124 protein-coding genes and 1 pseudogene (1 of these 125 cut by a window edge) are annotated in these 112,675 nt (G+C 37.9%); 99 read left to right on the top strand and 26 right to left on the bottom strand.

Going from position 1 to position 112,675, the window contains the following annotated elements; genetic code table 11:
• Window positions 1-123 precede the first annotated feature (123 nt).
• A complete protein-coding gene (locus J2Y67_RS02605) occupies window positions 124-2,262 on the bottom strand; it encodes an ATP-dependent Clp protease ATP-binding subunit (RefSeq protein ID WP_310170214.1) in 2,139 nt (712 codons plus the stop codon).
• A gap of 185 nt (window positions 2,263-2,447) precedes the next feature.
• Here J2Y67_RS02605 and J2Y67_RS02600 point away from each other — a divergent pair, with 185 nt between their 5' ends.
• The gene (locus J2Y67_RS02600) at window positions 2,448-3,494 is read left to right on the top strand and encodes a YkvI family membrane protein (RefSeq protein ID WP_310170212.1); all 1,047 of its coding nucleotides are present in this window, start codon (window positions 2,448-2,450) and stop codon (window positions 3,492-3,494) included.
• A gap of 102 nt (window positions 3,495-3,596) precedes the next feature.
• Window positions 3,597-3,716 (top strand): DUF6254 family protein, encoded by a 120-nt coding sequence (locus tag J2Y67_RS02595; RefSeq protein ID WP_310170209.1) that lies wholly within the window; start codon window positions 3,597-3,599, stop codon window positions 3,714-3,716.
• An 81-nt stretch (window positions 3,717-3,797) separates the two neighbouring features.
• On the opposite strand, the gene J2Y67_RS02590 is transcribed toward J2Y67_RS02595, so the two are convergent.
• Window positions 3,798-3,986: a YkvS family protein gene (locus J2Y67_RS02590; protein ID WP_026574693.1), complete on the bottom strand. Its 189-nt coding sequence runs from the start codon at window positions 3,984-3,986 to the stop codon at window positions 3,798-3,800.
• Window positions 3,987-4,241: 255 nt separating this feature from the next.
• On the opposite strand from J2Y67_RS02590, the gene J2Y67_RS02585 reads away from it, so the two are divergent.
• The 12 genes from J2Y67_RS02585 to J2Y67_RS02530 all read left to right on the top strand — a co-directional run bounded on the left by J2Y67_RS02585 (window position 4,242) and on the right by J2Y67_RS02530 (window position 14,840).
• Window positions 4,242-4,436, top strand: coding sequence for a hypothetical protein (locus J2Y67_RS02585; RefSeq protein ID WP_310170206.1), 195 nt, complete (start codon window positions 4,242-4,244; stop codon window positions 4,434-4,436).
• A gap of 60 nt (window positions 4,437-4,496) precedes the next feature.
• Entirely contained in the window at window positions 4,497-5,054 is a 558-nt protein-coding gene (locus J2Y67_RS02580; protein ID WP_310170204.1) for a glycerol-3-phosphate responsive antiterminator, read from the top strand.
• A 203-nt stretch (window positions 5,055-5,257) separates the two neighbouring features.
• Window positions 5,258-6,082, top strand: a complete 825-nt coding sequence (locus J2Y67_RS02575; protein WP_310170202.1) for an MIP/aquaporin family protein — start codon at window positions 5,258-5,260, stop codon at window positions 6,080-6,082.
• 31 nt (window positions 6,083-6,113) lie between these two features.
• Entirely contained in the window at window positions 6,114-7,604 is a 1,491-nt protein-coding gene (glpK, locus tag J2Y67_RS02570; RefSeq protein WP_310170200.1) for a glycerol kinase GlpK, read from the top strand.
• A 178-nt stretch (window positions 7,605-7,782) separates the two neighbouring features.
• Window positions 7,783-9,477, top strand: a complete 1,695-nt coding sequence (locus tag J2Y67_RS02565) for a glycerol-3-phosphate dehydrogenase/oxidase (RefSeq protein WP_310170198.1) — start codon at window positions 7,783-7,785, stop codon at window positions 9,475-9,477.
• Window positions 9,478-9,774: 297 nt separating this feature from the next.
• Window positions 9,775-10,041 (top strand): phosphocarrier protein HPr, encoded by a 267-nt coding sequence (locus J2Y67_RS02560; RefSeq protein ID WP_310170197.1) that lies wholly within the window; start codon window positions 9,775-9,777, stop codon window positions 10,039-10,041.
• Complete coding sequence (ptsP, locus tag J2Y67_RS02555; protein ID WP_310170195.1) at window positions 10,041-11,753, top strand: phosphoenolpyruvate--protein phosphotransferase; 1,713 nt, start codon at window positions 10,041-10,043, stop codon at window positions 11,751-11,753. Before J2Y67_RS02560 ends, ptsP begins: the two co-directional genes overlap by 1 nt.
• Before the next feature lie 167 nt (window positions 11,754-11,920).
• On the top strand, window positions 11,921-12,067 hold the full coding sequence (locus J2Y67_RS02550) for a hypothetical protein (RefSeq protein ID WP_310170193.1): 147 nt from the start codon (window positions 11,921-11,923) through the stop codon (window positions 12,065-12,067).
• 209 nt (window positions 12,068-12,276) lie between these two features.
• Window positions 12,277-12,912 carry an FMN-dependent NADH-azoreductase gene (locus J2Y67_RS02545; protein ID WP_310170190.1) on the top strand — a complete coding sequence of 212 codons (636 nt, stop codon included), beginning with the start codon at window positions 12,277-12,279 and terminating at the stop codon, window positions 12,910-12,912.
• Between the two features lie 172 nt (window positions 12,913-13,084).
• Window positions 13,085-13,555 (top strand): hypothetical protein, encoded by a 471-nt coding sequence (locus J2Y67_RS02540; protein ID WP_310170188.1) that lies wholly within the window; start codon window positions 13,085-13,087, stop codon window positions 13,553-13,555.
• A gap of 155 nt (window positions 13,556-13,710) precedes the next feature.
• Window positions 13,711-14,595: an NAD(P)-dependent oxidoreductase gene (locus tag J2Y67_RS02535; RefSeq protein ID WP_310170186.1), complete on the top strand. Its 885-nt coding sequence runs from the start codon at window positions 13,711-13,713 to the stop codon at window positions 14,593-14,595.
• Between the two features lie 68 nt (window positions 14,596-14,663).
• A complete protein-coding gene (locus tag J2Y67_RS02530) occupies window positions 14,664-14,840 on the top strand; it encodes a hypothetical protein (RefSeq protein WP_310170183.1) in 177 nt (58 codons plus the stop codon).
• A gap of 956 nt (window positions 14,841-15,796) precedes the next feature.
• On the opposite strand, the gene J2Y67_RS02525 is transcribed toward J2Y67_RS02530, so the two are convergent.
• Both J2Y67_RS02525 and J2Y67_RS02520 read right to left on the bottom strand, forming a co-directional pair.
• A complete protein-coding gene (locus J2Y67_RS02525; protein ID WP_310170256.1) occupies window positions 15,797-16,951 on the bottom strand; it encodes an aminotransferase A in 1,155 nt (384 codons plus the stop codon).
• A 123-nt stretch (window positions 16,952-17,074) separates the two neighbouring features.
• Window positions 17,075-17,557 (bottom strand): YkyB family protein, encoded by a 483-nt coding sequence (locus J2Y67_RS02520; protein WP_310170253.1) that lies wholly within the window; start codon window positions 17,555-17,557, stop codon window positions 17,075-17,077.
• 304 nt (window positions 17,558-17,861) lie between these two features.
• Here J2Y67_RS02520 and J2Y67_RS02515 point away from each other — a divergent pair, with 304 nt between their 5' ends.
• Window positions 17,862-19,973, top strand: coding sequence for a sensor domain-containing protein (locus tag J2Y67_RS02515; protein WP_310170181.1), 2,112 nt, complete (start codon window positions 17,862-17,864; stop codon window positions 19,971-19,973).
• A 53-nt stretch (window positions 19,974-20,026) separates the two neighbouring features.
• Here J2Y67_RS02515 and J2Y67_RS02510 read toward each other — a convergent pair whose 3' ends face one another.
• Window positions 20,027-20,896 carry a metallophosphoesterase gene (locus J2Y67_RS02510; protein WP_310170178.1) on the bottom strand — a complete coding sequence of 290 codons (870 nt, stop codon included), beginning with the start codon at window positions 20,894-20,896 and terminating at the stop codon, window positions 20,027-20,029.
• Window positions 20,897-21,680: 784 nt separating this feature from the next.
• On the opposite strand from J2Y67_RS02510, the pseudogene J2Y67_RS02505 reads away from it, so the two are divergent.
• Both J2Y67_RS02505 and J2Y67_RS27880 read left to right on the top strand, forming a co-directional pair.
• Window positions 21,681-22,108, top strand: a pseudogene (locus tag J2Y67_RS02505) (transposase); the annotation flags it as partial.
• Window positions 22,105-22,311 carry a transposase gene (locus J2Y67_RS27880; protein WP_396954031.1) on the top strand — a complete coding sequence of 69 codons (207 nt, stop codon included), beginning with the start codon at window positions 22,105-22,107 and terminating at the stop codon, window positions 22,309-22,311. The pseudogene J2Y67_RS02505 and the gene J2Y67_RS27880, both read left to right, overlap by 4 nt.
• A gap of 280 nt (window positions 22,312-22,591) precedes the next feature.
• Here the strand turns inward: J2Y67_RS27880 and J2Y67_RS02500 are convergent, their stop codons facing one another.
• Window positions 22,592-23,410, bottom strand: coding sequence for a C39 family peptidase (locus tag J2Y67_RS02500; RefSeq protein WP_310170175.1), 819 nt, complete (start codon window positions 23,408-23,410; stop codon window positions 22,592-22,594).
• Between the two features lie 157 nt (window positions 23,411-23,567).
• Between J2Y67_RS02500 and J2Y67_RS02495 the strand changes: the two genes are divergently transcribed.
• From J2Y67_RS02495 to J2Y67_RS02450, 10 genes are all read left to right on the top strand, one after another.
• Window positions 23,568-24,779, top strand: coding sequence for an EAL domain-containing protein (locus J2Y67_RS02495; protein WP_310170173.1), 1,212 nt, complete (start codon window positions 23,568-23,570; stop codon window positions 24,777-24,779).
• Between the two features lie 206 nt (window positions 24,780-24,985).
• Complete coding sequence (locus J2Y67_RS02490; protein ID WP_310170171.1) at window positions 24,986-25,222, top strand: YkuJ family protein; 237 nt, start codon at window positions 24,986-24,988, stop codon at window positions 25,220-25,222.
• A gap of 113 nt (window positions 25,223-25,335) precedes the next feature.
• Window positions 25,336-25,779 (top strand): cyclic-di-AMP-binding protein CbpB, encoded by a 444-nt coding sequence (cbpB, locus tag J2Y67_RS02485; RefSeq protein WP_310170169.1) that lies wholly within the window; start codon window positions 25,336-25,338, stop codon window positions 25,777-25,779.
• A 77-nt stretch (window positions 25,780-25,856) separates the two neighbouring features.
• Window positions 25,857-26,741, top strand: coding sequence for a LysR family transcriptional regulator (locus J2Y67_RS02480; protein WP_310170167.1), 885 nt, complete (start codon window positions 25,857-25,859; stop codon window positions 26,739-26,741).
• A 78-nt stretch (window positions 26,742-26,819) separates the two neighbouring features.
• Window positions 26,820-27,530, top strand: coding sequence for a 2,3,4,5-tetrahydropyridine-2,6-dicarboxylate N-acetyltransferase (gene dapD, locus J2Y67_RS02475; protein WP_310170165.1), 711 nt, complete (start codon window positions 26,820-26,822; stop codon window positions 27,528-27,530).
• A 54-nt stretch (window positions 27,531-27,584) separates the two neighbouring features.
• Window positions 27,585-28,715: an N-acetyldiaminopimelate deacetylase gene (locus J2Y67_RS02470; RefSeq protein WP_310170252.1), complete on the top strand. Its 1,131-nt coding sequence runs from the start codon at window positions 27,585-27,587 to the stop codon at window positions 28,713-28,715.
• 281 nt (window positions 28,716-28,996) lie between these two features.
• Window positions 28,997-29,545 carry a peroxiredoxin gene (locus J2Y67_RS02465; protein ID WP_310170163.1) on the top strand — a complete coding sequence of 183 codons (549 nt, stop codon included), beginning with the start codon at window positions 28,997-28,999 and terminating at the stop codon, window positions 29,543-29,545.
• Between the two features lie 70 nt (window positions 29,546-29,615).
• Window positions 29,616-30,071 (top strand): TlpA family protein disulfide reductase, encoded by a 456-nt coding sequence (locus J2Y67_RS02460; RefSeq protein WP_026574719.1) that lies wholly within the window; start codon window positions 29,616-29,618, stop codon window positions 30,069-30,071.
• A gap of 152 nt (window positions 30,072-30,223) precedes the next feature.
• Window positions 30,224-31,129, top strand: coding sequence for a DUF4349 domain-containing protein (locus J2Y67_RS02455; protein ID WP_310170160.1), 906 nt, complete (start codon window positions 30,224-30,226; stop codon window positions 31,127-31,129).
• 83 nt (window positions 31,130-31,212) lie between these two features.
• Window positions 31,213-31,878, top strand: coding sequence for a potassium channel family protein (locus J2Y67_RS02450; RefSeq protein WP_310170158.1), 666 nt, complete (start codon window positions 31,213-31,215; stop codon window positions 31,876-31,878).
• Window positions 31,879-31,918: 40 nt separating this feature from the next.
• Here the strand turns inward: J2Y67_RS02450 and rnjA are convergent, their stop codons facing one another.
• Together rnjA and J2Y67_RS02440 are read right to left on the bottom strand one after the other, a co-directional pair.
• Complete coding sequence (gene rnjA / locus J2Y67_RS02445; RefSeq protein ID WP_310170156.1) at window positions 31,919-33,586, bottom strand: ribonuclease J1; 1,668 nt, start codon at window positions 33,584-33,586, stop codon at window positions 31,919-31,921.
• Window positions 33,587-33,592: 6 nt separating this feature from the next.
• Window positions 33,593-33,802: a DNA-dependent RNA polymerase subunit epsilon gene (locus J2Y67_RS02440; protein ID WP_310170154.1), complete on the bottom strand. Its 210-nt coding sequence runs from the start codon at window positions 33,800-33,802 to the stop codon at window positions 33,593-33,595.
• Between the two features lie 509 nt (window positions 33,803-34,311).
• Between J2Y67_RS02440 and J2Y67_RS02435 the strand changes: the two genes are divergently transcribed.
• A complete protein-coding gene (locus J2Y67_RS02435) occupies window positions 34,312-35,082 on the top strand; it encodes a Cof-type HAD-IIB family hydrolase (RefSeq protein ID WP_310170152.1) in 771 nt (256 codons plus the stop codon).
• Window positions 35,083-35,118: 36 nt separating this feature from the next.
• Here the strand turns inward: J2Y67_RS02435 and def are convergent, their stop codons facing one another.
• Window positions 35,119-35,670: a peptide deformylase gene (gene def / locus J2Y67_RS02430; protein ID WP_310170149.1), complete on the bottom strand. Its 552-nt coding sequence runs from the start codon at window positions 35,668-35,670 to the stop codon at window positions 35,119-35,121.
• Window positions 35,671-35,786: 116 nt separating this feature from the next.
• Here def and J2Y67_RS02425 point away from each other — a divergent pair, with 116 nt between their 5' ends.
• The 6 genes from J2Y67_RS02425 (at window position 35,787) to J2Y67_RS02400 (ending at window position 42,144) form a co-directional block, all read left to right on the top strand.
• Entirely contained in the window at window positions 35,787-36,449 is a 663-nt protein-coding gene (locus J2Y67_RS02425) for a YkyA family protein (RefSeq protein ID WP_310170148.1), read from the top strand.
• A 380-nt stretch (window positions 36,450-36,829) separates the two neighbouring features.
• The gene (gene pdhA, locus J2Y67_RS02420) at window positions 36,830-37,945 is read left to right on the top strand and encodes a pyruvate dehydrogenase (acetyl-transferring) E1 component subunit alpha (RefSeq protein WP_310170146.1); all 1,116 of its coding nucleotides are present in this window, start codon (window positions 36,830-36,832) and stop codon (window positions 37,943-37,945) included.
• Window positions 37,946-37,948: 3 nt separating this feature from the next.
• On the top strand, window positions 37,949-38,926 hold the full coding sequence (locus tag J2Y67_RS02415) for an alpha-ketoacid dehydrogenase subunit beta (protein ID WP_310170144.1): 978 nt from the start codon (window positions 37,949-37,951) through the stop codon (window positions 38,924-38,926).
• An 84-nt stretch (window positions 38,927-39,010) separates the two neighbouring features.
• Complete coding sequence (locus tag J2Y67_RS02410; RefSeq protein ID WP_310170142.1) at window positions 39,011-40,339, top strand: dihydrolipoamide acetyltransferase family protein; 1,329 nt, start codon at window positions 39,011-39,013, stop codon at window positions 40,337-40,339.
• A gap of 3 nt (window positions 40,340-40,342) precedes the next feature.
• A complete protein-coding gene (lpdA, locus tag J2Y67_RS02405) occupies window positions 40,343-41,758 on the top strand; it encodes a dihydrolipoyl dehydrogenase (RefSeq protein ID WP_310170140.1) in 1,416 nt (471 codons plus the stop codon).
• A 134-nt stretch (window positions 41,759-41,892) separates the two neighbouring features.
• Window positions 41,893-42,144: a hypothetical protein gene (locus tag J2Y67_RS02400; RefSeq protein ID WP_310170250.1), complete on the top strand. Its 252-nt coding sequence runs from the start codon at window positions 41,893-41,895 to the stop codon at window positions 42,142-42,144.
• A gap of 27 nt (window positions 42,145-42,171) precedes the next feature.
• Here J2Y67_RS02400 and J2Y67_RS02395 read toward each other — a convergent pair whose 3' ends face one another.
• Window positions 42,172-42,606, bottom strand: coding sequence for a DUF1885 family protein (locus J2Y67_RS02395; RefSeq protein ID WP_310170137.1), 435 nt, complete (start codon window positions 42,604-42,606; stop codon window positions 42,172-42,174).
• A 149-nt stretch (window positions 42,607-42,755) separates the two neighbouring features.
• On the opposite strand from J2Y67_RS02395, the gene J2Y67_RS02390 reads away from it, so the two are divergent.
• Both J2Y67_RS02390 and J2Y67_RS02385 read left to right on the top strand, forming a co-directional pair.
• On the top strand, window positions 42,756-43,055 hold the full coding sequence (locus J2Y67_RS02390; RefSeq protein WP_310170136.1) for a DUF3055 domain-containing protein: 300 nt from the start codon (window positions 42,756-42,758) through the stop codon (window positions 43,053-43,055).
• Between the two features lie 153 nt (window positions 43,056-43,208).
• Window positions 43,209-43,334: a GapA-binding peptide SR1P gene (locus J2Y67_RS02385; protein WP_310170134.1), complete on the top strand. Its 126-nt coding sequence runs from the start codon at window positions 43,209-43,211 to the stop codon at window positions 43,332-43,334.
• A gap of 47 nt (window positions 43,335-43,381) precedes the next feature.
• Here J2Y67_RS02385 and J2Y67_RS02380 read toward each other — a convergent pair whose 3' ends face one another.
• Complete coding sequence (locus J2Y67_RS02380) at window positions 43,382-44,854, bottom strand: aminotransferase class I/II-fold pyridoxal phosphate-dependent enzyme (RefSeq protein ID WP_310170131.1); 1,473 nt, start codon at window positions 44,852-44,854, stop codon at window positions 43,382-43,384.
• A 192-nt stretch (window positions 44,855-45,046) separates the two neighbouring features.
• Here J2Y67_RS02380 and J2Y67_RS02375 point away from each other — a divergent pair, with 192 nt between their 5' ends.
• Window positions 45,047-46,006 carry an NAD(P)H-dependent flavin oxidoreductase gene (locus J2Y67_RS02375; RefSeq protein WP_310170127.1) on the top strand — a complete coding sequence of 320 codons (960 nt, stop codon included), beginning with the start codon at window positions 45,047-45,049 and terminating at the stop codon, window positions 46,004-46,006.
• A 34-nt stretch (window positions 46,007-46,040) separates the two neighbouring features.
• The gene (locus J2Y67_RS02370) at window positions 46,041-46,313 is read left to right on the top strand and encodes a UPF0223 family protein (RefSeq protein WP_310170125.1); all 273 of its coding nucleotides are present in this window, start codon (window positions 46,041-46,043) and stop codon (window positions 46,311-46,313) included.
• Between the two features lie 42 nt (window positions 46,314-46,355).
• Here J2Y67_RS02370 and J2Y67_RS02365 read toward each other — a convergent pair whose 3' ends face one another.
• Window positions 46,356-46,988, bottom strand: coding sequence for a YktB family protein (locus tag J2Y67_RS02365; protein WP_310170122.1), 633 nt, complete (start codon window positions 46,986-46,988; stop codon window positions 46,356-46,358).
• Window positions 46,989-47,170: 182 nt separating this feature from the next.
• Between J2Y67_RS02365 and J2Y67_RS02360 the strand changes: the two genes are divergently transcribed.
• Window positions 47,171-47,365: a hypothetical protein gene (locus tag J2Y67_RS02360; RefSeq protein WP_198311095.1), complete on the top strand. Its 195-nt coding sequence runs from the start codon at window positions 47,171-47,173 to the stop codon at window positions 47,363-47,365.
• A gap of 278 nt (window positions 47,366-47,643) precedes the next feature.
• Complete coding sequence (locus J2Y67_RS02355) at window positions 47,644-48,441, top strand: inositol monophosphatase family protein (RefSeq protein ID WP_310170120.1); 798 nt, start codon at window positions 47,644-47,646, stop codon at window positions 48,439-48,441.
• A 28-nt stretch (window positions 48,442-48,469) separates the two neighbouring features.
• Here the strand turns inward: J2Y67_RS02355 and J2Y67_RS02350 are convergent, their stop codons facing one another.
• On the bottom strand, window positions 48,470-48,655 hold the full coding sequence (locus tag J2Y67_RS02350) for a YlaF family protein (RefSeq protein WP_310170118.1): 186 nt from the start codon (window positions 48,653-48,655) through the stop codon (window positions 48,470-48,472).
• Between the two features lie 161 nt (window positions 48,656-48,816).
• On the opposite strand from J2Y67_RS02350, the gene typA reads away from it, so the two are divergent.
• The 4 genes from typA (at window position 48,817) to J2Y67_RS02330 (ending at window position 52,451) form a co-directional block, all read left to right on the top strand.
• Window positions 48,817-50,655: a translational GTPase TypA gene (gene typA, locus J2Y67_RS02345; protein ID WP_310170115.1), complete on the top strand. Its 1,839-nt coding sequence runs from the start codon at window positions 48,817-48,819 to the stop codon at window positions 50,653-50,655.
• 103 nt (window positions 50,656-50,758) lie between these two features.
• Window positions 50,759-51,073, top strand: a complete 315-nt coding sequence (locus J2Y67_RS02340) for a YlaH-like family protein (RefSeq protein ID WP_310170113.1) — start codon at window positions 50,759-50,761, stop codon at window positions 51,071-51,073.
• A gap of 15 nt (window positions 51,074-51,088) precedes the next feature.
• Window positions 51,089-51,394 carry a hypothetical protein gene (locus J2Y67_RS02335; protein ID WP_310170111.1) on the top strand — a complete coding sequence of 102 codons (306 nt, stop codon included), beginning with the start codon at window positions 51,089-51,091 and terminating at the stop codon, window positions 51,392-51,394.
• Between the two features lie 139 nt (window positions 51,395-51,533).
• Window positions 51,534-52,451 (top strand): nuclease-related domain-containing protein, encoded by a 918-nt coding sequence (locus J2Y67_RS02330; RefSeq protein ID WP_310170108.1) that lies wholly within the window; start codon window positions 51,534-51,536, stop codon window positions 52,449-52,451.
• A 1,259-nt stretch (window positions 52,452-53,710) separates the two neighbouring features.
• Here J2Y67_RS02330 and J2Y67_RS02325 read toward each other — a convergent pair.
• A complete protein-coding gene (locus tag J2Y67_RS02325; protein WP_310170106.1) occupies window positions 53,711-53,911 on the bottom strand; it encodes a YlaI family protein in 201 nt (66 codons plus the stop codon).
• A gap of 143 nt (window positions 53,912-54,054) precedes the next feature.
• Here J2Y67_RS02325 and J2Y67_RS02320 point away from each other — a divergent pair, with 143 nt between their 5' ends.
• On the top strand, window positions 54,055-54,510 hold the full coding sequence (locus J2Y67_RS02320; RefSeq protein ID WP_310170104.1) for a pyridoxamine 5'-phosphate oxidase family protein: 456 nt from the start codon (window positions 54,055-54,057) through the stop codon (window positions 54,508-54,510).
• Between the two features lie 17 nt (window positions 54,511-54,527).
• Here the strand turns inward: J2Y67_RS02320 and J2Y67_RS02315 are convergent, their stop codons facing one another.
• Window positions 54,528-55,112, bottom strand: coding sequence for a YhcN/YlaJ family sporulation lipoprotein (locus tag J2Y67_RS02315; RefSeq protein WP_310170102.1), 585 nt, complete (start codon window positions 55,110-55,112; stop codon window positions 54,528-54,530).
• A 182-nt stretch (window positions 55,113-55,294) separates the two neighbouring features.
• Here J2Y67_RS02315 and J2Y67_RS02310 point away from each other — a divergent pair, with 182 nt between their 5' ends.
• Window positions 55,295-56,623, top strand: coding sequence for a PhoH family protein (locus J2Y67_RS02310; protein WP_310170099.1), 1,329 nt, complete (start codon window positions 55,295-55,297; stop codon window positions 56,621-56,623).
• A gap of 207 nt (window positions 56,624-56,830) precedes the next feature.
• Here J2Y67_RS02310 and J2Y67_RS02305 read toward each other — a convergent pair whose 3' ends face one another.
• Window positions 56,831-57,328, bottom strand: coding sequence for a peptidyl-prolyl cis-trans isomerase (locus J2Y67_RS02305; protein ID WP_310170098.1), 498 nt, complete (start codon window positions 57,326-57,328; stop codon window positions 56,831-56,833).
• A gap of 179 nt (window positions 57,329-57,507) precedes the next feature.
• On the opposite strand from J2Y67_RS02305, the gene J2Y67_RS02300 reads away from it, so the two are divergent.
• Window positions 57,508-57,789, top strand: a complete 282-nt coding sequence (locus tag J2Y67_RS02300) for an Fpa/YlaN family protein (protein WP_026574749.1) — start codon at window positions 57,508-57,510, stop codon at window positions 57,787-57,789.
• A 176-nt stretch (window positions 57,790-57,965) separates the two neighbouring features.
• Window positions 57,966-59,171, top strand: a complete 1,206-nt coding sequence (locus J2Y67_RS02295) for an FtsW/RodA/SpoVE family cell cycle protein (protein WP_310170096.1) — start codon at window positions 57,966-57,968, stop codon at window positions 59,169-59,171.
• Between the two features lie 25 nt (window positions 59,172-59,196).
• Here J2Y67_RS02295 and J2Y67_RS02290 read toward each other — a convergent pair whose 3' ends face one another.
• Window positions 59,197-60,105, bottom strand: coding sequence for a COX15/CtaA family protein (locus J2Y67_RS02290; protein ID WP_310170091.1), 909 nt, complete (start codon window positions 60,103-60,105; stop codon window positions 59,197-59,199).
• A 551-nt stretch (window positions 60,106-60,656) separates the two neighbouring features.
• Between J2Y67_RS02290 and cyoE the strand changes: the two genes are divergently transcribed.
• From cyoE to J2Y67_RS02255, 7 genes are all read left to right on the top strand, one after another.
• Entirely contained in the window at window positions 60,657-61,595 is a 939-nt protein-coding gene (gene cyoE / locus J2Y67_RS02285; RefSeq protein ID WP_310170089.1) for a heme o synthase, read from the top strand.
• A gap of 193 nt (window positions 61,596-61,788) precedes the next feature.
• Window positions 61,789-62,847 carry a cytochrome c oxidase subunit II gene (gene coxB / locus J2Y67_RS02280; protein ID WP_310170087.1) on the top strand — a complete coding sequence of 353 codons (1,059 nt, stop codon included), beginning with the start codon at window positions 61,789-61,791 and terminating at the stop codon, window positions 62,845-62,847.
• Window positions 62,848-62,878: 31 nt separating this feature from the next.
• Complete coding sequence (gene ctaD / locus J2Y67_RS02275) at window positions 62,879-64,747, top strand: cytochrome c oxidase subunit I (protein WP_310170085.1); 1,869 nt, start codon at window positions 62,879-62,881, stop codon at window positions 64,745-64,747.
• The gene (locus J2Y67_RS02270; protein ID WP_310170083.1) at window positions 64,747-65,373 is read left to right on the top strand and encodes a cytochrome (ubi)quinol oxidase subunit III; all 627 of its coding nucleotides are present in this window, start codon (window positions 64,747-64,749) and stop codon (window positions 65,371-65,373) included. The genes ctaD and J2Y67_RS02270 overlap by 1 nt, the downstream gene beginning before the upstream one ends.
• A gap of 4 nt (window positions 65,374-65,377) precedes the next feature.
• The gene (gene ctaF / locus J2Y67_RS02265; protein WP_310170080.1) at window positions 65,378-65,713 is read left to right on the top strand and encodes a cytochrome c oxidase subunit IVB; all 336 of its coding nucleotides are present in this window, start codon (window positions 65,378-65,380) and stop codon (window positions 65,711-65,713) included.
• Window positions 65,714-65,848: 135 nt separating this feature from the next.
• A complete protein-coding gene (ctaG, locus tag J2Y67_RS02260; protein WP_310170078.1) occupies window positions 65,849-66,754 on the top strand; it encodes a cytochrome c oxidase assembly factor CtaG in 906 nt (301 codons plus the stop codon).
• A gap of 131 nt (window positions 66,755-66,885) precedes the next feature.
• A complete protein-coding gene (locus tag J2Y67_RS02255) occupies window positions 66,886-67,347 on the top strand; it encodes a DUF420 domain-containing protein (RefSeq protein ID WP_310170075.1) in 462 nt (153 codons plus the stop codon).
• A 37-nt stretch (window positions 67,348-67,384) separates the two neighbouring features.
• Here J2Y67_RS02255 and J2Y67_RS02250 read toward each other — a convergent pair whose 3' ends face one another.
• A complete protein-coding gene (locus J2Y67_RS02250) occupies window positions 67,385-67,744 on the bottom strand; it encodes a YugN family protein (protein ID WP_310170073.1) in 360 nt (119 codons plus the stop codon).
• 191 nt (window positions 67,745-67,935) lie between these two features.
• Between J2Y67_RS02250 and J2Y67_RS02245 the strand changes: the two genes are divergently transcribed.
• Both J2Y67_RS02245 and J2Y67_RS02240 read left to right on the top strand, forming a co-directional pair.
• On the top strand, window positions 67,936-68,370 hold the full coding sequence (locus J2Y67_RS02245; RefSeq protein WP_310170071.1) for a CBS domain-containing protein: 435 nt from the start codon (window positions 67,936-67,938) through the stop codon (window positions 68,368-68,370).
• Between the two features lie 166 nt (window positions 68,371-68,536).
• Window positions 68,537-69,595, top strand: coding sequence for a CAP domain-containing protein (locus J2Y67_RS02240; protein ID WP_310170069.1), 1,059 nt, complete (start codon window positions 68,537-68,539; stop codon window positions 69,593-69,595).
• 31 nt (window positions 69,596-69,626) lie between these two features.
• Here the strand turns inward: J2Y67_RS02240 and J2Y67_RS02235 are convergent, their stop codons facing one another.
• Together J2Y67_RS02235 and J2Y67_RS02230 are read right to left on the bottom strand one after the other, a co-directional pair.
• A complete protein-coding gene (locus tag J2Y67_RS02235; RefSeq protein WP_310170066.1) occupies window positions 69,627-69,917 on the bottom strand; it encodes a hypothetical protein in 291 nt (96 codons plus the stop codon).
• 85 nt (window positions 69,918-70,002) lie between these two features.
• A complete protein-coding gene (locus J2Y67_RS02230; protein ID WP_310170064.1) occupies window positions 70,003-70,485 on the bottom strand; it encodes a PaaI family thioesterase in 483 nt (160 codons plus the stop codon).
• Between the two features lie 146 nt (window positions 70,486-70,631).
• Here J2Y67_RS02230 and J2Y67_RS02225 point away from each other — a divergent pair, with 146 nt between their 5' ends.
• From J2Y67_RS02225 to J2Y67_RS02205, 5 genes are all read left to right on the top strand, one after another.
• The gene (locus J2Y67_RS02225; protein WP_310170062.1) at window positions 70,632-71,054 is read left to right on the top strand and encodes a YlbD family protein; all 423 of its coding nucleotides are present in this window, start codon (window positions 70,632-70,634) and stop codon (window positions 71,052-71,054) included.
• A gap of 18 nt (window positions 71,055-71,072) precedes the next feature.
• Window positions 71,073-71,312, top strand: a complete 240-nt coding sequence (locus tag J2Y67_RS02220; RefSeq protein ID WP_310170060.1) for a YlbE-like family protein — start codon at window positions 71,073-71,075, stop codon at window positions 71,310-71,312.
• A gap of 108 nt (window positions 71,313-71,420) precedes the next feature.
• Complete coding sequence (locus tag J2Y67_RS02215; protein ID WP_310170059.1) at window positions 71,421-71,870, top strand: hypothetical protein; 450 nt, start codon at window positions 71,421-71,423, stop codon at window positions 71,868-71,870.
• A gap of 59 nt (window positions 71,871-71,929) precedes the next feature.
• Window positions 71,930-72,364 (top strand): YlbF/YmcA family competence regulator, encoded by a 435-nt coding sequence (locus J2Y67_RS02210; RefSeq protein ID WP_310170057.1) that lies wholly within the window; start codon window positions 71,930-71,932, stop codon window positions 72,362-72,364.
• Window positions 72,365-72,662: 298 nt separating this feature from the next.
• The gene (locus J2Y67_RS02205; protein ID WP_310170055.1) at window positions 72,663-72,938 is read left to right on the top strand and encodes a YlbG family protein; all 276 of its coding nucleotides are present in this window, start codon (window positions 72,663-72,665) and stop codon (window positions 72,936-72,938) included.
• A gap of 207 nt (window positions 72,939-73,145) precedes the next feature.
• On the opposite strand, the gene J2Y67_RS02200 is transcribed toward J2Y67_RS02205, so the two are convergent.
• Complete coding sequence (locus J2Y67_RS02200) at window positions 73,146-73,535, bottom strand: DUF7147 family protein (protein WP_310170053.1); 390 nt, start codon at window positions 73,533-73,535, stop codon at window positions 73,146-73,148.
• Window positions 73,536-73,891: 356 nt separating this feature from the next.
• Here J2Y67_RS02200 and rsmD point away from each other — a divergent pair, with 356 nt between their 5' ends.
• Together rsmD and coaD are read left to right on the top strand one after the other, a co-directional pair.
• Window positions 73,892-74,449 carry a 16S rRNA (guanine(966)-N(2))-methyltransferase RsmD gene (rsmD, locus tag J2Y67_RS02195; RefSeq protein WP_310170051.1) on the top strand — a complete coding sequence of 186 codons (558 nt, stop codon included), beginning with the start codon at window positions 73,892-73,894 and terminating at the stop codon, window positions 74,447-74,449.
• Between the two features lie 15 nt (window positions 74,450-74,464).
• Window positions 74,465-74,953 (top strand): pantetheine-phosphate adenylyltransferase, encoded by a 489-nt coding sequence (gene coaD, locus J2Y67_RS02190; protein ID WP_310170048.1) that lies wholly within the window; start codon window positions 74,465-74,467, stop codon window positions 74,951-74,953.
• A 20-nt stretch (window positions 74,954-74,973) separates the two neighbouring features.
• Here the strand turns inward: coaD and ylbJ are convergent, their stop codons facing one another.
• A complete protein-coding gene (gene ylbJ / locus J2Y67_RS02185) occupies window positions 74,974-76,194 on the bottom strand; it encodes a sporulation integral membrane protein YlbJ (RefSeq protein ID WP_310170045.1) in 1,221 nt (406 codons plus the stop codon).
• A gap of 193 nt (window positions 76,195-76,387) precedes the next feature.
• Between ylbJ and J2Y67_RS02180 the strand changes: the two genes are divergently transcribed.
• Together J2Y67_RS02180 and J2Y67_RS02175 are read left to right on the top strand one after the other, a co-directional pair.
• Window positions 76,388-77,167: a patatin-like phospholipase family protein gene (locus J2Y67_RS02180; RefSeq protein WP_310170043.1), complete on the top strand. Its 780-nt coding sequence runs from the start codon at window positions 76,388-76,390 to the stop codon at window positions 77,165-77,167.
• 8 nt (window positions 77,168-77,175) lie between these two features.
• Window positions 77,176-78,195, top strand: a complete 1,020-nt coding sequence (locus tag J2Y67_RS02175) for a SepM family pheromone-processing serine protease (RefSeq protein ID WP_310170040.1) — start codon at window positions 77,176-77,178, stop codon at window positions 78,193-78,195.
• 24 nt (window positions 78,196-78,219) lie between these two features.
• On the opposite strand, the gene J2Y67_RS02170 is transcribed toward J2Y67_RS02175, so the two are convergent.
• Both J2Y67_RS02170 and J2Y67_RS02165 read right to left on the bottom strand, forming a co-directional pair.
• Window positions 78,220-79,431, bottom strand: coding sequence for a nucleotidyltransferase (locus J2Y67_RS02170; protein ID WP_310170038.1), 1,212 nt, complete (start codon window positions 79,429-79,431; stop codon window positions 78,220-78,222).
• Between the two features lie 41 nt (window positions 79,432-79,472).
• Entirely contained in the window at window positions 79,473-79,679 is a 207-nt protein-coding gene (locus J2Y67_RS02165) for a hypothetical protein (protein ID WP_310170035.1), read from the bottom strand.
• A gap of 339 nt (window positions 79,680-80,018) precedes the next feature.
• Between J2Y67_RS02165 and J2Y67_RS02160 the strand changes: the two genes are divergently transcribed.
• The 4 genes from J2Y67_RS02160 (at window position 80,019) to J2Y67_RS02145 (ending at window position 82,387) form a co-directional block, all read left to right on the top strand.
• Entirely contained in the window at window positions 80,019-80,543 is a 525-nt protein-coding gene (locus J2Y67_RS02160; protein ID WP_310170033.1) for a YceD family protein, read from the top strand.
• A gap of 83 nt (window positions 80,544-80,626) precedes the next feature.
• Window positions 80,627-80,800, top strand: coding sequence for a 50S ribosomal protein L32 (gene rpmF / locus J2Y67_RS02155; protein WP_026574777.1), 174 nt, complete (start codon window positions 80,627-80,629; stop codon window positions 80,798-80,800).
• Window positions 80,801-80,921: 121 nt separating this feature from the next.
• Window positions 80,922-81,686 carry an enoyl-CoA hydratase/isomerase family protein gene (locus J2Y67_RS02150; RefSeq protein ID WP_310170030.1) on the top strand — a complete coding sequence of 255 codons (765 nt, stop codon included), beginning with the start codon at window positions 80,922-80,924 and terminating at the stop codon, window positions 81,684-81,686.
• A gap of 80 nt (window positions 81,687-81,766) precedes the next feature.
• On the top strand, window positions 81,767-82,387 hold the full coding sequence (locus J2Y67_RS02145) for an RsfA family transcriptional regulator (RefSeq protein ID WP_310170028.1): 621 nt from the start codon (window positions 81,767-81,769) through the stop codon (window positions 82,385-82,387).
• Between the two features lie 26 nt (window positions 82,388-82,413).
• Here the strand turns inward: J2Y67_RS02145 and J2Y67_RS02140 are convergent, their stop codons facing one another.
• Window positions 82,414-82,887 carry an N-acetyltransferase gene (locus J2Y67_RS02140; protein WP_310170025.1) on the bottom strand — a complete coding sequence of 158 codons (474 nt, stop codon included), beginning with the start codon at window positions 82,885-82,887 and terminating at the stop codon, window positions 82,414-82,416.
• A gap of 320 nt (window positions 82,888-83,207) precedes the next feature.
• On the opposite strand from J2Y67_RS02140, the gene J2Y67_RS02135 reads away from it, so the two are divergent.
• From J2Y67_RS02135 to J2Y67_RS02095, 9 genes are all read left to right on the top strand, one after another.
• Window positions 83,208-83,420: an acetyl-CoA carboxylase biotin carboxyl carrier protein subunit gene (locus J2Y67_RS02135; protein WP_310170023.1), complete on the top strand. Its 213-nt coding sequence runs from the start codon at window positions 83,208-83,210 to the stop codon at window positions 83,418-83,420.
• A gap of 20 nt (window positions 83,421-83,440) precedes the next feature.
• On the top strand, window positions 83,441-84,982 hold the full coding sequence (locus J2Y67_RS02130) for an acyl-CoA carboxylase subunit beta (RefSeq protein WP_310170020.1): 1,542 nt from the start codon (window positions 83,441-83,443) through the stop codon (window positions 84,980-84,982).
• Between the two features lie 96 nt (window positions 84,983-85,078).
• Window positions 85,079-85,978 (top strand): 2-dehydropantoate 2-reductase, encoded by a 900-nt coding sequence (locus J2Y67_RS02125; RefSeq protein ID WP_310170015.1) that lies wholly within the window; start codon window positions 85,079-85,081, stop codon window positions 85,976-85,978.
• Window positions 85,978-86,373 (top strand): DUF3397 domain-containing protein, encoded by a 396-nt coding sequence (locus J2Y67_RS02120; protein WP_310170013.1) that lies wholly within the window; start codon window positions 85,978-85,980, stop codon window positions 86,371-86,373. Before J2Y67_RS02125 ends, J2Y67_RS02120 begins: the two co-directional genes overlap by 1 nt.
• A gap of 108 nt (window positions 86,374-86,481) precedes the next feature.
• Window positions 86,482-88,116, top strand: a complete 1,635-nt coding sequence (gene bshC / locus J2Y67_RS02115) for a bacillithiol biosynthesis cysteine-adding enzyme BshC (RefSeq protein ID WP_310170011.1) — start codon at window positions 86,482-86,484, stop codon at window positions 88,114-88,116.
• A 146-nt stretch (window positions 88,117-88,262) separates the two neighbouring features.
• Window positions 88,263-88,694 (top strand): division/cell wall cluster transcriptional repressor MraZ, encoded by a 432-nt coding sequence (gene mraZ / locus J2Y67_RS02110; protein WP_310170009.1) that lies wholly within the window; start codon window positions 88,263-88,265, stop codon window positions 88,692-88,694.
• A 62-nt stretch (window positions 88,695-88,756) separates the two neighbouring features.
• Entirely contained in the window at window positions 88,757-89,689 is a 933-nt protein-coding gene (gene rsmH, locus J2Y67_RS02105; protein ID WP_310170007.1) for a 16S rRNA (cytosine(1402)-N(4))-methyltransferase RsmH, read from the top strand.
• Between the two features lie 22 nt (window positions 89,690-89,711).
• Complete coding sequence (gene ftsL / locus J2Y67_RS02100) at window positions 89,712-90,068, top strand: cell division protein FtsL (protein WP_310170002.1); 357 nt, start codon at window positions 89,712-89,714, stop codon at window positions 90,066-90,068.
• A complete protein-coding gene (locus J2Y67_RS02095) occupies window positions 90,065-92,272 on the top strand; it encodes a penicillin-binding protein (protein WP_310169999.1) in 2,208 nt (735 codons plus the stop codon). Before ftsL ends, J2Y67_RS02095 begins: the two co-directional genes overlap by 4 nt.
• Window positions 92,273-92,374: 102 nt before the next feature.
• Here J2Y67_RS02095 and J2Y67_RS02090 read toward each other — a convergent pair whose 3' ends face one another.
• The gene (locus tag J2Y67_RS02090) at window positions 92,375-92,530 is read right to left on the bottom strand and encodes a hypothetical protein (RefSeq protein ID WP_310169997.1); all 156 of its coding nucleotides are present in this window, start codon (window positions 92,528-92,530) and stop codon (window positions 92,375-92,377) included.
• Window positions 92,531-93,248: 718 nt separating this feature from the next.
• Here J2Y67_RS02090 and J2Y67_RS02085 point away from each other — a divergent pair.
• The 20 genes from J2Y67_RS02085 to J2Y67_RS01990 all read left to right on the top strand — a co-directional run.
• Complete coding sequence (locus J2Y67_RS02085) at window positions 93,249-95,168, top strand: stage V sporulation protein D (protein WP_310169996.1); 1,920 nt, start codon at window positions 93,249-93,251, stop codon at window positions 95,166-95,168.
• 154 nt (window positions 95,169-95,322) lie between these two features.
• The gene (locus tag J2Y67_RS02080; RefSeq protein ID WP_310170248.1) at window positions 95,323-96,783 is read left to right on the top strand and encodes a UDP-N-acetylmuramoyl-L-alanyl-D-glutamate--2,6-diaminopimelate ligase; all 1,461 of its coding nucleotides are present in this window, start codon (window positions 95,323-95,325) and stop codon (window positions 96,781-96,783) included.
• Window positions 96,784-96,786: 3 nt separating this feature from the next.
• Window positions 96,787-97,242 (top strand): hypothetical protein, encoded by a 456-nt coding sequence (locus J2Y67_RS02075; RefSeq protein WP_310169993.1) that lies wholly within the window; start codon window positions 96,787-96,789, stop codon window positions 97,240-97,242.
• A 1-nt stretch (window position 97,243) separates the two neighbouring features.
• Window positions 97,244-98,218, top strand: coding sequence for a phospho-N-acetylmuramoyl-pentapeptide-transferase (mraY, locus tag J2Y67_RS02070; RefSeq protein WP_310169991.1), 975 nt, complete (start codon window positions 97,244-97,246; stop codon window positions 98,216-98,218).
• On the top strand, window positions 98,219-99,571 hold the full coding sequence (gene murD / locus J2Y67_RS02065; protein ID WP_310169988.1) for a UDP-N-acetylmuramoyl-L-alanine--D-glutamate ligase: 1,353 nt from the start codon (window positions 98,219-98,221) through the stop codon (window positions 99,569-99,571). It abuts the gene before it with no gap.
• A gap of 108 nt (window positions 99,572-99,679) precedes the next feature.
• Window positions 99,680-100,744, top strand: coding sequence for a stage V sporulation protein E (gene spoVE / locus J2Y67_RS02060; RefSeq protein ID WP_396954030.1), 1,065 nt, complete (start codon window positions 99,680-99,682; stop codon window positions 100,742-100,744).
• 136 nt (window positions 100,745-100,880) lie between these two features.
• Complete coding sequence (murG, locus tag J2Y67_RS02055; protein WP_310169984.1) at window positions 100,881-101,984, top strand: undecaprenyldiphospho-muramoylpentapeptide beta-N-acetylglucosaminyltransferase; 1,104 nt, start codon at window positions 100,881-100,883, stop codon at window positions 101,982-101,984.
• Window positions 101,985-102,052: 68 nt separating this feature from the next.
• The gene (gene murB, locus J2Y67_RS02050) at window positions 102,053-102,952 is read left to right on the top strand and encodes a UDP-N-acetylmuramate dehydrogenase (protein WP_396954029.1); all 900 of its coding nucleotides are present in this window, start codon (window positions 102,053-102,055) and stop codon (window positions 102,950-102,952) included.
• A 231-nt stretch (window positions 102,953-103,183) separates the two neighbouring features.
• Window positions 103,184-103,954 carry a cell division protein FtsQ/DivIB gene (locus J2Y67_RS02045; protein WP_310169980.1) on the top strand — a complete coding sequence of 257 codons (771 nt, stop codon included), beginning with the start codon at window positions 103,184-103,186 and terminating at the stop codon, window positions 103,952-103,954.
• Window positions 103,951-104,661 carry a DUF881 domain-containing protein gene (locus J2Y67_RS02040; RefSeq protein ID WP_310169978.1) on the top strand — a complete coding sequence of 237 codons (711 nt, stop codon included), beginning with the start codon at window positions 103,951-103,953 and terminating at the stop codon, window positions 104,659-104,661. Before J2Y67_RS02045 ends, J2Y67_RS02040 begins: the two co-directional genes overlap by 4 nt.
• Before the next feature lie 53 nt (window positions 104,662-104,714).
• Entirely contained in the window at window positions 104,715-105,452 is a 738-nt protein-coding gene (locus J2Y67_RS02035) for a DUF881 domain-containing protein (protein WP_310169976.1), read from the top strand.
• On the top strand, window positions 105,452-105,814 hold the full coding sequence (locus J2Y67_RS02030) for a small basic family protein (RefSeq protein WP_310169974.1): 363 nt from the start codon (window positions 105,452-105,454) through the stop codon (window positions 105,812-105,814). The genes J2Y67_RS02035 and J2Y67_RS02030 overlap by 1 nt, the downstream gene beginning before the upstream one ends.
• Before the next feature lie 123 nt (window positions 105,815-105,937).
• Entirely contained in the window at window positions 105,938-107,224 is a 1,287-nt protein-coding gene (ftsA, locus tag J2Y67_RS02025; RefSeq protein ID WP_310169972.1) for a cell division protein FtsA, read from the top strand.
• Between the two features lie 40 nt (window positions 107,225-107,264).
• Complete coding sequence (gene ftsZ, locus J2Y67_RS02020) at window positions 107,265-108,404, top strand: cell division protein FtsZ (protein WP_310169971.1); 1,140 nt, start codon at window positions 107,265-107,267, stop codon at window positions 108,402-108,404.
• A gap of 254 nt (window positions 108,405-108,658) precedes the next feature.
• Window positions 108,659-109,582: a sigma-E processing peptidase SpoIIGA gene (gene spoIIGA / locus J2Y67_RS02015; RefSeq protein WP_310169969.1), complete on the top strand. Its 924-nt coding sequence runs from the start codon at window positions 108,659-108,661 to the stop codon at window positions 109,580-109,582.
• Window positions 109,583-109,627: 45 nt separating this feature from the next.
• Entirely contained in the window at window positions 109,628-110,347 is a 720-nt protein-coding gene (sigE, locus tag J2Y67_RS02010) for an RNA polymerase sporulation sigma factor SigE (protein WP_310169966.1), read from the top strand.
• A gap of 169 nt (window positions 110,348-110,516) precedes the next feature.
• On the top strand, window positions 110,517-111,296 hold the full coding sequence (gene sigG / locus J2Y67_RS02005; protein WP_310169962.1) for an RNA polymerase sporulation sigma factor SigG: 780 nt from the start codon (window positions 110,517-110,519) through the stop codon (window positions 111,294-111,296).
• Window positions 111,297-111,394: 98 nt separating this feature from the next.
• Window positions 111,395-111,658, top strand: a complete 264-nt coding sequence (locus tag J2Y67_RS02000; RefSeq protein ID WP_133332509.1) for a YlmC/YmxH family sporulation protein — start codon at window positions 111,395-111,397, stop codon at window positions 111,656-111,658.
• A gap of 74 nt (window positions 111,659-111,732) precedes the next feature.
• A complete protein-coding gene (pgeF, locus tag J2Y67_RS01995) occupies window positions 111,733-112,551 on the top strand; it encodes a peptidoglycan editing factor PgeF (protein WP_310169960.1) in 819 nt (272 codons plus the stop codon).
• A 7-nt stretch (window positions 112,552-112,558) separates the two neighbouring features.
• Window positions 112,559-112,675 carry the start of a YggS family pyridoxal phosphate-dependent enzyme gene (locus J2Y67_RS01990; protein WP_310169958.1) on the top strand. The gene runs 561 nt beyond the window's last position, so 117 of the gene's 678 nt are visible here — the first part of the coding sequence; it begins with the start codon at window positions 112,559-112,561; its stop codon lies beyond the right edge, outside the window.

Genomic DNA, 112,675 nt, shown 5'->3' with positions numbered 1-112,675 from the left:
AGCAGAATATTTACTTCTCTTTGACATAAAAAATCCCCCTAAAGTAACGACAGATTTTTGTTTTTTCATCTGTCCACTTTAGAGGGAGCATATCAAGATTCTGGGCTTCGCTTTTGTTTGATATTAGCATTGGGTTACTGCATCGGCCAAAACTTTGATTTCTCCGTCTTGGATCACTGCTTCAACCTTCTTCGCCTCTGGTTGATCAAGAATAAAGTCAGCCATTTTATCTTCAAGTTGTTCTTGAATCACTCTGCGTAATGGACGAGCACCGAAAGCAGGGTGGTAACCAAGGTCAGCAAGCTTTTCTTTTACCTCAGGTGTTACAGATAATTCAATATTTTGTTCCTTTAATGTTTCTTGTAATTCAGTAAGCATTAGATCAACAATTTTGATAATATCTTCTTTTTCAAGGGTGTTAAACTCAATGATACTGTCAAAACGGTTTAAAAATTCCGGTTTAAAAAAGCTTCCTAGAGAATCCAGGATGGATGCTTCTTCAATCGCTTCACTTGTTCCAAAACCGACATGAATTGGTTTATAACCGACGCCGGCGTTACTTGTCATGATAATGACAGTATCTTTGAAACTTACCGTTCTTCCCTGACTGTCAGTTAGACGTCCATCCTCAAGAATTTGCAGAAACATATGCTGTACATCTGGATGGGCTTTTTCAATTTCGTCCAATAAAATGATGCTGTAAGGGTTTCGACGTACTTTTTCGGTTAACTGACCTGCCTCATCATGACCGACATAGCCTGGAGGTGAACCGATTAATTTTGAAACACTGTGTTTTTCCATATATTCACTCATATCGAGACGAATCATGGAATCCTTTGAACCAAATAACTCTTCAGCAAGTGTTTTTGATAATTCAGTTTTACCGACACCAGTTGGTCCTACGAATAGAAAGGAACCAATTGGACGATGTCTTGATTTTAAGCCGGCACGGCTTCTTCTAATTGCTTTCGAAACCTTTTCCACTGCTTTTTTCTGTCCAATTACTTTAGAATTTAGATTTTCTTCAAGATGCTTCATTTTGAGCTGTTCATCCTCTTGAAGTTTACCAACAGGGATCCCTGTTTTTTTCTCAATGATTTCTTGGATATGTGCGGCTTCAATAGTTGGTCTTCCGCTATTTCCCGCTTGATTTAATGCTTTTTCAAGTTTTGTTTCCTCATCGCGAAGCGCTGCAGCAGCCTCATAATTTTCTGTTTTTAATGATGTTTCTTTTTCAATCTGAATTTCTTTTAAGCGTTTTTCAATTTGTTCTGTGCTCTTATAATTTGAGTTTAGATTTAATTTGGAACCGGCTTCATCCAGCAGGTCTATCGCTTTGTCCGGTAAAAAACGATCTTGAATATATCGGTGTGATAATTGCACACAAGCCTGAATTGCTTCATCTGAATAGGAAACTTCATGGTAGTCTTCATATTTCTTTTGAATACCCTTCAAAATTTCAATTGCTGCTTCTGGTGATGGTTCTTGTACATGAACAGGCTGGAAGCGGCGTTCAAGAGCAGAATCTTTTTCAATTTGACGGTATTCCTTTAATGTGGTTGCACCAACAACCTGTAATTCACCACGTGCAAGTGCAGGTTTTAAAATATTACCTGCATCCATAGAGCCTTCTGCTGAACCAGCTCCAACAAGCAGATGGATTTCGTCAATAAACAGGATAATATTTTGGCGTTCTTGTAAATCTGAAATTAATTGCTTGATTCTTTCTTCAAATTGGCCGCGAATTCCTGTATTCGCAACTAATGCTGCAACGTCAAGCAAATAAACTTCTTTATTTTTTAATTTACCTGGTACTTGTCCCTCGACAATTTTTAAGGCAAGACCCTCAGCGATGGCTGTTTTACCGACACCTGGTTCACCAATTAACACTGGATTATTTTTATTTCGTCTATTTAAAATTTCAATTACGCGATTAATTTCTTCGTCACGACCAATAACCGGGTCAATAAGACCAGCTTTCGCCATTTGTGTTATATTACGTCCAAATTGATCGATAAAACCGCCGCCCTGGGATGGACGCTGACCATTCATTTGTTTTTGATCAAATGAATTTTTGGAGAAAAATAGCTCTTCAAATGGTAATCCAGGAAAAGCATTCATCGTTGGCCCGAAACCCGCTCCGATTGTATTTCTTTCTTTCGTATAACACTCATGACAAAGTTTCATTTCTCTTCGTTGTCCATTAATTGCAATATTAAATTGTACAGTTGCTTGGTTTTCTTTACACAATTGACATAGCATAAATAAAACCTCCTATAATTCACATTATGTTTGACTTTGACTAACTTTGACCTTATGACCATAGTATACTCTGACCTTTTTTGACTTTCAAGTGGTTTGTTTATGGAAATTATTTCTTAAATATTTAAGTCAGCTCGTCATTGTTTGTCCCTCCCGTCATATAGTTGTATAGAGGGGGAGATGATGTGAAGAGAAATTGGACAGCAGCTTTTCAGATTGCAGCAGTCTACGTCGGGACTGTCGTAGGAGCTGGTTTTGCCACAGGAAGAGAAATCGTTGAATTTTTTTCACGCTTTGGCTTCTTTGGCTTAATAAGTATTTTAATGAGCGGCTACCTCCTTGTTTTTTTAGGTTCTAAATTAATGAGAATGGCGGCTCACATAAATGCAAAATCGTATCAGGAGTTTAATGAATATTTATTTGGGAAGTGGGCGGGCAAAGCCATTAATATCATTATGCTTGTGATGCTTCTTGGTGTAAGTGCCGTAATGCTCGCTGGTGCAGGGGCCGTATTTGAAGAACAATTAGGTTTTTCGAAAAACTTCGGAGTCCTATTAACCATATTTCTTTCTTTTATTGTCATGATGACTGGTACGAAAGGGCTTTTTGCTGTAAATTCCTTTGTTGTCCCGTTAATGATTTGTTTTAGCTTATTATTAATGGGGTTTTCCGTGAAAATGCCTCATTTTATGGATCAATTTTTATTTATTCCACATGTGGATGATGGCTGGAAAAGTGTGGTGGCTCCATTTTCCTATACGGCTTTAAATTTAGCCCTGGCACAGGCGGTTTTAGTACCAATCGCAACGGAAATTAAGGATGATTGGACAATCAAGTGGGGAGGAATATTGGGAGGGGCTGCTTTGACCCTAATTCTTCTCTCAAGTCATTTTACTTTAATCATGCTCCCTAATTTTGAGAATTACGAAATTCCCATGGCCATAATTATGAAGCAAATTGCTCCATTTTTTTATTGGATTTTTGTAATGGTCATTTATGGGGAAATTTTTACTTCTGTAATCGGTAACGTGTTTGGTTTGGACCGACAGCTTAAGCAATATGTTTCGATTTCGACCATCACCTCTATTTCAGGGATTTTTGCCATTTCTTATATAATCAGCCTTATTAATTATGGAAAACTACTGTCATACCTCTATCCGTTGTTCGGATACATTAGTTTGATATTTTTCATACTGTTATGGATGAAACAGCTGCCTGATAAAGTAAAATAAGTTTTTGAATTCAATGGGAATTATTTCCTTGCTTTTCATTCTTTTTCCTATAATAAGGATAAGGTTTTTTGAAAAAAATAGTAGGTGAAAGGAGTGAATGGTATGAGCAAATCTCAGAGGCAACATGAAAGGGAATGGACCGTTCGAAAACAAGACCAGAATCCGCATGGTAAAGTGAAATCCAAAAAACAGATTTCAAACGAAATAGGAAAACAGCCATAAATTTAAAGTTGACGGGATTATTTATGCAATAATAAAGAGAAAAGGCAGCGGGCGGCTGCCTTTTTAATGGCTCAACATCATTTAATAAGCGCTTTCTTTTACAATCTTATAGTTTTTATGATTTACTACCGTTCGCTGGTCCAATTCTAAATCACGGTAATTGTCCATGTATGTTAGATCGACTATCACAGAATTTTCATTTACCTTTTCGACTATTCCCTGCAATCCACCACGGAATTCAATGATATTTCCTATTTCTGCTATTTTCATTTAGTCTCTCCCCTTTACCATACAGTCTCATATATCCCATTTAAATAACAGTTTGCACTACTTTTCCAAATTCGTAAAGGATTTTATTTGACAATTACGTTAATTTTGGTAAAAAAATTAATTAACGATAATAATAGATTAAATGTTTATAAAAATCCCTTATAAAAGAAAGAAATTTCCTCGGAAATTTCGACAAAAAACTATTTCTTTAAATGGATTTGCGATAAACTACTTTTGTAAAGGTGGTGTGTCTTTTTGAAAGAAGATTCTATAAACGAAGTATTGGAACGGTTAAAGTCTGGAACGCTTTCTGAATATTATATAAAGCAGGAAGATTTTATGGATTTCCGGCAAGTTCTTGTTAAAAGAAAGGATTTTAAACATTTCCGCGGGATTGCACAAAGAGGTGGAGACGTCCTTTATCAATATTTGGAAGTACCAAGAAGCTAATTAGAGTACATATAACCTAAATGAGTCAGTGAAAAGGTTAAAAACGGAGGGAGGGCAAAGATGATTAACCAAAGCATTTTACCAGCTTCCACAAATATGAAAGAGTTTGAACGATTTTTAAAAAGTTCCTATGAAATTGGAGTTTTCTTAGATATGCATATCGCTCAGTTTAAAAATATAAGTTTACTCGCAAAACAATATGGTAAAAAAATGATTTACCATGTTGATCTGATACATGGGATAAAAAATGATGAATATGCGACAGAATACATTTGCCAGGAATATAAACCTTTTGGATTAATTTCAACAAAATCAAGTGTAATTTTGAAGGCTAAACAGAAGGGAGTCATTGCTGTACAGAGAATTTTCCTCATTGACACCCATGCACTTGAGAAAAGCTATTCATTAATTGAAAAGACACGTCCTGATTTCATCGAGGTTTTACCAGGGTCCATGCCTTGGATGATAACAGAAGTAAAGGAACGTATCAGGATTCCCATTTTTGCAGGTGGACTTATTCGAACAACTGAAGAGGTGCAAAATGCACTGAATGCAGGTGCTACAGCCATAACGACTTCAAAACGGGAGCTATGGGATACATTTGCAGCCCAAAAGTAAAGTTTACAGATTAACCATTCTGGAATAAAAAATGATTGACAACGCTTACAGCTAGTTTATATACTATAATCAAGTTAATAAAATTGTGACGGAGACAAGGAGATTCACGCGAAAGACCATGATTTTGGTTTTTTCTGTGTGAATCTCCTTTTTGTTTTTTGTCAAAATGAACCACCAAATAATGAAAGAGGAGAGGTACAAAAATGACACCATTTATTGGGGAATTAGTAGGAACAATGATTTTAATCGTCCTCGGTGCCGGAATTGGAGCAGGATCTTCGTTAAAAAAATCCTATTCCAATAATGCCGGATGGATTGTAATTACCATAGCGTGGGGACTTGCAGTAACGATGGGAGTTTTTGCAGTAGGGTCGGTGAGCGGGGCACATCTTAATCCTGCTGTTACCATTGCCCTTGCTATAAACGGAGATTTCCCGTGGTCAGATGTGCCGGGGTATATTCTTGCCCAAATGATTGGGGCCATGTTGGGTGCAGCCCTGGTCTATTTACATTACCTGCCGCATTGGAAGGAAACTGATGATCCAGGAACAAAGCTAGGCGTTTTTGCTACAAGCCCGGCAATCCCACATACATTTTCAAATCTATTTAGTGAAATATTTGGTACATTTATTCTAGTCCTTGGTTTATTATTTATTGGAGCTAATAAGTTTACAGAAGGATTAAATCCGCTGGCGGTTGGACTATTGATTGTTGTAATTGGTATGTCTCTAGGTGGTACCACCGGATACGCGATTAATCCTGCACGGGACCTTGGTCCGCGAATTGCCCATTTTCTATTGCCGATTCCTGGAAAGGGAAACTCAAATTGGGGCTATTCATGGATTCCTGTTGTGGGTCCGATCTTAGGAGGCAGTCTTGGGGCAGTATTTTATAAGGCTTTATTTTTAGGAAAAGTTACTGGAGTCCTTTGGGGAGTTTTAGGACTTAATCTTATCGTACTATTACTTGCCTTTACAGCAGGAAAAAAACAGAGTGCTAACAAGAATTTAAGAAGAAAAACAGCTTAATAGATTGAAAATCAAATTTGGAGGTCGTGTCATGGAAAAGTTTATTTTATCATTGGACCAAGGAACAACCAGTTCACGAGCAATTTTGTTTAATAAAAATGGTGAAATTGTCCATATTGCCCAGAAGGAATTTACCCAATATTTTCCGAAACCAGGTTGGGTTGAACATAATGCTAACGAAATATGGGGTTCAATACTGTCTGTCATTGCTGAGGTTCTAACTGAAACCGGAACGAAACCGGAACAAATTGCCGGGATTGGAATTACCAATCAACGCGAAACAGCCGTTGTCTGGGATAGAGAAACCGGGGTACCTGTTTATCATGCAATTGTTTGGCAATCAAGACAAACAAGTGAAATTTGCGATGAATTAAAGGAAAAAGGTTATAATGGGCTTTTTCATGAAAAAACAGGCTTGTTAATTGATGCCTACTTCTCAGGAACAAAGGTTAAGTGGATTCTTGATCATGTTGACGGGGCACGCGAAAAGGCTGAGCAAGGCAAGCTTTTATTTGGTACGATTGATACATGGTTAATTTGGAAGCTTTCTGGAGGAAAGGCACATGTAACCGATTACTCCAATGCATCCCGTACCTTAATGTTTAATATCTATGACCTAAAATGGGATGAGGAATTACTTGAAATTTTAGGTGTGCCAAAATCAATGCTTCCTGAGGTTCGACCATCCTCTCAAATCTATGCGAATACAGTGGATTATCATTTCTTTGGCAAGGAAGTACCAATAGCCGGGGTTGCGGGCGACCAACAGGCGGCATTATTTGGCCAGGCGTGTTTTGAAAAAGGCATGGCAAAAAACACCTATGGTACAGGCTGCTTTATGCTCATGAATACAGGAGAAAAAGCTGTAAAATCTGAACACGGCTTATTGACAACGATTGCATGGGGTTTAAATGGAAAAGTTGAGTACGCCTTAGAAGGAAGTATTTTTGTAGCCGGTTCAGCGATTCAATGGCTTCGCGATGGTTTAAGAATGATTAAGGATGCGAAAGATAGCGAAACTTATGCAGCAAAAGTGGAAACGACAGATGGGGTTTATGTTGTACCGGCATTTGTTGGGCTGGGTACTCCTTATTGGGATAGTGATGTCCGAGGTGCAGTCTTTGGCTTAACGCGTGGAACAACAAAGGAACATTTTATTCGTGCCACACTTGAGTCTCTTGCTTATCAGACAAAGGATGTCTTAGGTGCAATGGAAGCCGATTCAGGCATTCAATTGAAAACACTTCGTGTTGATGGCGGTGCGGTTAAAAATAATCTCCTGATGGATTTCCAATGTGATCTTTTAAATGTTCCTGTTGAAAGACCAGTGGTGAATGAAACAACAGCATTGGGAGCAGCCTACTTGGCAGGACTTGCAGTTGGTTTCTGGGAGAGCCAGGCGGAAATTTCGAAGCAATGGGCGATCAATCGGAAATTTAATCCGAAGATGAACGAAGAGGAACGTAATCATTTGTACGATGGCTGGAAAAAAGCAGTAAATGCCGCAATGGCATTTAAATAAACTATTCTGTTCCACAACTTTATGATATACTAAACACAAGTTAATAAATTGGCAGGAGAATTTGGAGAGACCACAAAAACATTACTATTAGGTAATGTCTTTTGTGGTCTCTTTTTATTTTCCCTTTAAAATTTCGATGCATATTATAATAAGGCTTCTTATTCGGGAGGAAAAAATGATGAGATTTTCAAATTTAAATCGTCAAGAAATTGTATCAAAACTTAAAGAAGTGAAGTTTGATGTTTTAGTTATTGGCGGTGGAATTACCGGAGCAGGTATCGCCCTTGATGCGTCTTCAAGAGGAATCAATACCGCACTTGTCGAAATGCAAGATTTTGCGGCAGGGACATCGAGCCGATCCACAAAATTAGTGCATGGTGGATTAAGATATTTAAAACAATTTGAAGTGAAAATGGTCGCAGAAGTAGGGAAAGAACGGGCGATTGTTTATGAAAATGGTCCTCATGTTACTACACCGGAATGGATGCTGCTGCCGATGCATAAGGGTGGCACTTTTGGACCGTTTTCTACATCAATCGGTTTGCGTGTTTATGATTTCTTAGCAGGAGTAAAAAAATCAGAACGAAGAACGATGTTATCTGCGGAGCAAACCCTTGCAAAAGAGCCGCTCATAAAAAAAACAGGATTAAAAGGCGGGGGATATTACGTTGAATATCGTACAGATGATGCAAGGTTAACGATTGAAGTAATGAAAGCAGCGATTGAAAAAGGGGCAACAGCCTGTAATTATACAAAAGTAACAAATCTTATCTATGAAAATGGAATCGTTGTCGGTGTAATGGTCCAAGACCTGATAACAGGAGAAAAATTTCAAGTGCTTGCCAAAAAGATTGTCAATGCCGCGGGACCATGGGTGGATCAAATCCGTGAAATGGATCATTCGAAAAAAGGAAAAGTTCTTCAGTTGACAAAAGGTGTCCATCTCGTAATTGACCAGTCTCGATTCCCTTTAAAGCAAGCCGTTTATTTCGATACGCCAGATGGTCGAATGGTATTTGCAATCCCTCGAGATGGAAAGGCATATGTGGGGACAACGGATACATTTTATGATCAGGATAAAGCTCATCCTTATATGACTTCAGCTGACCGCAGCTATATCCTAAAGGCGATTAATTATATGTTTCCTGATGTGAAAATAACCGAAGAAGATATTGAGTCCAGCTGGGCAGGAGTTAGACCACTTATATCTGAAGAAGGAAAAAAGGCATCGGAAATTTCTCGTAAGGACGAAATTTGGGAATCAAATACGGGTCTTATTACAATTGCTGGAGGAAAATTAACAGGGTATCGGAAAATGGCAGAAACGATTGTGGACTTCCTTGCATCGAAATTTAATGCAGAAGAGGGAAAAAATCACCTGGCTTGTATGACAAAGCATATGCCAATTTCCGGGGGCGATGTTGGGGGCTCGACCCATTTTCCAGACTTTGTCGCAAATAAGGTAAAAGCAGGTCTAGAAGTGGGTTTAACAGAGGAAGAGGCAGAACAATTAGCGAAAATGTATGGTTCAAATATTGAAACCGTTTTTGAACTTCTTATTTCGAATAAAAATGATGCAGTTGATTACGGACTGCCGCTTACTTTATTTGCTAAGTTGATTTATGCCATCCACTATGAGATGGCAGCAACCCCAATTGATTTCTTTAATCGTCGTACGGGGGCGATATTGTTCAATATTCAGCTTGTACAGAAGTGGAAGAACCAAGTTTTAGCTTATATGGCTGATCAATTTGGATGGAACGAGCAACAAAAGCAAAAATATTTGAATGAATTGGAAAAAGCCCTCGTAAATGCCGTAATCCCGATTGATGAGCAGGAGAATGAATTTCCCAAGGCAGTTGGCGGAATTTAATTGAACAAATGAGGACCGCAAAAATTTGCGGTCTTTCCTTATTTATGTGAGCTTTATTACTGTTCAAGTGAAGAAGAACATGATATTCTATACTTTGTTTGGTTTTTCACAAACTATGCCTTTTTACTTGAACATAAATATGTCATTTTAGGAGAAAATAATTATGACCGAATTGTTTTATTCATTAATCAATTAACGGTTTAGTTGACTAAAATGAACAAATTGTATAAGTTTATTAGGCAAGCAATTTTTTAAAATTTATAATATTTATTGACATTCAAAGGAGTTTGATTTTACATGGCAGAAAAACAATTTAAAGTAACGGCTGAAACAGGAATTCACGCAAGACCAGCAACCTTGTTAGTACAAGCAGCTAGTAAATTCAATTCTGAAATCAATTTAGAATATAAAGGAAAAAAAGTTAATTTAAAATCCATTATGGGTGTAATGTCTTTAGGAATTGGTCAAGGAGCAGACATCGTGATTTCTGCTGAAGGAAATGATTCTGCGGATGCATTATCAAACATTGAAGCAACCTTGAAAAAAGAAGGTTTGGCTGAATAATGAGTTTTTTACATGGTATTGCTGCATCAAACGGTATCGCCATTGCAAAAGCATACCGTCTGGTTGAACCTGATTTATCCTTTGAAAAGAACACCATTGACGACACGAATACAGAGGTCGAAAGATTTCGTGCAGCAATGGAGAAATCTAAGTCCGAGCTTGAAATCATTCGTGACCGGGCAAAAGTAGAACTTGGGGAAGATAAAGCAGCCATTTTTGAAGCCCATCTTCTTGTTCTAAGTGATCCTGAATTAACTGGACCGATTGAAGATAAAATTCAATCTGAAAAAGTTAATGCTGAATTTGCATTAAAAGAAACAGCGGATATGTTTGTGACAATGTTCGAACAAATGGACAATGAGTATATGAAAGAGCGGGCTGCAGATATTCGTGATGTTACGAAGCGTGTTCTTTGCCATTTACTTGGTGTCCAATTGGTTAACCCAAGTATGATTGCTGAAGAAGTTATTGTAGTGGCTGAGGATTTAACTCCTTCTGATACCGCTCAATTAAATCGAAAGTTTGTAAAAGGCTTTACCACAAATATTGGCGGCCGTACATCCCACTCAGCGATTATGGCAAGGTCATTGGAAATCCCGGCTGTAGTTGGAACAAAAATAGCTACGGATGAAATTAACAACGGAGATTTAGTCATTGTGGATGGCCTTAAGGGTGAAGTACATATTAATCCGACACCTGAACTTGTGGCACAATACCGCCAAATTCATGCTGATTATGAGGCGCAAAAGGCTGAATGGGCTAAGCTGGTAAATGAAAAAACGGTTTCTGCTGATGGGCACCATGTTGAATTAGCTGCCAATATTGGAACACCAAACGATTTAAAAGGTGTTATTGATAATGGCGGTGAAGCAATTGGTTTATATCGAACTGAATTCCTTTACATGGGAAGAGATCAGCTTCCAACCGAGGAAGAACAGTTTGAATCATATAAAGCTGTTTTAGAAGGAATGAATGGCAAGCCAGTAGTCGTTAGAACTTTAGACATTGGCGGAGATAAAGAATTACCATATTTGGAATTACCTAAAGAATTGAATCCTTTCTTAGGTTTCCGTGCGATTCGGTTATGCCTTGAAGAGCAAGGGATTTTCCGCACTCAATTGCGTGCACTCTTGCGGGCAAGCAGCTATGGGAATTTAAAAATTATGTTCCCAATGATTGCAACGCTTGATGAGTTCCGTCAAGCAAAAGCAATTCTTGAAGAAGAAAAAGCGAGACTTCACGACGAAGGTCAAACGGTTAGTGAAAATATTGAGCTTGGAATAATGGTTGAAATCCCTTCAACTGCTGTTTTAGCTGATCAATTTGCGAAAGAAGTTGATTTCTTCAGCATCGGTACCAATGATCTTATTCAATATACAATGGCAGCTGACCGTATGAATCAACGGGTATCCTATCTATATCAACCATATAGCCCATCTATTTTAAGATTGGTTAAAATGGTGATCGATGCTGCCCATGCAGAAGGAAAATGGACAGGCATGTGTGGGGAAATGGCTGGAGATGAAACGGCAATTCCGGTTCTTTTAGGACTTGGTCTCGACGAATTCTCGATGAGTGCGACATCCATTTTAAAGGCTCGTTCATTAATTCGGAACCTCAAAAAATCCGACATGGAAAATCTCGCGCAAAAAGTATTAAATATGCAAACAACTAATCAAGTAATCGAAGCAGTAAAAGAAGCAACAAAATAATCTATCTAAAAAACCGGCTGAGAAATCAGCCGGTTTTTTTGTGTGAAAAAAGAAGGGATATTTAGACAAGTTTATAATTATAATATAGTATGAAAGACTTATTAATTTTCCAGTATAATGGGTGAACGTTACAAATCGTAAGATTAAAGCAGGGGGTAAAAGGAATTATGGAACAGAAACCGTTACATTTTGATGGTAGTTTACAACTAGACTCTACATTAACGGAGTCGGTGGTCAATGAACCATTCCATATGACCGATGAAATGAGAGTAAATATCGGTCGTAACCCATACTCACTTGATATAAATGAATAAGAAGCTGTTTTAAGGATTTGCCTAACGAGCAAATCCTTTTTATATCAATACCGTTTTAAGCAGATATTTTGACTGAACTTTAATTTTTATATAAAATTATTTCAGATTAAAAATATATTAATTCGAGATTTGTGAAAAAATTTGGTTAATTTCTATATTTTTGATTCAAACTAAACTATCAACTACACAACAAGAAAGGTGATTAAAGAATGGCAAAAGTTTTATATATTACCGCTCATCCGCATAATGAAACACAATCCTATAGTATGGCGGTTGGGAAGGCGTTTATCGATACGTATAAAGGAGTAAATCCCGGTGATGAAGTGGTTCATTTAGATTTATATAAAGAAAATATCCCATATATAGATGCAGATGTTTTTAGCGGTTGGGGAAAGCTTCGTTCAGGGCAAGCATTTGATCAGCTTTCCGCTGAAGAAAAGACAAAGGTCGGTCGCCTGAACGAATTGAGCGAACAATTTATCGCAGCAGATAAATATATTTTTGTTACTCCGTTATGGAACTTTTCATTTCCTCCAGTCATGAAAGCGTACCTTGATTCGGTTGCCGTTGCAGGAAAAACATTTAAATATACGGAAAAAGGTCCAATTGGGCTTTTAACTGATAAAAAGGCTTTGCATATCCAAGCACGCGGCGGGTTCTATTCAGAAGGTCCGGCAGCCCAAATGGAAATGGGTCACCGCTATATTAGTATCATGATGAGTTTCTTCGGTGTTCCAACCTTAGAAGGACTTTTTGTTGAAGGACATAATGCAATGCCTGATAAAGCACAAGAAATCAAAGAAAATGCCATTGCTCGTGCGAAAGATCTTGCTCATACTTTTTAAAACAGAAATAAATTTTAAGGGAGGCAGAATTACTCTGTTTCCTTTTTTTGTAAATTGAATCTTAATGGTAAAACAGCGATTATTTCGGCTTCGAGTCTAGGACTTACCTTTGCGATATTAACGTTTATTTCCAATAAATGATGGTTATGGTATTAATAAAGGGAGTGTTAGGATGCTGATAAAATTACGAATGCTGTTATTTGTATCAATCGGAATCATCAGTATATCTTTTTTAATAGGATGCGGACTGCAGTTTTCAGATAAACTAATCGTAAACCGTTTTGCAGATGCTTTATTAACAAAAAATAATGAGCTTCAGTTCCGTTTTCGTATAAACGACCAGATCCTAAATGACCATCAATTATATAAAGTTAAAGTTGCCATCCATAATGACAAATTAGCCGCCGCAATTGGGCAAAGAGAAATTGTATATGGTGAAGAACAAGTCATTAATGGCGAATTTTTAGATGCGGGGCAGAGGGAGAATTATATTTTTATGGACCCCATCCCCTTAAAAAAAGACTTACATATTCATGAATTGGAGAATATGATTGAAAATAAGAATGCTGTATCCATTGAGGTATTCAACAATCGCGAGGTATTTGGACGTGCTTATTTAACAAATTTTTCATCTGAGTTATAAATAGGAATTAACTTTTCTTTAGGCGGACACAATAAATATGTGCATAAATTTGGAGATTGAGCGCGTGGACCGGGTCGGTTAAAATGATCCGGTCTTTTTCAATACTTTTAAAAGAAATTTAGTGCTAAAATAGAGGTAAAATGCGGAGAGGAAGGATGTATTTGTTAACTCCAGAGAATACGGTAATCGGATTTATTGGAATGGGTGTAATGGGAAAAAGCATGGCAAGCCATTTATTAAATGCGGGGTTCCCATTGGTTGTTTATTCGAGAACAAAGGAAAAAGCTGCAGACCTTTTGGAAAAAGGTGCAATATGGGCGAAAAATCCCCAGGAGGTTGCCGAAAAAGCTCAGGTTATTTTTACTATTGTCGGTTATCCGAAGGACGTGGAGGAAGTCTATTTTGGTAAAGAAGGACTAATCTCTCATGCCAAAGCAGGAAGCTTTCTGATCGACATGACGACTTCAGCGCCTTCGCTTTCAATAAAAATATATGAGGCCGCAAAGAAGAACGGAATCCAGGCCATTGATGCCCCTGTATCAGGCGGGGATGTTGGGGCGAGAGAAGCGAAGCTCTCTATTATGGCAGGCGGCGAGCGGGATGCTTTTAATGAGGTCCTTTCAATACTTGAACACCTTGGAACGAATATTGTTTATCAAGGAGAGGCAGGAGCGGGTCAACATACGAAAGCATGTAACCAAATTGCGATAGCTTCCAATATGATTGGTGTATGTGAAGCAATCATCTACGCTGAAAAAGCTGGCTTGGACCCTGAAAATGTATTAAAAAGTATTTCTACCGGTGCTGCGGGAAGCTGGTCTTTAAGCAATCTTGCCCCAAGAATGCTAAATGGCAATTTTGAACCCGGGTTTTACATAAAGCATTTTATAAAGGATATGAAAATTGCTCTTGATGAAGCAGAACAGATGGGAATGAATGCACCAGGCTTGTCATTGGCTAAATCTCTTTATGAGCAACTTGCGGAAAAAGGTGAAGAAAACAGCGGAACACAAGCACTGTATAAATACTGGAAGAACTAAGGATTATCGCATAAATTCCTCCTGAAAAAAGAAACTAAAAGAGAACTATTAATAGGAGGAATTGAAAAATGGCCAAACGGACGAAAAAAAATGATCCGCAGCAAAAAAATAAAAAGGGATTTGACTCATCAAAACTGAATGAAGAATTTGCCCATGAAATAGGTTCAGCAGCCACAAATAAGATTCATAAAGATAAAGCAAAAAAAGAAAAAGCACCCAAGAATAATGGGGAATATAAAGGTTAATAAAATAAAAATGCCCTCACTTTACCATAAAAGTGAGGGCATTTTTTTTAAGAAAAGAAAATTTCGACATCGAGAATTGTCCAGATTTAGCGCCTGGCCCCTCTAGGGAAAAAATGAACTGCTTTTTTCCTAGGTCGCTTCGGCCCAGCCGATGAAGTCAAAGAACCACTTCACCGAAGGGCCTAAAGCCTTGTCGGGGCTGACCAAGGCGCTTGCGCTTTTCTTACAAGAACGGGCACTATAGGCCTGCGATAGTGCCCGTGTCTATTGATTTTTTACGAGAACGGGCACTATAGGCCTGCGATAGTGCCCGTGTCTATTGATTTTTTACGAGAACGGGCACTATGAGCCTGCGATAATGCCCGTCTCCATTGATTTTTTACGAGAACGGGCATTATGAGCCCAAGATAATGCCCATGTCTATTGAATTTATACGAGAGCGGGCACTATAGGCCTGCGATAGTGCCCGTTTCTATTGTTTTTATACAAGAACGGGCACTATGAGCCCGAGGTAATGCCCGTGTCTATTGAAATTATACGAGAACGGGCACTATAGGCCTGCGAGAGTGCCCGTGTCCATTGATTTTTTACGAGAACGGGAACTATAGGCCTGCGATAGTGCCCGTGTCTATTGATTTTTTACGAGAACGGGAACTATAGGCCTGCGATAGTGCCCGTGTCTATTGATTTTTTACGAGAACGGGCACTATAGGCCTGCGAGAGTGCCCGTGTCCATTGATTTTTTACGAGAGCGGGCACTATAGGCCTGCGATAGTGCCCGTGTCCATTGATTTTATAAGAGAGCGGGCACTATAGGCCCGAGACAATGCCCGTGCCCATTGTTTTTATACGAGAACGTGCACTATAGGCCCGAGATAATGCCCGTTTCTATTGTTTTTATACGAGAGCGGACACTATGAGCCCGAGATAATGACCATGTCCATTGATTTCTTATTTTATTTTATCTTTCTTAAATAGTTCTCTATTCCGTTCAGTCCTTTTTCCAATGTTTCCATAGAACAAGCAAAAGACAAACGGAAATAGCCTTCCCCATATTTTGAAAAAGCACTGCCCGGAACGACTGCTACCTTCTCTTCCTTCACAAGATTAAGAGCAAAATCAAAACTGCTCACCCCGGCCAATTCAGGTATTTTTACAAAAAAGTAAAAAGCTCCATCTGGTTTCACGACGGTAAATCCCATTGCATTTAACCGATTAAATACATACTCTCTTCTTTTTTCATATTCCAATTTCATAGGGAGGGCATCATTCATACCTGCGGTAAGGGCCTCTATTGCTGCTTTTTGGGCAATAGAATTCGCACAGGATACATTATATTGATGAACCTTTAGAATATGTTTGGTAATGGCCTCCGGCGCGAATAAAAGACCAATTCTCCATCCGGTCATCGAATGTGATTTGGATAAACCATTTATAACAATCGTTTTTTCTTTTAGGAAAGTGGCAATTGAACAATGTGGTTGTTCATACGTTAGTTCGCTGTATATTTCATCCGCAAGGATAAAGAGATCCCGCTCCTTACAGAAGTCAGCAATTTCCTTTAACTCTCCTTCGGTTAAGCTCACCCCTGTAGGGTTAGATGGATAAGGAAGGACAATACATCTTGTTTTTTCAGTTATAAAAGGTCTTATCATTTCTAACGTAAAGCGAAAATCGTTTCCTGTCACATCCACATGAATAGGTGTCGCTCCCATCATTCGAATGATGGGTTCATAGCCTGGATAAATGGGACCTGGTAAAATAACTTCAGTCCCTTCCGTTAATATGGTTCGGAATGTAATGTCAATGGCTTCACTGGCTCCCGTGGTTACAATCACTTCCGTATTGGGCTGATAATGAAGGCCATATTTCTTTTCCATAAAGGAGCAGGCCGCTTTCCTTAATTCAAGCAAACCTGCATTATGGGTGTAGGAAGTAAAATTCTCCTCAATTGCCCGTATACCTGCTTGCTTTACATGTTCTGGAGTTGGAAAATCAGGTTGTCCGATCGTTAGGGAAATTAAATCTTCGATGTGAGAAACCATATTAAAAAATTTTCTAATTCCGGAAATTTCAATATCTTTAACTTTTTGATTGATTAAATGCTCCAAAATTCGTTCATCCTTCCCATTTGTATCTATATGCCATAGCGATTTTGAATATAGATGGATTTGTATCAATATTCTACCATCTCAGAGTGTTCAAGCATAATAAAAAGCCGGACTCCTCCGGCTTTAATTCGTATATCTTTCTCCTAGTTTTTTAAAGACAGGTTTTTGATACGAGCGGCGGTTATTCGTATTTGAGGAAGACTGCTGGATTTCCTTGATCCCTGTATAGGATTGTAATAATGCTTTTGCAATAGTAAGTGAAAGATTTGCTTTTGGATTTCTTACCCTTTCATCCAGTTTACCTAAATGGGGTAGCTCCGCAAAATCTGATTTTGTCGGAGGAATATGAAATGTGTACCTCCCACACTCAACTAAAACATCAGATTGTTGCTGGCTGTTTCTAGGATGTTCAGAAAAATGAAGTCCTACTTTTTTGGCTTTACCTTCAAGAATTAATTTTTTTAATGCTTCATGTTTTAATTTGTATAAAAATTTGGGATTGATAGCTGTTTTTGCATGCCGATTTACAATAAATACAGCCTGAGAGAGGTTTTCGATGGTAAAATTAAGTTTGGTAAGAGGGTGTTTCTGGTCCGGGTTCAAAATAGGTTCTCCTTTCTGTATTTCAAAAGCATATTTATTATACACATTTTTTTATTAAAAAATAAGGGGGAGGCATGTTGGATTATAATAAAATAGCAATAATCCCCACCATCATTTCCAATAATATTTATATGGGTTATAAGTTCTTTGTATAAAAAGGTAAACTTATAGAAAATTTTACCGAAATAATATATAAATTCGATATATTCACTTATTTGAATTTATTTTAATTGTAAAATAGAAATTCACAAATGTAAAAACATTATTGTAACATTATGCGAATTTTTTATGTCTAAAGGATGATAAAATGGAGCGGCTAATCAACATACTATCGTCAAAACTAGGGACGGATAAAGTAAGTGTGAAAATTCAGAAAATAATCTTCGATATTATTTTTCAGCATGTTCAGGATATGGTTTATGTAATGAAGGTTGAAAAAGGACCCTATTTTCGCTATTTATTTGTCAATGAACCAGGAATGAAAAAGGCGCGGATTTCTGCTGCGGCAATCGGGAAAACACTCCAAGAGGTTCTTCCTTCGGAGTTAGCTTGCTCGCTTCAGATTCATTACGAAAAATTGCTGAAACAATGCGACAGCGTTGTATTTGAGGATGAATTTTATTTTAACGATGGAAAAAAAGTTTATGGCGAAACGGTTATAACCCCGGTTTACGATGAAAAAAATAATGTCAGTTATATTGTTGCCGTTACAAGGGATATAACGGAATGGAAAATTGAAAGAATTAAATTAATGGAAAGTGAGCAAAGATACCGGTCTATCATTGATCATAATTTAGATGCCATTATCATGATTAGTCCTGAAGGGGAGATTCTTGACGCAAACCCCGCTGCATCGGTACTAACCGGTTACGAACAAAAGCAAATGAAGAACTTGTCCATATACAACCTAATGGATGATCATGACTTAGCTAAATCGAAGGATCTTATAGAAAAAACTTGTTTAGGTTTTGCGCTTGAATCACTTGAAATTAAGCTAAAACATCAAAAGGGGCATTTGATTATTGCGCATCTTAAAACTGCCCCAATTATTGTCAATGGCGAAATGAATGGTCTTTATGTTATTTGTAAAGATATTTCAGAGCATGCCAAAAATATGGACACGATAAAATTTTTGGCTTTTCATGATCAGCTCACTGGTCTATTAAATCGAAGAGCATTACTTGAACAATTAAATGAACAGATTTTTACTCCTAGGAAAAGTAAAAAAGAGTTTGCACTTATTTCCATCGACCTTGATCGCTTTAAATATTTTAATGATACTCTGGGGCATTTAGCAGGGGATGAAATTTTGAAAACGGTTGCAGGCCGGTTATTACAATTTCAAGATGACAACTGCTATGTCTATCGTCAGGGTGGAGATGAATTTAATATCTTACTTCTTCACTCAAACCATCAAACAACCAATTCATTCGTACGGAACGTTTTTTCTGCGTTTGTCCATCCTTTTTATTTTAATTCGAATGAATACTACATAACACCGAGTATCGGCATCAGTATGTACCCCAATGACGGGAAGGATGCTGAAATGTTAATTAAAAATGCAGATGAGGCTTTATTTCGTGTAAAGGAAAAAGGAAAAGCCCATTTTCAATTTTATCGAAGTGACATGAATACGAGTATCCCGATGGGTCTTACCTTGGAAACTCATTTACGTAAGGCGATTGGTAAGGATGAGTTTACATTGTATTATCAGCCGCAGAGGGACTTGGTAACAGGAGAGATTAACAGCTTTGAAGCCTTAATCCGCTGGAATAACAGCGAGCTAGGGTTTATTCCACCGAGTGTTTTTATTCCTCTCGCAGAGGATACCGGCTTGATTGTCCCAATCGGGTACTGGGTAATGGATCAAGCCTGCAAGCAAATAAAATTATGGAATGAGGCGGGGCATCATTCCATACGGATAGCGATCAATATTTCTCCCAAACAATTTCAACAGCACAATCTAGTGGATGTTATTCAGTCAATGGTAGAAAAATATCGCATCAAGTCTTCTTCGCTGGAAATTGAAATTACAGAAGGAATGATGCAGGATACAAAAGAAACTCTGCCGATTTTAAAAAATATAAAGGAAATTGGAATAACGATTGCGGTTGACGATTTTGGAACGGGCTATTCATCATTAAACTATTTAAAGCAATTTCCAATAGATGTTTTAAAAATTGATCAATCCTTTATAAAGGAAATCCCTGCAAATGAAAAGGATATGGCGATAACCACCACGATCATTCACCTTGGAAAAAGTCTAGGATTAGAAGTTATTGCTGAAGGTGTCGAGAATAAAAATCAGGTTGAGTTTTTAGTAAAAGCAAAATGTCATAAAATACAAGGGTATTATTATTCAAAACCACTGCCTGCCATCGAAATTGAGGAAAGGTTTTTAGTTAAGAAATCTGAATGAAAAATTTTTCAATGAATAAAAATCCTTATCTCATTTTAATTGGATAAGGATTTTTATTTGGATGATCCAGATCTAAGTGTGAAAATGGTTAATTCTGGCTTGGCCAAAAAACGAAATGGGAGACGTGTTGTTCCAATTCCTCTGTTAACATATAATGTTAAATTCCCGATTGAATACAGTCCCTCTGTATAAATTTGGGCAAATGGCGGGGTAACGAGGGCACCAAAAAACGGAATTTTCACTTGACCTCCATGACTATGTCCGCTGATCTGCCATTGGATTGGATACTTTGATGCGATATCTGCAAGGTCGGGAGCGTGGGATAATAATATTTTAAACCTATTGCCGGGTATATGTCTTGACGCTAAGGCTATATTGGGTTTCCCTAACATCGCATCATCTACTCCAATTAAATAAATGGGCGTACCGTCATCTAGTTTAATCGATTTTGATTCATTTAATAGGACTGTAAAATTTGCTGCCTCCATAATATTCCGATAAATGTCTGTACCATATCCCCCATGATCATGGTTGCCAAATATGCAAAACTTTCCAAGTGGAGCACTTAATTGCTTTAAGAGTGGAACAATTTGATTAATTTTATTATACCGATTCGGTTCATCCATTAAATCCCCTGTAAAGAGAATGAGATCAGGATTAAGGTTATTTATTTTTGTTATTAGTTTATTTAGCTGTTGGAGATTATATTGAAATCCCAAGTGGGTATCACTGAATTGAATGATCCTTTTTCCATCAAAACTTTTTGGAATTAAGGGGTGTTTGATTTCCAGCCTATTGGTATCCAGCAGGGCAGGTTCAATACGATTTGCATAAAAATATCCTCCTGAACTTAAGCCGAAAATCGTGAGAAATGCGCCAAATGAACGTTTCAAAAGGAATCTTCTTGTCATTTTTGTTTGCATTATTTCTTCAAATCCACCTCCCTTTTTAAAATAAAACGTCATTTCGTATTTTCTTTAAAATCGGCGGAGAAAGCAAGTGTTTTAAATAAAAAAATCTTTAACTAAGGCTCTTTTCGTAAACTTTGTTGCTTTTGGAGCTTAATAAGGTTCATTAACTAAGTTTGTAGGCAATTTTCGCAAATATTCATACGAAAAGATGCCACGAAGCATATAGTTATACGGGTTGATGAACTTATACGAAAAACAACAATCTATGCGAAAATAGCCTTAACTAATGCCGCTTAATACGTTAATATTCAGAAGTTGTACATTTATTCATAAAAAAAGGAGAAACCAATAAATTGGAATCTCACATGCTGTCAATAAACTTTCGATAGCCTTTTATTTTATTCTCATTCTTTAACGATTCACCGCGTTTATTTGTTATAACATTATTAAATTATATGCTTTTCAACAGGTCCGTTGATTTCCGCTCCAGGCGCTTCGCTTTCCGCGGGCGTGCCGGAGAGCCTCCTCGTCGCTTCGCTCCTGCGGGGTCTCCCCTGCCCCGTACTCCCGCAGGAGTCTTCGCGCCTTCCGCTCCAATCAACTCTTCGGTATTCAATAAAGACTTTCCTCTAAACTAATAAAATAAAAATAAGTGGTGAAATTAATGTTTAAGCCAAAAGAGTTTAGAAAAAGGACGAACTTTTTCTAAAACAAATGAGAAATCTCTATATTTGTCAATCAAACGCAGAAGGTGATCGTCCGAAACTAGTTCAAATTCATATTCACTTTTGGTAGCGAAGATAACGGCCGACCATCCGATCCCCTCATTCTTTTTAAAATGATGTTCATTGGATATCTTTTTGGTATTCGTTATGAAAGATAACTTGAAAGTAAAATTTATAATGAACATTGCATACCGTTGGTTTTTTAGGTTTAAAGTTCCATGATCCAGTTCCGTATCATTCTACGATTAGTTGGAATCGTTGACAGCGTTTTAAAGAAACCGATATTTTTTAGGATATTTTTGATGAAATTGTTCTTCTAGCATTGAATCACAAAATGGTTGGGGGACGTGTTCTATTTTCGGACTCTATTCATTTAAAGGCAAATGCCAATAAACATAAGTTTACAAAAGAAGGAGTGGAAATAGAGACTCGCGAATAATTTGATGAATTAAATAAAGCTATTGAAAAGGATAAAATCAAGTCTGGGAAAAAGTCATTAAATTCTTTATAAATTTAGAAAGGGAAAAAATTGAGCGAAGCTTCGCAGACTCAAAAGAGCTGCATGGGCTTCGCTACTGCCAGTTATGGGGATTGAAGAATGTAAGTGAACAGGCTCTCCTAACTGCAGCCTACCAAAATAGAAAAAAGATTGTCACACACTTGGCCAGGCTAGAAAAAATGTGTGGAAATTCATTAGGTTGATTCGCCCCTGTTGATTGGAGTGGAGGGCACTCGACTCCTGTGGGATATAGAGGTCACTGGAGACCCCACAGGCGCAAAGCGCCGAGGAGGCTTCAGGACATCCCCGCGGAAAGCGAGTGCCCGGAGCGGAAATCAACAGGTCCGTTAGCAGGTACAAATATTTAATAAAAAAGCGGTAGTTTAGATTCAGACATAATAAAAAATTGCCGAGAAAAATACCCTTTCTCGACAATTTGGGAGATACCAATAAATTGGAATCCCACTCTTTTTTTGCATTTATTTATTTATAACTAACTGCCCGGCAATTTAAGGCTTTCCAGGAGGAAATAAATTGGTTTTTTCCTACTCTAACTTGTTTTCTTCCTGATAACGGGTCATTTAGATAGACGTAATTCGTATCATATCCAACGAGAACAACGGCATGTAAGTCTAAAGGTGTTTTAATATAGTGCCTGCCGTGATACCATGACTCCCAGCGATCTGGTAGCCTATAATCTCCAGTCGTCCAAACAACGACCGGATATCCATCCGAAACATGTTGCAAGACACGTTCAAAGGGCTGATTTGTTAAATTGACTGCCCGACCCGGAAGCTTTTGATGAATTAATTGAACCATTGGACGATCAAAAACTGCATACCCTGCGCCTTTTCCCGTCATATCACCAACAAATCCATCTGCAGGATTTCCCCATTTTTTAATATCGCCATTTGTTTTAACGAGCGGGTCATAATCTTTTTTAATCAAACGGTAAAGCTCCATTTTATCTGTTTTGACCCCAGCATATTGAAGAACCATGGTCAGACTAGTGACCTCGCATCCATATCTTAATTCAGGGTTTTGCTTAACGAGAGGCACATTAAGCATTTGTGAAGCTTTTTTAGGATTTACATTTGCAGGCTTCGCTTGTTTCGCATGTATTGGTCTATTTATTTCATTTAATAAGAGGGTTGAATTTATTTTTTGCGTTTTTCCCTGATTGTTCCTTTCAATAACTGCTGTAGGAACCGACTTTTTTGTTTGATTTGAAATGGAATCTTCGTCTAAATTACTGCATCCAAGCAATGGAAGAACGGAGACCAAAACAAAAAGATTCTTCAATACTTCTCCTCCTTTAAATGGACTTAATCATAGGGTTTGATTGTATCTCTTGTTCTATGATGGTATCCTGTTGGAAAAGAACGTGAAAACAGTATGATGCGTATTGTATATTATTGGTATGGTATAATGAGAAAAATCTTTTTTGGAGGGCAAATAAATGGATGCATTGGATATCCTAGCGGATCTTGAAAATGTCATTCCTTTTTTTCAACCAATCTTCAGTGCGGATGAACAAAGCGTGATTGCATATGAAGTATTGGGGAGATATAGGTCAGAAGGGAACATCATTAGCTTAGGACCCTTTTTTCAGGATGATCAGATTCCGGATGAATATAAATATGAAGTGGATCAAATAGTGGTAAATAAGGCATTAGAAAAAGCACTTAGTTTAGATGAACATGTCAAAATCTTTTTAAATCGAAATGCTGATTTATTAATGTATGGCCATGGTGAACCATTTTTACAAGAGCTTTTAGAATTTGAAAAAAAGGGAATTCGTATGAATCGAATTGTTCTTGAAATATCTGAACAAAATTACACTGGGGATTTTGATCAATTAGATCACTTACTGCAATACTATCGTACGTATGGAATCCAAATTGCGATTGCCAGGATTGATAGCTCGAAAAATTATTTTCAGCGAATCGGTGAAATGGAACCGGATATTTTAAAAGTCAATCTGGAAGTTTTAAAATCGACGGCAACTGGAACGAATTTTAATGATGTTTTATTTACTCTGTCATTATTAGCCCGAAAAATAGGAGCAACCTTATTGTTTGAAAATATTGAGATGAGTTACCAGCTTCAATTTGCCTGGAAGAATGGTGGAAGATATTATCAAGGATACTATCTACATCCTCCAGGAGCCGATTTTATTTCAGGGGACCTGCTAAAGGAACGGCTAAAGGAAAAATTCCACGATTTTATTTCATATGAAAAAAGAAAATTAGAGGCTATATATACGACAGCAGAGTTTTTTCAAATTAAAGTTCAGGAAATTGTCATTAAAAACAGGAAGACAAGTTATGAAGATTTATTTCAATCCTTAATTAAAGAAATGGATCATATTGCCTTTAGAATGTATGTATGCGATGAAGATGGTTTTCAAAAATCGGTTAATTTCTTTAAGGAAAACAAGGACTGGAAAACCCAAGCCGAGTATCTTAATAAAAACTGGAGCTGGCGTCCATATTTTTTAGAGAATATTATTAAAATGCGCAATGAACGAAAAGGGATTTTGTCAGATTTATACAGTGATATTGAAACAGGTGAATCGATTCGAACTTTTTCTTTCCCCATGAATGGGGAAGAATATTTGTTTATTGATATTTCTTATCAATATTTATTTGAGCATGAGCAGCTTTTATAATGACCTTAATCACCCTTAAGCAAAAAAAAATTTTTCCTTTCCTCTAATTTTGCTTGGACAAATGCCGTTCCTTATTTTATTCTTAATATTGGCATATAAAAAGCTGGTTGTTAAAACTGTAAACAAAAATCCATGTGGATAGAAACATGCCAAAAGAGAAATATAAATATAGGAAGTTTGGTTTGTGTTTGAAAGGAGATAGGCAAATGTCACAGCTTCAAGGTATATTAACGCGTTTAAAAAATCTTCAGGAACAATCGGGGAGTGGAGAACCGGCACAACGTTATTTCGAGGTAAATGGCGAGCGAAAGTGTCAGGTAACATTTCACCCTAAGACAGAAACATTTGAATTAGAAGTATACAATGAGAAGGAAAAACCAAAACGGTATCAATTTGATAATATTGATATGATTACAATTGAAATTTTTGATTTGATTCAATAAGGGACCTGCGGGTTCCTTTCTTTTTCGGTTTTGAATAAGTAAAAACCGTACAATATCAACGAATTATGGTAAAATAAAGAGGAATCAAACAAAATGATTGAGGAGTTCGGCTCATGATAAGTCTTCACAGTGGGGAATTTTTAGAATTAAGTATAAAAGATTTTATGATCCCTTCAGAGCGGGTCGCACATGTGCAAATTGGAAACAATCTTGAGCATGCCTTATTGGTGTTAACAAAAAGTGGATATACTGCTATTCCTGTTTTAGACCCACATTATAAGCTCCACGGGTTAATAAGTACGCCGATTATCATGGATTCCATTATAGGTTTGGAACGAATTGAATTTGAAAAATTAGAGAAAAAACGAGTAGAAGAAGTGATGAAATCGGATATATCACGGGTAAAGATTACCGATTCGATTATCAAATGCCTCGAATTACTCGTAAATCATCCATTTCTTTGTGTTGAATCTGAAGATGGTTTTTTTGAAGGGATTTTGCCAAGGAGTATTGTATTAAATCAATTAAACAATCTAGTTAAAAAATTTATTAAATGATTGATAAGAGCTCCCGTAAAAGGGAGCTATATTATTTTTTTCACGAAAAATTGTTATAAATAAAGGTGGTTTGAACGTTGTCTTCACTGTCAGAATTTCAATTATTATCTGTATTGGCTCAAGAAATGAATATGCGTAAAGCATCTGAGCGACTATTTGTTTCCCAGCCGGCTTTATCACAGCGCCTGCAAACCATCGAAAAAGACTGGGGGACGAAATTATTTATTCGTTCCCAAAAAGGATTGGCACTTACTCCATCGGGGGAGCAGGTTATCCAATTTGTGAATGAAGTATTAAAAAAGGAAGAAAAGGTAAGGGAGACAATTCATTCACTGCAGGCAGGTGTTTCCGGAACATTAAAAATTGCGGTTGCTTCAATTGTCGGGCAAAATTGGCTTCCGCAAGTCCTAAAGCGATATATTGATACCTACCCACAGGCAAAAATATCACTTGTAACAGGCTGGAGCAGCGAAATTTTAAAATGTTTATATGATGACCAGGTTCATGTCGGGATTATTCGTGGGACTCCCGATTGGAAAGGGGTTAAAATCCATCTTTTTAGCGATCCATTATATTTAGTGGACCGGGTGATAACTAAGCCGGAACAGGTTTTGGACACAGATCGTCCGTTTATCCAATTTAAAAGCGATTCCAACTATTATCAAGAAATCCAAGACTGGTGGATGAGAAATTTTAAAACCTCGCCAAAAAGGACCATTGTTGTCGATCAAATTGAGACATGCAAACAAATGACGTTTAATGGAATCGGCTACTCAATCCTGCCATCGATTACCTTAAAAAGCGCAGATAAAAATATATTTAAAATCCCGCTGCTTAATGAAAATAATCTGCCGCTTAAAAGAGATACATGGCTTTTAGGGTATGAATCCTCTTTCCAATTAAAACAGGTGAATGCCTTTGTCGACTTAATTAAGGAGTATGTTTCTGAAAAAAAACAATAATCGTTTTTTTTTGTTGTGTTCAACGCTTTCGTTTGTTAAAGTAATTTTTAGTACAAGCATTAGGGAGGAACAATTGCAATGAAAATGATGGATGCACATGAAATTATTTCCTTTATTCAAAATAGTAAGAAATCAACACCTGTAAAGGTTTATTTAAAAGGAGACCTGGAAGGCATTGATTTTGGAAGCAATGCCAAGGTATTTGTAAATGGAAACACTGGGGTTGTTTTTGGCGAATGGGCTGAAATCAATATCGTATTAGAAGAGAACCAGGTAAAAATTGAGGATTATGTAATTGAGAATGACCGCCGTAATTCTGCTATCCCTTTACTTAATATGAAAAATATCAATGCCCGAATTGAACCAGGTGTCACGATTCGCGACCAGGTTGAAATTGGTGACAATGCCGTTATTATGATGGGGGCAGTCATTAATATTGGTGCTGTAATTGGTGATAATACAATGATTGATATGAACGCGGTTCTTGGCGGAAGAGCGACTGTAGGGAAAAGATGTCATATTGGCGCAGGAGCAGTTTTAGCGGGTGTGATTGAACCGCCTTCTGCAAAACCAGTCGTCATCGAAGATGATGTTCTTATTGGGGCCAATGCTGTTGTACTTGAAGGAGTATCGGTTGGAAAAGGGTCTGTTGTAGCTGCTGGAGCAATTGTAACGGATGATGTGCCACCATATACAGTTGTGGCCGGAATCCCTGCTAAAAAAATAAAGGATATTGATGAAAAGACTAAATCGAAGACAGAAATAATGGATGCGCTTCGTCAATTATAATCAAAAGGAGAAAAGCGTGGATATTCCACGCTTTTTTTCTAAACAAGAGGAGAAATCTGCATGAATACTTTTGTAAAAATTCGTCGTGATTTACATCAAATTCCGGAATTAGGGTTTCAGGAATATAAGACTCAAGCCTATTTATTGTCTTACTTGCAAGACTTACCACAGGATAGGATAATCATTAAAAAATGGAAAACAGGGATTTTTGTAAAAGTCCATGGTCTTAATCCAACCAAAACGATTGGTTACAGAACAGATATCGATGGACTTCCCATTTCAGAAGCAACCGGATTACCATTTAAATCCACACACGATGCTCAAATGCATGCCTGCGGTCATGATTTTCATATGAGTATTGCTATTGGAATTGTTACCTATTTTGTTGAAAATCCAATTAAAGACGATTTGTTAGTTATTTTTCAACCTGCAGAGGAGGGCCCAGGGGGAGCGGAACCGATGCTCCAGTCAGAAATTATGCAGGAATGGAAGCCGGATATGATTTTTGCCTTACATATTGCCCCGGAATACCCTGTCGGAACCATTGCCTTAAAAGAAGGACTGCTATTTGCCAATACTTCTGAATTATTTATTGATTTAAAAGGAAAAGGAGGGCATGCGGCTTATCCTCATCAAACCAATGACATGGTTATTGCTGCCTGTTCGTTAGTGAATCAACTACAGACTGTCGTTTCTAGAAATGTCGATCCGCTTGATAGTGCGGTGATCACAATCGGTAAAATTACTGGGGGCACCGTGCAAAATATTATTGCAGAAACAGCACGGCTGGAAGGAACAATTCGAACATTATCACCTGAATCAATGAAAAAGGTGAAACATCGAATAGAGTCGCTGGTTAAAGGGATTGAGACAGGCTATGAGTGTGAGGCTAAGATTGATTTTGGGTCCATGTATCATCAGGTTTATAACGATGAAAAATTGACAGAGGATTTTTTCGAATACATGAGAAGTCAAAAAGAAGTTAAAGTAATTGAATGTAAGGAAGCAATGACGGGTGAAGACTTTGGCTATATGCTTAAGGAAATTCCAGGCTTTATGTTTTGGCTGGGAGTGGATTCACCATTTGGCTTGCACCATGCAAAATTAAACCCTAATGAAGAGGCAATTAATGTAGCTATAAAGGTAATGAAAACCTATATCACCTATCAAGGAAACAAAGAGTAAATTGCAATGCGTTTTGTTTTATACTTTTTGGAAATCATGATAAACTTATAGCAAATAATGGTGAAAATTGTTACATAGAGAAAGTTTATTCTTCACTTAATAAGGTAAAACTGATGGAGGGGAAATCTAGGTTATAATTAAAATTATTATTTAATTAAATTAATTATAATTTAATATTGACTCAAAATTAGAATTGTCCTATAATGAAAAGTGTCAAAGGGATAGCGAATGAGAATTGTTATAAAGTTATCTCATTTAATTAATATTTGGAGGGATTCGATATGCCAGAACGTATGGTAGGTAAACAAGCGCCTCGCTTTGAAATGGATGCAGTGTTACCAAACAAAGAATTTGGAAAAGTTAGCCTTGAAGAGAACATGAAAAATGATAAATGGACAGTATTGTTCTTCTATCCAATGGACTTTACATTCGTTTGCCCAACTGAAATCACTGCTATGTCTGACCGTTATGATGAGTTTGAAGACCTTGATGCAGAAGTCATTGGTGTATCAACTGATACAATTCATACACATCTTGCTTGGATTAAAACAGACCGTAAAGAAAATGGTCTTGGTGATTTAAAATATCCATTAGCTGCAGATACGAACCATGTCGTTTCTCGTGAATATGGCGTGTTAATCGAAGAAGAAGGGGTTGCACTTCGCGGTTTATACATCATCGACCCTGAAGGCGAACTTAAATATTCTGTTGTAAACCACAACAATATCGGCCGTGACGTTGATGAAACACTTCGTGTTCTTCAAGCACTTCAAACTGGCGGTCTTTGCCCAGCAAACTGGAAGCCAGGACAAGCTACATTAAACGTTTAATTTTACAGATTAACGAGATAGACCTAACCTTTCAAAGTGTTAGGTCTTTTTTAAAATAGGGGGTTTAAACATGAAATTACGTGAGCCAATGCCGGAATTAACGGGTGCAACTGAATGGCTAAACGGTCAAGTGACCAAAGAAGAATTAGTTGGTGAAAAGCCAACATTGATCCATTTCTGGTCGATTAGCTGCCACCTTTGTAAAGAAGCAATGCCACAGGTCAATCAATTCCGTGATGACTTTAAGGAAAAATTAAATGTGGTTGCTGTTCATATGCCTCGATCCGAAAATGATTTGAATATCGAAGAAATCAAACAAGTCGCTGCCGAACACGGGATTACCCAGCCGATTTTTGTTGACAGTGAACACAAATTAACAGAAGCGTTTGAAAATCAATATGTTCCTGCCTATTATGTATTTGATCGTGAAGGTAAGCTTCGTCACTTCCAAGCCGGCGGAAGTGGAATGAAAATGCTTGAAAAGCGGGTCAATCGCGTTTTAGATGAGCTAGAAAAAACCGAATAGAAGATTAATCTGTCAGAACTGTTCGTCACAGTTTACCATGATAGATGCAGTGTAAAACAGCCAAAAATGGCTGTTTTTTACTTTTTTGTAACTCTTTCAAATTTTACTCGTCGGTTTTAATAAACAGATAGTAAAAAAGGGGTGTCAAGGGAGTGAAAAGCTACAAAAGAATGGTTCCATTATTAATTGTTTTCGTTTTTCTTTTTCTTTCGGCCTGTAGTTCCAGTAGTAAAAGTGAGAGTGCCAAAATGGATCAAACCTCAAACAATAAAGCCGCTTCTGAACAAAGTGGAAGTCAAGAAAAAGCGTCATTCCTATCTGGTGAGAACGTAAAGGAAGAGATGGATAAATCGAATAAGAAAGAAATGCCTGAAAAAAAGGTTATCTATACTGCAGATTTAGAGCTTCGTGTGAAAAAATTTGAGGAAACCGTACAAAAAATTGAAGGAAAAGTAGAAAAATATGGTGGTTATATCGCGGAATCGAATGTAACAAAAGAGGGGAAGGAACAAGTTAGTGGAAGCATTCGAATCCGAATTCCGCAAAAATTTTTCCGGAATTTTTTACATGATGCCCAGGGGCAGGCTGCTGAAGTGATTCAGCGAAATATAACAGGGCAGGATGTAACGGAAGAATATGTGGATTTAGAATCCAGATTAAAATCAAAAAGAGTCGTGGAAGAACGGCTAACATCCTTTATGAAAAATGCAAAGAAAACCGAGGACCTATTAAAAATTTCTGCGGACTTAGCTGCTGTCCAGGAGGAAATTGAAACAATTGAAGGAAAAATGAAGTTTTTAAACAATCAAACAGCCTTCTCAACCGTTAATATTATGCTCTACGAATCTAAGGTAGTTGTTCCTGATATAGAGAAGGACAATCTTAATACATGGGAGAGAACAAAAAAACAATTTATGAAAAGCACCAATGCCCTGATTGCCATAGTTTCCGGGATCATTGTTTTTGTGCTTGGCAACCTTCCGATTTTAATCATTATTTTAGTAATTGGTTTGCTTCTTTATTTTTATATCAAAAAAAGAAGGAACCATCCTTCATGAGATTAGGTGTCCCAATACCAAGATTCACTGCAATATGCTAAAATGAACAAAAAGAGATCAGGAATTAGCTGGGAGAGGATTTTGTGAAAAAAAGTTTTGCGGTTATTGGGCTTGGCCGCTTTGGCGGGAGTATTTGCCGAACACTTTCAGAGGATGGAATCGAAGTGTTGGCCATCGATAAAGATGAAGAAAGGGTTAATGAATTTGCAATGATTGCTTCCCATGCTGCTGCAGGGGATACAACGGACGAAGCGGTTTTGAAAAGTTTAGGAATCCGCAACTTTGATCATGTGATTGTTGCCATTGGTGACGATATCCAATCCAGTATATTAACTACACTTATATTAAAGGAATTAGGTGTTCCAAATATTACGGTTAAGGCACAAAATGATTATCATGAGAAGGTCCTCAGGAAAATTGGGGCAGACCAGGTGGTCCACCCTGAAAGGGATATGGGACGCCGGATTGCCAACAATTTAGCTTCGAACAATGTCCTTGATTATCTTGAACTATCTGATGATCATAGTATTGTTGAAATTGTTGCCAATGGAAAAATTGCCGGTCATACCATTATGGATTTAGATATTCGCAAGAAATATGGTCTGAATATCGTGGCGATAAAAAGGGGAGTGGAACTCATTGTTTCCCCGCAAGCAAATGAAACTCTTCGTGTTAATGATATATTAGTTGTCATCGGAAGCGATGTAGACATTGACCGATTTGGAAAAAAAGCCATGGCCGTAAAATAGGAGAATAAGAAAAAAGGAAACGCCACGGGCGTTTCCTTTTTTAAACTTCCATGATGATTGGTAAAATCATTGGTCTTCGCTTTGTTTTTTCATATAAGAACGGTGCAAGAGTATCCGTTATTTCATTTTTAATTTCTGACCATTGGGTCGTTTTTCGTTCCATGACTTTATTAATGTGTTTGGTAATCAAATTTTGCGCATCATTAATTAAATCACCGGATTCTCTCATATAGACAAATCCTCTAGAAATTAAATCCGGACCGGAAGCAATCTTGAAATCTTTCATATTAATGCTAACCACGACTACTACCAAGCCTTCTTCTGAAAGAATTCTACGGTCTCTTAGTACGATATTTCCAATATCACCAATACCACTTCCATCAATATAAACAGAGCCGGAAGGAATTTTACCTGCTACTTGTGCAGTATTTTCAGAAAGGGCTAAAACCTCGCCATTATCCATGATAAAACAGTTTTCTTCCTCAACACCACAGTCAACGGCAAGTTTAGCATGCATTCTTTGCATACGGTACTCCCCGTGTATCGGCATAAAAAACTTCGGCTTGATGAGGCGGAGCATTAATTTTTGCTCTTCCTGTCCACCATGTCCGGAAGTATGAATATTACTTAACTTTCCATGAATAACATCGGCACCTGCTCTAAAAAGAAGGTTAATTGTTCTGCTGACGCTTATTGTATTTCCTGGAATTGGCGAGGAAGAAAAGACTACCGTATCTCCCGGTATAATTTGAATTTGCCGATGTGTACCATTGGCAATTCTTGAAAGAGCAGCCATTGGTTCTCCCTGGCTTCCTGTACAGAGAATGGTTACCTTATCTGCAGGAAGTCGGTTAATCTGATTGGATTCAATAAACGTTTCTTTTGGAGCAAGAATATATCCCAATTCAAGACCGATATTGATGGCTGCTTCCATACTTCTTCCAAATACAGCGATTTTTCGACCATTTGTTACTGCTGCTTCTACTACTTGCTGCAGACGATGGATGTTTGAAGCAAAGGTTGCAAAAATAATTCGGCCGTCGACTTTACGGAAAATATCATGAATGCTCTCGCCAACACGGCGTTCTGACATGGTAAATTCAGGAATTTCGCTATTCGTACTATCAGAGAGTAAACATAAAACTCCCTCTTTTCCAATTTCGGCCATTTTGGTTAAATTAGCTGGTTCACCGACAGGGGTGAAATCAAATTTAAAATCACCTGTGTGGACAATTTGACCTGGAGGGGTTTTTACGACGATTCCATAGGAATCAGGAATACTATGTGTGGTACGGAAAAAAGTAACAGATGTCTTACGGAACTTAATCACATCATCTTCTTTAATTTCAATGAGTTTAGCATTTCTAAGAAGACCATGTTCTTCAAGTTTATTTTTGATTAATCCAAGGGCAAGTTTCCCGCCATAAATGGGGATATTGATTTCCCTAAGCAAATAAGGGATTCCACCGATATGATCTTCATGTCCATGTGTTACAAACAGCCCTTTTATTTTTTCTTCATTTTTTACTAGGTAAGTGTAATCAGGAATTACATAATCGATGCCTAAAAGCTCGTCTTCAGGGAATTTTATACCAGCATCAATTAAGATGATTTCATCCTGAAATTGAACAGCATATGTGTTCTTGCCAATTTCACCCAGTCCTCCCAGGGCAAAAACAGCAGTTTGATCGTTTTTTACAAATTTCATAAATTATCAAATCTCCAATACTTTGTAATCTTCGTTTTGTTTTTCATACTCTAAAAATGCACCTGTAACTGCTTGTACAAATTCAATGTTATAGCCGCGGTCAGCAAGCTTTTTCCGAACATCTCTTTCTGATTCTCCCTCAGTATAAAGGGTTTTTGTGTTCTCTCTCACGGGTACTTGTTTAATGCTTTCTTGATAATATACTTTATATATCATGACAATATCGCTCCTTAATCGATCATACCTTTTTCTATTATACAAAAAATTTACATCTTTTTCATGGGTTTTATTATATCTGACAAATAAACCAAGACATGGTCTCTATGTGAAAAGTATGTAAAAGCATAACTGTTTATCAATTTACAATAAGGAAGGAGCCCTCCGCAAGTATGAAGGGCTCAAAATTTTAGGCAATCGATTTTTTTCGTAATAAATCTTTCCACTGTTTTAAGAGCTTCTTTCTGAGCTTCTTTAACATAGTGGATCATCTCCTTACTTCTTATTTTAAACGATCCTTGTCCAATGTAAAGCAAGCCTGATAGATTATTGAAGATTTTTTTTTGAAAAAGGTTTTTTTGTTATTATTATATGGTTATTTTGCGGATTCTTTCATGGATAATCATGGAATTCAATAATTTGTTAAAGAATTGACAATCTTTACAGGAAGGGGTAGTGTTTTTTTATATAAAAATTAAGCCTGTAGGATTTGAAGGAGTTTATTTTAGATGAAGAAAATTGTATTTTTCGATATAGATGGAACATTGCTCGATCATGAAAAAAAGCTGCCAATCAGTACAAAAAAGGCAATTCAATTATTAAAGGAAAATGGTGTTTTTGTAGCGATTGCAACCGGCAGGGCCCCGTTTATGTTTGAAAGTATCCGCAAGGAACTTGGAATTGATTCTTATGTTAGCTATAATGGTCAATTTGTGGTTTTTGAAGGGGAGGTAATCTATGAGAATCCCCTAAATCAAACAGAGCTTGAAAAACTATTGATTGAAACGAAGCAGAATGGACACCCATTAGTAATAATGAATGAACAAACGATGAAGGCTACCGTTAAACAACATCCGTTTATCGATATCAGTCTTGGAACATTAAATTTTTCTCATCCTGAAGAGGATGCTGATTTTTATAAAAATAGAAAGATTTATCAGTCACTGCTTTTCTGTGAGGACAAAGAAGAATTAGATTATTTTAAGCATTATCCTAAGTTTAATTTTATCAGGTGGCATGATTATTCCGTTGATGTTTTGCCAAAAGGGGGTTCCAAAGCAGAAGGCATCAAAAAAATGATTGAACGGCTCGGTTTTGAATTGAAGGATGTTTATGCTTTTGGAGACGGTTTAAATGATCTGGAAATGTTAAAGGCAGTTGGTACAAGCGTTGCCATGGGAAATGGGGTCCCAGAGGCCAAAGAACATGCAGATTATATTACAACCGATGTTGCTGAAAACGGGATTTGGAATGGATTAAAGGAATTGCAGCTTATATAAAAAATCTGCCGTCACCAAAAAGGGGCGGCAGTTTTTTTACCTTTCAACCGCAATTGCTCCTTCAATTGGTTTGAATGGCTCTTGTTTATCAATATAATCATAAAACATAACCCCATTAAGATGGTCAATTTCATGTTGAAAGCAGATGGCAGGAAGTCCTTTTAGCCGAAGCTTTACCTCTTCGCCATCCTCGTTGATGCCTTTTACCGTCACTCGTGCATACCTTGGTACAAAGCCTGGTATAGCTTCATCCACTGAGAGGCACCCTTCTCCTGATTGCAGGTACGATTTTTCAACTGAATGGCTGACAATTTTCGGATTAAAAAGTGCATAACTATATGTAGATTTGTCGTCCTGTACATGAACAGCGATCATTCTTTTTGAAACATTAATTTGCGGTGCCGCTAAGCCGATACCGGGTCTTAATTTGTATTTTTCAGCAATCTCCGGGTTTTGACTGTTTTTTACATATTCTAAAAGCTCTTTTAAAATCTGTTTGTCTTCAGCAGATGCCGGCATAAGTACTTCTTCGGCAACTTTTCTAAGAGTTGGATGACCATCGCGTATGATATCCTCCATTGTAATCATGTGCTGTCTCACTCCTGTTTTCTGTTATAATGAATAAGTTAAGTCTATCAAACAAACTTAAAAAAGTTAAACACTTTGTAATGTGCTTAATTGGTTTTATGTTAGGGGGGATATACTTGCCTTTTATCTCTAAAAGTTGTTTGTGGATTTTCATTATTTCGACTGTTATGATTTTATCCGGTTGTTTCAATCAAAAAACACCCATCGAAAAAATCTATGATGTTTTAGAGAAAGTTGTTGCGAAAGAAAAGGGGTTCGAAAATCAGCAGGAACCGCTTGTGGCATTAGAAAAAAAGGAAAAAGCTATATACGACCAGATTATGAGCCTTGGAATGAAACAGTATGATAAAGTGGTAAAGTTGGCTGATACGGCTTTAGCAATCGCTAACAAGCGAAAACGGTATATGAAAGAAGAAACCGAGAGTATCATGGAATCAAAAGAGACTTTCCAAAAAATTAAAGAATATAAAAATGAATTAAAGGATTCTAAATTAAAAAAATCTTTGGATCATCTTTATCAGATAATGATGGATCGATATTCTGCCCATGATGAACTGAATAAGGAATATCTTAACGCTTTAAAACTTGATAAACAATTGTATGGGCTGTTCAAAAATAAAAACTTATCCTTTGATACCTTAGAGGCAAAAGTGAATAAAGTAAATGAAGCCTACCAAAAAGTGTATGCGGCAAATAAAAAATTTAATCAGCTTACGAAGGACTATAATAGCCAAAAGCTTGCATTTTATAAAATGTCTGGGTTGAAAATAAGTGAATAATATTTAGTTCCTTTAAAATCGGCTTAAAAGCCGGTTTTTTTCTTTGTTATAACAGAAAAGAAAATTGTTTAATTTTATATAACAGTTTTGCATTTTAAATAATACAGCTATGAATAAAGAGGCTCCTATTTATAATGTTGAAATGATGAAAAATTATAAGAATTAGTATTTGACGCGTATAAAAAGTTGATGTAAACTCATTTATGAAGATAATTATTGTATCAATGAAATAATCAAAATTACTGATACAGAATATGATGGGATGGGGAAAGAAATTTCCATTCAATATTTTTTGTCTTTTAAGGTTTTTGGGTAACCTACAAAAGGTGGAATGAATTTATTTTTATGTCTTTTTGAAAAGAAAGGAAGAGGTGACCTAAATGGCTTCTAAACTTAAGAACGCCCAGCACGATGCGAAAAAATCGCTCGAAATCGTCGAAGATCAGTTTCAAACATTTCAAATTTTAAATGAAGAAGGCGAAGTCGTAAATGAAGCGGCTATGCCGGATTTAACAGATGCGCAGCTACAAGAATTAATGCGCCGGATGGTATATACACGTATTCTTGACCAACGTTCAATTTCTTTAAACCGTCAAGGAAGACTTGGATTCTATGCCCCAACTGCCGGGCAAGAAGCTTCTCAATTAGCATCACAATTTGCCCTGGAAAAAGAGGATTTTATTTTACCGGGATATCGTGATGTTCCACAAATTATTTGGCATGGTTTACCACTTTATCAAGCATTCCTATTCTCACGCGGACACTTCCAAGGAAATCAAATTCCTGAAGGGGTAAACGTATTATCTCCTCAGATCATTATTGGTGCGCAATACGTTCAAACTGCAGGTGTAGCACTTGGATTAAAAAAGAATGGTAATAAAGCTGTTGCCATTACCTATACAGGGGATGGCGGTGCTTCTCAAGGAGATTTCTACGAAGGGATTAACTTCGCAGGGGCATTAAAGGCGCCGGCTATTTTCATCGTTCAAAATAACCGCTTTGCGATTTCAACACCTGTAGAAAAACAATCAGCAGCTAAAACCGTTGCTCAAAAAGCAGTTGCTGCAGGAATTCCTGGAATCCAGGTAGATGGAATGGACCCATTAGCTGTATATGCGGCAGTTCACGATGCACGTGAGCGTGCAATCAATGGTGAAGGACCAACATTAATTGAAACCCTTACCTATCGTTATGGACCGCATACAATGGCTGGAGATGATCCAACTCGTTATCGTACGGCTGAACTTGATAATGAGTGGGAAAAGAAAGATCCACTTGTACGTTTCCGTAAATTCCTTGAAAACAAAGGTCTATGGAGCGAAGAAAAAGAGAATGAAGTCATTGAACAAGCAAAAGAAGATATTAAAGAAGCCATTAAAAAGGCAGATGCTGCTCCTAAGCAAAAAGTGACTGATTTAATGTCGATTATGTTTGAAGAAATGCCTTCTAACTTAAAAGAACAATATGAAATTTATAAAGCAAAGGAGTCGAAGTAAGTCATGGCTCAAATGACAATGATTCAAGCGATTACTGATGCGTTGCGTACGGAATTACGCAATGATCCAAAAACATTATTATTTGGGGAAGATGTTGGTGTAAATGGCGGGGTTTTCCGTGCTACTGAAGGACTCCTTAAAGAATTTGGCGAAGATCGTGTTTTTGATACACCGTTAGCCGAGTCAGGTATTGGCGGTTTATCCATCGGACTTGCCTTAACAGGATATCGTCCGATTCCGGAAATTCAATTCTTTGGATTTGTTTTTGAGGTAATGGATTCAATCGCAGGTCAAATGTCTCGTATGCGTTATCGTTCCGGCGGTCGCTATAACATGCCGATTACTGTTCGCTCCCCATTTGGCGGCGGCGTTCACACTCCAGAGCTTCACTCAGACAGCTTAGAAGGATTAATGGCACAAACACCTGGTTTAAAAGTGGTTGTTCCATCTACGCCATATGATGCAAAAGGGTTATTAATTTCTGCTATTCGTGATAATGATCCAGTTGTATTTTTAGAACATTTAAAATTATATCGTGCATTCCGTCAAGAAGTACCTGAAGAGGAATATACCATTCCACTTGGAAAAGCGGATGTAAAGCGCGAAGGTACCGACTTATCCATCATTACTTACGGTGCAATGGTTCATGAATCTTTAAAAGCGGCGGAAGAACTTGAAAAAGAAGGTCATTCTGTTGAGGTAGTGGATTTACGTACAATCAGCCCGCTTGATATCGAGACAATTATTGGATCCGTTGAAAAAACTGGACGTGCTATTGTTGTTCAAGAAGCGCAAAAACAAGCTGGGGTTGCAGCAACTGTAGTAGCTGAAATTAATGACCGTGCAATTTTGAGCTTGGAAGCACCAGTATTGCGTGTAACGGCTGCTGATACTATTTATCCTTTCTCTCAAGCTGAATCTGCTTGGCTTCCTAACTATAAGGATGTAATCGAAACGGCTAAAAAAGTATTGACATTCTAATATAATCAAAAAAAGTCTGCTCTATTCCCCGTAAAGTGTACGTACACCTGCGTAAATAGAGGAAATATAGGAGGATGAATCACAGTGTCATTTCAATTTAAAATGCCTGACATTGGTGAAGGAATTCACGAAGGTGAAATTGTCAAATGGTTTATAAAACCAGGTGACAAGGTTCAAGAAGATGATGTACTTTGCGAAGTGCAAAATGATAAAGCAGTTGTAGAAATTCCCTCTCCTGTGGAAGGAACTGTTCTTGAAGTTTTAATTGGAGAAGGAACGGTTGCAACGGTTGGACAGGTTCTTGTTACATTTGATGCACCAGGCTATGAGAACTTGCAATTTAAAGGCGATCACGGTGATGATGAGCCTAAGCAAGAGGCGGCACCAGCACCAGCACCAGCACCAGAAGTTAAGCAAGAGGCAGCAGCAACGCAAGCGGCTCCTGCTCAAGCGGCTGCAGCACAGCAGCAAGCTGAAGTAGATCCAAACCGCCGAATCATTGCGATGCCATCTGTACGTAAATATGCACGCGAAAAAGGTGTTGAAATTGCTCTTGTAGCCGGTACAGGTAAAAATGGCCGGATTATGAAGACTGATATCGATACATTCTTAAGCGGTGGTGCGCCAGCTGCAGCACCGGCTGAAAATGCAGCTGTATCCCAAGAAGCGAATGTTGAAGCACCAAAAGCAGCACCAATTCCACAAGGTGAATATCCAGAAACACGTGAAAAAATGAGCGGTATCCGTAAAGCGATTGCGAAGGCTATGGTTAACTCTAAGCATACGGCTCCACATGTTACGTTAATGGATGAAATCGACGTGACGAAACTTGTTGCACACCGTAAAAAGTTCAAGGAAGTGGCTGCAGCGAAGGGAATCAAGCTTACTTTCTTACCATATATCGTTAAGGCATTAACAAGTGCTTTAAGGGAGTTCCCAGTTTTAAATACATCACTTGATGATGCAACGAATGAAATTATTCATAAGCATTATTTCAATATTGGTATTGCAGCTGACACTGAAAAAGGCTTGTTAGTACCAGTTGTGAAGGATGCAGATCGTAAATCTGTGTTCACCATTTCTAATGAAATTAATGAGCTTGCTACAAAAGCACGCGATGGAAAGCTTGCTCCAAATGAAATGAAGGGTGCATCTTGCACGATTTCTAATATCGGATCTGCTGGCGGTCAGTGGTTTACACCTGTAATCAACCACCCAGAAGTAGCGATTTTAGGTGTTGGTCGAATTGCAGAAAAGCCAATTGTTAGAGATGGAGAAATTGTTGCAGCACCTGTTTTAGCTCTTTCACTAAGCTTTGACCACCGTATGATTGACGGTGCTACAGCGCAAAATGCAATGAATCATATTAAACGATTATTGAACGATCCAGAACTATTGTTAATGGAGGCGTAAAAAATGGTAGTTGGAGATTTCCCAATTGAAACAGATACTATAGTCATCGGTGCAGGTCCCGGAGGCTACGTTGCAGCTATTCGTGCTGCACAGCTTGGACAAAAAGTAACGATTGTAGAAAAAGAATATGTGGGCGGAGTTTGTTTAAATGTCGGCTGTATTCCATCTAAAGCGTTAATTGCTGCAGGTCACCGTTATGAAACAGCTATGCATTCCGATCAATTTGGAATTACAGCTGAAAATGTAAAGGTTGACTTTTCAAAGGTTCAAGAGTTTAAAGGAAGTATTGTAAATAAATTAACTGGCGGCGTTGAAGGATTATTAAAAGGAAATAAAGTAAACATTGTTCGTGGTGAAGCATACTTTGTCGATGCCAATACACTTCGTGTAATGGATGAAACTTCAGCCCAAACCTATACATTTAAAAATGCGATTATTGCAACTGGATCTCGTCCTATTGAGTTGCCTGCATTTAAATACTCAAAACGTGTTTTAAACTCTACAGGTGCTCTTAATTTAGGTGAAATTCCTGGAAAAATCGTTGTCATTGGCGGCGGTGTCATTGGGATTGAGCTTGGTGGTGCTTATGCGAACTTTGGCAGCCAGGTTACCATCTTAGAAGGTGCAGATGAAATCCTAGGTATGGGTGTTTTTGATAAGCAAATGGCTGCCCTTGTTAAAAAGAATATGAAGAAAAAAGGTGCTGAATTCTATACAAAAGCATTTGCTAAAGGTGTAGAAGAAACTGAAAATGGCGTAGTCGTTACGTTTGAAACAAAAGGTGAAGAGAAGAAAATCGAAGCTGATTACTGTTTTGTAATGGTCGGACGCCGTCCTAATACAGATGAGATGGGCTTAGAGCAAGTTGGTGTTAACTTGAGTGAGCGCGGATTGATTGAAATTGATAAACAATGCCGTACCAATATCAGCAATATTTACGCTATTGGTGATGTGGTTGCAGGTCCTCAATTAGCACATAAAGCTTCCTATGAAGCAAAAATTGCTGCTGAAGCGATTGCTGGTCACTCTTCTGAAATTGATTACTTGGGTATTCCTGCTGTTGTCTTCTCAGAGCCTGAGCTTGCATCAGTCGGATATACCGAAGATCAAGCGAAAAAGGAAGGGATTGAAGTGATTGCTGCGAAATTCCCATTTGCAGCAAACGGTCGTGCGCTTTCACTTGATAGTGCAGATGGATTCCTTAAATTAGTCACTCGTAAAGAAGATGGTCTAGTAATTGGTGCTCAAATTGCCGGTGCAAGTGCATCAGACATGGTTGCTGAACTTGGTCTTGCCATCGAATCAGGAATGACAGCAGAAGATCTTGCGATGACTATTCATGCACATCCAACCCTTGGAGAAATAACAATGGAAGCTGCCGAAGTAGCCTTAGGAAGCCCGATCCATATTATTAAATAAATCACGAATGGTTCTTTCCAAAAGGGAAAGAACCATTTTTTTAGGAATATGCTGGTATCTAATTTATATAATTAACGAAAATAACTAAATATTTTTGACATATACTATACTATTCATGGAAATTGTTTTGTGTGGTGATAACTTTGAGGGTTTATGTTGTGATGCTGCTGCAATTTATTATTTGGAGCGGTTATACTTTGATTGAGTGGTTATCAAAGCATGATCAATTAGTATATAAAGTCATCATGTTTTTTGTCTTTTTTTATTTGGCCTATTTGATTGGGGATAGTATAACGAAATCCTCAAGAAAAACATTATTCCTTACTGGTTTGAGCCTTGTGATCTACACATCGATACATTATACTCTGGAGCTCTATACCCATTAAAAAACTCCCGGAAAGGGAGTTTTTTAATTATTTTCTTGGATAGTAATACATGACTCTTTCATTAAAAAGATGAAGTTCTCCTTGCATTTTTTTAGCAAGAAATTTACAAAATTCATTAGCTTTACCTTTATCACCATAGGTGGATTGCTCCGGTAACGTCACTTGAATATATTGCTGCTCTCTTTCTTCACCATTCTCATCCCGGATAACTTCCGTATCAACACCAATTAATATTGCCAAATAGTTTTCATGGTCAGAATGTAAATAAAACCATTTTCCTTTTCCTTCTTCTTTTTCTTTCACTTCATAAGGAAAGGCAGCGTTTCCAAATTGCCAATCAACTTGGTTTCCAGTTTTCGAAGTAATATCTTTATAATAATAGAAAAGCTCTTTTACTTCATCAATTGTCACTTGTTGTTGTGCAGATGAAGGCACCAGCTTAATGTAAGCATTTTTCGCCATCATCAATCCCCCCTAACACTCCATATATCCTTATCTATTTTAGCACTGAATAAAATCCAATGACAACCGTTACAAAAATAAGTTTCTTGTAATTTTTGTGAAAATAAATTATAATAAAATTCTAAATATTTAAAGAATGGAGGAGTCCAATGGAATTGTTTGAAAAATTATATGATGAGCAGGAAAATGTAAAGGTGAGGTTTGTAGGTTTTACAACTGAACATACCCGCTATGACTTTGGAATTGTTTTCACCAACATGTTTTTTGGAAAACCCCTGGTAGTTTGTATGCAAACCGGCCGTTCCACCCTCCTCGACCCTAAAGACATCGAAGATATTGACCACTTGCAAACTGTTTTCCGAATTTCTGACAGACAACAAGCAGCCGATTTAGCTGAATTTTTCAACGTAACCATTCCTTCCGTTCATTCTTACACTCAGTATGAATAATGGGACAAAAAGGGTCCAGCATGGACCCTTTTTGTTTACATAAATATTAAATGTGACATACAATTTAGGCTTGAAAAATTAAATGTGATATATTATTATTAAATCAAGGATGTTTTAAACGCTTACATTTCATAAAAAAAGGGGATAGAAAAAATGGGTACTATCGTATGCCAAGCTTGCAACTCCACTATTGATCATTTTGAAGACGAAAAAGTAACCGTTCTATATTCTTCAAAATGCAATTGCTGTAAAGAACACCATTCAAAAGAAGAAAAATAATATATCTATAAAATAAAAATAGGATTCCAAAGTGGAATCCTATTTTTTTATTTAATTGCCTTATATTCTTTTATAACTCTGATTGTTTTTAATTCATCATCTTCAGGGCCTTGAACCGGAAGTCCTACTTCTATGTTTTTCTGGATATAAAGCAGGTTTTCCTTTGTAATAATTTCACCTGGAATAAAAATCGGTATTCCTGGTGGATAAACCATAACAAACTCCGCGATAATACGCCCTTCAGATTTTTCAAAAGGAATCACTTCTGTTTCTGAGTAAAAAGCATCCCTAGGCGTTAAAGCTAGTAACGGGATATCGGGAAGTAAAACTTGAACCGGTTCGATTTTTTCCGCACGATCTTTAAATTCATCTGATAGTTCCTTCAAGGCATTTACTAAAATGTCTGCCTCGTAATCGGTATCACCGAATGTAATAATACAAAGGATATTATAAAGATCAGATAATTCTACCTCTATGTTATGCTTTTCTCTTAACCATTTTTCCACTTCATAGCCTGTTAAGCCCAAATCTTTCACTGAAATAATCAGCTTTGTCGGGTCGTAATCAAAAGTGGCTTTAGAACCTAATATCTCCTCGCCAATGCAATGAATGTGCTCAATCTCATTAATTCTTTTACGAATGGATTGGGCTAATTGTATCGATTTTTCAATCAGGTCCTTCCCTTTTGTCACTAATTGTTTTCGTGCCACATCTAAAGAAGCAAGTAATAAATAGGATGTGGAAGTAGTTGTCATCATGCTGAGGATGGATTGAACGTGCTTAGCAGATACAAGGCCCTCCTTAACATTTAAAATGGAACTTTGGGTCATCGACCCCCCAAGTTTATGAACGCTTGTCGCAGCCATATCAGCTCCAGCCTGCATCGCAGACATTGGAAGTTCATCATGAAAATGGATATGGACACCATGTGCCTCATCAACTAGGACCGGTACATTATAAGAATGAGCAATCTCTACGATTTTTTTTAGATCAGCTGAAATACCAAAATAGGTTGGATTGATAACTAGAACCCCTTTTGCATCAGGGTGCTGCTTTAATGCCCGTTCAACGGCATCTGTTGTAATTCCATGAGAAATTCCTAATTCCTCATCAATTTCGGGGTGAATAAATACAGGGATGGCTCCGGAAAATACAATGGCCGACATAACCGATTTATGGACGTTTCTCGGAACTATAATTTTGTCTTCCGGTCCGCATACAGCCATTACCATGGCCATAATCGCTCCGCTTGTTCCTTGGACAGAGAAGAAGGTACGATCGGCCCCAAATGCTTCGGCAGCAAGGTCTTGAGCCTGTTTAATCATGCCCTTTGGCGCGTGCAGATCATCAAGTGGTCCGATATTAATTAAATCAATCGACAGAGCATTATCACCAATGAAATTTCGAAAGTCCGGATCCATTCCAGCACCTTTTTTATGACCTGGGATATGGAATTGAACAGGATTTCTTTTCGCATGTTCTAATAAACCGCTGAATAACGGTGTTTGATTTTGCAACAATTTAGTACCACACCTCTTTATTTCAAATACTTATATTTTTACTTGAATAAAAATACATAAAACAAATGAATTATAGCACTATTCGTTCCCCTTGCATAGAGATATGATTCTTAAAAGTTAGTTTCCCTAAAAAACAGGAAAATTACCCTTGAAAGGAGAAATAAACAATTATAATTAAGAGGGGGGATACATATGAATTGGCAAACTCGTGTCACTGAATTACTTAATATTCGATACCCAATTGTCCAGGGAGGCCTTGCCTATTTAGCCTATTCAGAGCTTGCTGCAGCTGTCTCAAATGCTGGCGGACTTGGGCAAATTACGGCTATGTCTCTAGGGGATCCTGAAAAGCTTCGAGAAGAAATTAGGAAGGTTAAACAGCTTACCGATCAACCTTTTGGTGTTAACTTTGCTATCGGACAGCATGGAAGACCTTTTGCAGATTTTCTGGAGGTTGCCATAGAAGAAGAGGTGCCGGTCGTTTCCATGACAGGAGGGAATCCTGCTCCTATTTTTGAACAATTAAAAGGAACTGCCATTAAAAAGCTAGTCCTAGTTGCGGCAAGGAGGCAGGCGGTTAAAGCGGAAGAATTGGGAGCCGACGCAGTAATGGTTGTTGGTCAAGAAGGAGGAGGGCACCTTGGTAGAGATGATATTGGGACAATGGTGTTAATTCCTCAAGTAGTTGATGCCGTCTCGATTCCTGTCATTGCTTCCGGTGGAATTGGTGATGGTAGGGGTCTGATGGCTGCCCTTAGTTTGGGGGCTGAAGGAATTGAAATGGGAACAAGGTTTATTGCAACAAAGGAATGCGTTCATGCGAATGAACGATATAAGCAAAGATTAGTAGAGGGAAATGAAGCCGGCACAGTAGTGATTAAGCGCTCGCTCGGCAGTCCTGGAAGAGCGATTGCGAATACATGGACAAATAAAATCCTTGAAATCGAAAAAGAGAATGGAGGCTATGGGCAGTTAAAAGATTTTATTAGCGGTTCAGCCAATATTCGATACATTTATGAGGGGGTAGAGGACGAGGGATTTGCATGGGCAGGTCAGGTTATGGGATTAATAAAAGACGTACCGACTGTTGCTGAATTATTTTTGAGAATGATTTCCGATGCAGAACAAATACGTAAAAAATGGGAAAAATAAGTTAAAAAAGAGATTCGTAAGCAGGTGAATAGAAATGGAGTATCAATATCCAATTGATTATAATTGGTCGACGGAAGAAATTGTGGATGTGATAAAATTTTTTGAAGTTATTGAGCGGGCATATGAAAAGGGGATATCCCGTGATGAAATCATGAATGCTTACCGCCGCTTTAAGGAAATTGTCCCTGGAAAGGCAGAGGAAAAGAAGATATGCGCTGAATTTGAAGAGACAAGCGGTTATTCTTCCTACCGAACCATCAAAAAGGCCAAGGAAGCCGATATAGGGAATAGAATTTCGATGCCATAAATAAAAATAGCTCCCGAACAATCAAATGTTCAGGAGCTATTTTTATTTAATATTCATGGCAATTTTGTATAATAGTGCAACTTGTTTAAAGACAGTATCAATTTGTTCAATTAACTCTTCAGGGGTTAATTGAATAACTTTTTCGCGATCAATTACAAAGCCAGACAAGAGTTCAGCTTTTTTAATCGTTTGCAGCCGTTGGAAAAAGGATTGTAATTCCTCTTTTTTGAGGTCTTGATGTTTAACCGTTTCAGGTTTTGTATGATCAACAGACCAAACAAAATCTTTTGGTGTTTCTTTATATAATTTATTTAATTTCTTTGTAAATCTTTCGCCAATGACTACTTTTTGTGGTGCCTCATAAATGACTGCAAACCAAATAAATATATGGGTATTCCATAAGCCAATTTGGAAATGAGGAAGCATCTTATAGCCGCGTGCATTATTGGCAAAAGCGACCCATGTATCTTTTGGAGGATTAATCGTTCTTCTGGCATGCTTTGCCACATGAACATACATTTCATCACCAGTAAGAGTAGTTAAAAAGGGAGAAAAATATTGTCCTAAAAACTCAAGTTTTGGACGAATTGTTTCCTTAAGTGCCTCCATTCTTGCCTCTAAGCCATCTATTAAGAACACGTCAAAATCTTCTTTGGTAAAACCTTTAAACTTCATTTTGCAACCCCCTGCAATAAGCTTTGTCCATTATTGTAGCATACTGGAGGTTTTTGAAGAAATCTATTGCTTATCTGGGTTAACGCACAAATTTGTTACATCCTTACGCATTGGCTCATAGTATAACAGTAAAAAAATAGTCTGAAAAATTAGTCAAAACAATTGTGAAAGGGAGGAGAACCATGAAGCAACTAATGAATACAACACTTAAAAAAGCAGGCGAAAAAGAAAGAACAGCCTATTTGAGATTGGAAATGGATTATGAGTTGGCTACATTATTTGAAGCAATTGAGGAAAAAAATGAGAAAAAAATAAAAGAGTGTAAACTAAAATTGGAAAAAATTCGCCAGGAACTTTTACGCTTAAAAGCTCTTTGATTAAAGAGAAGTATTTCTTCTAAGGGGAAAATTTATAGTAATGATACAAAATAGAAAGGTAATCGTACTTATCTAAAACGAACTCCAATTACATAATGGGAGTTCGTTTATTATTGCTTCCATTTGTTAATCTATTCACGAATGTTTAAAAATGGAACAACAAAGTTGATGTGTTTAACCAATTTGATTAAGCTATAGGTACATCAATTTTTTTTGGATGATTCATACTACATACATTGGATACAACGCGAAAATTCGGTAAACATTGGAGGAGCATAATGAATTGGGAAAACATTTATACGCTTGCATTAGCTTGGGTGAAGGAAGCCGGGGAAAGAATTAAATCATCCTTTGATCAGACATTGAATATTCAAACAAAATCAAATGCAAATGATCTTGTAACGAATATGGATAAAGAAATTGAACAATTTTTTATTGGGAAAATAAGAGAGAGCTTTCCAGATCATAAAATTTTAGGTGAGGAAGGATTTGGAGACGAATTAAAGAATTTAGACGGAATTACTTGGATGATCGACCCGATTGATGGGACAATGAATTTTATCCACCAGCAGCGGAATTTTGCCATTTCGCTAGGAATTTATGAACAAGGGATTGGGAGAATAGGGATTATTTATGATGTTGTCCATGACGAATTGTATCATGCCTTTAAAGGAAAGGGTGCCTATTTAAATGATAAGGTTCTTCCGGCTTTAAGGGAAACAAATGTCCAAGAATCGATCATCGCTTTAAATGCTACCTGGGTAATGAAAAACCATCGAATTGACCATAATTTACTCATTCCACTTGTTAGAGATGCACGTGGTACAAGGTCATATGGGACGGCGGCACTTGAAATAATATATGTGGCAACAGGACGAGTGGATGCTTATATCTCAATGCGGCTTTCCCCATGGGATTTTGCAGGAGGAGCCGTAATTGTAGAAGAATTAGGGGGAATCGTAACAAATTTAAGGGGAGAAAAGCTTAATTACCTTAATAAGGATTCACTGTTAGTAGCAAAGCCAGGTCTTCATGGAACAATATTAAAAAATTATTTAAAAGATGGTAAATGGTAAAAAGAAGCCTGAGTCAGGCTTCTTTTTATTATAATTGACCGTTTTCGCGCATTCTTTTTTTTGTTTTAAATCCCATTCCCATGACTAAAATGACCGCAATGATACAGCCAAGTGTACCTAAAATACTTTGTTCGGCAATTGCAACTCCGATACCGGCAATCAATGCGGCAGCCAGGATTGCGTATAAAAGTAATGTCCATTTAATATGTTTCATTTTAATCCCTCACTGTTATTTCGATACTAATTTCCCTTATCTTTATTATTCTACATAATTTCTTTATAGGTTTCCACTTTAATTATGGTATAATGTTTTAGTTGTATTTGAAAAACTATAGTAAAGCTTTATTTTTATGAATAGAGGTAGGAGTGAATTACTTGAAAATAAGAGAAGATATACGTAATATTGCCATAATTGCCCACGTTGACCATGGTAAAACAACCTTAGTTGACCAGCTGTTAAAACAATCTGGAACCTTCCGTTCCAATGAGCATGTGGAAGAGCGTGCAATGGATTCAAATGATCTTGAAAGAGAACGTGGAATCACCATTCTTGCGAAGAATACGGCGATTCAATATAAAGATACCCGAATCAATATCCTTGATACACCGGGACACGCTGACTTTGGCGGAGAAGTAGAACGTATTATGAAAATGGTTGATGGAGTTTTACTTGTGGTTGATGCTTATGAAGGAACGATGCCGCAAACACGGTTTGTTCTAAAAAAAGCATTAGAGCAAAATCTTACGCCAATTGTTGTTGTAAATAAAATTGACCGTGATTTTGCCCGTCCAGAAGAAGTAATCGATGAAGTCATTGATTTGTTTATTGAGCTTGATGCAACTGAAGACCAGCTTGAGTTCCCTGTTATCTACGCTTCGGCTATTAATGGGACTGCAAGTACGGATCCTCATCAACAGGATGAAAACATGCAATGTTTGTATGATTCCATTGTTGAAAACATCCCTGCACCAGTTGATAACAGTGATGAACCGTTGCAATTTCAGGTAGCTCTTCTTGATTACAACGATTATGTAGGAAGAATTGGGATCGGACGGGTATTTCGTGGGACCATGCATGTAGGTCAACAGGTTGCCTTAATGAAATTAGACGGTTCTGTTAAACAATTCCGTGTTACCAAGATTTTTGGATTCTTTGGTTTAAAACGTCAAGAAATCCAAGAAGCAAAAGCAGGAGATTTAATCGCCGTATCCGGAATGGAAGATATTAACGTTGGAGAAACAGTTTGTCCGACTGAGCACCAAGAAGCGTTACCTGTTTTACGGATTGATGAACCTACATTACAAATGACCTTTGTTGTTAATAACAGTCCATTTGCAGGACGCGAAGGAAAATATTTAACGGCGAGAAAGATTGAAGAGAGACTTCGTGCTCAATTGCAAACAGATGTAAGCTTACGTGTTGATAATACCGACTCACCTGATGCATGGATTGTTTCTGGTCGTGGTGAACTCCATTTATCGATTTTAATTGAAAACATGCGTCGTGAAGGCTACGAGCTTCAGGTATCTAAACCAGAAGTAATCGTTAAAGAAATTGATGGCGTACGCTGCGAGCCTGTTGAACGCGTACAAATCGATGTTCCGGAAGAACATACTGGTTCTGTAATGGAATCCATTGGTGCCCGCAAAGGTGAAATGATTGACATGATTAATAATGGAACGGGTCAAGTTCGTTTAATCTTTAATGTTCCTGCACGTGGATTAATTGGATATACAACAGAATTTTTAACGATGACTCGTGGATATGGTATTATCAACCATACTTTCGATAGCTATCAGCCAATGCTGCAAGGTCAAGTTGGAGGACGCCGTCAAGGTGTACTTGTTTCAATGGAATCAGGAAAAGCTTCGACATATGGTATCATGCAAGTAGAAGACAGGGGAACCATTTTCGTTGAACCGGGAACTGAAATTTATGAAGGTATGATTGTCGGGGAACACACGCGTGAAAATGATATTACCGTTAATATCACAAAAGTAAAACAAGCAACAAATGTCCGTTCAGCGAATAAAGATCAAACCTCGGTCATTAAAAAGCCAAAAATTATGACCCTTGAGGAATCTCTAGAATATTTAAATGAGGACGAATATTGTGAAGTAACACCAGAATCAATCCGTCTTCGTAAGAAAATTCTTGATAAAAACGAACGGGAACGCTCGGCTAAAAAGAAAAAATATGCTGAAATGAGTTAAGATAAGCCTTTTAGTAATCGTCAGTGGCAGAAAATGTTAGCATGGACCCTATAGCATCAGACAAAACCACTGATAAAAATTGAGTTAAAAGGAGGTTTTGTGTGTGAATGTTGCAGAACGTCTTTCATTTTTTGCCGCACTATATAATGTAACAGAACAGCCCAAAGTAGGCATGTGGCTATTATATTTAACAATTGTTGCTTTATCGATTGTGGTCTATAAGCTTGGCTTTGCCAAAAAGCTCCCTTTGGGAAAAACAATTGTTATTTATATCTTTTTATGTGTCGGCTGTACCCTCCTTACTTTTTTAGGGATCTTTTTACCTGTTGCGGAGGGACTTGTCGTTGCGGCTTTAATCTTGATTATTTATAAAATTCGCTTGCATCAATCGAAAAAACATCAAGCAGAAGCAAAGTAATTGGGGGATACAGAAATGAAAATGAAGTCCTTGCAGGATGCATTATATAATTGGCTTACGATTAAGGTTGTAAGTGATGCCCGTCCAGATGATACGGCTGCTAAGGAAACGGTTGACCTCTTTGAAGAGATTCTAATTTCTGATTATCATCTTGCTAACATCGAGATTACAACTGATGATGTCATGTATTATGTAACCTTTCTTCAAGAAGGTGAGAGCAAGAAACAGCGTTTCCCCCGCGAGGTTATTGAGGTTATCCTAAACCAAATTAATGACGAACCGGACAAATATTGCAACTTCCCTGCGGAGGAAGAAGAATAGGTTAAGAAGGTGTTCCTTGTTGAACGCCTTCTTTTTTTTGCAAAAAACATTAACAAAATGTACATAGATGCAATTACAACCTCTCTGATTTTTCCTATAAAATGAATCTGATATTTCAAAATAAGAGAGGAAGTAGGTTATGCAAACATTAAAGGAGCGTACCGAATCAATGGAGTTATTGATCATGAGAGTGTTAAACACCCGCATGGAGTTACCCTTGCAAGAAAAAAGGCGCTATTTATATCTTGAAAAAGGTTATCAAGGAGAGGTGATGTTTGACGAATTGACAGTAAAGCTTGAAAACGATATATATGTTTTAAATGATTTGTGTCTTGAGGTTAATAATCAGGTTTTTCAAATTGATACCCTCATTATTTCACACGAAACTATTTTCCCGTTGGAAATAAAAAATTGTGAAGGGGACCATTATTACGATTCTAAAAAGGATGGGTTCTTTACTTTTTCCAATAACGAGGTAAAAAACCCGCTGGACCAGTTAAAACGCTGTAAATCCCTGCTCCGCCAGTTGCTCCAAAATATTGGAAATCAGTTCCCCATTGAAGGATATGTTGTCTTTGTAAATCCCGTGTTTACTTTATACCAAGCCCCTTTAAACAAGCCCATTATTTTTCCAACACAACTAAAATGCTTTATGAAAAAATTAAATCAGCTTCCGTCAAAACTAAACGGCCGCCATATGAGGTTGGCTGAACAATTAATCTCGATGCATCAAAATATTTCTCCCTATACCCGGTTACCACCCTATACGTATGAACAGTTTAAAAAGGGTTTAACATGTGCTTTGTGCCACTCACTTTCTATATCTGTTGAGGGGCAGAAAACATGTATATGCAAGCTTTGTGGGCATGAGGAAAAGATTGAATCAGCTATCTTACGCAATGTAGTGGAGATAAAGCTCCTATTTCCGGATAGAAAGGTTACCACTAGTACAGTTTATGAATGGTGTAATGGGATGGTTTCTAACAAGATGATAAGAAGGATACTAAAGAAAAATTTTAAAGCAGTAGGGGAGAGGCATCTTAGATATTATGAGTGATATCCAGAAAAGTACCTTCAGAGTTGCATTGCCCATTGGAAAGGTTGTTTATAGAAAAAGGTAAAAGGAAGGGTGTTGCAATGCCCGGATGAGTGTTCTTTTCGTAAAAAGGGTAAAAGGAAGAGCGTTGCATTACCCGGATGAGTGCTCTTTTCGTGAAAAGGGTAAAAGGAAAGGTGTTGCAATGCCCGGATGAGTGCTCTTTTCGTGAAAAAGGTAAAAGGAAAGGTGTTGCAATGCCCGGATGAGTGCTCTTTTCGTGAAAAGGGTAAGAGGAAGAGAGTTGCATTACCTGGATGAGTGCTCTTTTCGTGAAAAGGGTAAAAGGAAGGGTGTTGCAATGCCCGGATGAGTGTTCTTTTCGTAAAAAGGGTAAAAGGAAGGGATTGCATTGCCCAGATGAGTGCTTGTTTCTTGGAAAATGTAAAAGGAAAGGTGTTGCAATGCCCGGATGAGTGCTCTTTTCGTGAAAAGGGTAAGAGGAAGAGAGTTGCAATGCCCGGATGAGTGTTCTTTTCGTAAAAAGGGTAAAAGGAAGAGCGTTGCATTACCTGGATGAGTGCTCTTTTCGTGAAAAGGGTAAAAGGAAAGGTGTTGCAATGCCCGGATGAGTGTTCTTTTCGTATAAGGGGGTAAAAGGAAGGGTGTTGCATTACCTGGATGAGTTCTCTTTTCGTGAAAAGGGTAAAAGGAAAGGTGTTGCAATGCCCGGATGAGTGCTCTTTTCGTGAAAAAGGTAAAAGGAAAGGTGTTGCAATGCCCGGATGAGTGCTCTTTTCGTGAAAAGGGTAAGAGGAAGAGAGTTGCATTACCTGGATGAGTGCTCTTTTCGTGAAAAGGGTAAAAGGAAGGGTGTTGCAATGCCCGGATGAGTGTTCTTTTCGTAAAAAGGGTAAAAGGAAGGGTGTTGCAATGCCCGCATGAGTGTTCTTTTCGTAAAAAAGGTAAAAGGAAGGGTGTTGCAATGCCCGGATGAGTGCTCTTTTCGTAAAAAGGGTAAAAGGAAGAGAGTTGCATTGCCCGTTGGAGAGTTTGTTTATAGAAAAAGGGTAAAAGGAAAGGTGTTGCAATGCCCGGATGAGTGCTCTTTTCGTGAAAAGGGTAAAAGGAAGAGAGTTGCTTTGCTCTGATGAGTGCTTGTTTCGTGAAAAGGGTAAAAGAAAAGCTCTTGCATTATCAGCAAGAGCATAACTTTCTTATTAGGGTCAAAGCAACCTAACCTTCTCACACACAAAAGTGATGCAATCTCCCGTTCCGAATTACCAATCATCCTTCTCTGGTCGTTCGCGGTAAAAACGGAATTTTCCGGTGTCAATCCTTGCTTTTGTTTTTTCAGCTATCCTAGTACTGCAATCATAGCACATATATGTATGGATGGGACGATTACGCAGCCGTTTTGCTTCTAGCGTTTCATCCTCAATTTTTTCTATTTTATCGCATATAACGCATTTTACTCTCATGGTAACCCCCAATTCTCTCTATATCCGTTATTTATTATTATAGTATATCATATTACAGACAGAGAAAAGAGAGCGTAAGAAAGTTGATGAAAAAAATAGATAGTAGTAATATTAGAATAACTGTTTTTAAAGGAGGTGTAACCATGGCTAACTTAGTGGAACCTAGATTAATTAAGCCTCTATATGATGAACTGCAAAAAGAGAGGTTCGTAACATTGGCAACCGTAGATTATGAAACGGGCGGGCCGAATGTTAGCGCAATTTCCTGGATTTTTGCAAAGGATGAGGGAACCATTTATTTTGCGGTCGATAATCGCTCAAGAATCATCCAGAATATCGGTGAAAATAATCAAGTCGTCATAAATTTAATTGCCAACGAATCTACATATTCCATCCGAGGCACTGCTTCAATTAAAGAAGAAAGACTACAGGATGTTCCATTGAAATTGGCATTGATTGAAGTTTCCATAAACGAGGTCAGAGATGTTATGTTTTATGGTTCAAAAATTGTATCTGAAGTCCAGTATGATAAAACATACGACAAGGATGCAGCTGCCAGATTGGACAAACAAGTGATGGATGCCATGAAAAAAGCTTAGTTTTCACTAAGCTTTTTTCATTTATGATAATTGGATTGTTCTTCTTGTTTCTTGTTAAGATTCTTTTCTTCATTAGGTGAAAGACTTTTATCGGGTTTATCGGTTGCATTTTTAGGATTTGGAGTAATTAAATCACCGGGAACCTCGGGCATTAATCTTCCGGCAACATCTGCCAGTTCCTCCATAATCCCTTGAATTGGCCTTCCTTTATTGATATCTGAGGAAATTTCCCTCAATCGTTCCGTTGTATCAGCATCGGCAACCACAATCGATTTTGCCCCAAAAGGGTCCTTCTTCAAACTTTCAGCGACGGAATATTTAATGGTCCCTACCTGTGAACGTTCTAATTTTGAATTTACGTCAATTCCTACGATCGCATATCGACCAATAACAACGGCAGTGGCATCATTAACATTTGGGACACTGGTTGCCAGTTCCACTAAGCGCTTAGAAATCTCTTGCCCTGTTTTTCGATCTACATTTTCAATATAACTGTTTTTAACATTCACTAATGATTGATTGCTCTGCTTTTGATTGGCCTCATTATTAGTGCATCCGGCAATGCAAAATAATAAAATAATGGCGGCCGCTAATTTCCACATATATATTCACCTCCGGGAAACATTGATGGAATATTTCATTTGAGTTCGCTAACAATTATTGTGCATTACTCCTTCTATCTTTATTCGATTAAACATATATTTTACCAAAGTAGTACAGGTAAAATGGTTTGTTGAAAAATCATAAACAAGCCAAAACAACTAGAAAAGCGGGAGGCGTCGCTTTGAGTAAAATATACGTGTTAGATACGAATGTCTTATTACAAGACCCGTATTCCCTTTTTTCATTTGAAGATAATGAAGTGGTCATCCCTGCAGTGGTTCTGGAAGAAGTGGATTCAAAGAAAAGATATATGGATGAAGTAGGAAGAAATGCCAGGCAGGTTTCACGGTTAATAGATGGCCTGCGAGCGGCTGGAAAGCTCCATGAAAAAATCCCGCTGGAAAATGGGGGGACGATTAGAATTGAGCTAAACCATCGATCCTTTCATGAACTTCAAGATATATTTGTTGAAAAAACAAACGATAACCGAATTCTTGCAGTTGCCAAGAATTTATATATGGAGGAACAGACAAAGGAAAATGGTAAACCGGTAATCCTTGTCAGTAAGGATGCCCTTGTTCGTGTAAAGGCAGATGCCATTGGGTTGGATGCCGAAGATTTTTTAAATGACAGGGTGGTTGAATTTGAACATATTTATACAGGATTTATCGAGGTATTTGTTGCCATAGAATTGCTAGGGCGGTTTTATGAAAAAGGGGAGCTTTTTCTTTCGGAAATTGCCAATCATCCCTTTTATCCAAGTCAATTCCTCATCATGAAGGATGCCCTTGGAAGTTCAGCATCTGCAATTGGCATGGTGGATAAAACAAGTAAGAAGGTTAAAAAGCTTGCCTTAAATCAAGAACATGTTTGGGGAATTCATCCTCGAAACGTTCAACAAACTATGGCGATTGAATTATTGCTGCGTAAAGATATTACATTAGTAACACTGATTGGAAAGGCAGGAACCGGGAAAACATTGCTGGCGTTGGCAGCAGGTTTAATGCAGACGGAGGATTTTCGGGAATATAAAAAACTCCTGGTTGCTAGACCGATTGTACCGGTCGGCAAGGATTTGGGATTTCTGCCGGGAGAAAAACAAGAGAAGCTTAGACCGTGGATGCAGCCTATTTATGATAATTTGGAATTTCTTTTTAACACGAAGAAACCAGGGGAACTGGATGCGATATTAGCTGGGATGGGTTCGATAGAGGTAGAGGCCTTAACTTATATAAGGGGAAGAAGTTTACCAAAACAATTTATTATCATTGATGAAGCACAAAATTTAACGAAGCATGAAGTGAAAACGATTTTAACGCGTGTTGGCGAGGGAAGTAAGATTGTTTTGATGGGGGATCCGGAACAAATTGACCATCCTTATTTGGATGCATATAATAATGGGCTTACGTATGTGGTTGAAAAGTTTAAAGATCAAGATATCTCCGGTCATGTAAAGCTTTTAAAAGGAGAAAGATCAGGGCTGGCAAGACTTGCGGCAGACCTTCTATAAAACAAGAACGGGCGCTAATATTTAGCACCCGTCTTGTTTTACCTAAGCTATTTTCGCATAGATTGTTGTTTTACGTATAAGTTCATCAACCCGTATAACTAAATACTTCGTGGCATCTTTTCGTAAGAACATTTGCGAAAATTGCCTAGAAACTTAAATATTTGACAATTATTAAGGTTCAAAAGCAACAAAGTTTACGAAAAGAGCCTACCTAACACTAAATTGTTTAACATTTTTGATTGGATTTTGTTGATTTGAGCCATCTTCATAATAAAGATGTACCGGACCATCAGAGGTTAATGGTTTGCCGTTTTCAGAAAACTTTAGAATTAACTCAAATGCTTCTTCAAGGGGGATTTCAATTTCCCCTTCCAAAGTTTCCACAACCACCATCTTAGCATCAGGATTTGGTTCAGCATTTTGAAGAAAAGGTTTTAATGGAATACCAAAGGTACCCGTTAACATCTTTATTTTTTCATATTTTTTTTCAGTCTTTAAGGTTGGAGGAAAAACGGCACCTTCCATAATTTCGCGGTCCCAATGCTTTGAAACCGCTTTGGTATATTCTTCGAGCGGATCCTTATCATTCTTTTCCTCAGAAAAATAGGTTGTTAAATCAATACGGCGATCATCAAAAATCCATACACTTGGATCAAGTGTAATGGTATATTTACTATTACCTGTAATTAATATAATTTTCTCCAAAATTTTTACCCCCGTTCATTACACGAATTAAGTATAACTTTTTTTAAAAAGATTGTCATTTTAGGAAGATAAAACGAATTTCCGCTTTTACCTGTATGTGATTATTCTTGCATTTTTATGCTCAAAACGTTAAAATTTAAAGATAAGTGGGTTATCGCTCTGAAATGGGGGGATGAATGTTGGCGTCTGAAATGATCGTGAATCATCAGGAAAAAGCATATGCCTTATTGCAGGCTGACGCTGAAAAAATATTAAAGCTTATTAAGGTGCAAATGGACAATCTTACGATGCCTCAATGCCCTCTTTATGAAGAGGTATTGGATACACAAATGTTTGGATTATCGAGAGAGATAGATTTTGCGGCTCGACTAGGCTTAATTGATATTAAGGACGGAAAAGCACTATTAGATCAATTGGAACGTGAATTATCCGCACTCCATGATGCATTCAAAAGAAAATAAATGACCAAAGAACTCAAACAGCAAAGTCAGCCATTTGTTTGAGTTCTTTATTATTTTTACTCCTTTTTTTCCACTTAATAAATTATTGGAAGTCAGTAACTTTTCCTCAAGAAATATGTCCAATTTTCTATTATAATAGTATTGTTAAATTAATTCTGAAGATGGGGAAGAAATGAATGGTAAAAAAAATATTGAAGTCCTATGACTATACTTTAATCCTCGCCATTATCCTATTGTCAGCATTTGGATTAGTAATGGTTTATAGCGCTAGCATGGCTTCTGCTGTCCAACGGTATAAGGTTCCAAGTGATTTTTTTTACCAGAGGCAAAAAATATTTTTGCTCGTGTCATTGGGGATTTTTATTTTTACAGCTTTAATTCCATATAAAATTATGACGTTTACGAAATACTTTTTAGCGCCGATGGTTTTCGTTTCAATCATAGCGCTGATAGGAATATTTGCTTTTGGAACGGTTGCTGGAAATGCCCAAAGTTGGTATGAAATTGGCCCTTTAAAAATTCAGCCATCAGAGTTTGTTAAGTTGGCAATGATTATTTATTTATCTGCAGTTTATGCAAAAAAACAGACCTATATCAATCAATTTAACAAGGGAGTCCTACCTCCATTAGTTTATTTAATGATTGTCGTTGTTTTAATTGCAAAACAACCTGACTATGGGACTGCACTAATTATTGTTCTCATTGCTGGAACCATTATTATCTCTTCCGGTATGAATTTTAAAAGTATGTCAAAATTACTGTTGATTGGGGTTATCGTTGGTTTAATTTTTATTGTTTTTGCAAGAGGGGAAATTTTTTCACAAAAACGGGTTGATCGTTTTTCTGTCCGAAGTGATCCCTTTAAGGAAGAACAAACATCAGGTTATCATTTGGCGAATTCCTATATCGCGATTGGTTCAGGTGGGGTAAATGGACTCGGTTTGGGTAGAAGTATTCAAAAACTTGGTTACTTGCCGGAATCCCACACGGATTTTATCATGGCGGTTATTGCCGAAGAGCTTGGGGTTTGGGGAGTGGGCTTTGTGATTCTAACCTTAGCCTATATTGTTTTAAGAGGAATTTATATTGGTTTAAAATGTAAGGATCCTTTTGGAAGTCTGCTTGCAATTGGGATTTCCAGCATGATTGGAATTCAATCTTTTATAAACCTTGCCGGGGTTTCAGGAGTAATGCCACTTACCGGTGTACCACTGCCATTTGTAAGTTACGGTGGTTCCTCCCTGCTCATGCTTGCCGTATCAGCCGGTATTCTTGTCAATGTCTCGATGTTTGTCAAATACGAGAGCACAAAAAATAAACCGGATCAAAAAGAAAAAAAAGAACGGACCCGAGATGGGAAAGTCTTCTATATTCAACAATAAAACAGCTGCCAACATGGCAGCTGTTTTATTTATTATTTTTTCTGGACCTTGAATATAATAGTAATAAATAACTTAAAACCCCAAATAAACAAGTAATGAAAAAGGCATGTAATAGAGCGATATAAAGATTAAGCCTGCTGAAAATAATCAGGGCACCGGCAATCACTTGCAAGCATACAAGGCAAAATGAAATAATCCAGCCCCAATATAGGACCTTTTGTTCTTTATAATTGCGTATAGCTATGAATGTTACGTAGCCAATCCAAATAAAAATGAACCCTGCGGCAGTACGATGGCCCATTTGTACCCATTCATACATATTTGTTGGTAACGAGGGTGCATCATTTAGGCATAATGGCCAGTCTCGGCAAACGAGGCTTGATTTTGTATGGCGGACAAGTGCACCGGTATAGATAACAAGATAACTGTAGATAGATACACCGACAATATGAAAACCCATCCTCTTATCGATAAAAAGCCTGTCAGCATCAAATTTCTTATCAATCTCAAAAATAATTAAAGTAAGTAAGAAAACTGCTGCAAAGGATACAAGTGAGATTCCAAAATGCAAAGCAAGGACAAAGCTGGATTGTCCCCACATGACAGCGGCAGCCCCAATTAATCCTTGAAGAAGCAGGAAAAAGAATGAGAGAAAAGAAAGAAACTTTGTTTCCCGAATATGACCGATCACTTTCCAAGTCCAAATAGAAAGGATAAGAACCATAATTCCTTCAGCACCGGATACAAGCCGATGGGAAAGTTCAATAATTAATTCTGGAGTTATATCAGCTGGGACAAATTTATCCTCGCATAGCGGCCAAGATCTTCCGCATCCCATTCCGGAACCGGTTTTTGTAACAAGCGCTCCGCCGAGTAAAACTAAAATCATACCAATCGTAGTGGCGACAGCCAGCCACTTTAAAGAACGTTGCAAAAAATTCACCTTCTTAATCATAATTCAAAAATTTGTCAATGGATATTATTGTAAGTATAATGAATGAAACAGCACAGAAAAAAGCCCTTATTCATCATAACGAAAACAAAAGGAAAAGAACAGAATTTCGACATTTTTTTATGATGCATTTTTCATCGAGATGAATGAATGGATAATTTCTAGTTTTCACTATTATTATAGTGAAAATCGTTGAAACTTGTATAACGGTTTGTTAAAACTATAGATGGCAGTTTTTTTTAGGAATATTTTGCCTAAATCCCAAGAGGTTAGCGGATTTAGAGTATTCAGAATGTTTTTGACACAATTTAGTCAAAAATTATTCAAAAAAAGTTCACAAAAAATACTCGAAGTGTGATTTAATATACAGTGAAAGTGTTTTTTAAAACACTTCTTTTTTAAGATGTATTCTTATCTTAGGAGAACTTAAATTAAAGCATTATCTTTTCCTTAAAATAGATAAGGCAAAATAATTCAGGTATCGATATAACAGATATTGCAAATATTGTAATAAAGGATTAGGAGGAGAAAAAATGTCCAATTCAAAGGCTATTGGTGATGCAGCTATAGAAAATGATGCATCAAGCCTGCAAACTGGTATCGAAAAAACGTCGGCATGGAAGGACTTTTTAGCTCTAATAAAAATTGGGATTGTCAATTCCAATCTCATTACTGCCTTTACAGGTCTATGGTTGGCACTTCATTTTACCGGACAAAGTTTTTTAAATAACTTAGATATCGTATTTTTTACGTTAGCTGGTTCAGCCCTAATTATCGCAGGGTCTTGCGTGATCAATAACTGGTTTGACCGTGATATTGATCATTTAATGGATCGAACAAAAGCCAGACCGACCGTAACAGGGAAATTAGCTCCTGCAAAAGTACTAACGTTTGGTATTATCTTAATTGGTCTGGGAGCACTGTCTTTATTATTTACAACTTTAACTGCAACAGTAATAGGACTGCTTGGAGTTTTTAGTTATGTTTTCCTCTATACATTATGGTCAAAACGTCAGTTGGTTTCTAATACTATTATTGGTAGTATTTCTGGTGCGGTTCCGCCATTAATTGGTTGGGCGGCCGTTGATGGTAATCTTGATAAAATGGCTTGGGCATTATTTATTCTTATGTTTGCTTGGCAGCCCCCACATTTTTATGCATTGGCAATGAGAAGAGTGAAGGAATATAGGGCAGCAGGAATTCCGATGCTTCCAGTGGTTAAAGGATTTAAAACTACAAAAAGACATATTGTACTATGGGTAGCTGTTTTATTGCCAATCCCAATTTTTCTTAAAAGTTTAGGAATCCCATTTCTAATTCTGGCAACCGTGTTAAATCTCGGTTGGCTTGTATTAGGGATTTATGGATATAGGATCAAAGATGATATTAAGTGGGCAAAACTAATGTTTGTGTACTCATTGCAATATTTAACTATTATTTTTGTAGCGATGGTTATTGTTACATTGATTTAGTTTTGCGGTGATGTTCTTCTATGCTGATGGAGGTTAATCTGCCATTGGCAATAAGATGTACACAGCGGCTTGCTTTTAAAAGAGTCTTGCCGCTGGGGAATCTTTATATATAGGGATAAGTCATTCTACATACTTCTTTGATCAAGCATTTATATTAAAGAAATTTTTTACGAAAGAGGGGTTTGATTGAGCTATGAAAAGGCTTGCAAAATGGCGTTTGATTTCGTTGTTTGCGATTTTAGCGCTAATTCTCTCCGGTTGTGGTGAACCGTTCCTATCCACGTTACAGCCTGCTGGTGAAGTTGCAGACATGCAATATGATTTAATGAAGTTAAGTACGTATATCATGATAGGAGTCATCCTAGTTGTCATGATCATTTTCGTCTTAGTTTTCTTCCGGTTTAGAAGAAAGGACGATAAAATTCCTAAGCAAGTAGAGGGAAGTCATAAATTAGAAATTATTTGGACGGTTATTCCGATTCTTTTACTTCTAATACTGGCTGTTCCAACTGTTGCCGCAACATTCAAACTTGCGGATGTTTCAAAAATGGATAATAAAAACTCAAAAGCACTTGTGATTAATGTGCGTTCCCATTTATATTGGTGGGATTTTGAATATCCAGGTCAAAAAATCGTAACGAGCCAAGAGTTAGTCGTTCCTACAAATGAAAAGGTTTATTTTAGCTTAAAGTCTTTGGATGTAAAACACGCGTTTTGGATTCCAGCTGTAGGCGGAAAAATGGATACAAACACAGATAATGTTAATAAGTTCTGGTTAGAGTTTGACAGTAAAAAAGCCGATGAGGCAGGAAACTTATTCTATGGTAAGTGTGCTGAGCTTTGCGGGCCATCCCATGCGTTGATGGACTTTAAAGTTAAGACAATGTCCCGCGATCAATTTGATAGCTGGGTAAAAGCAATGCAAAATGTAAAAGAACCACAAAAAGCAGCTTCAGCTACAGCACAGCAAGGACAGCAAATCTTCAATAAAAGTTGTGTAGCCTGCCATGCTGTAACACCACAAAACAATAAACCAGAAGCAGCAAGACTTGCACCAAACTTAACAAACTTTGGTGACCGATCTCGTGTTGCTGGTATTTTGGATCATAACAAAACAGAAATAAAGAATTGGATTCGCAATCCTGAAACATATAAACCAGGTAACCAAATGACTGGTAAATACCCTGAAATGTCTGAAAACGAGCTTAATGCTTTAGCAGAATATTTAATGGGATTGAAAGTTCAGCAATAATAGGGGAATTGGTTGAAAGGGAGGTAAAATTGTGAGTACCTATGCTCAAAAAAAGGGATTTGGCGGAACATTATGGGACTATCTTACAACAGTTGACCATAAAAAAATTGCCATCCTTTATCTCATTGCGGGTGGATTTTTCTTCTTAGTCGGTGGACTTGAAGCCGTCTTTATCCGAATCCAGCTTGCAGTACCAAATAATGATTTTGTTAGTGCCGGTCAATTTAACGAAATAATAACTATGCACGGAACAACGATGATTTTCCTTGCTGCCATGCCGCTTGTATTTGCCTTTATGAACGCGGTAATGCCTTTACAAATTGGTGCGCGTGACGTTGCGTTTCCATTTGTTAACGCTCTAGGATTCTGGCTTTTCTTCTTTGGAGGCGTATTCCTAAACCTTTCATGGGTATTAGGGGGCGCACCTGATGCCGGTTGGACATCTTATGCATCACTTGCAATTCATTCTAAAGGACATGGGGTAGATTTCTATGTTCTAGGGTTGCAAATTTCCGGTCTTGGAACGTTGATTGGTGGTATTAACTTCCTTGTTACAATTATTAATATGCGCGCGCCTGGTATGACTTATATGAGGATGCCGTTATTTACGTGGACAACATTTGTTACATCTGCAATGATTTTATTTGCATTTCCTCCATTAACGGTTGGACTGGTATTAATGATGTTTGACCGCCTTTTTGGTGCAAATTTCTTTGAAGTTGCAATGGGCGGTAATACAGTGATTTGGGAGCACTTATTCTGGATATTTGGGCACCCGGAAGTATACATCTTGATTCTTCCAGCTTTTGGTATTTTCTCAGAAATCTTTTCAATTTTTTCAAGAAAACGCCTTTTTGGATATTCTTCCATGGTATTTGCAACCGTGCTAATTGGTTTCTTAGGGTTCATGGTATGGGCTCACCATATGTTTACAACTGGTTTAGGACCAGTAGCAAACGCAATCTTTGCTGTTGCAACAATGGCAATTGGTGTTCCAACAGGTATTAAGATTTTTAACTGGCTATTTACGATGTGGGGAGGAAGTGTAAAATTCACAACTCCCATGCTCTATGCATTTGCGTTTATTCCTTCATTTGTTATCGGTGGGGTAACTGGAGTAATGCTTGCATCAGCAGCAGCTGACTATCAATATCATGATACGTATTTTGTTGTTGCTCACTTCCACTACGTTATCGTGGGCGGTGTAGTATTCGCAATTTTAGCAGGTACTCATCTTTATTGGCCAAAAATGTTTGGAACAATGTTAAACGAAACTATGGGTAAAATTACATTCTGGACGTTCTTTATCGGATTCCACATGACATTCTTTATCCAACATTTCTTAGGTCTTTGGGGAATGCCGCGTCGTGTATTCACGTACCTACCAGGTCAAGGTTTTGAAACAGCAAACGTGGTCAGCTCACTTGGAGCAGCGTTTATGTCCATTGGTGTAATCGTTATGCTGATAAATGTAATCGTAACATCGGCTAAAAATGTTAGGGTTGGAAATGACCCATGGGGTGATGGTAGAACACTTGAATGGTCACTTCCTTCACCACCGCCATTTTACAATTTTAAGCAGTTGCCGCTTGTTCGTGGTCTAGATGCTTATTGGTTGGAAAAAATGGAAGGTAAAACGGGAATGACTCCGGCAGAACCACTTGGAGACATTCATATGCCGAACTCATCGATTCTTCCGTTGACAATAGCACTTGGATTATTCATCGCTGCATTTGGTGCAATGTACCATGTGAATGACAAAGCTTGGGCTATTCCGGTTATGATCATTGGCTTGCTTGTAACATTCGGATCCATGTTCTTACGCTCTGTAGTTGATGATCATGGTTTCCATATCCATAAAGAAGAATTACTTGAAGAAGAAAAGGGGGCTAAGGCATAATGCACGCTGAAGAAAAATTCACTTATGAAACATGGCCTGCTGAGCCTGAAAAATCCACCCTTGAGTCAAAAAATAAATTTCTTGGTTTTTGGTTATTCTTAGGGGGAGAGACTGTTTTATTCGCCTCTCTCTTCGCAACCTACTTGGCTTTGAAGGACAAAGTTCCGGATTCAGGTCAGCATTTAGCAAAAGATTTGTTTGAATTACCGCTTACATTTGTTGCAACAATGCTCCTTTTAACAAGTTCGCTTACAAGTGTGTATGCGATGTACCATATGAAAAACTTTGCTTTCAAAAAAATGATGGTCTGGCTTGGACTAACTGCATTATTAGGTGCGGGTTTCTTAGGGCTTGAGGTTTACGAGTTTAACCACTATGTTCACGAAGGCCATACATTTACAAGTAGTGCTTTTGGCTCCGCTTTCTATACACTAGTTGGTTTCCATGGAGGTCACGTTGCATTTGGTTTATTATGGTGCTTAACATTAATGTTCCGAAATGCAAAAAGAGGTTTAAACCTTTACAATGCTCCTAAGTTTTATGTGTTTAGTTTATACTGGCACTTTATCGACGTTGTTTGGGTTTTCATCTTTACGGTAGTATATTTAATGGGAATGGTGGGATAAACTGATGGCAAATTCGCAAGTGAATTCAGGTAACCCTAGAGTAGATCTTGACTATCGCCGGAAGAAAAGTTCCGAAGAAATGAGATATCAAGTTATTTCATTCGCATTAATGATTTTCTTAACATTGCTAGCTTTTGCAGCGGTGGCAATTAAAGGATTTACTACATGGTTTACAGTACCATTTATTATTTTATTGGCTATTGTGCAGGTTGTTTTTCAACTTTATTATTTCATGCATATGAAACATAAAGGACATGAAGCTTCCTCACTCTTTCTTTATTCAGGATTACTTATTGGTTTGTTAACAATTTTGGCTTTTTCCACTATAATTTGGTGGTAAGGAGAAAAAGGAAAATCGGCTAAATGGCCGATTTTCTTTTTAACATGATATAATAAAAAGGGAAACATTCCTTTTTTCCTCATGAGTCCAAAAGGGTAAGCAAATATTTTCAAAAAATTTTCGAGGTGATTTTCAGTGCTTACATTAGATATTTTTGGATTTCAAGCACTATGGAGCCCGTATTTCTTATCTCTATTAATACTGCTAACGGCAGCTTATTTCTTAATTACTGTCACATTCCGAACAAAATTTAAAGATAGCGAACCTTTAACCATTAAACAGGCTGGTTTGTTTCTTACATCGATTATTCTGCTATACGCAATTAAAGGGTCACCACTTGATTTAATGGGACATTTGATGTTTTATGTCCATGCAACTACAATGATTCTGTTAGTTTTTCTTGTACCTCCATTATTCATTATGGGAATTCCTTCTTGGCTTTGGAGAAGTGTGATAAATATAAAAGTAGTTAAGCCTATATTTACACTATTTACAAAACCGATTATTGCCTTAATACTTTTTAATGGATTTTTTTCTTTTTACCATATACCAGTTATTTTTGATCATGTTATGCAAAATGGATGGTTTCATGCAGGCTATTCTATTTTATTGTTTGTTTTCGCAGTTTTTATGTGGTGGACGTTATTATGCCCACTGCCTGAGTATGAGGGAATAACCGGACTTAAAAAGGTTGGTTTTCTTTTCGCGAATGGAATGTTATTAACACCATCGTGTGCATTAATCATTTTTGCTAACCATTCTTTTTATGCGACCTATTCTGATCCGCACGTATGGGCTAAGGTAATGAGTCTATGCGTAGGTACCTCAAACTTTGAAGGATTGAATCTAAGCGGTCCGCAACTATTCAGTTCCATGTCATTGGTTGATGACCAGCAACTTGGCGGAGTTATCATGAAAATTGTTCAGGAAGTTATATTTGCCTGTGTTTTAGCACATGTATTTTTTGAATGGTATCGCAAAGATCAAGCAGAATCTGAGAAGGAAATGAACCAAACATTAAAACCAACCCTTGTTGAATGATCTCCCAAACAAATGGGAGATTTTTTACTGAGGCTGTTTTCGAAACGAATTTCAATTTAGCTTATGGATTGAAAAAGAATAGGAACTAAATTAAAATTGCTATAAAATAACTTAAAAGAGAGGAAGCCTAAATGTCCTTACCCATTTTACCTACCATTAGTACATCCTTTATCGTTCTAAGTGCAATAACAATGGCGATTGGCTGGCGGCAAATAAAACAAAAAAGAATCGATGACCATAAAAAGACCATGACACTTGCGGCCCTATTTGCTCTTATTTTCTTTATTATTTATGAGTCAAGGACGGTGTTTATCGGAAATACATCCTTTGGTGGACCGGAAAATATTAAGATTTACTATACAGTGTTTTTAATCTTTCATATAACTCTTGCCACTTCTGGTGCCATATTAGGTTTAATTTCCTTAATAACCGGTAATAAAAATAAACTAAAAGTTCATCGTAAACTTGGTCCCATTACATGCATTGTTTGGTTTTTTACAGCGATCACCGGTATAGCAGTCTACCTTTTATTATATGTATTTTACAAAGGCGGAGAAACAACATCCTTAATCAAAGCTATTCTTGGATTTTAAAAAAAGACGCATGAGCGAATCATGCGTCTTTAAAATACTATTGGGCAAACTTTTCAATTTCTGCTTTGACTTCTTCTAGTGTTTTTTTACATTGATTAACAAGTCCGCTTGGGAAGTTTTCACCTTCACCATATTCTACACCGTGTGGATAATAATATTTCCCTAATAACGGTGTCATCAATTGAATGGTGGCTTTGTGAGCACCAACGTCACCTTCAATAGCATACCCAAATACACGCAAATAGAAAATGCCTTCTTTTAATTCAAACTTACGATCATATGTAACACGTTCATAATCCCATTGACCTTCACGCACTAGGCCATGTTCATGCATTACCTCATCTAAGCGGTTTAAATCAGCCTTGAATTTCTCGATTCCCGTATTCTCGAATTTCACTTTGAATTCCCTCCTAAAAACAATGCCATTTCCCCTATGTTACATTATTCGGTATTATAGCAAATTTAATTCCAATTTAATAATAGTTGAAATTTTGTCAAGTTGCAATGAATTCATTTACAGAATACTTCAATCCATTTTGGGAATCATATAATATTGTAAGAAATTTATTATTTTAGGGGGTATTTGAAATGGAGAAAATTCGTGAAATTATGACCGACAAGGTTGAAAGCTGTTCCCTGCTTGATAATGTATATGAAGTAGCAGCTAAAATGAAGGAATTAAATGTTGGAGCAATTCCTATCGTGGATAATGAAAGACTTGTTGGAATGATTACTGACCGTGATATCGTTTTACGATGTGTTGCTGAAAAACATCCTGCCTCGTCAAAAGTGGAAGATATTATGAGTAACGATTTAATTACAATTACGTCTGATGCATCAAGCAGGGAAGCTGCAAAATTAATGGCAGAACATCAAATTCGCCGCCTTCCGGTTGTTGAAGGGGATAAATTAGTAGGGATTGTATCATTAGGGGACTTCGCAGTCAGAAACTTGACAGATGATCAGGCAAAACAAGCACTTACGGAGATTTCAGAACCAAATTATAATGGAATCCAGCATTAAAATTTCAAGAAAACAGGTGCCATTGGTACCTGTTTTCTTGTTCTTAACGTTAATATTCTGTTAAGATGATGTATACATATTACTTAAAAAGATATAGATGATATAATTTATTTATCTATATTACATAGAAAAGCATTAGAGAGGGTGTAGGCCTCTGCGAACACTTATGAGAATTATTATTGTCTTGACTCTGTTCTTATCCATTGGTTTTTATATAAATGTAAAAGATGATAATCGTGATGAGGTTTTAATAAAGGATCATCATACTTCCGAAATGAGCCCGACATTACCGAAGAATCCTGATATAAAGCAAAGTAAAATTTCTCGGGAAAGACCAAAAGAAGGACTATCCTTGTTAATTGGGAAAAAACGATCGGCCATGGAAAAAGAACTTGGAAAGCCGCTGCGAATTGACGAGTCTGCATTTGGTTATCAATGGTATATTTATAACTCAGATTATGCCCGCTATGTTCAAGTTGGGGTTGAAGATAACCGCATCGTAACGGTCTTTGCAATTGGTGAAAATTTAGATGTTGCCCCCTTTGAAATTGGTCAGCCAGTGGAAGAAATTTTTAATACTCAATTTATTGATGCCAACATTGAAATTGATAAGGATGGGAGTTCCTACCGATTTGAATTAAATGATACAGATTTAAATATTCGACCTATCGTTCAATTAGGAAATGTGTATGTGCAGCTATATATCGATAAATTCACAGGAAATCTATCCAGTGTCCGTTTCCTTGATGCAGATACCCTTATTAGACAGCGCCCTTATGAGCTCGTCTATAGTGGGAAATTAATCGAGGCTCCGGTTCTGAGTAATGTGATGTGGAGAAGGATTGAACAGGGAGCAGAAAAACAAATCTTTGACCTAACCAATGTTTTACGAGTAAGACATCATTTGAAACCATTATTGTGGGATGAAAAAACAGCACAGGTCGCTTATGAACATAGTAAGGACATGGCTGAAAATAATGATTTTTCCCATACATCAAAGAAATTTGGCAGCCTTTCCGACCGGTTAAAGTCAGCACAGGTCGTTTATCAAACGGCTGGAGAAAATATTGCTGCTAATTACATTGATGGACCAGAAGTTGTTGAAGGTTGGTTAAACAGTAAAGGACATCGTGATTCCCTTTTAAACACAGATTTTTCTCATCTTGGAGTAGGAGTATACCAAAAGGATTATACACAGAACTTTATTCAAAAGTGGAAACAATAAAAACAGCGGTCTATTTAAGACCGCTGTTCTTTTAAATTCTTTCAAAATGACTAAAGACCAGATGGCTGTTTTCCCAACAGCCATATACTTTTAGAAATTCACCGACCTGAAAGGTTTCAATCACCGCTGTTTTGGTAAGAGGAGTAATTTTTTTTACATTTATTTGCCTTGTTTCTGTTTGAAGCTTTATTTCCTGGACAAATATGTATCGATGATAATAATACCGCTGTTTTTCCTCAAAAATACTCTTAATTTCTCCGGCTGCAACGGCCTCTTGACGGATATTTTCAAGTGAAAGCCATTTAGTATCTTGTTTCTTCATTTCTTTTCTAGTAACCCAATAAAAGTAAAGAAGGATGATAGGGATTATGATGGCGGTGACCATAAAAGGATGGACCCCCTAAATGTTATTTCTTTATGACAAAAAAGGTTCCAGTTGCATGAGCAATTTTTTTTCCATCATCACGGCGAACCTCACCGGAAACAACCATTGTTTTATTTCCTCGGTGGATGATCTCTGCGTTGCAACGGAGACTTGTTCCAATTCCAGGTGCGATGTAATGGATATTCAGCTGGTTTGTCACAGCTCCATAGCCTTCCGGAAGTAAGTAATTTGCGAGAGTACCCATTGCCGTGTCAAGGAGGGTTGCTGTTACTCCACCATGGACAATGTCGAACGAATTGTTCAGAACTGGGTTCAATGGAATTGTAATTTCACAGGAATTTTCGCCAAACTTACTATCCATATGAAGAAACTGGTCAATAAAAGAAAGGTTACCCATCTTTATTTTCCTTTGTAAACCCTCTAAGAAATAAGAAATGGCATTCAGATCATCTGCCGAGCCATTTTCTAAACATGATTCTAATAATGTGATTAATTTGTCTTTCATCCTTTTACCTCTTTCATTTCATCTCCTGAACATCTTACCACTTATAAGAGCTATTATAAATAATTTATGTCAGATTTAAGTCTTTCACAAATTTAATTTTCTAACATATCGTAATATAGGCATTGATGTCGGCAGAGGTGAGAAAAATGGCACAAAAAAAACTGCATCCGTCTGTGGTGAAGTTTAAGGAGTTTGTGAAGAACAATCCTAAGATTATCCAAGAGGTGCGGAAAGGTAAAGCAACCTGGCAGGAATTGTATGAGGATTGGTATCTGCTGGGTGAAGAAGATGCGCGTTGGGAACAAATCGGAAATGAAAAAAATGAGGTGTCTGAACAAACAGAAGAGAAGGAAGCAAATCAAGAAAAAAAAGGAGATCTGATATCGAATTTAATGGGAATGGTTAACAAAATGGATCCGAATCAAATTCAAAACCATATTAATAACTTGAGCCAGGCAATTGGTGCGATTCAAGGTGTTTTATCGCAATTTCAAGGGAGTAATGGAGCTAAAACACCCGGAAAGCCGCAAGAGGGGCCAATAAATCCTTTTTCATTTCGAAAAGATTAAAAGAAGGGATTTTTAAACATGCGAAAAGACGTACTAGAGTATTTGGGGGGTCAAAAAGAATTAAAGCAATTTATTCGGGAACAACCACTATGGTATCGAAAGCTTAGCCGAAACCCTTATGATTTACAATCATTAGAAATTGCTTCCTTACACTATTATAAAAAGACTATCCCACATCAAGTAGAGAAATTCTCCAACAGTGTACAAATGGCATCCATGATGTTTCATATGTTTCAGTCCATGAAAAATCAAGGTTAATCCAAGACCACATTTTAAAAATAATGTGGTCTTTTTATTTGTATATGGTTTTGATTAAGATTAAAAAACTAAGTGGTTGCAAACAATACAAGGAAAGGAGTGATGGGAATGAAAAGAAACATTTGGATGCTTACCCTTTCCATTTTTGTAATTTCTATGATGACAGGCTGTCAAAATGATGTACCCAAGCCAGAAACTAACCTTAAATTAATTCCAATGGTGCATGCAAGTACATATAAATTGGATTCTATTCCTGTATTAAAACAAAATTCCAATGAAATACCTTCTTTATTTGTTCAATACAAAGCAAAAGGAAATAAAATTATGGTGGAGTGTATTTTAACAGGAATTAGCTTTCGAGAGTCTGACCACTCAAAAGAAAAACTTGGGAAAATGCTTGTTTGGGTAGATGGCAAAAAATATCAAGAGGTTTCCACAGCAGCTTTTATCATCAAGGGACTTGCACCTGGAAATCATAAATTGAAGCTTGAGGTTATTGATTTAAAGAATCAGCCATATGGATTAACAAAAGAATTCATGGTAAATATCCCTAAGTAAAAGGAAAATTTCGCTTTCTCCTATTGTTCATGTTAGAATATGAGTGGAGGTGAGCGACCATGCTTGCTACATCTGAGCGAGTTGAGTTAGTAGAATTTGCAGAAGAATTGGCAAAAATGATTTTAAAATCTGATGTTGTTGAACAATATCAAATTTCCTTATATAAATTGCGGCATAATCGGGAATCACAAAGAAAAATTAAGCGGTTTGTCCGTGTTAAAGACCTATACGAAGAAGTGCAGCGGTTTGGTAAATATCACCCTGATTATAAAAAAATCATGACAGAAGTCCGTGAATATAAGCGGGAAATGGATTTGGATCCGCTAGTTGCAGAGTTCAAACTGGCAGAAAATGATTTGCAAACCCTCTTGGACGAAGTCAGCGTCTTTATCGGCAACGCTGTATCTGAGCATATTAAAGTACCTACAGGGAATCCATTTTTTGATACTGGACATAGCTGCAGTGGTGGCTGTAGCAGCGGCAGTTGTGGTTGATGGGATAAGAATCGGCTAATGTCAGCCGATTTTTTTATAGAGAAAAAAAAGTCGACTTTGAGAATTGTCCAGCTCCAGCGCCTAGCCCCTCGAGGGAAAAAATGAACTGCTTTTTTCCTAGGTTGCTTCGGTCCAGGCGATGAAGTCAAAGAACGACTTCACCGCCTGGCCCTCCAGCACTTGTCGGGGCTGACCAAGGCGCTTCCGCTTTTCTAATTACAGAAAAGTTTGAATTGAAAATTACTGATTTAATATGCTAGACTAAATAAAATGATGGTTTGTTGAAGGGGAAAAAAGTATGTTTGTACAAAGACAAGGTTTAGTGGTATGGCTTTACTCATTAAAACAAGCCAAAATGTTACGGCGGTTTGGGAATGTCCATTATGTTTCAAAAAAACTGAAATATGTAGTTTTGTATTGTAATCAAGAGGATGTAGAGGGAATTATGGAAAAATTAAATTCCTTTTCCTTTGTAAAAAAAGTCGAACCATCCTATAAACCTTTTTTGAACAAGGAATTTGAAAATTCTGCACCCGATAAGGCAAAGGAATACGACTATAAAATGGGAATTTAAAAGGTGAGGGGAAGTCCCCTCATCTTTTTTTTGTCTAGCTCCAGCGCCTAGGGGCTCTAGGTCATAAGCCAATCCGTCAAGAAGGTTAAAAAGCAACCTTCTCGCCGGCTCGTCTTATGCTTGTCGCCCCTGAGCACTAAGGAAAGCTCCTTGGAATAGACATCGCAGGAACAAGCTGTGCTTGTTCCGAAGGCGCTTCCGCTTTTCCTACTGCAACGGTAATAAATAATGGTTTAATCGTAAAATGCCAATTAAATGCTGGTAGTATAGCTCTTTTTCATGGAACATGGTTGATGGTTTTACTGATAGTTCATGGATTGTTTTGTTGAGCATTTCTGCTGTTTGGGCAAACAAATCATAGCGTTGATTGGGCAGATCATTTGGATTTGGAACCCCTTCTCTGCAGATATACAAGGCCTGGAATTTTCCTGGGTCTGTCGGCTTTAATATTAGCACTAAGGAGGTTACCTGCTTCGTGTCGATGGTTGTATGGAAGGCCATCATGTGAAGAAGACGATGCTGATTCGCCTTGGCAAGCTCAACTAGCTCATATATATCAGTAAAACCTTCACCTAATTCAATAAAACGTTGGATCAATAGTCTGACTCCCCTTTTTTATATACTCATCATTACTTTATCATTTTGTGAAAAAAGAAAAAACCCCGCAGAAAAAATCTGCAGGGTCCTTCTATATCCTTAACCAAGGATAGAAGGCAAAGGGAGAGGAGAAACCGGAGGAAGAACTTATGGGGAAACGTAAGTCTTCTCCGCGGTTGGCAACAACATCCTCGAATTGATGTTGTTAATAACATTATCCCCACAACGAAAAAGCTTATACACGTTTTTAAATTTTTTTCAAGAAAGATAATGAAATGATTAGATATTTGGCTAGTTTATTCAATTATGGTAGGATAGGGGAAGAAAATTGATTTTAAATTAAATGTGGTGATAGTTTGAGAGTGGTTTCGGGTATTTGTAAAGGTAGGCCCCTTAAAGCAGTACCGGGAAATACAACAAGGCCAACAACAGATAAGGTGAAAGAAGCTTTATTTAATATGATTGGACCCTATTTTAACGGTGGAATCGGACTCGATTTATTCGCAGGGAGCGGTGGTCTGGGAATCGAAGCGCTAAGCAGGGGCCTGGATAAAGTGATTTTTATTGATCGTGATGCCAAAGCCATTCAAGCGATTCGCGAAAATATAAAATCGTGCAGCTTTGATGAAAAAACCGAGGTATATCGAAATGATGCCGAGCGTGCATTAAAAGCACTTATTAAAAGAGAAATCCATTTCGATTATATTTTTTTGGATCCACCTTATAAGAAGCAGCAGCTCGTAAACTTAATGCAAAAAATAGTCGAAGATAACCTATTGAGAGAAGACGGGATTGTTGTTTGTGAACACAGCCACGATGTAGAGCTTCCGCAATCGGTAGGGGACTTAACACAAATAAAACATGAAAAATATGGGATTATTACGGTTACGATTTATTCGTCAATCTGTGAGTGATAAGGGGGAGTTTATTTGGCTAGCATAGCTGTTTGTCCAGGGAGTTTTGATCCAATTACATATGGCCATTTAGACATTATAAAAAGAGGGGCCAAAGTTTTCGATCAGATATATGTTGTGGTGCTAAGCAATTCTTCAAAAAAACCACTATTTTCGGTTGAGGAACGCATTCATTTGATTAAAGAGGTAACAAAAGATTTACCAAATGTTTTGGTTGATGAATTTTCCGGATTGCTTGTTGAGTATGCAAAAAGTGTAAAGGCAAATGCCATCATCCGTGGCTTGCGGGCTGTTTCCGATTTTGAATATGAGATGCAAATTACTTCAATGAACAGGGTTCTTAATGAAGAAATTGAAACATTCTTTATTATGACAAATAACCAATATTCCTTTTTAAGTTCCAGTATCGTGAAAGAAGTAGCCAAGTACAATGGAAAAATATCAGAACTTGTGCCCCCATATGTTGAAAAAGCTTTACATGAAAAATTTTATAATATTAAATAATAGAAGCCGGGCATAGAGGGTTATGCCCGGCTTCTTTGTAATCTGATAAATAAAATTACTGTATAAAGAGCAAGTGAAAGGATTGTGATGAGCGGTCCTGCTTCAAGCATACGATCATAAAGGCTATGCATCCATGAGTCTTTTTCAAAAAAGCTTACTGGTAGGGCACCCGTTGGATTTTCTTCTTGATAAAAGCGAAGATATACCGGCTTCCATAATAGATAGGCAAAAATACTTGCCAGGACTCCATGGATAATGCGCGCGATGAAAAAAGGTTTGAAGCTGATATTGGCTTGTGCCAGAATGCTCGCTACCTGTGCTTGAACACTGAAGCCGCTAAATGCCAGGATAAAGCTGGTAATCATTACTTTTTGCATAAGGGGTGCATCATGTACAAGGCTTGTCAGTTTACTTCCAAGAGTTATTTCAAATAAACCTGATATAAATGGAATACTTAATTTATCAGTAAACGATAACGCTGATAGTAATATTTGAACGGTTTTCGCAAGAATCGCAGTGATATGTAAGTGATATAGAAGCGTGTTAATAACAGAGAATAAAATGATAAATCCACCAATCATTAATAAGGTTTGAATGGATGAATTGACGGCATCCCCCAGCAGTTTACCAATTGGCCGATTATCTCTTATTCTAGTCTGATGTAATGTTGACAATGCTGAACGAAGGATATACTTACGCTTCTTTTCTCCCTCTCGGTATCCACTGTCCTTACCGTAAAACCGCATAATGATTCCAACACATATATTTCCTAAATAATGGGACAATGCCAGGATCACACCCAGTTGAGCATTATCGAAAAATCCTACTGCCACAGCACCAAAAATAAATAATGGATTCGAAGAGTTCGTAAATGAAACAAGCCGCTCCGCTTCAATTTTAGTCAATTGACCTTCTTGGTGTAAACGTGCTGTAAATTTGGCTCCCGCAGGAAACCCGGAAGCCATCCCCATCGCCCATACAAAACCTCCCACACCTGGTACGCGAAAAATAGGGCGCATAAGGGGCTCCAACAGGACACCAATAAATTTAACGACTCCAAAGCCGATTAGCACTTCGGAAACGATAAAAAAGGGCAGCAGGGATGGAAAGACTATTTCCCACCACATCTTGAGACCACGGACTGAAGCTTCCAAGGACTCCTTCGGAAAGCTGATAAGGGAGGTAGCTAGAATGGTAATTAATATGGATAAGATAATCGTTTTCACTTTTGAGCGAAACACGAAGGGGACCTCCTTCCGAGGGATAACAGTAACTATGCATTTTCCCCGTATCAATGATAAAATAAGAAATATTCATACAAATGTTCTCTTACAACTCGTCCTCATATAAATCAAATATACTCATAGTTCGAGAAATTAGACCATAAGATTGAACGAGATTTCACTTTTGCTGATGTGTGAGGTGGTAACTTTTATGGTACGGCCTAAAATAGGGTTAGCACTTGGATCAGGTGGTGCACGCGGGTTTGCACATTTAGGTGTTATCAAAGTATTATTGGAAGAAGGTATTCCGATTCATCTGATAGCCGGCAGCAGTATGGGTGCCCTAGTGGGGAGTTTTTACGGTGCCGGTATTGAAATGAATCGATTATACAAACTATCAACGGCATTTAGACGAAAATATTTTTTAGATTTTACTGTTCCCAAAATGGGTTTTATTGCAGGAAAGAAAGTGAAGGACTTTGTCAGGGTTTTTACGCACGGGAAAAATATTGAGGACTTATCCCTTCCGATTGGAATAGTTGCAACTGACCTTTTAACTGGAGAAAAAGTTGTGTTTCAAACTGGCCCGGTCGCTGAAGCCGTTAGGGCTAGTATTTCAATTCCGGGAATTTTTGTTCCGGAAAGGTACAAAGGGAGAATTTTAGTGGATGGCGGTGTTTCTGACCGTGTACCTGTATCTGTTGCAAAAGAAATGGGGGCGGATATCGTCATTGCCGTGGATGTCTCGATGGTGAAACGAAACGCTGAAATCACCTCGATTTATGACGTGATTATGCAAAGTATTGATATCATGCAGACTGAAATTATTAATACGAGAGAGATTGCAGCGGATATAATGATCCGCCCCCCGGTTGAAATGTTTAGTTCACGTGCATTTACCAACATTGAAGAGATTATTAAAGCTGGAGAAGAAGAAATAAAAAAACATATTCCTCAAATTAAACAGGTTATTGAGCAGTGGAAGGGGTAAAAAGTGGAATGCGTAAAAAAATATATGTCAGTGCTCTATTGATCATAGCCATTCTTTTAATTGGCGGGTTATTTTATACACTGCCTTTTTATGTGACAAAACCAGGGATGGCTAAAGAACTCCATCCCATTATAAAAGTAGAAGATGGATACAAGGAAAAGGGCAACTTTATGCTGACAACCGTAAGGATGGGCAGAGCAACAATTTATTCCTATCTAGAAGCTAAACTAAAAAAATATGAAGAACTTTATCCGGTAGAACAGGTTTTAGATAAAACAGAGACGGATGAGGAGTATAATGCAAGACAACTCTATCTCATGGCCCAATCGAAATTAAATGCAATCGATGTTGCATACCGAAAGGCAGGGCTCCCGGTAAATTACAAATATAAAGGAATCTATGTTGTTGATGTCGTTCCGGGTATGCCGGCGGATGGTAAGCTTCAAGCAGGGGATCGGATTTTTAAGGTTGATGGGCACGAATTCCCTTCCTCTGAAAAATTCATTGCCTATGTCGGAAAAAAAAATAAGGGTGACCAAGTTACCTTAACATTTATGAGAAATAAAAAAATAAAAACAGCTAAACTCTATGTTCAGCCGTTAAAAAAACAGCCTAACCGAGTTGGGATCGGGATCTATCTAGTCGATGACAAGGAAGTTAAAGTTGATCCTCCTGTTGAAGTAAAAACAGATGAAATCGGCGGTCCTTCAGCAGGATTGATGTTTTCACTCGAAATTTATAATCAATTAACGAAAGAGGACTTGACGAAAGGCTATCAAATTGCCGGGACAGGTACGATTGATGTTGATGGGACTGTTGGTCCAATTGGAGGAATTGAGCAAAAAATTGTAGCAGCAGATAAAGCTGGAGCAGAAATCTTTTTTGCCCCAAATGAAAAGGGGGCAAAAGATTCCAACTACCGGGCAGCAGTGAAAACTGCAAAGGATATCAAAACTAAGATGAAAATTGTCCCAGTAGATTCATTTGATGAAGCGGTTGCCTATTTAGAAAAATTGCCTAAAAAATAAAAAGACGGTGCGCTGCACCGTCTTTTATTCTAAAATGATTGGTGTTTGTTTAAATTCTTGCTGAATGAATTCATTCCTTAAATTTTCCGATAAGCCAAATGCGTAGATTTGCGCCGCTTTGATATCAAGCATTATTTCTTTTTGTTTATAGGAAGAAAGTTTTGAAACGAGCGGGAGCGTAAGCTCGAATTTCCTTTTATTTAAATAGGCTTTTCCTTTTTGCGTCATTCCTAATAATCTTAAATAATTTGCCCTTTCAAATTTGCTCATTTCTTCCTTTGTTGCATTGGTTAAAATATGTACACAAATCCGTTGCAGTCTTGTCCAAGTATAACGCTTGGTTTTGACTTTTTCCATGAATTCTTGAAAATTGCCAGAGGTTAAGGCTGCAGCTTTCAGCCGGTTTTCAATTCCTTCTTCAACCTCATATATTTTCCTTAGCTCTTCCGGACTGCTTTGAATAATTCGAAATTGTAAAAAGCTCCAATAATTTTCCCATTGATGAAATGTCCCGTAACGGTTGCTATATGCCTTTAATAACTCATTCGTCTGTTCCGGAACAAACTGTTCAATGGTGAATGAATGCTTATCAGTTGAAAAAAGGGCTTTACGTATACTCGTTGCACTAGCAATCGTTTCAGAAGCAAAATGCTCATCATGGTAATTGGCATTCTTTCGGGCAACGGTTAACGGTTTTATTTGGCTATTTAATTTTTTTATAGATTTAATATACTGAAATCCCAAGATGTTATTAGGTTTTGCTAAGTTTAATAAGCCATCTGTTTCAGGAAATTCTTGAAAGGAAAGGGATAATGCCTTTGGATAACTGACACCGGATTTAATATGTCTTTTTACATTTTCATCAAAGATTTCTTGATGCTCTTTCAAAAAGTCAATGGTCCGCAAAAATGAGGAAATGTCGCCGCTTTCACTACCAAAACAAAAAGATTCACATTGAACCGCATCTAATATCGAAACTGCCCCATCAGCAAAAAGCTCTGCATTTTGAGTAGCGAATGGATAAGGAAGCTCAAATACGAGATCTACTCCCCCCAATAATGCCATTTTCGTTCGATACCACTTAGAAACAAGTGCAGGCTCTCCCCTTTGCAGAAAATTTCCGCTCATTACTGCAATCACAATATCAGCATTTGCTGTTTCTCTTGCTGCTTGTACGTGAAAAGCATGTCCATTATGAAAAGGATTGTATTCGACAATTACGCCAACAGCTTTCAATGGTTTATTTCCTCCTGTTTTTTTAAAAATTTATGTATTTATTATAACGAAAAAGGAAGGGAATAGCTTTGTATTCCCCCTTCTTTTAAAATTCGTTTCATTTTAGTCGTAATCATCCCAGTCATGCCTATTCCATTCATGATTATTCCAGCCATTTCCGTTCCAATCATGCTCATTGTGGTGGAATCCATAATAATATCCAGGGTAACCCATGTGGTAATAAGGCATACCTGTTCCCCATGACCCATAAGGACTTCCTATTCCTACATAGTGGGGGCCAAAAAAGTAACCTGGAGCCGTAGACACGACTGGAAAAGATTGTGGTGAATAATACATATGGTTAACACCTTCTTTCTCATTTTCGCTATACCATATGAAATATAATTTTCATAAGAGCTTATCCATCTAACAAATAGGCCTAATGACAATATAAATGTTTGTAAAAAGTGCAAGTGGATACACTTATAAGTAATTGCTTTTTAGAGGGAAATAATTTAATGAAATCACCTTCCTAGGTGTAAAGAAAAAACATTGACAAAAATTTAATCGAAGGCTATAATTACTTTTGTTGCCTTGGGGTGATTCTATTGAAATGGACATTAAGCCAATTACAAAAATATCGAAACAAGGATTTTCCGATTGATGAAACGATTCGGGTCGATGAGATTAAACAAAATGATCCATCCATTCGAGAGGTATCTCCCATGCATATTACCGGTAGGGGAGACATTGATTCAACGAAAGTGACCTTTCATTTAAAAATCGAAGGTCATTTAATACTTCCTTGTTCTCGTACTTTAGTGGATGTGAAACTTCCAATTAATGTCGAAACATCTGAAACTTTCCTCTTACAAGCTTCGAATTACGAAATGGTAGAGGAAGGTTATCAAGTAAAAGGGGATAGTATTGATTTAATGCCAGTCATTAGAGAAATTCTTTTACTTGAGATTCCGATGCAGGTTTTTTGCGAAGATGTCACGAATGAAGATGCTGCGCCACAATCCGGAAAGGATTGGGAAGTGATTCATGAAGAGGATCAAGCGAAGAAAATTGATCCAAGACTAGCAGGACTTGCTAAGTTTTTTGACAATGACAATTCTTCCGAATCATAATCGGCAAAACATGTAGCAAAGTGAAGATTAAAGAAATTCAGATCTTCAAAACTTTCTTTAAACTCTTTAAGGAGGTGGGAAGAATGGCTGTACCTTTTAGAAGAACTTCTAAAACTGCAAAGAGAAAACGTCGTACTCATTTTAAATTAAACGTACCTGGTATGGTAAGTTGCCCAAACTGTGGTGAAATGAAACTTACTCACCGCGTATGTAAAGCTTGCGGAACATACAAGGGAAAAGACGTTGTGAACGACTAATTTCATTGAGATAAAAAGCACAAGGACATAATGCCTTGTGCTTTTGTCGTTTATAATGGTGATATGACAAAAAAACAATCCATACATAATTCGATATGAAAGATTGAAGGGGGAACGGGATTTGGCTTATACCATTGAGAAATCAGAAAAGGGTTATTTATTGTTTACCATCACAAGAGTCGATAAAAGAAATGCGGTGGATTATGATGTAATGGAAGGGCTTTCAAAAGCGATTCATCTTGCAGCCGATCCTGATGTTTCGGCCCTGGTTATTACCGGCGAGGGAGAAAAAGCCTTTTGTTCAGGCGGGGACCTATCCGTATTTCACATGCTTGAAAAGGAAGAGGAAGCCTATTTCATGCTCTCGAAAATGTCTAAAATTCTTTATTCTTTGTTAACTTTACCAATACCCACTATTGCTCTTATGAATGGACATGCAGTGGGAGGTGGATGTGAGATTGCCATTGCCTGCGATTTTCGTCTAGCACGGAAGGGAATAAAAGCAGGTTTTATTCAAGGTAAGCAAGCGATTACGACCGGGTGGGGAGGAGGAACCATATTGGCAGAAAAGCTGCTAACTCCTCTTTCAATGAAGCTGTTAATGGATGCCGAAGTTCAAAAAGCTGAAAGATTAACAGAAATAGGATTGATTGACGCCCTTTATGAGAACGATCCAATAAAAGAATGTGAATCATACCTCGAAAATCTCTTATCTAAGGACAAAGCTGTATTGCAATCCTATAAACAGATATGGATTAGAAGGTGGGAGGAAACGAACCTGCAAGAAAGAATAGAGAAGGAAGTCCAAAATTGTGCCCGTCTATGGGAAAGTGAAACCCATCATCATTATGTCAAAATGTTTATGAATAAAAAAACTAAGAATTAATCGCAAAACAGGTGTTGTTTCAGTCTATCTTTTCTAGTAGATGCATATGTATGAGTAAAAACACTAGGAGGGATTCTGTTATGTCGCCAACTCGCCAGGATGCATGGTCACAAGATGAAGATTTGTTACTTGCCGAAGTTGTCTTAAGACATATCCGTGAGGGAGGGACGCAACTGCAGGCTTTTGAGGAAGTTGGCAAACAGCTGTCAAGAACTTCAGCAGCCTGTGGTTTCCGTTGGAACTCTTTTGTAAGGAAACAATACAAATCGGGGATTGAACTTGCCAAGAAGCAAAGAAAAGAATTGAAAAAGCAAACGTCTCAAGTGGAAGAAGAAATAAATAATGAAGAGGTTGTGGTGGAGGCCGTTTCATCCAAATCCAATGGTGAATCCGTAAGTTTTCAAACCGTTATCCACTTTTTAGAGGGTCTTCATAGAAAAGCTGAGGTTAGCTCCACCATTGAAGAGGACCGGGAAAAGTCAGCTGAAAAAATAAAAGAATTAGAAAAGAAAATCTTCTATCTGGCAACGGAAAACGAAAAACTTAGTAAAAATCTAAAAGCAATAGAGGAAGATTATCGATCCTTAATTGAAATTATGGAGAGAGCTAGAAAAATGGTTGTCTTACAGGAGGAAGACCGTCAGCAAAAGGTAAAATTCCAAATGGACAAAAACGGGAACCTTGAAAGAGTTGAAAAATAAAAAGCGGACATTAATGTCCGCTTTTCTTAATGATGCTGAGCCTCGACACCTTCTGGATACCATACGCGCGGATTTTCGCCGCGGTCGCGTTCCATATCATACTCAACAGCATCAAAATCCATTTTATCCCAAAATTCACTTGAATGGACTCTAGGATTTGTTTTAATAGGAAGACCAAAGCTTTTTGCAAATTCTACAAGCTGTTTGCCGTATCCTTTTCCTTGATAGTCAGGCAATACTTCAAGCTTCCAAAGCTCTAAATAATTCTGTGGTGGATAGAAATAGCGGTCGAATTTCGCGTCAATTTGGTATAAACTCATTCTTGCTACTAGTTTGTCTCCATAATAAATACCATAAAATGGTGATTCGTTATAATCTTCCACTATATTTGCTTCTAAGTCTTCTAGCATAGATAACTCTTGAATCCCATATTGCTTAAACTTTTTGAATTCTTCAAGTGTTTTAAAATTGACTTTTAATTTTTCAACTTTTGATCCCATAAAAGAACCCCCTTTAAAGAAATGATTAGAACATCATCCGTATCCGTTCAAGTAATAATGAATAACATGGAAGTAAAATAATTTTTGAATTATTCAAATCGAACTACCATTATTATATAACAAAATTAGAAAAATTTCCTCCATTAAAACTTTAGAAAGCGTTTTCGAAGTTTGCAGGAAATTTCGTAAATATCTAGAAACCTATACTATGAAGGAAATATGGGTTTTAGAAGGAATCAATATAAAACGACTTCCAGAAAGGTTTCTTTACATCCAATTTCCTAATAAAAAACAATTAGTAATCTAAGGAGTGACTGAACATGAGAGAAATTACCGCTTCTATGGCCGGTACGGTTTTAAATATATTTGTTTCAAATGGTAATAGCGTGAAATTGGGGCAGGAGGTATTCATGCTCGAATCAATGAAAATGGAGATCCCGATTGAAAGTACGACAGAAGGGATTGTCAGAGAGTGTAAAGTGAGTATCGGTGATTTTGTTAATGAAGGCGATGTTTTGCTTGTAATCGAATAGCACTGATTAGGGGGAGAACAATGGCAACAATCAATAAATTGAATGAACATCTGATTGAAAGTCGAAAAAAAATTGAGGCTGGCGGGCAGACAAGATACCACGAGAAGCTAAAAGAACAAAACAAACTGTTTGTACGTGACCGTCTTCGGTTATTGTTCGATAAAGGAAAATATGAAGAGGACGGAAAATTTGCAAATTTTCAAGCGGGAGATCTACCCGCTGATGGTGTAGTTTGCGCGATTGGAAAGATAAACGGACAGACGGTTTGTGTCATGGCAAATGACTCAACGGTTAAAGCTGGTTCATGGGGAGCCCGTACGGTTGAAAAAATCATTCGCATTCAAGAAACCGCCGAAAAATTAAAAGTTCCATTATTTTATCTAGTTGACTCTGCAGGTGCAAGAATCACCGACCAGCTAGAGATGTTTCCAAATCGGCGCGGTGCCGGAAGAATTTTTCATAATCAAGTAAAGCTTTCCGGTATGATTCCACAAGTCTGTGTTCTTTTTGGACCTTCAGCGGCAGGCGGGGCCTACATACCGGCATTTTGCGATATCGTCATTATGGTGGATCAAAATGCTTCTATGTATCTTGGATCACCGCGGATGGCGGAAAAGGTAATCGGTGAAAAAGTAAGCCTGGAAGAAATGGGCGGTGCCCGAATGCATTGTTCAGTAAGCGGCTGTGGAGATGTTCTTGCCTATAGTGAAGAAGAAGCAATTGAATCAGCTAAAAAATATATCGGGTATTTTCCGGCAAGCTTTAAAGAAAAAACAAAGCTGACTTCTGGAGCAGCACCTAAGGATGGCCGCGAACTAGAAGCCATTATACCTGAAAATCAAAATGCCCCCTTTAATATGTACGAGTGCATTGACCGCTTAGTGGATGAGGCAAGTTTTTATGAGATTAAAAAACTGTTTGCTTCAGAGCTTATCACGGGTCTGGCGCGAATCGACGGCAGGGCAGTTGGAATTATCGCCAATCAGCCAAAGGTAAAAGGCGGCGTCCTGTTTGTTGATTCCGCTGATAAAGCGGCGAAATTCATTCAACTATGTGATGCCTTCCATATTCCATTATTGTTTCTTGCGGATGTTCCAGGCTTCATGATTGGAACAAAGGTTGAGCGTGCCGGAATTATACGGCACGGTGCTAAATTAATTGCAGCAATGAGCTCGGCAACTGTCCCTAAAATTTCGGTCATTGTGAGAAAAGCATATGGTGCCGGACTTTATGCAATGGCTGGTCCTGCCTTTGAGCCAGACTGCTGTATCGCTTTACCAACAGCACAAATTGCTGTAATGGGTCCGGAAGCAGCTGTAAATGCTGTTTATTCAAATAAAATAAACGAAATTGCCAATCCAAAGGAAAAAATCGCTTTTGTGCAAGAAAAACACAAGGAATATAAAGAAAGTATCGATATTTATAAGCTTGCCTCCGAGTTAATTGTCGACGAAATCGTCGCCCCAAAGGAATTGCGGGATGTATTAATTCATCGTTTTGCTTATTACGAGACCAAAGAATTAACATTTAGCGTTCGTAAACATCCGGTTTATCCAGTCTAAGAAAAATCCCTTTTCGCTATCGGAAAAGGGATTTTTCTTACCATGTGAAAAACCTTTTGATAAAATAATAGAAAAGTGAAAAAATGAGGGATATTCTTGAAAATTGGGATTATTGGTGCTGGTTCGATTGGCTTATTATTTGCCTCCTATTTGAGTCGTGTTTTTAAAGTTTCTCTATATACCCGTACAGAAGAACAAGCAAAGGAAATTGTAAAAAACGGAATCATTTTAAAAAAGAAAACCATAAAGACTCAAGCATTGGTAAAAGCTTTGCCCTTAAGTGAATGGGAAGGATCGGAGGATCTTACCATTATTACGGTGAAAGCCTATCAACTGGAGGAGATTATTACAAAAATAAATAGATTATCTGACACTCCAAAAAAACTTTTATTTTTACAAAATGGAATGGGGCATTTAAAGCAGCTGGAAAGTATCCGTCATTCGCAAATTTTTGTGGGAACGGTTGAACATGGAGCGCTAAGAGAAAATGTTTTTACCGTCAGTCATAATGGGGAGGGGGTAACAAATATTGCCGTCTATCGCGGCGATGCATGCGTGTTAACGGAACTAATAGAGACCCTGCCCAGTGAATTTCCAATCGTGATGAACGAAGACTATTACAAGATGCTGGTGAATAAATTAATTGTCAATTCGGTTATTAATCCATTGACAGCCATCATCGGGGTAAAAAATGGTGATTTAATTAAAAATGAATTTTATTTTCAAACTGTTGTTCAATTATTTAATGAAATCTCCATTCTATTAAATATAGAAAACCCTGATTACCATTTGGAGAAAATAATCGACATATGTAATAAAACAGCGGAGAATCGGTCTTCGATGCTGAAGGATATTGAAGCAAATCGAAAAACGGAAGTGGATGCCATTTTAGGCTTCTTATTGGAAAAGGCAAAAGCGGAGTTCAAAAAGGCCCCATTGATTGAATGCCTTTATCTCCTTCTAAAGGGTAAAGAGCTTGGAAAAGGTGATTTGTAATGATTACTATATTTTCAACGATTTTATCAGTCCTTTTCGTTTTACCGCCATTAGGATTTGTTGCAGCGTATATTTTTTTTAGAATGATCACCAAGAATAACCGGAAATGTGTTCAAAGGGCATTGGATTATACAACAATTTTTTTTATTATTGCTGTTCATTTTTTAATCATAACGATATGGGGAAAATCGCTTTTCTGGTTAATTATAGTAGTAATGATTCTCATTGCAATGGTCTTTGCGGTGGTTCATTGGAAAATAAAAGGTGAGATTCTTTTCGGAAAAGTGTTGAAAGGGTTTTGGAGATTTAATTTTATCCTCTTTTTCCTTACTTATCTTGCACTTACATTTTATGGATTGATTCATCGAGCATTGACGTTTACCTTTTTTTCATAAAAAATTAAGTTTTCAAGAATTTTTATAAGCAAAATTTTTTTTGAAAAACTGGTGTTAATGCTATACTCTTAAGGAATGAATATGGTTGATTAGAAAGGATGTACATAAATGGAGATTTTAAATCTCTCTTTACCGGCTGTAAACCGCTTTGCTTCGAATTATCTGGAGCAGGCTGCCGATATACAATCGTTTTTCCACTATCGTTATAACCAAATATCCGATGACCAGGATCGATTAACGGAGTTGAAAAATCGAAGCTTTCCCCGCGAAGAACTAACGGAGTATATTAAAGAGTTTATGAAGAAATATCCTTCTTCGAAAGCTGTGGAGAATTCACTTGAAAAGCTCATAAATCCTGAAAGTGTGGTTGTCATTGGCGGGCAGCAGGCTGGAATACTAACGGGACCGCTTTACTCGATACATAAAGTAATTTCCATCATTAAATTATCTCAGCAAAAAGAAAGACAGCTGGGTGTACCTGTTATTCCTGTATTTTGGATTGCCGGTGAGGATCATGATTTTCAAGAAGTAAATCACGTTTTTGTTCCGGTCGAAAACCGAATGGATAAATGGATTTATCCAGAGAGAGTTTTCCAAAAGAAAATGGTTTCTGATATTCACTTGGATAAAGACATATGTCTTGCATGGGTGAAAAATGTGATTGAAAACTTTGGTGAAACCAATCATACCAATCAGCTTATTGCATTTGCGGAAGAGCAAGTAAGTAAATCCAGTACCTTTGTAGACTTTTTTGCAAACATTGTAATGGAATTATTTAAAGATTACGGTTTGTTAATTGTCGATTCAGGTGACCGGCTTTTCCGTCAGATTCAAAGGGAATTCTTGACTGAACAAATTATTCATCATAACTCTATTACCTATTCTTTATTAAAACAGCAGGATGAGATTAGCCAAAAGGGTTATCCGATTACAATCGAAGCAAATGAACGGGCTGCAAATCTATTCTATTATGATGAAAGAATGAATGAACGAATTCTTCTCGAATACAATCATGAAACAGACCGATTTGTGGGAAAAAGTGGTGTCATTTCCCTTACGAAAGAAGAATTAGTGGAGATTGCAGCGAAAGATCCCGGCAGGTTAAGCAATAATGTGGTAACTAGACCCTTAATGCAGGAATTACTTTTTCCAACCCTTGCTTTTATTGCCGGTCCTGGGGAGATCTCTTATTGGGCAGAATTAAAGCTTGTTTTTGAATTTTTTAATATGAAAATGCCCCCGATTGTGCCTAGGCTAAATATTACCTTTCTTGACCGCTCTGTTGAAACGGACCTTAATGAACTAAATTTAACCTTGTCTGCCGTTTTAACCAAGGGGACAACTAAAGACAAAGAGTTGTTTCTTGACTCAATAAAAGATAAAGAAGTGGAGGAACTTTTTTTAACTGCTAAGGAACAACTGACTTCACAATACCGTCTTATCGAGGCAAAGACTGCCCTGCTTGATAAAGGACTGCTGCCATTATTAAAGAAAAATGAGAGTAAGCTCGTAGAAGAAATGGAATTCATGCAAAAGAAATTAAACGATTCGGTGAAATTAAAACATGATGTCATCCTAAGAAAATATGGCCGAGTGGATCTTTCGTTAAGACCTGACGGGTTCCCGCAAGAGAGAACTTGGAATGTGTTTTATTATTTAAATCAGTATGGACTCCATCTAATTAATGAGGTTATGGACTTAAGCTTTGAGTTTGATGGACGGCATAAAATAATTAAAATGTAGAAACTTCCCGTTTTGTGAAGTTTCTTTTTTTTGAAAAAAATTACAAGTTTTAAAGGGATTTTAAATCTTTAAAACGAATAGTAAAAATAAGTGGAGGAAAGTGGGGGGATGTGGTACATTTTATATAGAAAGTGGGGGTTACGGGTATGTTCATGGGGGAATACCATCACAGCATTGATAACAAAGGCCGTATTATCGTGCCCTCCAAATTCCGAGATGATCTTGGTGAAATGTTTATTATTACGAGGGGTTTGGATCAATGTTTGTTTGGATACCCATTAACAGAGTGGAAAGTGTTAGAAGAAAAACTTAAAGGTTTACCACTGACGAAAAAAGATGCCCGTGCTTTTACTCGATTTTTCTTCTCTGGAGCAACAGAAAGTGAGTTGGACAAGCAAGGAAGGATTAATATTCCTGCCCCATTGCTTCAATATGCAAAATTAGAAAAAGAATGTGTCGTCCTCGGGGTTTCCAATCGAATTGAAATCTGGAGCAAGCAGATTTGGGAAGACTATTTTGTACAGTCTGAAGAATCTTTTGCCGAGATTGCAGAAAATATGATTGGCTTTGATATATAATGGAAAAGTTATATAAACATAACTTATTATATATCGTTTGATTCGATAAGGAGAATTGGAAAATGTTTGAACATACAACAGTGTTATTAAACGAAGCAGTGGAAGGTTTAAATATTAAACCGGATGGTATTTATGTTGATTGTACGTTAGGCGGAGCAGGACATAGCTCACTCATTCTTTCAAAGTTGGGGGCACAGGGAAAATTATTTGCCTTCGATCAGGATGAAATTGCCATTGCGAATGCCAAAAAGAAGTTAGTGTCAAATCTTGAAAAATTGACGATTATTAAAAGTAACTTTTTATATTTAAAAGAGGAGCTTGAAGCCTTAGGAATAAGGAAAGTTGATGGTGTTCTTTATGATTTAGGGGTATCCTCCCCACAGTTAGATACACCGGAAAGAGGATTCAGCTATCATCATGATGCCCCATTAGATATGAGAATGGATCAGGAAGCACGCACTTCGGCCTATGATGTCGTTAATCATTGGGCATATGAAGATTTAGTCAGAATCTTTTTTCGCTATGGTGAAGAGAAATTTTCTAAGCAAATTGCAAGGAAAATTGAGGCAGCACGAGAAACCAGACCAATTGAAACAACAGCGGAATTGGTTGAATTAATAAAGGACGCAATCCCTGCACCTGCCCGAAGAAAAGGCGGTCATCCAGCCAAGCGAATTTTTCAGGCGATAAGGATTGCAGTAAACGACGAACTATCCGTTTTTGAACAATCCTTAACCCAAGCTATGGAAATTTTAAATCCGGGAGGAAGAATCAGTGTGATTACCTTCCACTCGTTAGAGGACCGAATTTGTAAGGCGGCATTTAAAAAGGCAAGTGAAGCCCCTGATTTGCCCCATGGTTTACCAATAATTCCAGAACAGTACAAACCAACGTTAAAATTAATCTCTCGAAAACCTATTCTTCCATCTGAAGAAGAACTCGAACAAAACAATCGTGCCCGATCTGCGAAGCTTCGTATCGCGGAAAAAATATAAAAAATAGCTGGAGGGGAAAAGTTTGAGTAATCTTGCCAGGAGATATCAAGAGCAGCAACAAGTAACAGAAACGATTCAAGGAAAACCAAAAGTAAAAATTAAAAAATCCTGGCTTACACCCGGGGAGAAGGTCCTCGGTATAGCATTTGCCGGAATGGTTTGTTTTGGCGCAACCCACATCATCTCTAATCAGGCACAAATTTGGAAGGTGAACAAAGGGATCCAGGAAACTGAATCCTCGATTGAAAAACAAAAGAAGGTTAATAATGACTTAAAAGTACAAGTTAGCGAACTTAGTACGTATGAACGTATTTATGAAAAAGCAAAGGAAATGGGACTCGTTTTAAACGAAAATAACGTCAAGGTTGTGCAGAAATGATTAAGAAACAGCCCTATATGAATGTTGGAGCAGCCATTTTATTTGTACTATTCGGCCTGCTCTTTTTTATATTACTTTACCGCTATTTTTCAATTGAAATATCGGGTGAAGCTGCTGGGCAGCCGCTTGCAGCAAAGGCACAGAAAAAATATACGAGGGTAGGAACCCTTGAAGCATCCAGAGGGATTATTTATGATCGAAAGGGAGAAGTTGTCGCAGAAGACACAGCTTCATACACACTCCTTGCCATTTTAAGTAAAAAGATGACGACGGACCCGAAGCATCCAATGCATGTTAAGGATCCGCGTAAAACTGCAGAAGAATTGGCAAAATATATTGATATGGATGAGTCTGAGATTTATAGTAGACTAACCAAAAAATTGTTTGAGGTTCAATTTGGCTCGGCCGGAAAAGATATATCGATTGAAACGAAAAGAAAAATTGAGGCTTTAAAGCTTCCGGGGATTACCTTTATCCCGCAAATGAAGCGTTTCTATCCAAACGGGGTATTTGCCTCACATTTAGTAGGATATGCTGACCCTGATGAAAAAAAAGATAATAAAATAGTAGGACAAATGGGAATTGAGAAATCCCTAAATGACTATTTAACGGGCACAAATGGAAAAATAAATTATGAAAGTGACTTATGGGGCTATATTCTTCCGGATAAAAAGGAAAACATCACCCCTGCAAAGGATGGGGATGATGTTTATTTAACCATCGATCAGAAAATCCAAACGTTTTTAGAAGATGCGATGAATAAGGTGGTAAAGAAATATAATCCGAAAAAAATTATTGCGATTGTCGCGGATCCGAAAACAGGTGAAATTTTAGCGATGGGGCAGCGGCCAACTTTTGATCCGAAAACAAAGGAAGGGATTACGGACAGTTGGCATAATGAGGCCATTGAAACTTCCTATGAGCCCGGTTCTACGATGAAGATATTCACGCTTGCCGCAGCGGTGAATGAAGGGGTTTTTAACCCGAATGAATTATATAAATCGGGATCTTATCAAGTATCACCAAGGTCACCGGCGATTCATGACCATAATTATTCTGGCTGGGGGACCATTTCTTATTTGGAAGGTCTGCAGCGTTCATCGAATGTCGCCTTCGCCAAAATTGCCAGCGAGAAATTAGGGTTTGAAAAGTTCAGGGAATATCTAAGTAAATTTGGCTTTGACCGTCCTACCGGAATTGATCTTCCGAATGAAGCATCGGGGAAAATTATGTTTAATTTCCCAATCGAAAAAGTGACAACAGCGTTTGGTCAAGGGACTGCTGTTACACCAATTGAGCTAATTCAAGCAGCTACAGCTGTTGCCAATGACGGGAAAATGATGAAGCCATATGTGATGGATAAAATTGTCAATCATGATACTGGAAAGACGATTAAACAGACAAAACCTGAAGTGGTTTCCACACCAATAACCGCTGAAACAGCCAAAACTGTTCGTAATTATCTTGAAACGGTTGTTACTTCAAAAAATGGAACAGGTGGGCGATACAAGATTGATGGCTATAGTGTTGCCGGTAAAACAGGGACTGCCAATATTCCCAACCCTAATGGAGCAGGCTATTTAACAGGATCGCAGAATTATATTTTTTCATTTTTAGGAATGGCGCCAAAAAATGATCCGAAATTAATCGTTTATGTTGCTGTGCAACAGCCACAAATTGACAATTATGAATATGGCTCTCGTCCTGTTTCGGAAATATTTAAACCGGTGATGAAAAATAGTTTACAATACTTAAATATCCGCCCATCTAAAGTGGAGAAATCCACCTCTGTCAAACTTGGAGATTTATCCGGAAATTCGGTAACGGAAACCGTGAAAAAATTAAAAGCTCAAGGATTTAATCCAATTGTACTTGGAAAAGGACCGGATGTGACCACCCAGCTTCCAAAGGCTGGAACCACCATTCTCGAAGGAGAAAAGGTTTTATTAGGAACGAAGGGAAAACTGATTGCTCCTGATATGACTGGCTGGTCACTTCGTGATGTTATGCAGCTTGCAAAATTAGTTGATTTGAAGTATAACGTTGCAGGCAGCGGATATGTAGTAAAACAGAATATTAGTCCTGGAACTCCATTAAAAAAGGGAGATAATTTAATTGTACAATTGCAATCTCCTGAGCAGCTATCCAATAACATGGAGGATACAAGTCAAGAAAAAAATTCTGACCAAAATATTAGCGATTAAAGAAAACTCGCCTTTTATAAAGGCGAGTTTTCAGATTGTCGAGAAAGGGTATTTTTCTCTGCAATTTTTTATTATGTCTGAATCTAAACTACCACTTTTTAATTAAATATTTGTACCTGCTAACTGGCCTGTTGATTTCCGCTCCGGGTGCTTCGCTTTCCGCGGGCGTGCCGGGGAGCCTCCTCGTTGCTTCGCTCCTGCGGGGTCTCCCCTGCCCCGTACTCCCGCAGGAGTCTTCGCACCCTCTGCTCCAATCAACAGGGAGCAAATCAACTTAAAGCATTGCAACACACTATTTCCAATCTAGCTAAGTGTGTTGCAATTTTTTTATATTTTGGCAGGCATTGCCCGAACGATCTGATATGCCCGTTAAAAGGGAAAAGAAAAGTGGTTTCATTGCCCGAACAAGCTGATATGCCTGTTAAAAGGGAAAAGAAAAGTGGTTTCATTGCCCGAACAAGCTGATATGCCTGTTAAAAGGGAAAAGAAAAGTGGTTTCATTGCCCGAACAATCTGATATGCCTGTTAAAAGGGAAAAGAAAAGTAGTTTCATTGCCCGAACAAGCTGATATACCCGTTAAAAGGAAAAAGAAAAGTGGTTTCATTGCCCGAACAAGCTGATATGCCCGTTAAAAGGGAAAAGAAAAGTGGTTTCATTGCCCGAACGAGTTGGTATTCCCGTTAAAAGGGAAAAGAAAAGTGGTTTGTCGTGTTACGACTTTTATTTTACTTTTTGAGCGATTATATTAGGAGAGTGGTGGGCTGTTCCCACACTTGAATACACCAATTGAAAAGACTTTACATTAATTAGTGCGGTGAATTGTTAAAGAAAGTGAATGAAATAAAAAGATATCGAAAGTTTTTTGACTACCTGACTCACCTTTTTAAAGGTGAGTTTTCTTTTTTCTTAACGGTCTAATCACAATTGTACAAGCATATAAATGGAACGACCACTAAAGAGGAGGCTCGTTCAAGTATGCGTGTTTCAAATGTAACTGTCCGTAAACGGTTAATGATTGCACTTTTCGTTGGAATACTTGTCTTTTTAATTATTGATGTCCGGCTGGGGTATGTACAGTTCGTTCTTGGCGATATGTTGACCGGAAAAGCCAAAGATTCGTGGAGCCGAAATATTCCCTTTGAGCCTGAGCGCGGGGAAATTGTCGATCGAAATGGGGTCCCTTTAGCAACAAATATCAGTGCCCCAACTGTTTGGGTTGTTCCAAGGCAGATTAAAAACCCGGCGGAAACAGCTGAAAAACTTGCCTCCGTGTTAAATATAACAAAGGAAAAGGCCTATAAGGAAATTACCCAGGGACAATCGATTGTCAGAGTCAAAGAGGGAAGGAAAATTTCCCATGAAAAGGCGAAAGAAATAAGGGCATTAGGTCTTGATGGAATCTATATTGGCGAAGATTCTAAACGCCATTATCCATATGGAAGCTATCTTTCCCATGTTCTTGGCTTTGCCGGAGTGGACAACCAGGGCTTGATGGGGCTTGAGAAGTATTATGATAAGGAACTAAGTGGGGAGCGGGGAGCTGTAAAATTTTATGCAAACGCAAAAGGCAAAAGGATGAACGACATGCCGGATGATTATGAACCGCCGAAGAATGGACTCGATTTAAAATTAACGATCGATACGAAAATCCAAACCATTATGGAGAGGGAGTTAGATATTGCCGAGGCAAAATATAATCCGGACGGAATTATTGCCATCGCCATGAATCCTAATAATGGCGAAATCTTAGGAATGTCCAGCAGGCCTACATTTGATCCGGCTAATTTTAGAAATGTTTCACAGGAAGTTTATAACCGGAATCTGCCTGTATGGTCAACCTATGAGCCTGGATCTACCTTCAAGATTATTACCCTTGCTGCCGCATTGGAAGAAGGAAAAGTGAATTTGGAGAAGGATCACTTTCATGACCCTGGATTTGTTACCGTTGCCGGTGCGAGACTTAGATGCTGGAAACGCGGCGGACACGGCAGTGAAACATTTTTACAGGTTGTACAAAATTCATGTAACCCAGGGTTTGTGGAATTAGGAGAGCGCTTAGGTAAAGATACATTATTTAAATATATAAAGGATTTCGGATTTGGACAAAAGACGGGAATTGATTTACAAGGAGAAGGAACAGGGATTTTATTTAATTTGAATCGGGTCGGTCCGGTTGAATTAGCGACCACCGCATTTGGCCAGGGGGTCTCGGTTACACCAATTCAGCAAGTCACAGCGGTTGCGGCAGCTATAAACGGAGGAATACTTTATAAGCCGTATATTGCAAAAGAGATTGATGATCCATTAACAAATGAAGTGATCATGAGAAATACACCTGAAGCAAAACGAAGAGTGATTTCCGAGGCAACGTCTAAAAAGGTTCGTAATGCACTTGAAAGTGTTGTTGCTCAAGGGACTGGCGGTAAGGCGTTTGTCGACTCTTATCGAATTGGCGGTAAAACAGGGACAGCGCAAAAAGCACAAAATGGACGTTATCTAGAAAATAACCATATTGTTTCCTTTATTGGGTTTGCACCGGCGGATGACCCGCAGCTTGTTGTTTATGTGGCCGTTGATAATCCCAAGGGAGTTGTTCAATTCGGTGGTCAGGTAACGGCGCCAATTGTTGGAAATATCATGAAGGATAGTCTGCGTGCCATGGGCGTTGAGCCTCGTAAAAACCAAATCGAAAAGAAAAAGGCTTGGGATGATGTCCCCGTCATCAAACTGCCTGATTTGGTTGGAATGACAAAAAATGAAATTGGCGAGCAGATGATTAATTTGAAGATTGATGCAAGCGGTGAAGGGGATGTGGTGGTAAGGCAATCTCCTGCCCCTGGAACAAAATTAAAAGAGGGTTCGAAAATTAGACTTTATTTTGGTAATGGTGAATAGATTTAAAAGTAATGGGGTAGGCGGCTGGAATATGTATTCTGCCGCCTATTTTTCCGCTGCAATTAATGGTAGAATGGAATTTGGTTTTAATTTCATGTAAAATAAGAAAAGCGCAAGCCATGTACTTCCTGGTCATGAGAGGATTTGAGTGAAAATGAAGCTGTTAAATCTACTTGAATATTTGCATTCATTAGTCCCATATTCGGGAGCAAATCCGGAAATAATTTCAATTGAAAATGATAGCCGTAAGGTGCAAAAGGGAAGCTTATTTATTTGTATCAAGGGGTACACCGTGGATGGACACGATTATGCAGAAGCTGCCGTTAAAAATGGTGCGGTTGCTATTTTGGCTGAAAAAATGCTCCTGCTTGATATTCCGATCATTTTAGTAAAGGATACTACCCGCGCAATGGCCGTTCTTGCCGATGCTTTTTATGGGCAGCCATCGAAAAAAATGCATTTAATTGGCATTACTGGAACAAATGGAAAAACCACCACCAGCCATTTAATTGAAAAAATCTTTGCAGATTCGGGTCAGAAAACAGGTTTGATTGGGACAATGTATACAAAGATTGGGGACAGGACAATCGAAACCAAAAATACAACCCCTGATAGTCTGACACTGCAAAAAAACTTTCAGCAAATGGTTGAGGCTGGTGTTGAATTAGCTGTTATGGAGGTCTCTTCACATGCTTTAGATATCGGAAGGGTGCACGGCTGTGATTATGATGTTGCGGTTTTTACGAACCTATCCCAGGATCATCTTGATTATCATAAAACTATGGAAGATTATCACCGTGCAAAATGCTTACTATTTTCACAACTCGGAAATACTTTTGAAAAAAACAAACCGAAATTCGCCATTCTGAATGCAGATGAACCTGCTTCGGTATTGTTTGAAAAATCCACAGCTGCGCATGTCATTACATATGGGATTAACAACCATGCAGATATCCGGGCGGAAAATATTCAAATGAAGTCCTTTGGCACAACCTTTGATTTAATCATCAACGAGGACAGACACCCGGTTAAAATTCAGCTCTTAGGAAAATTCAATGTTTATAATGTGTTAGCCAGTGTTTCAGCCTCAATCGTATCAGGTGTGCCAATATCTCAAATCATCCAATCCATTCAAAGTATTAAAGGAGTAGCGGGAAGGTTTGAACTAGTTGATAAGGGTCAAAACTTTACCATCATCGTAGATTATGCCCATACACCGGATAGTTTGGAAAATGTTTTGAAGACAGTTCGTCAGTTTGCCCGAAAAAAAATATTCGTAGTGGTTGGCTGTGGGGGAGACCGTGACCGCACGAAAAGACCATTAATGGCTCAAATTGCCTGCCAATATGCAACAGATCCGATATTTACATCAGATAATCCAAGAAGTGAAGATCCTATGGCTATCCTTCATGATATGGTTTCCGGGGTACAAGGTTTAGGATTTGAGGTAATACCGGACAGAAAAAAGGCAATTGAAGCAGCAGTTGACCGTGCATCTGAAGGTGATGTTATTCTTATTGCCGGTAAAGGTCATGAAACGTATCAAATTATTGGAAGCAAAGTGTATGATTTTGATGACCGGCTTGTTGCTCGAGATGCAATCAAGGGGAGATAGGAGATGTATTTAGTTTATAATGATGTTGCCAATTTCAGTCATGAGGTCCGGGGCACACATGAACCTACACTTACTTTTAATACCCTAACGGACCAAGCAGATGCAATCCAGCCAAAAGGGATTTTTGTACCGCTCAGTAAAGAGTCAGGTGAACTAAAAGAGGCACTTGCCAATGGGGCAATTGCTGCGATTTGGCATAAAGAAAAAAAACTGCCGCACTATACTCCGAATCACTTTCCAATTTTTCTTGTGGAAGATCCGGGGGAAGCTGTGCGGAGGATCCTACAACAATATATAGATAAATTAGATGGAGAAACAGAAAAGACAATGAATATAACAAAATTTGATTTAGTAAAGATAGAACTTCTTAACAAAAATAAACAAACATATGATATTGCAGTGATGCTGAATAAATTAGCAGATAAATTTAATGAAGCTTATCAAGGAAGGAGGGGATAAAATGCTGGAGCAAGTGATTTTATTTACGATCATCATGTCATTTCTAATTTCTGTATTGCTTTCTCCCATTTTTATCCCTTTCTTAAGAAGGTTAAAATTTGGACAAAGCATTCGTGAAGAGGGCCCGAAATCCCATCAAAAGAAAACGGGTACGCCTACAATGGGCGGAATTATGATCTTATTCTCCATTATTATTACTACTTTAGTGATGACCGGAAAGTTTTCTGCGCCAACAGTAAAAACCTATTTACTTTTACTAGTGACGTTTGGCTTTGGCTTACTTGGTTTTCTCGATGATTTTATCAAAGTGGTATTAAAGCGGAATTTAGGGTTAACCTCCAAACAAAAACTTTTAGGGCAAATCATTATTTCAGTGATTTTTTATTTTGTTTATAAACAAAATGGCTATCCGACAGAAATTACTTTGCCTTTTGGAGATTACTCCTTTGACTTAGGCTGGTTTTATGTCTTTTTCATTATTTTTTGGCTTGTTGGTTTTTCCAATGCAGTCAATTTAACGGATGGACTTGATGGATTAGTATCTGGTACTGCTGCGATTGCTTTTGGGGCATATGCTGTACTGGCATGGAATCAATCACAGGTGGAAGTAGCGATATTTTCCGTTGCGATTGTTGGGGCCGTTTTAGGATTTTTAGTTTTTAATGCTCACCCGGCTAAGGTTTTTATGGGAGATACCGGTTCGCTTGCACTTGGCGGTGCAATTGCGGCTATTGCCATTTTGACTAAGCTTGAAATTCTGCTCATTATTATCGGCGGAGTATTTGTCATTGAAACCTTATCGGTTATACTTCAAGTCATTTCCTTTAAAACAACCGGGAAACGGATTTTCCGGATGAGCCCGTTGCATCACCACTATGAGTTAGCTGGCTGGTCCGAATGGCGGGTTGTTGTTACTTTTTGGAGTGTTGGACTAATTTTAGCGATTCTTGGAATCTATATCGAGGTGTGGTTGTAAGTGAAACAGATTGAAACGTATCGTCATAAAAAAATTCTTGTTCTCGGACTTGCAAAAAGCGGGGTGACTGCTGCTGCACTCTTACATAAGCTTGGGGCGTTTGTAACGGTAAACGATCGAAAGCCATTATCGGAAAACCCTGAAGCACGTGGATTGTTAGAAGAAGGGATTAAGGTTATTTGCGGTGACCATCCTGTGGAGCTTCTTGATGAAGGGTTTGAACTAATTGTCAAAAACCCGGGAATCCCTTATACCAATCCAATTATTGAAGGGGCTCTTGAAAAAGGGATCCCGGTCCAGACGGAGGTTGAACTTGCGTACCAAATTTCCGAGGCACCATTTATTGGAATTACTGGTACAAATGGAAAAACGACGACTACAACTCTTTGTTTTGAAATGTTGAATGAAGGAAAAAAACAGCCGCTGATTGCCGGTAATATTGGAACAGTGGCATCAGGTGTAGCGGAAGAGGCAACAAAAGACAATACGATTGTAATTGAGTTATCCTCATTTCAGTTAATGGGGATTGATACTTTCACCCCTAAAATTGCGATTATTACCAATATATATGATGCCCATTTGGACTACCATGGAACAAGAAAAGAATATATCAAGGCAAAAGCAAATATAACAAGAAATCAAACAGAAAACGATTTTTTAATTATTAATTATGATCAAGAAGATACAATGGAAATTGCCCGTCATTCCAAAGCTAAAATAATTCCATTTTCAACAAAAGGCCAATTATCAGAAGGTGCCTATCTTTCGCATGAATGGATTTGTTTTAACGGTGAAAAAGTGATGCAGGTGAAGGATATCGCCCTGCCGGGTGTACATAATCTTGAAAATATCTTATCAGCACTTGCCGCAGCAAAGCTTACTGGGGTGGATAATCACTCTATTCAAGAAGTACTTAAAACATTTACAGGCGTAAAACATCGTCTTCAGTACGTAAGTGAAATTAACGGACGCAAATTTTATAACGACTCAAAAGCTACTAATATTTTAGCTACTGTAAATGCCTTGGCTGCTTTCAAGTCTCCAGTTATTTTATTAGCAGGCGGTTTGGACAGAGGAAATGAATTTGATGAACTGATACCTTATTTAAAGAATGTCAAGGTGTTAATTACATTTGGTCAAACCGCACCTAAGCTTGAACGTGTAGCAAAAGAGGCGGGAATAAAAATAATCAAGCGTGTCGATAATGTTGGAGAAGCCGTGCCTGAGGCCTATCAGCATTCTGAATCAGGTGATGTAATTTTGTTATCTCCTGCATGTGCCAGCTGGGATCAATATAAAACTTTTGAAGTTAGGGGAGACATTTTTATCGAAGCGGTGCATAAGCTTAAGTAAGGGCTTGTCCAACTTAGGGTTCTCCTTCTGGATCACTTTAAGCCCTAAAACTGGTAGTTGAGGTGTTTAGTGGTGCCGACAAAGAGAACAACCCCTGACTTTATTTTAATGATTGTAACCTTCACGCTTCTTGCTATTGGGCTGATAATGGTTTACAGTGCCAGCGCTGTAATGGCAGAATATAAATTTCATGATTCCTTCTTCTTTGCAAAAAGACAAACTCTTTTTGCAGGTGTCGGAATCGCTGCGATGTTTTTTATTATGAACATCAATTACTGGACATGGAGAACATGGGCAAAGACGATATTAATCGTTTGTTTTGTCTTATTGGTCCTTGTTTTGATACCTGGGATTGGGAATGTTCGAAACGGTTCGAGAAGCTGGATTGGGGTAGGCGCATTTTCGATTCAGCCTTCAGAATTTATGAAGCTAGCGATGATTGCTTTTTTGGCAAAATACTTATCTGAACGGCAAAAATTCATTACTTCCTTCAAAAAAGGACTTATTCCGTCACTCGGGCTTGCATTTATTGCTTTTGCCATGATTATGCTGCAGCCGGACCTTGGTACGGGAACTGTAATGATGGGAACCTGTGTTGTGATGATTTTTGTTGCCGGTGCCCGAATTAGCCACTTTACTTTTTTAGGGCTGCTGGGTGTAGCCGGATTCGTTGGCCTTATTGCGTCGGCTCCTTATCGGATTAAGCGGATTACCTCTTTCATGGATCCATGGTCGGATCCGCTCGGAAGTGGTTTTCAAATTATCCAGTCGCTCCTCGCGATTGGTCCGGGCGGTTTGTTTGGATTGGGGCTTGGTCAAAGCCGGCAAAAGTTTTTCTACTTGCCGGAACCGCAAACGGACTTTATCTTTGCAATCCTTTCTGAAGAACTTGGGTTTATCGGTGGTTCCTTTATCTTATTGCTTTTTGCATTGCTCCTCTGGAGAGGCATTCGAATTGCGCTGGGTGCTCCAGATTTGTACGGAAGCTTCTTAGCCATTGGAATTATTGCAATGGTTGCCATTCAAGTCATGATCAATATCGGAGTAGTAACAGGACTGATGCCGGTTACGGGCATCACACTGCCATTTTTAAGTTACGGTGGATCTTCCTTGACCTTAATGTTAATGGCAATCGGTGTACTTCTTAATATAAGCCGTTATTCAAGGTATTAATCAATGCCCTGTTTGAAAACAGGGTATTTTTTTACATTTACATAACATTCTTTTATCAATGGCTTTATTTTATAGATTTTTATAGTAGAATGAGGAAGGTAATTAGGTAGTTAGCCATTTTTAATGAGGTGTATTTATGAAAATCGTTGTCAGCGGCGGTGGAACGGGAGGACATATATATCCTGCTCTCGCCCTTATCAGAGAAATTCAAAAACAGACAAAAGATGCGGAATTTTTATACATAGGAACGAAAAATGGTTTAGAGAGCAATCTTGTCCCAAGAGAAAACATTCCTTTTAAATCGATTCATATCACCGGGTTTCGAAGAAAAATTTCCTTTGAAAATATTAAAACGATTTTTCGCTTCCTCAAAGGAACGAGAGATAGTAAAAAGATACTAAAGGAGTTTAAGCCGGACGTTGTGATTGGAACAGGCGGATATGTATGTGGTCCAGTTGTATATGCTGCAGCCAAACTTGGAATACCCTCCATCATTCATGAACAAAACAGTGTTCCTGGTTTGACCAATAAATTTTTAAGCCGATATGTAAATAAAATTGCCATTTGCTTTGATGAAGCGAAAGAATATTTTCCTTTAGATAAAGTTGTTTTCACCGGAAACCCTCGGGCCTCAGAAGTGATTGGTCAAGATGGAGTGAAGGGGCGTTTATCCATTGGTTTAAGTACAACAACACCAGCCGTACTTATTTTTGGTGGCAGCCGTGGTGCAAAACCAATTAATGATGCAGTTGTCAAATCCTTATCTGATTTTGGCAGTAAATTGTATCAGGTATTGTATATAACCGGAGATGTACACTATGAAGATGTTAAAAAAGAAGTAGAGTTAATCGGTAATCCCAGCAATGTTATCATTAAGCCGTTTATCCATAATATGCCTGAAGTACTGGCAGGAATTGATTTAGTTGTTTCCAGGGCAGGTGCTACCACGTTAGCAGAGCTTACTTCACTTGGGGTTCCAAGTATTCTTGTCCCAAGTCCGTATGTTACCAATAATCATCAAGAAAAGAATGCAAGATCATTGAGTGAAAATGGGGCAGGACAAATATTGCTGGAAAAAGATTTGAATAACAAAAGTCTTGTCGAGAGCATTGACCAGATTTTGTTAAACAAGGAAAAACTAAAAGAGATGAAGGAAAAAGCGAAGAAAATCGGCGTTCCAGATTCGGCTAACAGGCTTTATGATTTGATAAAAAAATTGACAAACGAAAAACAAAGGTAGCCCAAATTCACTTTTAGCATAAATTGAATAAATAAGGTTTAGAAAGTCAGGGTGATATAGTGGACGGAATGATCACACAATTGAAAGAATTAAATATTGGAAAGGTAAAGCAAAATGAACTGCTGTCAAACCATACCACCATCAAAATTGGCGGTCCTGCAGATTTGTTTATTGAACCCTCTTCAACTGAAAATTTAAAAAAAGTAATGGAATTAGTTCGTAAGTACCAATTGCCATGGAGAGCGATAGGACGTGGTTCCAATCTTTTAGTTTCTGATAAGGGAATTGAGGGTGTTGTAATTAAGTTAGGTTCCGGATTGGATCAGCTTACTATAAACGGATCTGAGATTACAGTCGGCGGAGGCTATTCACTCGTAAGCTTAGCCACAAAAATTAGCAAAATGGGTTTAACCGGTCTTGAATTTGCAAGTGGAATTCCAGGGTCTGTCGGTGGGGCAGTGTATATGAATGCAGGTGCACATGGATCGGATATTAGTAAAATATTAACGAGAGCCCTAATTTTATTCGAAAATGGAACGATGGAATGGCTTTCAAACGAAGAAATGGAATTTACCTATCGAACTTCTGTACTGCAAAAGAAACGTCCGGGAATTGTGGTAGAGGCTGCTTTCCAGATGGAAGCGGGCGTAAAAACTAGCATTGTTTCGCAGATGCAAAAAAATAAGGATTACCGAAAAGAAACACAGCCATGGAATTTTCCTTGCGCGGGCAGTATTTTTCGAAATCCTCTACCAAACTATGCCGGTAAGTTAGTCGAAGTGGCTGGATTAAAGGGGTATAGCATCGGCGGGGCCAAAATCTCTGAAATGCATGGAAACTTTATTGTAAATGCAGGTAATGCAACAGCAGGCGATGTTCTTGCTTTAATACAATATGTAAAGGACACTATCTATAGCCTATATGAAATTAAAATGGAAACAGAAGTTGAAATTATCGGACGAAAATAGAAAAGTGGGTGGGTAAATACCAAAATTTATTGCCCTTTTCTAACACTAATTTTTCGTCCAAATGACAAATATTGTGATATAATTACTAATCATAAATAAAAAACGGAAGAAAATGAATGACGGCATGATTATTCGTGCCGTTGTTTTCACTTTAAGAAGCAAATCCTCGGAAATTTCTTAGGCTATTTTTGGGGACAAGCGTAAGATTGTTCTTTTGACGGGGGGAAAGGAATGGATAAAGGTAAAATTGTTGCTTTAGAGGACAGAATACCTAAGTTAAAAGAGCAAAGACGGCGAAAAGCAAACAGAAGGCTTATTCTACTGCTATTTCTGTTTTTTGCATTAATTGCAGCCATTGCCTATATGCAATCACCATTAAGCCATATTAAACAGATTTCTGTAAAAGGAAATGATTTATATTCCAGTAAGGAAATTATAAAAAAAACTGGGGTCACGAAAAATACGAATATATGGAAGGTTAAGAGCAAGGAAATTTCCAAGAAGTTAAAGGAACTTTCAGAAGTTAAAAAGGCGGACGTTAAAATTCAATGGCCCAACACTGTTTTTATTACCATCCAAGAACATAACCGAATTGCTTATCTAAAAAAAGAAGGCTCCTATTATCCTGTTATGGAAAATGGGAAAATACTTAAAGGGAAATGGTTAAAAGAAATTCCGAATAATTCACCCATTCTTTTTGATTTCGAAGAAGGTGATGTTTTAAATGAAATGGTTGATGGACTGAAAGGTATTCCCGCCGAAATCGTAAATTCCATATCTGAAATCCACTATACTCCGAAAAAAACAGATAAATATCATATCTCCTTATTTATGAATGATGGTTTTGAAGTTAGTGCAACCCTAAGAAGTTTTTCAGAAAAAATGGTTCATTATCCTTCAATCGTCAGCCAATTAGACCCAAATAAAAAGGGTGTGATTGACTTAGAAGTAGGCTCTTATTTCAAGGCATATGATACAAAGACGGAGGATCAAAAAAAGTGAAGAGGATAAAGGTCAAGGGTAATCATGTCATCTTATCCCTTGTGTGTCTGGTGCTCGGGTATATGATTGCCTTTTCCTATCATTTAACTCAAAAGGAACACATGAGTGATACGAAAAAGCTTTCAGACCAGCAATGGGAGAAAACCCTTGATTTAAGAAACCAGTTGAATGCACAAAAGGAAACAAACAGAAAACTCGAAAAGGAATTAGCTTTAAAGCAAAATAGGGTTCTTGAAAATGAAAAAGACCTTTCAAAGGAAGCGCGAACTTTTTATAACCTTGCTGAGGATGCGGAGAAATACCGGATGTTTTTAGGTAGTGTTAAGGTGAAAGGCAAAGGAGTCAAAGTGACTCTGGCGGATGGTGCCTATGATCCTAAAGTGGTCAATGTTAATAATTATTTAGTCCATGAATTTCATGTATTTAAAGTTGTAAATGAATTATACATTTCCGGTGCTGCGGCAATTGCCATCAATGGGCAAAGGCTGACAAGCCATTCTTACATTAATTGCAATGGTCCTGTCATCACAGTGGATGGTGTGCAGCACCCGGCACCATTTGTGATATCAGCCATCGGAGACCCTGAAGTGCTAACTGCCGCATTAAATCTTACCGGTGGGGTAAAGGATCAGCTTGTAAATGATAATATTGTTTTTAGCCTTGAACAAGAAGATGAAATTACCTTGAATCCGATTCTAGGAAACTAGAAGATGAAGAGTATGTCCACATTTTAATATTTTAAAAGGGTTAGGTGAAAAAAGTGGACAAACCGACAAAAAACTTTAGCTTTACATTGATTATGGCTATCATCGGTTTTATGATTGCGATTCAATTTCAAACAATAAAAAAACCGGTGGATCGTGATACAAGAGATATTTGGGAGATTCGTGAAGCCTTGTTAAAGGAAAAGGAATTGCAGTCCACTCTTTTAAGTGAAATTCGTTCAAATGAGGAAAAATTAGCCGCCTATGAATCGAAACGAAAGCAGGGTAAGGAGCAGGTACTAAAAGGCACATTAAATGAGTTAAAGATTGAAGCCGGGTTAACAAAGGTAGCAGGCCCCGGAATTACCTTGAAAATTGAACCTGCACTTGAAGAAATTGAATTAGGGGCTCCTGTGACAAAGGTCGTTTCTCCAGATCTTCTGCAAAGATTACTGAATGAATTAAATATGTATGAGGCGAAATATGTCTCAATTGATGGACAAAGAGTAATTAATACCACCGTTATTCGTGATATTAATGGCCAAACAAAAATGGATGGACATACCATTAATAGCCTGCCAATCGAGGTAAAGGTAGTCGCAGATAGTATCGATACTGCGGGAAAACTGTATAATCGAATGAAGGTTTCCAAATCAATTGAAGAGTTTTATATTGAAAATTTAAGATTAACGGTGTCATCACCCAAAACAAAAGTGACGGTTCCCGCCTATGAAAATCCAATTCGAATTCGTTATATGGAGCCGGTTAAAGGAAATGAAGGAGGCAATAAGTAATGTGGCTTCCCATACTTGGATTAATCATTGGGACTGTTCTCGGGTTGTTTACTGACATTCGAATCCCTGAAGAATATTCAAATTATTTATCGATCGCTGTGCTTGCAGCTTTGGATACATTATTTGGTGGAATTAGGGCAAACCTGCAAAATATTTACGATGAAAAAGTTTTTGTTTCAGGTTTCTTTTTTAATATAATTCTCGCTGCAAGTTTAGCTTTTCTAGGTGTCCATCTTGGTGTAGACTTGTATTTAGCAGCAGTATTTGCCTTTGGAGTCAGGTTGTTTCAAAATATTGCTGTTATTCGACGAATTTTAATCGCAAAATGGTCATCTAGCAAAGAAAAATTAGAAAAAAATTGATGAATTTTAAAGGGAATCATTTAGTTGTGACGAATAATTTTAGTAAGATATGTATTGAAATCTTTTTTTGAACAAAATAAAATTGTTGTTCGACTGAAGGAATGCTAAAGGAGGTGCCAAAGAATGAACAGCAATGAAATATATGTTAGTCTTGACATCGGTACATCCAGTGTAAAAGTTATCATTGGTGAAATGGTCAATGACTCATTAAATATAATTGGTGTTGGTAATGTAAAATCAGAAGGTTTACGTAAAGGATCAATTGTAGATATAGATGAAACCGTTCATTCAATAAAGAGAGCGATAGAGCAGGCAGAAAGAATGATTGGGATGGAAATCAGGCAGGTCATTGTAGGAATAACGGGGAATCATGTTATGCTTCAGCCTTGCCATGGGGTTGTGGCCGTTTCTAGTCCGAATCGGGAAATTACCAATGATGATGTCTTAAGGGTGATTGATGCGGCACAAGTAGTTTCCATTCCGCCCGAAAGAGAAATCATCGGGGTAGTTTCCAAACAGTTTATTGTTGATGGACTTGATGAAATCAATGACCCGCGCGGTATGATTGGTGTCCGTTTAGAAATGGAAGGGACTATCATAACAGGGTCTAAAACCATTTTGCATAATACACTCCGATGTGTGGAGAAGGCCGGTCTGGATATACTAGACATCACCCTTCAGCCGCTTGCTGCGGGTTCATTTGCTTTATCAAAGGATGAAAAAAATCTAGGAGTGGCCTTAATTGATCTTGGCGGGGGTTCTACGACCTTGGCAGTTTTTGAACAAGGCCATTTGAAATCAACCAGTGTCTTACCGGTTGGCGGAGATCATATTACAAATGACCTTTCAAAGGTTTTATGCACCTCCACGGAGGATGCAGAAAAAATTAAGATTAAGCATGGACATGCTTTCTATGATGAAGCTTCAGAAGATGAAGTATTTAGTGTTCCGATAATTGGAAGCGATCAGCATCAACAATTTAACCAGCTTGAAATTTCTGACATAATCGAAGCAAGATTGGAAGAAATCTTTGATTTGATTTTACATGAAATGAAACGGAAAGGCTTTAATGATTTGCCTGGAGGGTATGTGTTGACCGGTGGAATCGCAAATATGCAAGGCGTGCTGGAGCTTGCCCAGGTGATATTGCAAAATAGAGTTCGCATAGCTTTGCCTGATTATATTGGAGTAAGAGAGCCTCAATATACAACAGCGGTTGGTTTAATCAAATATGCTTACAAGAATGCTAGATTACCAGGGGGGACTGTTGCTGCACCATCGCCGGTTTCGGAACCGATCGAAAAGAAAGTCCCAAAACAACAACAACAGCCAAAAGCAAAGGTAGAAAAGCAACCAGAAGAAAAGATGTCATCAAAAGTAAAAAAAATCCTTGGTTACTTTTTCGAATAAGCATACGAAAAGGAAAATCGACGAATTAGGAGGATTTGTCATGTTAGAGTTCGATACCAATTTAGATTCTCTTGCGACAATAAAAGTAATCGGTGTTGGCGGGGGCGGAAATAACGCAGTCAACCGTATGATTGAACATGGGGTACAAGGCGTTGAATTTATCGCTGTTAATACAGATGCACAGGCCTTAAATCTTTCCAAGGCAGAAGTGAAAATGCAGATTGGCGGAAAATTGACCAGAGGTCTAGGGGCCGGGGCCAATCCTGAAGTAGGTAAGAAAGCTGCTGAAGAAAGCAAAGAACAATTAGAAGAAGCTTTACGCGGAGCGGATATGGTGTTCGTAACGGCAGGAATGGGCGGTGGAACAGGTACCGGAGCGGCGCCCGTCATTGCACAAATTGCCCGTGAGCTTGGAGCATTAACGGTAGGTGTAGTAACACGCCCATTTACCTTTGAAGGAAAAAAACGTTCTTCACAAGCATCCGGGGGAATTGCTGCAATGAAGGAAGCAGTAGATACTCTTATTGTAATTCCTAACGACCGTCTTTTAGAAATTGTTGATAAAAGCACACCAATGCTGGAAGCATTCCGTGAGGCAGACAATGTACTTCGTCAAGGTGTTCAGGGTATTTCTGACTTAATTGCGGTTCCTGGATTGATTAACCTGGACTTTGCAGACGTAAAAACGATCATGTCAAATAAAGGCTCTGCATTAATGGGTATCGGTATTGCAGCTGGTGAAAACCGTGCAGCTGAGGCTGCAAAGAAAGCGATTAGTTCTCCATTACTTGAAACATCCATTGATGGAGCACAAGGTGTATTGATGAACATTACCGGCGGTTCAAACCTGAGCTTATACGAGGTTCAAGAGGCTGCTGATATTGTTGCAACAGCATCTGACCAAGAGGTAAACATGATTTTCGGATCTGTTATTAATGATAATCTAAAAGATGAGATTATCGTAACCGTCATCGCTACCGGATTCAATGAGGAAGTCATTCAGCCGAAAGCGGCTCGCCCTTCATTTGGACAGGCTAAACCGCCAATGGGTACAGTTAAAAGAGAACCAAAGCGTGAAGAAATACCGCAAGAGCCAGTTCGAAATACAAATGCAAATGGTTCTCAAGAAGAAGCTTTAGATATTCCAACCTTCTTAAGAAATCGGAATCGTAGAAGATAGATTTTTTTAAAAGAAAAGGCACAGTCCATATTATGATGGACTGTGCCTTTTCTTTTTTCTTAAATTTTTACTGGAAAAATGCGACAAAATTCCTGACATATAGTGAAAATTTCTTCTTTTTTGTTTACAGAAAGTGACACACTTCATCGCTCTATGTGGGTTATACTTTTTCCTAAACAAGATAAAAACAGAATAATAGAAGTATAAAGAGCGTTCAGTTTACTTTTGGAGGAATCAATGAAGGGGGAAGCTGTTTGGTTGTTTATTTAGATGTAATCTGGGCCCTAAACCTTTTATTTGATAGTCTTCTCCTATATTTAACAGCGATTTTTTTAAAGAGAAAGATTCGGTTATGGAGGTTGTTATCTGGTGGATTTATCGGTTCCTTGATCATCTTATTATCATTTACACCCGTACATGCCTATTCAAACCATCCGATTACAAAACTTCTTTTTTCGGTTTTGATGATACTTGCCACGTTTGGATATAAACGTCTGGTCTTTTTTATTAAAGCATTAATGACATTATATGTTTGTACGTTTTTAATTGGGGGTGCACTGATCGGGGCGCATTATTTTCTGCAAACAGATTCCATCCTGCTTGCAGGAATTAAGGGATTTGGAGATCCAATAAGCTGGCTGTTTGTCTTTATCGGGTTCCCTATTGCTTGGCATTTTTCAAAGAAGAATGTAGAAGGAATGGAAATGACCAAGATTCAGTTTGACCAAATTGTTTGTGTCAACATTAAAATCAATTCTGAGACCTATGAATTCAAAGGATTGGTGGATAGTGGAAATCAATTGTATGATCCTTTAACCAGGCTTCCCGTTATGTTTATCTCAATTAAAAATCAAATGGAAGTCATGTCAGAACCAATCAAGCGGATGGCAGCTAACACGGAGACTTTATTAATGGGAGAGGAAGAATTTCCTTCAGAATGGCAGAACAAGCTTCGAATTATTCCTTTTCGGGTGGTTGGACAAGAGCATCAACTGATTATGGCGGTAAAGCCAGACTCTATTTTAATTGAGAAAAACGGTGATTGCTTTCTTTGTGAAAAGGGTCTTGTATCGTTTACTATGCAAGAGCTTTCTCCCGATGATGCTTTTCAATGCATTGTCCATCCAAAAATGCTTACTGGACCTAGACAGCCAGGGAAATCAGAGAAAGTAAGTTAATATTACTATACTCAGAAAAACATATTTTTAGAAGGAGGAACTTGCATGAAAAAATGGAGACTACGCTTATCCTATTACTGGTATAAACTATTAATCAAATTAGGATTTAAAACGGACGAAGTATTTTATATTGGCGGAAGCGAAGCATTACCTCCTCCATTAAGTAAGGATGAAGAAGAGCTGCTTTTAAAAAAATTACCTGGCGGAGATAAGGCAGCGCGCTCGATTTTGATTGAACGAAACCTCAGACTTGTTGTCTATATTGCAAGAAAGTTTGAAAATACGGGGATTAATATTGAGGATTTAATCAGTATTGGTACCATCGGTTTAATTAAAGCAGTCAATACGTTTAACCCTGAAAAGAAAATTAAGCTTGCTACATATGCCTCGAGATGTATTGAGAATGAAATTTTGATGTACTTAAGAAGAAATAATAAGATCAGGTCAGAGGTTTCCTTTGATGAACCATTAAACATTGATTGGGATGGAAATGAATTATTACTTTCAGATGTACTTGGGACAGATGATGATATCATCACAAAGGATTTGGAAGCAAATGTGGACCGCAAGCTTTTAACTAAAGCTCTCCACCAGTTAACCGATCGCGAAAAGCAAATCATGGAACTTCGCTTTGGTCTTACAAACGGAGAAGAGAAAACGCAAAAAGATGTGGCAGATATGCTGGGGATTTCTCAATCCTATATTTCGAGACTGGAAAAAAGAATCATCAAAAGATTAAGAAAAGAGTTCAACAAAATGGTTTAATTTTAGAAAAAAAGAAAATTTTTCTAAGGAAAAAAGCTAAGAATTTCAGGACGTAAGCACGATTTTGGATCATTTAGGGTCAATCAGCTGCCAAGGAAAAGTGCATATTTTTCCTTCCCGAGGAGATACTGTTTTTTGTACAGCAACTCCTGTGAGGAGGGAAAAAGGATTGACTCGAAATAAAGTTGAAATTTGCGGTGTGGACACATCAAAGCTTCCAGTGTTGAAAAACGAAGAAATGAGATTACTCTTCAAGCAAATGCAAGAGGGCGAACTAACTGCCCGTGAAAAGCTCGTCAACGGAAATTTAAGACTCGTGTTAAGTGTGATTCAACGGTTTAACAATCGGGGCGAGTTTGTTGATGACCTGTTTCAAGTCGGCTGTATCGGACTAATGAAATCCATTGATAACTTTGATTTAAGTCAGAATGTAAAGTTTTCCACCTATGCAGTACCTATGATTATTGGAGAGATTCGTCGGTATTTACGAGACAATAATCCGATTCGTGTTTCCAGGTCCCTTAGGGATATTGCTTATAAGGCTCTGCAGGTCAGAGAACGTCTTATGAGTGAAACTTCAAGGGAACCAACAGCTGAAGAAATAGCGAAGGTATTAGAAGTTCCCCATGAAGAAATTGTCTTCGCACTGGATGCGATTCAAGATCCAGTTTCTCTCTTTGAACCGATTTATAACGATGGGGGCGACCCAATCTATGTAATGGATCAATTAAGCGATGAACGAAATAAAGACATCCACTGGATAGAAGAGATTGCTTTAAAAGAGGGTATGCGCAGGTTAAACGACCGCGAAAAATTAATTTTAAGAAAAAGGTTCTTCCAAGGTAAGACACAGATGGAAGTAGCCGACGAAATTGGAATTTCTCAAGCCCAAGTTTCTCGTTTAGAGAAAGCCGCAATCCGACAAATGAATAAAAACATCCAAAACTAAGCTGTCCAATTGGGCAGCTTTTATTGTTTATTTAAAATAAATCTCATTTTTTCATCATATATTTTTTATAGTATATAGAAAAATGGGAGTGAATAAGAATGGTAAAAATTTCTGATTTTCAAATAAAAGATGTTGTCAATGTTTCGGATGGAAAAAGGCTAGGGAATATAGGGGATATTGAAATTAATTTATCAACCGGAAGAATTGAGGCAGTAGTCATTAGTGGGAGCGGCAGGGTTCTCGGCCTTTTTGGAAAGGACCAAGACATTGTGATTCCTTGGAAGAATATTATCAAAATTGGTCAAGATGTAATATTGGTTCGTTATAAAGGCTTTGAGGAAAAAATATCTGATGAAGCTTAAAATTTCACCCAATATCCTTGCGGTGACCAATTTTGCTATTCATGTTAAACTATAGGAAAAGAAGAGGTTAGAGAATGGAACCATTTGTCAAAGGAAATCAATCATTTTTTACCATACAAAGCTGGATGGAGAAATTCCCCGGTTTAGTTGCCGGTATCACGACTAAAAATGGCGGGGATTCAGAAGGGATATATGAGCAGCTAAACATGGGGTTTCACGTTGGTGACAGTCCAGTACATGTGTGTTCAAACAGAGAGAAGGTAGCTGATCTGCTCCAATTCCCTTTGAACCATTGGGTTGGTGCTGAACAAACACATGATATTGTAATTCAAAAGATCTCAAAGGCAGCTCGGGGAAAAGGTTCTGACGCCTATGAACATTCCTTTAAAGCGACAGATGGTTTTTATACAAATGAAGAGGGGATTTTATTAACTCTCTGTTTTGCAGACTGCGTCCCTCTTTTTTTTATTGCACCGGAGAAACGTTTAATTGGAGCCGCACATGCTGGCTGGAAGGGAACCGTAAATGGAATTGCTTCCCATATGATCCGAGCATTTAACAAGGAAGGAATAAACCCGAATCAAATTTTTGTGGCTATTGGACCATCTATATGTAAAAAATGTTATATTGTAGATGACCGGGTGATTGATTTTGTAGTAAAAGCACTAGATGATGTCGAAAAAAAACCATATAATTTAGTAAATAAAGGTCAATATTATTTGGATTTGCGGGAAGTGAACAGGCAAATCTTGATGAAAACAGGTGTACCAGATCAAAATATTCTTTTAACCGGATTATGCTCCAGTTGCGACGAGGGGGAATTTTTTTCCCATCGTCGTGATAAGGGACGGTCAGGAAGAATGATGAGTTTTATTGGCTGGAAGGAGAGTTGAAACGTTCATGAAAGTGGCAGCAAAGCTTGAACATATTACAGAACAGATCATAGAAGCATGTCGAAAAGTAAATCGAAAGCCCGAAGAAGTGAAACTAATTGCCGTAACGAAATATGTAAGTATA

The organism is Neobacillus niacini, from assembly GCF_031456445.1.
Lineage (GTDB): Bacteria > Bacillota > Bacilli > Bacillales > Cytobacillaceae > Neobacillus > Neobacillus niacini_I.
Note: the sequence above shows the minus strand (reverse complement) of the source record. Positions and strands in the feature narration are given on the sequence as shown.

Coding starts and splice junctions, on each gene's coding strand:
- spoVE (WP_396954030.1), top strand. CDS start 99,680: ATGATTGTAACCTTCACGCTTCTTGCTATTGGGCTGATAATGGTTTAC.
- J2Y67_RS02465 (WP_310170163.1), top strand. CDS start 28,997: ATGCCAGAACGTATGGTAGGTAAACAAGCGCCTCGCTTTGAAATGGAT.
- J2Y67_RS02495 (WP_310170173.1), top strand. CDS start 23,568: ATGGATGCATTGGATATCCTAGCGGATCTTGAAAATGTCATTCCTTTT.
- J2Y67_RS02350 (WP_310170118.1), bottom strand. CDS start 48,655: ATGAAACATATTAAATGGACATTACTTTTATACGCAATCCTGGCTGCC.
- J2Y67_RS02545 (WP_310170190.1), top strand. CDS start 12,277: ATGGCAAAAGTTTTATATATTACCGCTCATCCGCATAATGAAACACAA.
- J2Y67_RS02530 (WP_310170183.1), top strand. CDS start 14,664: ATGGCCAAACGGACGAAAAAAAATGATCCGCAGCAAAAAAATAAAAAG.
- coxB (WP_310170087.1), top strand. CDS start 61,789: ATGAAAAGGCTTGCAAAATGGCGTTTGATTTCGTTGTTTGCGATTTTA.
- J2Y67_RS02415 (WP_310170144.1), top strand. CDS start 37,949: ATGGCTCAAATGACAATGATTCAAGCGATTACTGATGCGTTGCGTACG.
- J2Y67_RS02245 (WP_310170071.1), top strand. CDS start 67,936: ATGGAGAAAATTCGTGAAATTATGACCGACAAGGTTGAAAGCTGTTCC.
- J2Y67_RS02295 (WP_310170096.1), top strand. CDS start 57,966: ATGGTAAAAAAAATATTGAAGTCCTATGACTATACTTTAATCCTCGCC.
- J2Y67_RS02335 (WP_310170111.1), top strand. CDS start 51,089: ATGAAAATGAAGTCCTTGCAGGATGCATTATATAATTGGCTTACGATT.
- glpK (WP_310170200.1), top strand. CDS start 6,114: ATGGAAAAGTTTATTTTATCATTGGACCAAGGAACAACCAGTTCACGA.
- J2Y67_RS02235 (WP_310170066.1), bottom strand. CDS start 69,917: ATGAAGAAACAAGATACTAAATGGCTTTCACTTGAAAATATCCGTCAA.
- rpmF (WP_026574777.1), top strand. CDS start 80,627: ATGGCTGTACCTTTTAGAAGAACTTCTAAAACTGCAAAGAGAAAACGT.
- J2Y67_RS02075 (WP_310169993.1), top strand. CDS start 96,787: ATGTATTTAGTTTATAATGATGTTGCCAATTTCAGTCATGAGGTCCGG.
- J2Y67_RS02435 (WP_310170152.1), top strand. CDS start 34,312: ATGAAGAAAATTGTATTTTTCGATATAGATGGAACATTGCTCGATCAT.
- J2Y67_RS02175 (WP_310170040.1), top strand. CDS start 77,176: ATGCGTAAAAAAATATATGTCAGTGCTCTATTGATCATAGCCATTCTT.
- J2Y67_RS02560 (WP_310170197.1), top strand. CDS start 9,775: ATGGCAGAAAAACAATTTAAAGTAACGGCTGAAACAGGAATTCACGCA.
- J2Y67_RS02590 (WP_026574693.1), bottom strand. CDS start 3,986: ATGAAAATAGCAGAAATAGGAAATATCATTGAATTCCGTGGTGGATTG.
- J2Y67_RS02205 (WP_310170055.1), top strand. CDS start 72,663: ATGTTTGTACAAAGACAAGGTTTAGTGGTATGGCTTTACTCATTAAAA.
- J2Y67_RS02120 (WP_310170013.1), top strand. CDS start 85,978: ATGATTACTATATTTTCAACGATTTTATCAGTCCTTTTCGTTTTACCG.
- J2Y67_RS02255 (WP_310170075.1), top strand. CDS start 66,886: ATGTCCTTACCCATTTTACCTACCATTAGTACATCCTTTATCGTTCTA.
- J2Y67_RS02390 (WP_310170136.1), top strand. CDS start 42,756: ATGGAATTGTTTGAAAAATTATATGATGAGCAGGAAAATGTAAAGGTG.
- sigE (WP_310169966.1), top strand. CDS start 109,628: ATGAAAAAATGGAGACTACGCTTATCCTATTACTGGTATAAACTATTA.
- J2Y67_RS02595 (WP_310170209.1), top strand. CDS start 3,597: ATGAGCAAATCTCAGAGGCAACATGAAAGGGAATGGACCGTTCGAAAA.
- murG (WP_310169984.1), top strand. CDS start 100,881: ATGAAAATCGTTGTCAGCGGCGGTGGAACGGGAGGACATATATATCCT.
- def (WP_310170149.1), bottom strand. CDS start 35,670: ATGATTACAATGGAGGATATCATACGCGATGGTCATCCAACTCTTAGA.
- J2Y67_RS02315 (WP_310170102.1), bottom strand. CDS start 55,112: ATGTGGAAATTAGCGGCCGCCATTATTTTATTATTTTGCATTGCCGGA.
- ftsZ (WP_310169971.1), top strand. CDS start 107,265: ATGTTAGAGTTCGATACCAATTTAGATTCTCTTGCGACAATAAAAGTA.
- ptsP (WP_310170195.1), top strand. CDS start 10,041: ATGAGTTTTTTACATGGTATTGCTGCATCAAACGGTATCGCCATTGCA.
- ftsA (WP_310169972.1), top strand. CDS start 105,938: ATGAACAGCAATGAAATATATGTTAGTCTTGACATCGGTACATCCAGT.
- J2Y67_RS02135 (WP_310170023.1), top strand. CDS start 83,208: ATGAGAGAAATTACCGCTTCTATGGCCGGTACGGTTTTAAATATATTT.
- J2Y67_RS02320 (WP_310170104.1), top strand. CDS start 54,055: ATGGCTAACTTAGTGGAACCTAGATTAATTAAGCCTCTATATGATGAA.
- J2Y67_RS02510 (WP_310170178.1), bottom strand. CDS start 20,896: ATGCAAACAAAAATGACAAGAAGATTCCTTTTGAAACGTTCATTTGGC.
- J2Y67_RS02215 (WP_310170059.1), top strand. CDS start 71,421: ATGAAAAGAAACATTTGGATGCTTACCCTTTCCATTTTTGTAATTTCT.
- J2Y67_RS02385 (WP_310170134.1), top strand. CDS start 43,209: ATGGGTACTATCGTATGCCAAGCTTGCAACTCCACTATTGATCATTTT.
- lpdA (WP_310170140.1), top strand. CDS start 40,343: ATGGTAGTTGGAGATTTCCCAATTGAAACAGATACTATAGTCATCGGT.
- J2Y67_RS02580 (WP_310170204.1), top strand. CDS start 4,497: ATGATTAACCAAAGCATTTTACCAGCTTCCACAAATATGAAAGAGTTT.
- J2Y67_RS02565 (WP_310170198.1), top strand. CDS start 7,783: ATGAGATTTTCAAATTTAAATCGTCAAGAAATTGTATCAAAACTTAAA.
- cbpB (WP_310170169.1), top strand. CDS start 25,336: ATGATAAGTCTTCACAGTGGGGAATTTTTAGAATTAAGTATAAAAGAT.
- J2Y67_RS02030 (WP_310169974.1), top strand. CDS start 105,452: ATGTGGCTTCCCATACTTGGATTAATCATTGGGACTGTTCTCGGGTTG.
- rnjA (WP_310170156.1), bottom strand. CDS start 33,586: ATGAAATTTGTAAAAAACGATCAAACTGCTGTTTTTGCCCTGGGAGGA.
- ctaF (WP_310170080.1), top strand. CDS start 65,378: ATGGCAAATTCGCAAGTGAATTCAGGTAACCCTAGAGTAGATCTTGAC.
- J2Y67_RS02535 (WP_310170186.1), top strand. CDS start 13,711: ATGTATTTGTTAACTCCAGAGAATACGGTAATCGGATTTATTGGAATG.
- J2Y67_RS02180 (WP_310170043.1), top strand. CDS start 76,388: ATGGTACGGCCTAAAATAGGGTTAGCACTTGGATCAGGTGGTGCACGC.
- J2Y67_RS02230 (WP_310170064.1), bottom strand. CDS start 70,485: ATGAAAGACAAATTAATCACATTATTAGAATCATGTTTAGAAAATGGC.
- J2Y67_RS02225 (WP_310170062.1), top strand. CDS start 70,632: ATGGCACAAAAAAAACTGCATCCGTCTGTGGTGAAGTTTAAGGAGTTT.
- J2Y67_RS02375 (WP_310170127.1), top strand. CDS start 45,047: ATGAATTGGCAAACTCGTGTCACTGAATTACTTAATATTCGATACCCA.
- J2Y67_RS02240 (WP_310170069.1), top strand. CDS start 68,537: ATGAGAATTATTATTGTCTTGACTCTGTTCTTATCCATTGGTTTTTAT.
- J2Y67_RS02395 (WP_310170137.1), bottom strand. CDS start 42,606: ATGGCGAAAAATGCTTACATTAAGCTGGTGCCTTCATCTGCACAACAA.
- J2Y67_RS02575 (WP_310170202.1), top strand. CDS start 5,258: ATGACACCATTTATTGGGGAATTAGTAGGAACAATGATTTTAATCGTC.
- J2Y67_RS02165 (WP_310170035.1), bottom strand. CDS start 79,679: ATGGGTCATGGGGAACAGGTATGCCTTATTACCACATGGGTTACCCTG.
- J2Y67_RS02095 (WP_310169999.1), top strand. CDS start 90,065: ATGATTAAGAAACAGCCCTATATGAATGTTGGAGCAGCCATTTTATTT.
- J2Y67_RS02540 (WP_310170188.1), top strand. CDS start 13,085: ATGCTGATAAAATTACGAATGCTGTTATTTGTATCAATCGGAATCATC.
- J2Y67_RS02365 (WP_310170122.1), bottom strand. CDS start 46,988: ATGAAGTTTAAAGGTTTTACCAAAGAAGATTTTGACGTGTTCTTAATA.
- J2Y67_RS02210 (WP_310170057.1), top strand. CDS start 71,930: ATGCTTGCTACATCTGAGCGAGTTGAGTTAGTAGAATTTGCAGAAGAA.
- J2Y67_RS02000 (WP_133332509.1), top strand. CDS start 111,395: ATGGTAAAAATTTCTGATTTTCAAATAAAAGATGTTGTCAATGTTTCG.
- J2Y67_RS02330 (WP_310170108.1), top strand. CDS start 51,534: ATGCAAACATTAAAGGAGCGTACCGAATCAATGGAGTTATTGATCATG.
- pdhA (WP_310170146.1), top strand. CDS start 36,830: ATGGCTTCTAAACTTAAGAACGCCCAGCACGATGCGAAAAAATCGCTC.
- J2Y67_RS02370 (WP_310170125.1), top strand. CDS start 46,041: ATGGAGTATCAATATCCAATTGATTATAATTGGTCGACGGAAGAAATT.
- J2Y67_RS02355 (WP_310170120.1), top strand. CDS start 47,644: ATGAATTGGGAAAACATTTATACGCTTGCATTAGCTTGGGTGAAGGAA.
- J2Y67_RS02085 (WP_310169996.1), top strand. CDS start 93,249: ATGCGTGTTTCAAATGTAACTGTCCGTAAACGGTTAATGATTGCACTT.
- J2Y67_RS02360 (WP_198311095.1), top strand. CDS start 47,171: ATGAAGCAACTAATGAATACAACACTTAAAAAAGCAGGCGAAAAAGAA.
- J2Y67_RS02140 (WP_310170025.1), bottom strand. CDS start 82,887: ATGGGATCAAAAGTTGAAAAATTAAAAGTCAATTTTAAAACACTTGAA.
- mraZ (WP_310170009.1), top strand. CDS start 88,263: ATGTTCATGGGGGAATACCATCACAGCATTGATAACAAAGGCCGTATT.
- J2Y67_RS02325 (WP_310170106.1), bottom strand. CDS start 53,911: ATGAGAGTAAAATGCGTTATATGCGATAAAATAGAAAAAATTGAGGAT.
- rsmH (WP_310170007.1), top strand. CDS start 88,757: ATGTTTGAACATACAACAGTGTTATTAAACGAAGCAGTGGAAGGTTTA.
- pgeF (WP_310169960.1), top strand. CDS start 111,733: ATGGAACCATTTGTCAAAGGAAATCAATCATTTTTTACCATACAAAGC.
- mraY (WP_310169991.1), top strand. CDS start 97,244: ATGCTGGAGCAAGTGATTTTATTTACGATCATCATGTCATTTCTAATT.
- J2Y67_RS02515 (WP_310170181.1), top strand. CDS start 17,862: ATGGAGCGGCTAATCAACATACTATCGTCAAAACTAGGGACGGATAAA.
- J2Y67_RS02440 (WP_310170154.1), bottom strand. CDS start 33,802: ATGATATATAAAGTATATTATCAAGAAAGCATTAAACAAGTACCCGTG.
- J2Y67_RS02145 (WP_310170028.1), top strand. CDS start 81,767: ATGTCGCCAACTCGCCAGGATGCATGGTCACAAGATGAAGATTTGTTA.
- J2Y67_RS02460 (WP_026574719.1), top strand. CDS start 29,616: ATGAAATTACGTGAGCCAATGCCGGAATTAACGGGTGCAACTGAATGG.
- J2Y67_RS02270 (WP_310170083.1), top strand. CDS start 64,747: ATGCACGCTGAAGAAAAATTCACTTATGAAACATGGCCTGCTGAGCCT.
- J2Y67_RS02490 (WP_310170171.1), top strand. CDS start 24,986: ATGTCACAGCTTCAAGGTATATTAACGCGTTTAAAAAATCTTCAGGAA.
- J2Y67_RS02045 (WP_310169980.1), top strand. CDS start 103,184: ATGGATAAAGGTAAAATTGTTGCTTTAGAGGACAGAATACCTAAGTTA.
- J2Y67_RS02080 (WP_310170248.1), top strand. CDS start 95,323: ATGAAGCTGTTAAATCTACTTGAATATTTGCATTCATTAGTCCCATAT.
- J2Y67_RS02605 (WP_310170214.1), bottom strand. CDS start 2,262: ATGCTATGTCAATTGTGTAAAGAAAACCAAGCAACTGTACAATTTAAT.
- cyoE (WP_310170089.1), top strand. CDS start 60,657: ATGTCCAATTCAAAGGCTATTGGTGATGCAGCTATAGAAAATGATGCA.
- dapD (WP_310170165.1), top strand. CDS start 26,820: ATGAAAATGATGGATGCACATGAAATTATTTCCTTTATTCAAAATAGT.
- J2Y67_RS02220 (WP_310170060.1), top strand. CDS start 71,073: ATGCGAAAAGACGTACTAGAGTATTTGGGGGGTCAAAAAGAATTAAAG.
- murB (WP_396954029.1), top strand. CDS start 102,053: ATGATCACACAATTGAAAGAATTAAATATTGGAAAGGTAAAGCAAAAT.
- bshC (WP_310170011.1), top strand. CDS start 86,482: ATGGAGATTTTAAATCTCTCTTTACCGGCTGTAAACCGCTTTGCTTCG.
- J2Y67_RS02130 (WP_310170020.1), top strand. CDS start 83,441: ATGGCAACAATCAATAAATTGAATGAACATCTGATTGAAAGTCGAAAA.
- J2Y67_RS02550 (WP_310170193.1), top strand. CDS start 11,921: ATGGAACAGAAACCGTTACATTTTGATGGTAGTTTACAACTAGACTCT.